Annotated in this window: 94 protein-coding genes and 2 pseudogenes (1 of these 96 running past the window's edge); 50 read left to right on the plus strand and 46 right to left on the minus strand. The window is 68.8% G+C overall.

Annotation, left to right across the window (positions count from 1 at the left end; translation table 11 throughout):
- Window positions 1–841, plus strand: an 841-nt coding sequence (locus A5780_RS21025; RefSeq protein WP_197521823.1) for an SDR family NAD(P)-dependent oxidoreductase, incomplete at its 5' end; no start/stop codon positions are given.
- Between the two features lie 50 nt (window positions 842–891).
- On the plus strand, window positions 892–1,467 hold the full coding sequence (locus tag A5780_RS21030) for a dihydrofolate reductase family protein (protein WP_064909405.1): 576 nt from the start codon (window positions 892–894) through the stop codon (window positions 1,465–1,467).
- An 83-nt stretch (window positions 1,468–1,550) separates the two neighbouring features.
- On the opposite strand, the gene A5780_RS21035 is transcribed toward A5780_RS21030, so the two are convergent.
- Together A5780_RS21035 and A5780_RS21040 are read right to left on the minus strand one after the other, a co-directional pair.
- Window positions 1,551–2,792: a fatty acid desaturase gene (locus tag A5780_RS21035; protein WP_063014080.1), complete on the minus strand. Its 1,242-nt coding sequence runs from the start codon at window positions 2,790–2,792 to the stop codon at window positions 1,551–1,553.
- 8 nt (window positions 2,793–2,800) lie between these two features.
- The gene (locus tag A5780_RS21040) at window positions 2,801–3,913 is read right to left on the minus strand and encodes a ferredoxin reductase (protein WP_063014078.1); all 1,113 of its coding nucleotides are present in this window, start codon (window positions 3,911–3,913) and stop codon (window positions 2,801–2,803) included.
- A gap of 254 nt (window positions 3,914–4,167) precedes the next feature.
- Here A5780_RS21040 and ilvD point away from each other — a divergent pair, with 254 nt between their 5' ends.
- Complete coding sequence (ilvD, locus tag A5780_RS21045; RefSeq protein WP_064905092.1) at window positions 4,168–5,859, plus strand: dihydroxy-acid dehydratase; 1,692 nt, start codon at window positions 4,168–4,170, stop codon at window positions 5,857–5,859.
- Window positions 5,860–5,887: 28 nt separating this feature from the next.
- Window positions 5,888–6,682, plus strand: coding sequence for a PIG-L family deacetylase (locus A5780_RS21050; RefSeq protein WP_063014074.1), 795 nt, complete (start codon window positions 5,888–5,890; stop codon window positions 6,680–6,682).
- 31 nt (window positions 6,683–6,713) lie between these two features.
- Here the strand turns inward: A5780_RS21050 and A5780_RS21055 are convergent, their stop codons facing one another.
- Complete coding sequence (locus A5780_RS21055) at window positions 6,714–7,364, minus strand: TetR/AcrR family transcriptional regulator (RefSeq protein ID WP_063014072.1); 651 nt, start codon at window positions 7,362–7,364, stop codon at window positions 6,714–6,716.
- A gap of 112 nt (window positions 7,365–7,476) precedes the next feature.
- Here A5780_RS21055 and A5780_RS21060 point away from each other — a divergent pair, with 112 nt between their 5' ends.
- Complete coding sequence (locus tag A5780_RS21060; RefSeq protein ID WP_063014070.1) at window positions 7,477–8,037, plus strand: OsmC family protein; 561 nt, start codon at window positions 7,477–7,479, stop codon at window positions 8,035–8,037.
- Between the two features lie 100 nt (window positions 8,038–8,137).
- Here the strand turns inward: A5780_RS21060 and A5780_RS21065 are convergent, their stop codons facing one another.
- Entirely contained in the window at window positions 8,138–9,784 is a 1,647-nt protein-coding gene (locus A5780_RS21065; protein ID WP_064909380.1) for an NAD(P)/FAD-dependent oxidoreductase, read from the minus strand.
- 327 nt (window positions 9,785–10,111) lie between these two features.
- On the opposite strand from A5780_RS21065, the gene A5780_RS41180 reads away from it, so the two are divergent.
- Complete coding sequence (locus A5780_RS41180; RefSeq protein WP_086006941.1) at window positions 10,112–10,267, plus strand: DUF6131 family protein; 156 nt, start codon at window positions 10,112–10,114, stop codon at window positions 10,265–10,267.
- Between the two features lie 71 nt (window positions 10,268–10,338).
- The gene (locus A5780_RS21070) at window positions 10,339–10,818 is read left to right on the plus strand and encodes a hypothetical protein (RefSeq protein ID WP_063014066.1); all 480 of its coding nucleotides are present in this window, start codon (window positions 10,339–10,341) and stop codon (window positions 10,816–10,818) included.
- 32 nt (window positions 10,819–10,850) lie between these two features.
- On the opposite strand, the gene A5780_RS21075 is transcribed toward A5780_RS21070, so the two are convergent.
- Window positions 10,851–11,357, minus strand: coding sequence for a hypothetical protein (locus tag A5780_RS21075; protein WP_063014187.1), 507 nt, complete (start codon window positions 11,355–11,357; stop codon window positions 10,851–10,853).
- 171 nt (window positions 11,358–11,528) lie between these two features.
- On the opposite strand from A5780_RS21075, the gene A5780_RS21080 reads away from it, so the two are divergent.
- The 6 genes from A5780_RS21080 to A5780_RS21105 all read left to right on the plus strand — a co-directional run bounded on the left by A5780_RS21080 (window position 11,529) and on the right by A5780_RS21105 (window position 17,934).
- Window positions 11,529–13,475, plus strand: coding sequence for a glycoside hydrolase family 15 protein (locus A5780_RS21080; RefSeq protein ID WP_063910767.1), 1,947 nt, complete (start codon window positions 11,529–11,531; stop codon window positions 13,473–13,475).
- A gap of 94 nt (window positions 13,476–13,569) precedes the next feature.
- Window positions 13,570–13,989, plus strand: a complete 420-nt coding sequence (locus tag A5780_RS21085) for a DUF4186 domain-containing protein (protein ID WP_227463013.1) — start codon at window positions 13,570–13,572, stop codon at window positions 13,987–13,989.
- A 92-nt stretch (window positions 13,990–14,081) separates the two neighbouring features.
- A complete protein-coding gene (locus A5780_RS21090; protein ID WP_063014182.1) occupies window positions 14,082–15,413 on the plus strand; it encodes an APC family permease in 1,332 nt (443 codons plus the stop codon).
- A 151-nt stretch (window positions 15,414–15,564) separates the two neighbouring features.
- Window positions 15,565–16,056, plus strand: coding sequence for a carbonic anhydrase (locus A5780_RS21095; protein ID WP_064905096.1), 492 nt, complete (start codon window positions 15,565–15,567; stop codon window positions 16,054–16,056).
- 89 nt (window positions 16,057–16,145) lie between these two features.
- Window positions 16,146–16,994, plus strand: a complete 849-nt coding sequence (locus A5780_RS21100) for an AraC family transcriptional regulator (protein ID WP_082940997.1) — start codon at window positions 16,146–16,148, stop codon at window positions 16,992–16,994.
- A gap of 46 nt (window positions 16,995–17,040) precedes the next feature.
- A complete protein-coding gene (locus A5780_RS21105; RefSeq protein ID WP_064905098.1) occupies window positions 17,041–17,934 on the plus strand; it encodes a sterol desaturase family protein in 894 nt (297 codons plus the stop codon).
- A gap of 3 nt (window positions 17,935–17,937) precedes the next feature.
- Here the strand turns inward: A5780_RS21105 and A5780_RS21110 are convergent, their stop codons facing one another.
- From A5780_RS21110 to A5780_RS21120, 3 genes are all read right to left on the minus strand, one after another.
- On the minus strand, window positions 17,938–18,369 hold the full coding sequence (locus tag A5780_RS21110; RefSeq protein ID WP_064905100.1) for a DUF427 domain-containing protein: 432 nt from the start codon (window positions 18,367–18,369) through the stop codon (window positions 17,938–17,940).
- Between the two features lie 37 nt (window positions 18,370–18,406).
- Window positions 18,407–19,315: an acyl-CoA thioesterase II gene (locus A5780_RS21115; protein WP_082976620.1), complete on the minus strand. Its 909-nt coding sequence runs from the start codon at window positions 19,313–19,315 to the stop codon at window positions 18,407–18,409.
- A gap of 67 nt (window positions 19,316–19,382) precedes the next feature.
- On the minus strand, window positions 19,383–20,906 hold the full coding sequence (locus tag A5780_RS21120) for a wax ester/triacylglycerol synthase family O-acyltransferase (RefSeq protein ID WP_082976621.1): 1,524 nt from the start codon (window positions 20,904–20,906) through the stop codon (window positions 19,383–19,385).
- Between the two features lie 356 nt (window positions 20,907–21,262).
- On the opposite strand from A5780_RS21120, the gene A5780_RS21125 reads away from it, so the two are divergent.
- Window positions 21,263–22,297 (plus strand): hypothetical protein, encoded by a 1,035-nt coding sequence (locus A5780_RS21125; protein ID WP_064909406.1) that lies wholly within the window; start codon window positions 21,263–21,265, stop codon window positions 22,295–22,297.
- A 16-nt stretch (window positions 22,298–22,313) separates the two neighbouring features.
- Here the strand turns inward: A5780_RS21125 and A5780_RS21130 are convergent, their stop codons facing one another.
- From A5780_RS21130 to A5780_RS21145, 4 genes are all read right to left on the minus strand, one after another.
- Window positions 22,314–22,652, minus strand: coding sequence for an Lsr2 family protein (locus A5780_RS21130; protein WP_063014056.1), 339 nt, complete (start codon window positions 22,650–22,652; stop codon window positions 22,314–22,316).
- A 97-nt stretch (window positions 22,653–22,749) separates the two neighbouring features.
- Entirely contained in the window at window positions 22,750–23,919 is a 1,170-nt protein-coding gene (locus A5780_RS21135; RefSeq protein WP_064905105.1) for a zinc-dependent alcohol dehydrogenase, read from the minus strand.
- 9 nt (window positions 23,920–23,928) lie between these two features.
- A complete protein-coding gene (locus tag A5780_RS21140; protein WP_063014052.1) occupies window positions 23,929–24,435 on the minus strand; it encodes a hypothetical protein in 507 nt (168 codons plus the stop codon).
- 438 nt (window positions 24,436–24,873) lie between these two features.
- Window positions 24,874–25,662 carry a hypothetical protein gene (locus A5780_RS21145; RefSeq protein WP_064909382.1) on the minus strand — a complete coding sequence of 263 codons (789 nt, stop codon included), beginning with the start codon at window positions 25,660–25,662 and terminating at the stop codon, window positions 24,874–24,876.
- 154 nt (window positions 25,663–25,816) lie between these two features.
- Between A5780_RS21145 and A5780_RS21150 the strand changes: the two genes are divergently transcribed.
- Window positions 25,817–26,239, plus strand: a complete 423-nt coding sequence (locus tag A5780_RS21150; RefSeq protein WP_063014048.1) for a Zn-ribbon domain-containing OB-fold protein — start codon at window positions 25,817–25,819, stop codon at window positions 26,237–26,239.
- Window positions 26,232–27,431 (plus strand): lipid-transfer protein, encoded by a 1,200-nt coding sequence (locus A5780_RS21155; RefSeq protein WP_063014046.1) that lies wholly within the window; start codon window positions 26,232–26,234, stop codon window positions 27,429–27,431. Before A5780_RS21150 ends, A5780_RS21155 begins: the two co-directional genes overlap by 8 nt.
- A 94-nt stretch (window positions 27,432–27,525) precedes the next feature.
- Here A5780_RS21155 and A5780_RS21160 read toward each other — a convergent pair whose 3' ends face one another.
- Window positions 27,526–27,876 (minus strand): hypothetical protein, encoded by a 351-nt coding sequence (locus A5780_RS21160; RefSeq protein ID WP_231983036.1) that lies wholly within the window; start codon window positions 27,874–27,876, stop codon window positions 27,526–27,528.
- Window positions 27,877–28,024: 148 nt separating this feature from the next.
- On the opposite strand from A5780_RS21160, the gene A5780_RS40115 reads away from it, so the two are divergent.
- A complete protein-coding gene (locus A5780_RS40115; RefSeq protein WP_156747632.1) occupies window positions 28,025–28,186 on the plus strand; it encodes a hypothetical protein in 162 nt (53 codons plus the stop codon).
- Between the two features lie 91 nt (window positions 28,187–28,277).
- On the opposite strand, the gene A5780_RS21165 is transcribed toward A5780_RS40115, so the two are convergent.
- A complete protein-coding gene (locus A5780_RS21165) occupies window positions 28,278–28,949 on the minus strand; it encodes a phosphodiesterase (RefSeq protein ID WP_156769589.1) in 672 nt (223 codons plus the stop codon).
- A gap of 91 nt (window positions 28,950–29,040) precedes the next feature.
- A complete protein-coding gene (locus A5780_RS21170) occupies window positions 29,041–29,355 on the minus strand; it encodes a cold shock domain-containing protein (protein ID WP_227463011.1) in 315 nt (104 codons plus the stop codon).
- 264 nt (window positions 29,356–29,619) lie between these two features.
- Here A5780_RS21170 and A5780_RS21175 point away from each other — a divergent pair, with 264 nt between their 5' ends.
- Window positions 29,620–30,432 carry an alpha/beta hydrolase gene (locus A5780_RS21175; protein ID WP_030518502.1) on the plus strand — a complete coding sequence of 271 codons (813 nt, stop codon included), beginning with the start codon at window positions 29,620–29,622 and terminating at the stop codon, window positions 30,430–30,432.
- Window positions 30,433–30,449: 17 nt separating this feature from the next.
- On the opposite strand, the gene A5780_RS21180 is transcribed toward A5780_RS21175, so the two are convergent.
- Window positions 30,450–31,427 carry an adenylate/guanylate cyclase domain-containing protein gene (locus A5780_RS21180; RefSeq protein ID WP_063014042.1) on the minus strand — a complete coding sequence of 326 codons (978 nt, stop codon included), beginning with the start codon at window positions 31,425–31,427 and terminating at the stop codon, window positions 30,450–30,452.
- Between the two features lie 134 nt (window positions 31,428–31,561).
- Between A5780_RS21180 and A5780_RS21185 the strand changes: the two genes are divergently transcribed.
- Together A5780_RS21185 and A5780_RS21190 are read left to right on the plus strand one after the other, a co-directional pair.
- Complete coding sequence (locus A5780_RS21185; protein ID WP_063014175.1) at window positions 31,562–32,413, plus strand: SigB/SigF/SigG family RNA polymerase sigma factor; 852 nt, start codon at window positions 31,562–31,564, stop codon at window positions 32,411–32,413.
- Between the two features lie 131 nt (window positions 32,414–32,544).
- A complete protein-coding gene (locus tag A5780_RS21190) occupies window positions 32,545–33,027 on the plus strand; it encodes a hypothetical protein (protein WP_064909383.1) in 483 nt (160 codons plus the stop codon).
- Here the strand turns inward: A5780_RS21190 and A5780_RS21195 are convergent.
- Window positions 33,003–33,800 (minus strand): hypothetical protein, encoded by a 798-nt coding sequence (locus A5780_RS21195; RefSeq protein ID WP_063014173.1) that lies wholly within the window; start codon window positions 33,798–33,800, stop codon window positions 33,003–33,005. The two genes, A5780_RS21190 and A5780_RS21195, sit on opposite strands and share 25 nt — an antisense overlap.
- Window positions 33,801–33,889: 89 nt before the next feature.
- On the opposite strand from A5780_RS21195, the gene A5780_RS21200 reads away from it, so the two are divergent.
- The 4 genes and pseudogenes from A5780_RS21200 (at window position 33,890) to A5780_RS21215 (ending at window position 37,020) form a co-directional block, all read left to right on the plus strand.
- Complete coding sequence (locus A5780_RS21200) at window positions 33,890–34,492, plus strand: DUF4232 domain-containing protein (protein WP_064909384.1); 603 nt, start codon at window positions 33,890–33,892, stop codon at window positions 34,490–34,492.
- A gap of 157 nt (window positions 34,493–34,649) precedes the next feature.
- Window positions 34,650–35,381 (plus strand): annotated as a pseudogene (locus A5780_RS42025) (hypothetical protein); the annotation flags it as partial.
- Between the two features lie 240 nt (window positions 35,382–35,621).
- Complete coding sequence (locus A5780_RS21210; protein ID WP_064909385.1) at window positions 35,622–35,957, plus strand: PQQ-binding-like beta-propeller repeat protein; 336 nt, start codon at window positions 35,622–35,624, stop codon at window positions 35,955–35,957.
- Window positions 35,958–35,964: 7 nt separating this feature from the next.
- Window positions 35,965–37,020, plus strand: coding sequence for a DUF4185 domain-containing protein (locus A5780_RS21215; protein ID WP_063014034.1), 1,056 nt, complete (start codon window positions 35,965–35,967; stop codon window positions 37,018–37,020).
- Between the two features lie 8 nt (window positions 37,021–37,028).
- On the opposite strand, the gene A5780_RS21220 is transcribed toward A5780_RS21215, so the two are convergent.
- Window positions 37,029–37,580, minus strand: coding sequence for a TetR/AcrR family transcriptional regulator (locus A5780_RS21220; RefSeq protein WP_030518493.1), 552 nt, complete (start codon window positions 37,578–37,580; stop codon window positions 37,029–37,031).
- A gap of 160 nt (window positions 37,581–37,740) precedes the next feature.
- Between A5780_RS21220 and A5780_RS21225 the strand changes: the two genes are divergently transcribed.
- The 5 genes from A5780_RS21225 to A5780_RS21245 all read left to right on the plus strand — a co-directional run bounded on the left by A5780_RS21225 (window position 37,741) and on the right by A5780_RS21245 (window position 49,223).
- The gene (locus A5780_RS21225) at window positions 37,741–38,667 is read left to right on the plus strand and encodes a ParB N-terminal domain-containing protein (RefSeq protein ID WP_064909409.1); all 927 of its coding nucleotides are present in this window, start codon (window positions 37,741–37,743) and stop codon (window positions 38,665–38,667) included.
- A gap of 43 nt (window positions 38,668–38,710) precedes the next feature.
- Window positions 38,711–40,954 (plus strand): MMPL family transporter, encoded by a 2,244-nt coding sequence (locus tag A5780_RS21230; RefSeq protein WP_064909386.1) that lies wholly within the window; start codon window positions 38,711–38,713, stop codon window positions 40,952–40,954.
- 187 nt (window positions 40,955–41,141) lie between these two features.
- Window positions 41,142–47,456, plus strand: a complete 6,315-nt coding sequence (locus tag A5780_RS21235) for a type I polyketide synthase (protein WP_064909387.1) — start codon at window positions 41,142–41,144, stop codon at window positions 47,454–47,456.
- A complete protein-coding gene (locus A5780_RS21240) occupies window positions 47,453–48,412 on the plus strand; it encodes an AvrD family protein (protein WP_064909388.1) in 960 nt (319 codons plus the stop codon). The genes A5780_RS21235 and A5780_RS21240 overlap by 4 nt, the downstream gene beginning before the upstream one ends.
- 31 nt (window positions 48,413–48,443) lie before the next feature.
- A complete protein-coding gene (locus A5780_RS21245) occupies window positions 48,444–49,223 on the plus strand; it encodes an ATP-binding protein (RefSeq protein ID WP_063014025.1) in 780 nt (259 codons plus the stop codon).
- A gap of 63 nt (window positions 49,224–49,286) precedes the next feature.
- On the opposite strand, the gene A5780_RS21250 is transcribed toward A5780_RS21245, so the two are convergent.
- The 7 genes from A5780_RS21250 to mftA all read right to left on the minus strand — a co-directional run bounded on the left by A5780_RS21250 (window position 49,287) and on the right by mftA (window position 54,915).
- Window positions 49,287–50,246 carry a DUF5996 family protein gene (locus A5780_RS21250; protein WP_063014172.1) on the minus strand — a complete coding sequence of 320 codons (960 nt, stop codon included), beginning with the start codon at window positions 50,244–50,246 and terminating at the stop codon, window positions 49,287–49,289.
- Window positions 50,247–50,281: 35 nt separating this feature from the next.
- The gene (locus tag A5780_RS21255; protein ID WP_063014023.1) at window positions 50,282–51,154 is read right to left on the minus strand and encodes an NmrA/HSCARG family protein; all 873 of its coding nucleotides are present in this window, start codon (window positions 51,152–51,154) and stop codon (window positions 50,282–50,284) included.
- 150 nt (window positions 51,155–51,304) lie between these two features.
- Complete coding sequence (locus A5780_RS21260; RefSeq protein ID WP_064909389.1) at window positions 51,305–52,093, minus strand: mycofactocin-coupled SDR family oxidoreductase; 789 nt, start codon at window positions 52,091–52,093, stop codon at window positions 51,305–51,307.
- Window positions 52,093–53,265 carry a pre-mycofactocin synthase MftD gene (mftD, locus tag A5780_RS21265; RefSeq protein ID WP_063019161.1) on the minus strand — a complete coding sequence of 391 codons (1,173 nt, stop codon included), beginning with the start codon at window positions 53,263–53,265 and terminating at the stop codon, window positions 52,093–52,095. Before mftD ends, A5780_RS21260 begins: the two co-directional genes overlap by 1 nt.
- 69 nt (window positions 53,266–53,334) lie before the next feature.
- Entirely contained in the window at window positions 53,335–54,513 is a 1,179-nt protein-coding gene (gene mftC, locus A5780_RS21270) for a mycofactocin radical SAM maturase (RefSeq protein WP_063019159.1), read from the minus strand.
- Window positions 54,510–54,815 carry a mycofactocin biosynthesis chaperone MftB gene (gene mftB, locus A5780_RS21275; RefSeq protein ID WP_231983037.1) on the minus strand — a complete coding sequence of 102 codons (306 nt, stop codon included), beginning with the start codon at window positions 54,813–54,815 and terminating at the stop codon, window positions 54,510–54,512. Before mftB ends, mftC begins: the two co-directional genes overlap by 4 nt.
- A complete protein-coding gene (mftA, locus tag A5780_RS39260) occupies window positions 54,805–54,915 on the minus strand; it encodes a mycofactocin precursor MftA (RefSeq protein WP_081879272.1) in 111 nt (36 codons plus the stop codon). The genes mftB and mftA overlap by 11 nt, the downstream gene beginning before the upstream one ends.
- Before the next feature lie 68 nt (window positions 54,916–54,983).
- Between mftA and mftR the strand changes: the two genes are divergently transcribed.
- From mftR to A5780_RS21295, 4 genes are all read left to right on the plus strand, one after another.
- The gene (mftR, locus tag A5780_RS21280) at window positions 54,984–55,619 is read left to right on the plus strand and encodes a mycofactocin system transcriptional regulator (protein WP_064905132.1); all 636 of its coding nucleotides are present in this window, start codon (window positions 54,984–54,986) and stop codon (window positions 55,617–55,619) included.
- A 225-nt stretch (window positions 55,620–55,844) separates the two neighbouring features.
- Window positions 55,845–56,024 carry a hypothetical protein gene (locus tag A5780_RS21285; protein WP_146098736.1) on the plus strand — a complete coding sequence of 60 codons (180 nt, stop codon included), beginning with the start codon at window positions 55,845–55,847 and terminating at the stop codon, window positions 56,022–56,024.
- Between the two features lie 800 nt (window positions 56,025–56,824).
- Window positions 56,825–81,202, plus strand: a complete 24,378-nt coding sequence (locus A5780_RS21290) for a non-ribosomal peptide synthase/polyketide synthase (RefSeq protein WP_197521824.1) — start codon at window positions 56,825–56,827, stop codon at window positions 81,200–81,202.
- Window positions 81,196–81,987, plus strand: coding sequence for an FkbM family methyltransferase (locus A5780_RS21295; RefSeq protein ID WP_063012888.1), 792 nt, complete (start codon window positions 81,196–81,198; stop codon window positions 81,985–81,987). Before A5780_RS21290 ends, A5780_RS21295 begins: the two co-directional genes overlap by 7 nt.
- A gap of 24 nt (window positions 81,988–82,011) precedes the next feature.
- Here A5780_RS21295 and A5780_RS21300 read toward each other — a convergent pair whose 3' ends face one another.
- Window positions 82,012–82,497: a DinB family protein gene (locus tag A5780_RS21300; RefSeq protein WP_063012886.1), complete on the minus strand. Its 486-nt coding sequence runs from the start codon at window positions 82,495–82,497 to the stop codon at window positions 82,012–82,014.
- A 116-nt stretch (window positions 82,498–82,613) separates the two neighbouring features.
- Between A5780_RS21300 and A5780_RS21305 the strand changes: the two genes are divergently transcribed.
- Together A5780_RS21305 and A5780_RS21310 are read left to right on the plus strand one after the other, a co-directional pair.
- On the plus strand, window positions 82,614–83,213 hold the full coding sequence (locus A5780_RS21305) for a helix-turn-helix domain-containing protein (protein ID WP_063012884.1): 600 nt from the start codon (window positions 82,614–82,616) through the stop codon (window positions 83,211–83,213).
- 179 nt (window positions 83,214–83,392) lie between these two features.
- The gene (locus A5780_RS21310) at window positions 83,393–84,196 is read left to right on the plus strand and encodes a DUF5995 family protein (RefSeq protein ID WP_369829540.1); all 804 of its coding nucleotides are present in this window, start codon (window positions 83,393–83,395) and stop codon (window positions 84,194–84,196) included.
- Between the two features lie 15 nt (window positions 84,197–84,211).
- Here A5780_RS21310 and A5780_RS21315 read toward each other — a convergent pair whose 3' ends face one another.
- Entirely contained in the window at window positions 84,212–84,814 is a 603-nt protein-coding gene (locus tag A5780_RS21315) for a maleylpyruvate isomerase family mycothiol-dependent enzyme (RefSeq protein WP_030513683.1), read from the minus strand.
- Window positions 84,815–84,853: 39 nt separating this feature from the next.
- Complete coding sequence (locus A5780_RS21320) at window positions 84,854–85,846, minus strand: RNA polymerase subunit sigma-70 (RefSeq protein WP_063012880.1); 993 nt, start codon at window positions 85,844–85,846, stop codon at window positions 84,854–84,856.
- A 63-nt stretch (window positions 85,847–85,909) separates the two neighbouring features.
- Here A5780_RS21320 and A5780_RS21325 point away from each other — a divergent pair, with 63 nt between their 5' ends.
- Together A5780_RS21325 and A5780_RS21330 are read left to right on the plus strand one after the other, a co-directional pair.
- Window positions 85,910–86,695, plus strand: coding sequence for an alpha/beta fold hydrolase (locus tag A5780_RS21325; protein WP_063012917.1), 786 nt, complete (start codon window positions 85,910–85,912; stop codon window positions 86,693–86,695).
- Between the two features lie 337 nt (window positions 86,696–87,032).
- Window positions 87,033–88,025: an LLM class F420-dependent oxidoreductase gene (locus A5780_RS21330; RefSeq protein WP_063012876.1), complete on the plus strand. Its 993-nt coding sequence runs from the start codon at window positions 87,033–87,035 to the stop codon at window positions 88,023–88,025.
- Window positions 88,026–88,035: 10 nt separating this feature from the next.
- On the opposite strand, the gene A5780_RS21335 is transcribed toward A5780_RS21330, so the two are convergent.
- Window positions 88,036–88,407, minus strand: a complete 372-nt coding sequence (locus tag A5780_RS21335) for a nuclear transport factor 2 family protein (RefSeq protein WP_063012874.1) — start codon at window positions 88,405–88,407, stop codon at window positions 88,036–88,038.
- Window positions 88,408–88,548: 141 nt separating this feature from the next.
- Between A5780_RS21335 and A5780_RS21340 the strand changes: the two genes are divergently transcribed.
- A complete protein-coding gene (locus A5780_RS21340; protein WP_063012873.1) occupies window positions 88,549–89,034 on the plus strand; it encodes a GAF domain-containing protein in 486 nt (161 codons plus the stop codon).
- A 69-nt stretch (window positions 89,035–89,103) separates the two neighbouring features.
- Here A5780_RS21340 and A5780_RS21345 read toward each other — a convergent pair whose 3' ends face one another.
- Window positions 89,104–89,352 carry a hypothetical protein gene (locus A5780_RS21345; protein WP_030513689.1) on the minus strand — a complete coding sequence of 83 codons (249 nt, stop codon included), beginning with the start codon at window positions 89,350–89,352 and terminating at the stop codon, window positions 89,104–89,106.
- Between the two features lie 297 nt (window positions 89,353–89,649).
- Here A5780_RS21345 and A5780_RS21350 point away from each other — a divergent pair, with 297 nt between their 5' ends.
- Window positions 89,650–90,135, plus strand: a complete 486-nt coding sequence (locus A5780_RS21350) for a GAF domain-containing protein (protein ID WP_063012871.1) — start codon at window positions 89,650–89,652, stop codon at window positions 90,133–90,135.
- A 188-nt stretch (window positions 90,136–90,323) separates the two neighbouring features.
- The gene (locus A5780_RS21355; protein ID WP_245925620.1) at window positions 90,324–91,760 is read left to right on the plus strand and encodes a glyceraldehyde-3-phosphate dehydrogenase; all 1,437 of its coding nucleotides are present in this window, start codon (window positions 90,324–90,326) and stop codon (window positions 91,758–91,760) included.
- Window positions 91,761–91,770: 10 nt separating this feature from the next.
- On the opposite strand, the gene A5780_RS21360 is transcribed toward A5780_RS21355, so the two are convergent.
- Window positions 91,771–92,307 carry a hypothetical protein gene (locus tag A5780_RS21360; protein ID WP_063012867.1) on the minus strand — a complete coding sequence of 179 codons (537 nt, stop codon included), beginning with the start codon at window positions 92,305–92,307 and terminating at the stop codon, window positions 91,771–91,773.
- Window positions 92,308–92,517: 210 nt separating this feature from the next.
- Between A5780_RS21360 and A5780_RS21365 the strand changes: the two genes are divergently transcribed.
- Window positions 92,518–92,916: a hypothetical protein gene (locus A5780_RS21365; RefSeq protein ID WP_064909392.1), complete on the plus strand. Its 399-nt coding sequence runs from the start codon at window positions 92,518–92,520 to the stop codon at window positions 92,914–92,916.
- Between the two features lie 27 nt (window positions 92,917–92,943).
- On the opposite strand, the gene A5780_RS21370 is transcribed toward A5780_RS21365, so the two are convergent.
- Window positions 92,944–94,482 (minus strand): acyl-CoA synthetase, encoded by a 1,539-nt coding sequence (locus tag A5780_RS21370; protein ID WP_064909393.1) that lies wholly within the window; start codon window positions 94,480–94,482, stop codon window positions 92,944–92,946.
- 161 nt (window positions 94,483–94,643) lie between these two features.
- On the opposite strand from A5780_RS21370, the gene A5780_RS21375 reads away from it, so the two are divergent.
- From A5780_RS21375 to A5780_RS21385, 3 genes are all read left to right on the plus strand, one after another.
- Window positions 94,644–94,955, plus strand: a complete 312-nt coding sequence (locus tag A5780_RS21375; protein ID WP_063012861.1) for a hypothetical protein — start codon at window positions 94,644–94,646, stop codon at window positions 94,953–94,955.
- Window positions 94,955–95,536, plus strand: a complete 582-nt coding sequence (locus tag A5780_RS21380; protein WP_064909394.1) for a carboxymuconolactone decarboxylase family protein — start codon at window positions 94,955–94,957, stop codon at window positions 95,534–95,536. The genes A5780_RS21375 and A5780_RS21380 overlap by 1 nt, the downstream gene beginning before the upstream one ends.
- A 187-nt stretch (window positions 95,537–95,723) precedes the next feature.
- Complete coding sequence (locus A5780_RS21385; RefSeq protein ID WP_063012857.1) at window positions 95,724–97,259, plus strand: aldehyde dehydrogenase family protein; 1,536 nt, start codon at window positions 95,724–95,726, stop codon at window positions 97,257–97,259.
- Window positions 97,260–97,268: 9 nt separating this feature from the next.
- Here A5780_RS21385 and A5780_RS21390 read toward each other — a convergent pair whose 3' ends face one another.
- Window positions 97,269–98,162 (minus strand): LysR family transcriptional regulator, encoded by an 894-nt coding sequence (locus A5780_RS21390; RefSeq protein ID WP_064909395.1) that lies wholly within the window; start codon window positions 98,160–98,162, stop codon window positions 97,269–97,271.
- A 55-nt stretch (window positions 98,163–98,217) separates the two neighbouring features.
- Between A5780_RS21390 and A5780_RS21395 the strand changes: the two genes are divergently transcribed.
- Window positions 98,218–98,730: a GNAT family N-acetyltransferase gene (locus A5780_RS21395; protein ID WP_064909396.1), complete on the plus strand. Its 513-nt coding sequence runs from the start codon at window positions 98,218–98,220 to the stop codon at window positions 98,728–98,730.
- 30 nt (window positions 98,731–98,760) lie between these two features.
- On the opposite strand, the gene A5780_RS21400 is transcribed toward A5780_RS21395, so the two are convergent.
- Entirely contained in the window at window positions 98,761–99,243 is a 483-nt protein-coding gene (locus tag A5780_RS21400; RefSeq protein ID WP_063012853.1) for an LppP/LprE family lipoprotein, read from the minus strand.
- A gap of 342 nt (window positions 99,244–99,585) precedes the next feature.
- Here A5780_RS21400 and A5780_RS21405 point away from each other — a divergent pair, with 342 nt between their 5' ends.
- Window positions 99,586–99,891, plus strand: coding sequence for a response regulator transcription factor (locus A5780_RS21405; RefSeq protein ID WP_231509062.1), 306 nt, complete (start codon window positions 99,586–99,588; stop codon window positions 99,889–99,891).
- 8 nt (window positions 99,892–99,899) lie between these two features.
- On the opposite strand, the gene A5780_RS21410 is transcribed toward A5780_RS21405, so the two are convergent.
- Genes A5780_RS21410 through A5780_RS21420 form a run of 3 tightly spaced genes read right to left on the minus strand, consistent with a single transcriptional unit; the run spans window position 99,900 to window position 102,798 of the window.
- On the minus strand, window positions 99,900–100,943 hold the full coding sequence (locus A5780_RS21410; RefSeq protein ID WP_064901362.1) for a hypothetical protein: 1,044 nt from the start codon (window positions 100,941–100,943) through the stop codon (window positions 99,900–99,902).
- The gene (locus A5780_RS21415; RefSeq protein ID WP_082856904.1) at window positions 100,940–102,157 is read right to left on the minus strand and encodes a sensor histidine kinase; all 1,218 of its coding nucleotides are present in this window, start codon (window positions 102,155–102,157) and stop codon (window positions 100,940–100,942) included. The genes A5780_RS21410 and A5780_RS21415 overlap by 4 nt, the downstream gene beginning before the upstream one ends.
- Entirely contained in the window at window positions 102,127–102,798 is a 672-nt protein-coding gene (locus A5780_RS21420; protein ID WP_227462960.1) for a response regulator, read from the minus strand. Before A5780_RS21420 ends, A5780_RS21415 begins: the two co-directional genes overlap by 31 nt.
- Before the next feature lie 238 nt (window positions 102,799–103,036).
- Here A5780_RS21420 and A5780_RS21425 point away from each other — a divergent pair, with 238 nt between their 5' ends.
- The gene (locus tag A5780_RS21425) at window positions 103,037–103,429 is read left to right on the plus strand and encodes a hypothetical protein (RefSeq protein ID WP_156769590.1); all 393 of its coding nucleotides are present in this window, start codon (window positions 103,037–103,039) and stop codon (window positions 103,427–103,429) included.
- 39 nt (window positions 103,430–103,468) lie between these two features.
- On the opposite strand, the gene A5780_RS21430 is transcribed toward A5780_RS21425, so the two are convergent.
- Window positions 103,469–104,047 (minus strand): hypothetical protein, encoded by a 579-nt coding sequence (locus tag A5780_RS21430; protein WP_064909398.1) that lies wholly within the window; start codon window positions 104,045–104,047, stop codon window positions 103,469–103,471.
- A gap of 107 nt (window positions 104,048–104,154) precedes the next feature.
- Window positions 104,155–105,363, minus strand: a complete 1,209-nt coding sequence (locus tag A5780_RS21435; protein ID WP_063012912.1) for an erythromycin esterase family protein — start codon at window positions 105,361–105,363, stop codon at window positions 104,155–104,157.
- Window positions 105,364–105,477: 114 nt separating this feature from the next.
- Here A5780_RS21435 and A5780_RS21440 point away from each other — a divergent pair, with 114 nt between their 5' ends.
- Both A5780_RS21440 and A5780_RS21445 read left to right on the plus strand, forming a co-directional pair.
- Entirely contained in the window at window positions 105,478–106,173 is a 696-nt protein-coding gene (locus tag A5780_RS21440; RefSeq protein ID WP_064909410.1) for a MerR family transcriptional regulator, read from the plus strand.
- Window positions 106,174–106,262: 89 nt separating this feature from the next.
- The gene (locus A5780_RS21445; protein WP_030513711.1) at window positions 106,263–106,733 is read left to right on the plus strand and encodes a hypothetical protein; all 471 of its coding nucleotides are present in this window, start codon (window positions 106,263–106,265) and stop codon (window positions 106,731–106,733) included.
- An 89-nt stretch (window positions 106,734–106,822) separates the two neighbouring features.
- On the opposite strand, the gene A5780_RS21450 is transcribed toward A5780_RS21445, so the two are convergent.
- From A5780_RS21450 to A5780_RS42035, 3 genes and pseudogenes are all read right to left on the minus strand, one after another.
- Window positions 106,823–107,158: a hypothetical protein gene (locus A5780_RS21450; RefSeq protein ID WP_063012843.1), complete on the minus strand. Its 336-nt coding sequence runs from the start codon at window positions 107,156–107,158 to the stop codon at window positions 106,823–106,825.
- 521 nt (window positions 107,159–107,679) lie between these two features.
- Window positions 107,680–108,513, minus strand: coding sequence for a collagen binding domain-containing protein (locus tag A5780_RS42030; RefSeq protein ID WP_231983042.1), 834 nt, complete (start codon window positions 108,511–108,513; stop codon window positions 107,680–107,682).
- A 144-nt stretch (window positions 108,514–108,657) separates the two neighbouring features.
- Window positions 108,658–110,376 (minus strand): annotated as a pseudogene (locus tag A5780_RS42035) (MFS transporter); the annotation flags it as partial.
- 287 nt (window positions 110,377–110,663) lie between these two features.
- Between A5780_RS42035 and A5780_RS21460 the strand changes: the two are divergent.
- On the plus strand, window positions 110,664–111,626 hold the full coding sequence (locus A5780_RS21460; RefSeq protein ID WP_063012841.1) for an acyl-ACP desaturase: 963 nt from the start codon (window positions 110,664–110,666) through the stop codon (window positions 111,624–111,626).
- 32 nt (window positions 111,627–111,658) lie between these two features.
- On the opposite strand, the gene A5780_RS21465 is transcribed toward A5780_RS21460, so the two are convergent.
- From A5780_RS21465 to A5780_RS21480, 4 genes are all read right to left on the minus strand, one after another.
- Complete coding sequence (locus tag A5780_RS21465) at window positions 111,659–112,363, minus strand: MBL fold metallo-hydrolase (RefSeq protein ID WP_063012839.1); 705 nt, start codon at window positions 112,361–112,363, stop codon at window positions 111,659–111,661.
- Window positions 112,360–112,590 (minus strand): hypothetical protein, encoded by a 231-nt coding sequence (locus A5780_RS21470; protein WP_064909399.1) that lies wholly within the window; start codon window positions 112,588–112,590, stop codon window positions 112,360–112,362. The genes A5780_RS21465 and A5780_RS21470 overlap by 4 nt, the downstream gene beginning before the upstream one ends.
- Window positions 112,591–112,649: 59 nt before the next feature.
- Complete coding sequence (locus tag A5780_RS21475; RefSeq protein WP_156769591.1) at window positions 112,650–114,908, minus strand: glycosyl hydrolase family 65 protein; 2,259 nt, start codon at window positions 114,906–114,908, stop codon at window positions 112,650–112,652.
- A gap of 129 nt (window positions 114,909–115,037) precedes the next feature.
- A protein-coding gene (locus A5780_RS21480; protein ID WP_063012833.1) for an acyl-CoA thioesterase domain-containing protein crosses the window boundary here: on the minus strand, window positions 115,038–115,343 show its 3' portion. 498 nt of this gene lie beyond the right edge of the window; only the last 306 of its 804 coding nucleotides appear in the window; its start codon lies off the right edge, out of view — the gene reads right to left on this strand; it ends in the stop codon at window positions 115,038–115,040.

Here is a 115,343-nt window from a genome sequence, read left to right on the forward strand (position 1 = left end):
TCTCGGCACCCAGTTCTCGCAGCGCGGACTCCGTGCGCGCCACGGCCACGACCGCCGCACCGGCGCGCGCGAACGCCACCGCGATGCCCCGGCCCAGGCCGCGGCTGCCACCGACGACCATCGTGCGGCGGGACGCGTTCATGACGCCACCGCCACTGCCTGCACGGAAGCGGCGTTCGCGCGCGCCGGTGCGGCGGTCGTGGCCGTGGCGCGCACGGAGTCCGCGCTGCGAGAACTGGCCGCCGAGACGTCCGGCATCGATATCGAGGTCGCCGACGCGGCCGATCCGACCGTGCCGGGAACACTGCTCGACCGCCACCGTCCGGACACCGTCATCATCGTGGCGGGTGCCGCCCCGCTCCCGCGGCCGCTGCACCACCACACCTGGGAGACGTTCTCGGCGAACTGGAATACCGACGTGCGCATAGCCTTTCACTGGTTGCGCGAAGCCCTGCTGACTCCGCTGCCGCCCGGCGGTCGCGTGATCGTCGTCAGCAGCGGCGCCGCCGTCAACGGTTCGCCGCTCAGCGGCGGGTACGCCGGCGCCAAGGCGACGCAGCGGTTCATCACCGGCTACGCCCAGGACGAGGCCCGGCGCGCCGGCTCGGACCTCACCTTCACGGCGGTCCTGCCGCAGATCACTCCGGCCACGAGCCTCGGCCTGCCCGCGGTGCACGCCTACGCGGCCCGCGCCGGCCAGAGCGTGCAGGAGTACGTCGATCGGCTGGGTGAGCCACTCACTCCCGAGATCGCCGGGGCGGCTCTGCTCGAACTCGCCTCCGTCGATGAGCCCGCGGCGTCCTATCGGCTCACCGCCGACGGACTGACGGCACTGCCGTGACCGCACCGCAGACGTGCCACACCGCGACCGAACGAAAGGAGAGAACCGGCATGCGCAAGCTCATCGCGGCGATGAAGATCTCGGTGGACGGGAAATACGAAGGGGCGCAGGGGTATGCGGACTGGGTGCACGGCTGGTCCGATGATTACGGCCTGACGCCCCAGATCGACGCCTGTGTGCTCGGCGGCCGGATGTACGACGGATACGAACCGTATTGGACGGCGATCGGCGACGACCCGGGCAAGCCCCTGCCCGAGACCGGCTCGGCGCCGACTCCGGGCGAGCTCGAATGGGCCGAATTCGCCCGTCGCACACCGCATTACGTCGTCTCGGCAACCCGGAGTGCGGCCGCGTGGGCGAATACGCGATTTCTGCGCGGCCTCGACGAGGTCGCGGCACTGAAAACGCAACCGGGACAGGACATCTACCTCATGGGTGGCGCCGCCCTCACCGCCGCCGCGCTCGACGCGGGCCTGGTGGACGAGCTGCGACTGATCGTCTACCCGCTCATCGCGGGCAACGGCCCGGCCCTGTTCGCGAGCGCGAATGTCCGTCATCGGCTCGAACTACGAAAAATCGAGCAACTGCCCGACGGCCGGTCGAGTTACGTCTACGACATCGGCTGACGCACATCGAACGCCGAACCGCTCCCGGGCCTCCACCCGGCGGCGGGCCGGCGTTCGATGTGGGTGGTGTCGGCACCCCGCGGTCAGGACGCCGCTCGCACCGGCGCCTGCTTCAGTTCGCGCAGCGCAGTGCGCAGCCCCCGGCGCTTACCGGTCTCGGGGTCGACGCCGAAATGTGCACGCATCCCGTCGCGGATCGCGAACCGCAACTCCGACGCGGTCTCGGGAGCATCGTCGGAGCTCGCGGTGAGCAGCGCGTTGGGCAGCGCCAGTTTCGCGATCGTCCGGAACGACTGCAGGTATTGGCGGCCGAGCGAACCGGTCGTGTACGGCAGGTCGTACTTGTCGCACAGTTCCCGGACCCGGACGCCGATCTCCTCGTACCGGTTGCTCGGCAGGTCGGGGAAGAGATGGTGCTCGATCTGGTGGCTGAGGTTACCGCTCATGAAGCGCATGAGCGGCCCGGCGCGAAAGTTGGCCGACCCCAGCATCTGTCGCAGATACCAGCGCGGCTGATCCTCCTCCGCGAGTTCCTCGGTGGTGAATTTCTCCGCGCCGTCGGGGAAGTGGCCGCAGAAGATGACCATGTAGGCCCAGTAGTTGCGGATGAGATTGGCGGTGGCGTCGGCGGTCAGCGTCGTCTTCCAGTTGCGTCCCGACAACGCCGGATAGATCAGATAATCCTTGGCCGCCTGTTTGCCGACCTTCGTGCCGATGATGCGCAGATCCCGGAACGCCTGCCGCCAGGTCTTGTCCTTGCGGCGGATCTTCTCCACCTCGAGGTGGTGCAGCGCGACGCCCCATTCGAACAAGGTCCCCAATGTCAGGTTGTACACCGGATTTCCGATGTTCCACCACTCCCAGCGCTGGTCCCGGGTCACCCGCAGAATTCCGTAGCCGACATCGTCGTCCCTGCCGACGACATTCGTGTACTTGTGATGGACGAAATTGTGCGAATGCTTCCACTGCACGCTGGGGCAGGTGGTGTCCCACTCCCACGACGAGGAGTGGATCTCCGGATCGTTCATCCAATCCCATTGCCCGTGCATCACATTGTGGCCGAGCTCCATATTCTCGATGATCTTGGCCAGCCCGAGCATCGCCGTGCCGGCCAGCCATGCGACCTTGCGGTTGCTGAACATCAGTGTCACCCGTCCACCGGCCGCCAGGGCACGCTGCAGGGCGATGGTGCGATGGATGTAGCGAGCGTCCCGTTCGCCGCGGGACTCCTCGATATCGCGGCGGATGGTGTCGAGTTCGGCGCCGAGCGCCTCGATGTCCTCGGGGGTGAGATGGGCGTAGGCGTCGATATCGGTGATGGCCATAAGGGCTCCTACAGATCGAGGGTGCATTCTCCGGACACGCTGCTGATGCATGTCTGGATTCGTTCTCCTTCGCGTCGCTCCGCGCCGGTGCGCAGATCGCGCACATATCCCCCCGCCAGCGGCACGACACACGTTTGGCAGATGCCCATCCGGCATCCGAAGGGCATTCCGATGCCCAGCTCTTCTCCTGCTTCGAGAAGTGTGGTGGCGCCGTCGATCTCCGCCTTCTTCCCGGATGCGGCGAAGTAGACCGTGCCGCCCTCACCGCCGTGGTCGGTGCGGGCGATGGTGAACCGCTCGGTGTGCAGGCGGTGGCGCAGGCCGCCGGACTCGTAGTGCGATTCCATCTCGTCCAGCAGGGCCGGTGGGCCACACGCCCAGCAGTGGCGTTCGCGCCAATCGGGCACCCATTCGTCGAGGCGTGCCGCGTCGAAATTGCCCATCTCCCGGGTGAGTTGGAGAGTCAGGTCGTAGCCGGGGGAGTCGGCGGCACGGCTCTGCATCTCGTCCAGGAAGATGACGTCGTCGCGGGTGGGCGCCGAATGGATGTGGCAGATGTCGGGCGCCTGCTCATGCGCCTCGAGCGCGCGCAGCATCGCGATCACCGGTGTGATCCCGCTGCCCGCGGTGACGAACAGCAGTTTGTCCGGCACCGGCTCCGGGAGATGAAAATCGCCCTTCGGCGCCGCCAGCCGGATGACGGTGCCCGGTGCGACACCGTCGACCAGATGCGTCGAGAGGAACCCGTCGGGATTCGCCTTCACCGTGATCGAGATGTCCTTGTCGTCGGCCCCGCCGATCGAGGTCAGCGAATACGAACGCCAATGCCAGCGGCCGCCGATCTGCAGCCCGATGCCGACGTACTGTCCCGGTGTGTACGTGGTCGGAAACCCCCAGCCGGGACGGATGGTGACGGTGGCCGAATCGGCGGTCTCCTTGACGACGTCGACGACCTTGCCCCGCAGCTCGCGGGCGGTCCAGAGCGGATTGACCAGGCGGAGGTAGTCGTCGGGAAGCAGTGGCGTGGTGGCCCGCGCCACCAGCCCGCGCACGACGTTGACTCGCGGCTTCTTCGCGCTGACGTCGGCGGCAGGCCGTTTACTCCACTTCAGTAGATCCATGGAAGCCCTCACTTCCGTGTACACCCGTACACTCGAAATGCCTGTGCCTACGTGCGGTGGTATACCACCGTCGAGCGCGCGTACACAGGATTCTCGAGGTTCTGATGAATCGGCTGCCCCTGCCCGGGCGTGCCGCGCTGCGATCAGATTCGCTCGCCTGTTGAGTGGACGCCTGTGCGCCGAACGGTCTCGCCCCGCCACGCGCCGAGGCCGGCCAACCGGTCGGGGGTTCGCGCCGGTCGTAGGCTTGCCGCATGGCACACGATCGCGACAGGTCGCACGACATCAAGCCTCGCTCCCGCGACGTCACCGACGGGCTGGAGAAGACCGCCGCCCGCGGCATGCTCCGTGCCGTCGGTATGGGCGACGACGACTGGGCCAAACCGCAGATCGGCGTCGCCTCCAGCTGGAACGAGATCACGCCGTGCAACCTGTCGCTCGATCGCCTGGCGAAGGCGGTCAAGGAGGGTGTGCACGCAGGTGGTGGCTACCCGCTGGAATTCGGCACGATCTCGGTCTCCGACGGCATCTCGATGGGCCACGAGGGCATGCACTTCTCGCTGGTCAGTCGCGAGATCATCGCCGATTCCGTCGAGACCGTCATGATGGCCGAACGTCTCGACGGATCGGTCCTGCTCGCCGGCTGCGACAAGAGCCTGCCGGGCATGCTGATGGCCGCCGCCCGCCTGGATCTGGCGAGTGTGTTCCTCTACGCCGGTTCCACGCTGCCGGGCAATGTCGACGGCCGCGACGTCACGATCATCGATGCCTTCGAGGCGGTCGGCGCCTGTATGAAGGGATTGATCAGCCGCGAGGACGTCGACCGGATCGAGCGGGCGATCTGTCCGGGCGAGGGCGCCTGCGGCGGCATGTACACCGCCAACACCATGGCCTCGGCCGCCGAAGCGCTCGGAATGAGCCTGCCCGGCTCGGCCGCCCCGCCCGCGCCCGACCGTCGCCGCGACGAATACGCCCGCAAGTCCGGTGAGGCCGTGGTCGGATTGCTCCGCAACGGCATCACCGCGCGCGACATCCTGACCCGCGAGGCGTTCGAGAACGCCATCACCGTCGTCATGGCGCTCGGTGGTTCCACCAACGCCGTCCTGCATCTGCTGGCCATCGCCCGTGAGGCCGGAGTCGAGCTGACCCTCGCCGACTTCAACCGGGTCGGTGACAAGGTGCCGCATCTGGGCGATCTCAAGCCGTTCGGTCGCTACGTCATGAACGATGTCGACCGGGTCGGCGGCATCCCGGTCGTGATGAAGGCCCTGCTCGACGCAGGGCTGCTGCACGGCGATGCGCTGACCGTGACCGGCGCGACCATGGCCGAGAATCTGGCGCATATCGAGCTGGGTCTCGACGGTGACGTGATCCGCCCGCTCGACCGGCCCATCCACAAGACGGGCGGGCTGACCATCCTGCACGGCACCCTCGCGCCCGAGGGCGCGGTGGTCAAGAGCGCCGGATTCGATTCCGATGTCTTCCGCGGCACCGCCCGGGTCTTCGATGGCGAGCGCGCCGCGATGGACGCGCTCGAGGACGGCACGATCGGCGCGGGCGACGTGGTCGTCATTCGTTACGAAGGTCCCAAGGGCGGGCCCGGTATGCGCGAGATGCTCGCCATCACCGGCGCGATCAAGGGCGCCGGCCTGGGCAAGGACGTGCTGCTGCTCACCGACGGCCGGTTCTCCGGCGGCACCACCGGTTTGTGCGTCGGTCACATCGCACCCGAGGCCGTGGACGGCGGGCCGATCGCCTTCGTCGCCGACGGCGACCCGATCGTCCTCGACGTCGCCAACCGCATTCTCGATGTCGAGATCGACGAGGCCGAACTCGCCGCGCGCAAGGCCGGCTGGGAACCGCTTGCGCCGAAGTACACCTCGGGAGTGCTGGCCAAGTACCGCAAGCTGGTCAGCTCAGCCGCCCACGGCGCCGTGACCGGCTGAGCCGCGAGCCGTCACGTAGCGTGGCGCCATGGCAACGTTGGTCAGTTTCCACGCCCATCCCGACGACGAGGCGATCACCTGTGGCGGCGTGATGCGCAAGGCGTACGAGCAGGGTCACCGAGTGGTTCTCGTGGTCGCGACACGCGGCGAGCACGGGGAGGTGCCGGAGGGTTTCCTCGACGACGGCGAACAGTTGTGGCAGCGGCGGGTGCGCGAAACCCACGCCGCCGCAGAGATTCTCGGCGTCGCGCGGGTGGAGTTCCTCGGCTACGTCGACTCGGGGATGATGGGGACGTCCACCAACGACGCGGCCGGTTCGTTCTGGACCGCTCCCGTCGAGGACGCCGCACGGCGGCTGGCCGCGATCCTCGCCGAGGAGGACGCCGAGGTGCTCACCGTCTACGACGACAACGGCGGATACGGTCACCCCGACCATATCCAGGTCCACCGCGTCGGCATGCGCGCCGCCGAACTCGCCGGTACCCCACGGGTTTTCCAGAGCACCATGAATCGCGACGAGGTCGTGCGCGGGATGACGGAGATGGCCGAACAGGCCGGGACGCTGGGGATCGAGCCGCCCGATATCCGCGAGGTCGCCGAATTCGGGAAGCCGGAATCGTTGCTGACCACGGCGGTCGACGTATCCGCCTACCTCGACCACAAGCGCGAGGCCATGCGGGCGCACCGCAGCCAGATCGACGAGCAGTCCTTCTTCCTCGCGATGCCGGACCCGGCGTTCGCGCGGGCGTTCGGCACCGAATGGTTCATCCGCAGCGGCGCGCGACCGGGAGCCCTCGAGACGGATCTGTTCGCCGCGGGCTGACCGGTCGCGCCCACCGGCCGGATTGCCTCGGCTACCGGAGTCGGTTTCCGCCGGGGGTGTCGCGCTGGTCCAGTCGTAGCCGTCGGCGGATCACATTGCGGGCCATGGCCAGATACGCCGGGTCGTCGTACAGGACGAATTTGGTGTCGGCGCCCAGCAGGATGGCGTGCAGTTCGAACGCGAGCAGGTCGGGGTCTTCGTCGGCAGGCAATTCCTGTTGCGCCAGTGCGGTAACCGCGCAGGACCGCAGCAGCGCGGTGAAATCCGACTGAATGGCGGTGAGCCGGTCCTTGACCGGACCGGGGCGCGTGCCCATCTCCAGGGATGTCGCGGCGAAGAAACATCCGCCGGGGAACACCTTGCGCTCGACATAGCCGAGGAATGCCTCGCATGCCGCCACGAGCTGGTCCAGGCCCGGGCGGGCCGCGAGCGCCGGCTGGACGACCTCTTCGGTGAGGATCCGTTCCGCCTCGGCCACAGTGGCCAACTGAAGCTCCTCTTTGGAGCGGAAGTGCGCGTAGAGGCCGCTCTTGCTGATTCCGATCGCGGCGGCCAGGTTGCCGATGGACAGTCCCTCCAGTCCGTCGACGGTGGCCAACGACGCGGCAGCCCGCAGGATCGTACTGCGGGTGCGCTCGCCGTCGCTCCGTGCGCGCCGCGGGGTCCTCGCTTCTGTCGTCATATTGACAAGTTAGCACGAACGGTCGTACTGTCAGAGTTAGCACGACCGATCGTGCTAACTAAGTGGATCGACAGGTCCCGCATTCGTTCAGACCGCACAGCAGGAGCCCATCATGAATGTCACCACCACCGTCAACGGCGTCGACGTGAATCAACTCGCAGGAACGATCGACGCCGTCAGCGCCGATCCCTCGCTGGCCCGGTTCCAGTTCCGCGCCGACAACCATTGGATCGATGGCGGCTACAGCCGGACGGCCATCAAAGGCTTCTACGGCACCGGCCGAGAAGACACCACCCGCACCGAGCCGTTCACCCTGGATTCCGACGAGCCGCCCGTCCTGCTCGGTCGCAATCGCGCCCCCAACGCCGGCGAATACCTCCTGCACGCCCTTGCCGCGTGCCTGACGGGCACGATGATCTACCACGCTGCTGCCCGCGGTATCGCGGTGAAGAGTCTGGAATGCGCGGTTCAGGGCGAGCTGGACCTGCAGGGCTTCCTCGGGCTCGACGGCACTGTCCGCCCGGGCTACGAGCAGATCCGCGTGGCTATCACCGCCGAGGGCGACTTCGACGACAACCAGTTCGCCGAGCTCGCCGGCCTCACCCGTTACTCGCCCGTTCGCGACATCGTCAGCAACCCGGTGCCCGTCGACATCGACGTGATCCGAGCTTGAGCCCTGTTTCCGAGTTTTCGCGACGGCCTCGAAATGATCGAAGGCCCGGCCGGCGGCCTCGAGGCAGCCGGCCGGGCCTTCGCAGGCGAAGACATCGCCGCTACCAGAGGTCCGCGGGGGCGTCGATGACGTCGAAGCCCTTGTACTCGGCCGCGGCCACCTCGGCGATGATCTCGCCGTAGACGCCGAAGCCGCCGACGAAGGGCATGAAGACTCGTGGCCTACCCGGGACGTTCGCGCCGAGATACCACGAATTTGCTTGTGGCATCAGAGTTTTCGCGGCTCGTTCGGCGCATTCGGTGACCCAGGCCGAGACCGCGTCGGGCCGTGCCTCCAGCGCGGCGGCGCCGCGGCGGTCCAGGAAGTCGATCGCATCGGCCACCCAGTCCACGTGCAATTCCGAATGCAGCACCATATTGGCCAGCACCGAGGGACTACCGGGCCCGGTGAGGTTGAACAGATTCGGGAAGCCGCTGATGCCCAGGCCGAGATAGGTTTTCGGGCCCTCGCGCCATGCCTCGTTCAGGGTTTCGCCGCCGCGGCCGACGATATTCATCTTCGCGACCGATCCGGTCATCGCGTCGAATCCGGTGGCCAGGACCAGGGTGTCGAGCGTGTAGTGCGCGTCGGTGGTGTGCACGCCCGTGGCGTCGATCCGCTGGATCGGTGTCGTGCGCAGATCCACCAGTTCGACGTTGTCGCGGTTGAAGGTCTGGTAGTAGTCGGTGTCGGTGCAGATCCGTTTGGCGCCGATCGGATGGTCGCGCGGGATCAGCAGGTCGGCGACGCGCGGATCGTCGACCACCGCGCGCACCTTCTCCTCCCAGAACAGGCGCGCCGGCTCGTTCGCCTCGGCGGTCACCATCTGATCCGGGAACGTCTTGCTGAACAGCACACCGCCCAGCTGCCAACGCTTTTCGTAGGCGGCGCGGCGCTCCTCGGCGGAGACCTCGAGGGTGTTCTTCGGATGCGGCTGGTGCGGTGAACCGCCGCCGCTGGTCATCGACAGCCGCCGCCGTTCCGGATAGCCGGCTTTCTGCTCGTGGCGCGTCTTCTCGTCCAACGGCGTATTGCCCGCGGGCACACTGTAATTGGGCGTGCGCTGGAAAACGTACAGCCGTTGCGCTTGCTCGGCGAGATGTGGAATCGCTTGAATGCCCGAGGATCCGGTGCCGATGACGCCCACGCGCTGCCCGGTCAGGTCGACACCATCGGCGGGCCAGCTGGAGGTGTGCAGCAGCCGGCCGGCGAAGGTCGGCAGGCCGTCGATGTCGGGGGTATTGGCGTTCGACAGCGGACCGGTGGCCAGCACGACGAACCGCGCCGTCACCTCGGCGCCGCTGTCGACGCGGACCCGCCAGTGCAGTGTGCTCTCGTCGAGCACGATATCGGTTACCCGCGTGCCGAATTCGATGTCGCGGCGCAGATCGTAGCGGTCGGCGACGTGTTCGAGATAGGACAGGATCTCGGGCTGGGTGGCGTATTTCTCGCTCCAGTTCCATTCCTGCTGCAGGGCTTCGTCGAACGAGTACGAGTAGTCGACGCTCTCGACGTCGCAGCGCGCGCCCGGGTAGCGGTTCCAATACCACACTCCGCCCACGCCGTCGCCCGCCTCGAACGCCCGCACGCGCAGGCCTTGCCCGCGCAGCCGGTGAATCGCGTAGAGCCCTGCGATGCCTGCGCCGACGATCACCACATCGACGCCGGTACGGATATTCCCAGTGGACGATGTCGTCTCGGGGGTCACAGTCGGATACCTTTCGCCGGAGACCTGTTTCTCCGCCTTCGACGCTAGGAACGTGCGCGGTTCTCGAGCAGATGTCGTCCCGCTGACCGGCGCTCACGGCGGTACGGTTCCCGATGACCGGGACCTGCGCTGCGCCGGGCATCCGCATCGGGACCACCGGTCGCCGCGGCCGCAGAACCGGGTTGCGGGCCGGAGCCGAACACCGTTGACAGGGTGCGTTCGCGGTGGTTGAGTAAGTTCTACAGCGTGTAGCCGGTGGGTAGCTTTGCAGACCGTCGAAGTGCCCGGTACAGGCCCGTCGCTCATTCGCCGAATCAGGTGTCGACCATGATCATTCTCGGAATCATTCTCCTCGTCGTCGGTTTTCTGCTGAAGATCCACATCATCTGGATCATCGGAATCGTGGTCCTCGTCATCGGTCTGGTGCTGCTGGCCATGGGGTCGATGGGTCGTGCCGTCGGCGGGCGGCGCCATTACTACTGACGCCATTACTTCCGACGCCGGTACCGGTGCCGGCCGCACGCCGGAACCCCGAGCGAGTTCGAGGAGTCGAGATGAGTACCACCACGATCGTCGTGATCGTTGTTGTCGTGGTTGTGGCGATCCTGGTCATCGCCGCGCTGGCCCGCGTGGCCGTGGCCCAACGTAGGGAACACCGCCGCACGGAAGCCGCGGAGATCCGGGCGAAGGCGACCGAGCGGTCCCACGAGGTCGGCCGCCGCCAAGCGCTCGCCGACGAAACCGCGGCCAAAGCCCGGGCAGCGGCCGCCGAGGCCGATATCAAGGCGGCACAGGCGGCCGGTCTGAAGGAACAGGCGGCCGCCCACCACAACGACGCCGCGACGTCGCGCGACGAACTCACCCAGGAGTTCCACCGTGCCGACAAGGTCGATCCGGACGCGCGAACCCGCGAGCCGGGGAAGGACGCCGAGCCCGGCCGGACTTCCGGATCCGATGCTCGGAGTAACGACGTCCCGAGAAGTGACGTTCCGAGAAACGACGTTCGGCGAAACGACACCGCCGAAGGGCGCTGACCCCTGCCGCCGTCACCGCGGGTATCGGGCCGTCATCGCCCCCACAATGCGCGGTGCGCGCGCGGCCAGAACTCGAATCCGGCGGTAGCCAGCCCGCCGAGGCCGATCACCAGCACCGCCGCATCGACGCTGGTCCGTCCCTCCCGTGCCCAATAGACGTCCTCGAGATCCAGCAGCAGCGCCAGTTCGTCGACGATCAGGGCTGAACCGGCGCCGTAGGAGGTGGCCACCACCGGATGCCGGCGGGCGCGTTCGGTGCCGCGCAACGCCACCAACCCCACCGCAGCGAGCGTCGCGATCCCGATGTTGTAGTGGTGGAAATGCTTGCCGCCCAGACTCATTCCGCCACCACTGGGCCCGTGCCCGGCGCGGATCCAGTGCGTGAGAGCGCGCGTGGTCCCGAAGGTCGCCGTGAACGCCGCCCAGGCCCACACCGCCGACCGCTCCCCGGGCCCCAGTGTCTCCAGCCAGGCTCGCCGCACCTCGCGGCCCCGATGTTGCGCGGTGGCGAGGGCGCTCCTGCCGTCTTCGTCGGTCACCCTCTCATCGTCGTCGGGCGGCAGCGTCTCCACGCCGTATTCGGCAAATTTCCAGACAACCAGGTGGATGCTCGCATCGCCTTCCCTACGCCGGTAGAAACCGGGCACCGGCGGACTTACGATCGAAGCAGTGCCCGAGCGGGCCGATCAGGTGGCGAATGGGAGCACCGCATGAACGACCATCCGGAACACACGCCCCGGGTCACCGCCTTCCCGCGCATCGACGACTACGCGTTCATCTCCGATTCCGAGGTCACAGCCCTCATCGCGCCCAGCGGCGCCATCGAATGGATGTGTCTGCCCCGCATGGATTCTCCGAGCGTCTTCGGTGCGATCCTCGATCGTTCCGCCGGGTCGTTCCGCTTCGCTCCTGACGACATCGCGACCCCGGCCGATCGCCGGTACATCCCCGGGACGATGGTCATGGAGACGAGCTGGCGCAGTGGCGAAGGATGGGCAACCGTGCGCGACGTTCTGCTGGTCGGCCCGTGGCGGCACCAGCAACCCGGCCGCAGCGCGCACCGGCGCGCACCCACCGACTACGACGCCGAACACATCCTGCTGCGCATCGTGCACTGCGAGACGGGGCAGATCCAGTTCGTGCTCGACTGCCAGCCCGCCTACGAATACGGGCGCGCCCGGGCCACATGGGAATACCTCGACAGTTACCACCTGGCCCAGGCCGACGCCGACGGTGTCGATCTGCCGTTGCGGCTCACCACGGATCTGCGCCTCGGAATCGAGGGCTCGCGGGCGGTGGCCCGCACCCTGCTCAAGAGCGGCGACACCCGCTACTGTGCGCTGTCGTGGGGGAGCCGGGCGGCTCCCGAAACCGTCGACGAGGCTCGCGAACGGCTGATCGGAACCGTGCATCACTGGCGGCACTGGCTGGCCGGCGGCCGGTTCCCGGACCACCCCTGGAGCGCCCAGCTCACGCGCAGCGCCCTGACGCTCAAGGGCCTGACCTTCGCCCCGACCGGCGCCATCGTCGCCGCGCCGACCACATCGCTGCCGGAAACACCTGGCGGAGAACGCAATTGGGACTACCGCTACACCTGGATCCGGGACTCGGCCTTCGCGCTGTGGGGTCTGTACACCCTGGGCTTCAACTGGGAGGCCAACGACTACTTCTCCCACATCATCAATCTGGCCGAGAACGCCGAGGACATGCAGATCGTCTACGGCATCGGCGGTGAAACCGATCTGCGGGAACGCACCCTGGACAACCTGCGGGGGTACGAGAACGCCGGCCCCGTGCGGGTCGGCAACGACGCGTATCGGCAACGCCAGCACGATGTCTGGGGTGCGGCGCTGGATTCGGTCTATCTCTACGCCCGCCATCAGGATCAGATCGACGCGCGCACCTGGCCGCTGCTGCGCTGGGCGGTCAAGAGCGCGCTCGCGGTGTGGCGCGAACCCGACCACGGTATCTGGGAGGTCCGCGGGAAGCCGCAGCACTTCACCTCCAGCAAGGTCATGTGCTGGGTCGCCGCGGACCGCGGCGCGCGCCTGGCCCGTATCCATCAGGATTTCGAACGTGCCGCCCGCTGGCAGCGTTCGGCAGACGAGATCCGCACCGACGTCTGCGCCAATGCCGTCGACTCGCGGGGTGTGTTCACCCAGTACTACGGCAGCACGGCACTGGACGCCTCGACCCTGCTCATCCCGCTGGTCCGGTTCCTGCCTCCAGACGACGAACGCGTCCGCAAGACGGTGCTCGCCATCGCCGACGAACTCACCAGCGACGGCCTCGTCCTGCGCTACCGCACCGACGAAACCGACGACGGATTCTCCGGAGCCGAAGGCACTTTCACGATCTGCTCGTTCTGGCTGGTGTCGGCGCTGTCGGAAATCGGCGAGAAGCACCGTGCCAAACAGTTGTGTGAGAAGCTGCTCGGCTATGCCAGCCCGCTGGGCCTCTACGCCGAGGAGATCGATCCCGTGACCGGACGGCACTGGGGCAATTACCCCCAGGCGTTCACGCACCTGGCGTTGATCAATGCCGTCATGCACGTCGTCCGGGACGAGCGGATCGAGTTGCGCACGGCACTCGGGGGAGAGTCCATCGCCCCCCGCCTCGACGACGGCATGCTCACCGGCGGATACATCCACATCTGAGCCTCCCGATGCCGGACCGTGGCCGGATGCGGAGCTGTCGTAGCCGCTCGTCCGGGCGAACGGTCGTGTCGGCCGGTCGTTCTAGGCTGGTGTGGTGCGGCTGGACCACGCAACTCTCGACGCTCGCCTCGCTGCCATCGCGCGGCAGCCGTTCCGGGCGAAGTTCCACCTGCGTGAACCCGAGATGGAGTTCGTCGCGCTGCGTGGCATGACGGTGGTGCGCGAGCACGCGGCCGATCTCATCGGCAAGCGGCTCGCGCCGGCTCATCCCGCGAAGGACGGGAAGCAGACTCCCTGGGGCGGTCATCCGGTCTTTCGCGCTCAGCACGCCACCGGCACCTGCTGTCGCAGCTGTCTGCAGCGAACGCACGGCATCGGCAAGGGCCGCGAACTGACCACGCCCGAGCGTGAATACGTCGTGGACATCATCTGCCGCTGGGTCGAAAAAGAGTGCGCTCGCAGGACGGTACGGGTACCGGGCGACGAGGACTCGGACCGCCGCGGCGACGGATAGGGCTGCGAACGCGGCCGTCCGGCGACCCGCATGTCGGCGCGCGGTCACCGGCATTTTCGGTTCGATGCGCGCCGGGCGGGTACGTGGCCGATATGCCCCGTTCGTTGAAGCGCGCCGTCAGTACGCCTCTGCTGTACTTCTTCATCCTGGGCGACGTGCTCGGGGCCGGCGTGTACGTGCTGATCGGTTCCGTGGCGCAGGCGTCGGGCGGTGCGGTCTGGTTACCGCTGGCCGTCGCCCTCGGACTGGCCACACTCACCGCGGCGTCGTATGCCGAGCTGGCGACGAAGTACCCGCGGGCCGGTGGTTCGGCGCACTACGCGACCCGCGCACTGGGACCCGCCGCCGGTTCGCTGGTCGGCTTCTGCATGCTCGCCGCGGGTGTGGTGTCGGTGGGGGCGCTGGCGCGGGCATTCGCCGGTGACTATCTCCAAGCGCTTGTGTCCGCACCGACCGCGCTGGTCATCGTGGTCTTCCTGGTCGCGCTGGCGTTGCTCAACATTCGGGGGATCAAGGAATCGCTGCGCGCCAATGTGGCGGCGAGCCTGATCGAGCTCAGTGGGCTGGTGCTGATCATCGGGTTGGGTGCGTGGATCCTGGTTCGCGGTGACGCCGATCCCGGCAGGCTCACCGAGATCGGCACCGCGGAACACGGTCCGGTTCCGGCAGTGCTCGCGGGGACGGTGCTGGCCTTCTACTCCTTCGTCGGTTTCGAGACCTCGGTGAATCTGGCGGAGGAGGTGCGCGATCCGCGTCGCTCGTACCCGTTCGCGCTGTTCGGCGCGCTGCTCACCGCCGGAGTGGTGTACGTGCTGGTGGGTGTGGTCGCCAGTGCCGCCGTGCCCACCGGCGAACTGGCACGGTCGAGCGGTCCGCTGCTCGAGGTGGTGCGCCGGGCCGGCGGGGTGCCCGACCGGTTGTTCAGTGTGATCGCCCTGGTCGCCGTCGCCAACGGCGCATTGCTGACCGGCATCATGGCCTCGCGGCTGGCCTACGGCATGGCACGCGACGGACTGCTGCCGGCGGTGCTGACCCGCCTGCTTCCCGGCCGCCGCACTCCGTGGGTCGCGGTGGTGGCGACCTCGGGCGTATCCGTCGCCCTCGCGCTCACCGGCGAGGTCGCCGTGCTGGCCGAAACTCTGGTTCTGCTTCTGCTCGTCGTCTTCGCGGCGGTGAACTGTTCGGTTCTGCTCGAGCGCCGCCATCCCGTCGACACCGACCACTTCCGCGTCCCGACGCTCGTTCCGTGGCTGGCACTGGCCTCCTGCCTCTATCTGTTCACCCGCATCGATGCCGACATCTGGGCGCGCGGGTTGGTCCTGGTCGGCCTGGGCGCAATACTCGCGCTGGTCAACAGCGTGCGCACTCGTCGCGCCCACCCGGAATCGCGCATCGCGCACGCGGCGAAGGCGATGCGTCCGTGAATCCGCGCCCGGCCGACGCGCGGCGGTCGTGTCACCCGATCGGCAACCGTTGACTTCACGCTGAGCGAATACCTGGTGTTCGCGGCAGGCGGGAGTCACGATCCATGCGTACATGTGAATGTCCGCAGCTACCCCGACGAAGGGCGCGATCATGACCGTGACCGACGAGCTTCTGGCCAACAACGCCGAATACGCAGCACAGTTCAGCGGACCGCTTCCGCTGCCGCCGAGCAAGCACGTCGCCGTCGTGGCGTGCATGGACGCGCGGCTGGACGTCTACCGCGTTCTCGGCCTCGAGGAGGGGGAGGCGCACGTCATCCGCAATGCGGGCGGGGTGGTGACCGACGACGAGATCCGTTCGCTGGCAATCAGTCAGCGGTTGCTGGGCACCACCGAGATCATCCTGATCCATCACACCGACTGCGGCATGCTGACCTTCACCGACGACGAGTTCAAACGCGGAATTCAGGACGAGGTGGGCATCGAACCCGAATGGGCTACCGAGGCTTTCGACGATCTGGATGTGGATGTGCGCCAGTCGATTCGGCGAATCGAGGCCAGCCCGTTCGTGACGAAGACGACCTCGCTGCGCGGCTTCGTCTTCGACGTCGGCACCGGCAAACTCCAGGAGGTCATCGCCTGAGTCCGAGGCGGTGCGGAGAGCCGCTGCCGCGTGCGGTCGGCGGATGGCAGGATAGGCGGGTTCCCGCTTCCCGTCCGATGGTTCGATACATGCCGAGTGACTTCTCCGACGCCGAAGGCCCGTTCCTGCGCGAGACAGGGTGCGAGGGTGCCGGCGCGGCGGTCGATCGCTCGAAAGTCGTTGCGGTAACGGATGTTCCGGATGCTGGGCGATGGTCGGGCGCGGCGCTGCTGCTGCCGGGCGTGCTGGCGTACGCGGGCGCGATCGGGCCGACCGAACGGCACGCTCACCATGCGGTACAGCTGATGGTCGCGGCGAGGGATCTGCGAGTGGTCGGCGACGACGGGCGCGTGCACACCGGAACTCGGCTGGGGATTCCCTCCGATACCGGGCACGCGATCATGACGGGCGCCCGTGCTGCGGTCGCGCTGTTCGTCGATCCGGAATCCGCGCTGGGTAGTGCGGTGGAGCACCGTCTCGGCGCGGACTGGGCGGGCGCCGAGCTCCTGGCCGGCCTCGATCCGGCCGTCCGCGACCTGCGCGCCGCGGTGTCGGCGCTGACCCGGTCGGTGGGCGCCGGGGCCGCACCACCGCCGCGCCATCCGGGTGTGAGCGCCGCGCTGGAACTGCTCCCCGAGCTGATCGCGGCGGGCCCGGTGCGCACCGGCACCGTGGCCGGGCGGCTGGGGATGTCGACGAGCCGGCTGACCCACGTGTTCACCGAACAGGTCGGGTTGCCGCTGCGCCGGTACGTGTTGTGGCTGCGCGTCATGACCGCCGTCGCGCGGACCGCGGCCGGTGACGATGTGACCGCCGCGGCGCATGCGGCGGGATTCGCCGACAGTGCGCACCTGTCCCGAACCTGCCGTGCCACCTTCGGCCTGCCGCCGTCCGCGCTGAGCCGCAACGTCCGCGTGGACATCGATTCCGCGACCTAGCCGAATCGTTCAATCGCCCCGGCGGCAGTTGCGCGAGGCTGGAACGGTGACCGATACCACCACGGCGAAGAAGACGAAACAGTCTGTCCCGCAATGTGTTCTGCGCTACTGCTATGTGCCGTTCATGCTGCTCGGCATCGACGGCGCCGCGATCGCCCTGTCGGCCGCCGGCGCTGCGGAGGTGTGGCTGCTACCGCTGCTGATGATCGCCGTGGCGTCGTCGTTCCTCACCGAGCGGGTCATTCCGTACGAGCGGTCGTGGAATACCGACCACGACGACACTCGCCGCGACCGCATCCATGCCGTGGTGAACGAAACCATGACTCTGGCCGGTGTGGCGGTGATTCCGCTGGTGGCGGCCGTGGCTCCGGCCCCGGATCTCTGGCCGCGACACTGGCCGTTCCTGGCCCAGGCTCTCGTGGCGATCGTGGTCGCCGATTTCGGGATCACGACCGTACATCTGGCCAGCCACAAGATCGGCGTGCTGTGGCGATTCCATGCCGTGCACCACAGCGTCACCCGGTTCTACGGACTCAACGGTCTGATGAAACACCCTGTGCACCAGGCGATCGAAACGGCCGCGGGGGTGGCGCCCCTGATCCTGGCCGGCCTGCCGGTCCATGTCGCCGGCGCGCTGGCCGTGGCGGTCGCCGTGCAACTGCTGCTCCAGCATTCCAATGCCGACTACCGCGTCGGCCCGGCGAAACACGTGCTCGCCCTCAACGCGGGGCACCGTTTCCACCACCTCAAATGGGCCGGTGCCGGCGATGTGAACTTCGGGCTGTTCACGCTGATCTGGGACCACCTCTACCGGACCTACTCCTTCGATCCCGCGCGCCGATTCACCTCCGCCGAACTCGGCATGGCAGCGAAACCGGACTATCCCACCGCCTATCCGGCGCAGCTGCGCCATCCCTTCTCCGCCGACGGGGGGTGCTGAGGACTATTCGGCGGCGCGCGGTGTGCTTCCGGCCTCCGCCCGCTGCCGCACACCCGACACGGCCGGGGTCGCCACGCCGACCTCGAGACGGACCCGATCCTGATAGAAGCCGATGTGGTCGCGGATCAACGCCACCTCCGGATAGGGATCGGTGTACTCCCACGCGATCGGCTCCGCGCTGTCGTGCGGGCGCCAATACCGGGCCCGGCCCTTGAAGGGGCAGCGCGAGGTGAGCTGTTCGTCCAGGGTGAGCAGGTCGAAGCGCACATCGGCGACCGGAATGTAGAACACGATCCCGTGATCCTGTTCGGCCACGAGCAGACTCGCGGTGGTCTCGGCCAGGTGCCGGTCGTCGTGCGAGACGCGGACCAGATTGCGAATGCGCCGCACGTCGATGCGATAGTCGGGCCACTCGGCGAAGCCGGACGCTTGCATGTGTTCCTCCGAACGTGTTGCCCCGGAATACGGATGGTCAGAGTACGGTGCCGGCCCGGGTGCGGACAGCGGTATCGGCCGGCCGGAACGCACGCACCATCGCGTGCACGCTGTAGGTGGCCGTCAATCGTCCGTCGGCGGCGTGTACCCGTCCTTCGCTCTGGGCGTGGCCGCGTCCGGCGTAGACGACGCGGGTGCCGTACAGCAGCCACTGCGTCACATCCGGTTCGTCGTGAAAGGCGATGGTGGCCATGGTGATTCCGGTCGAGATCGCGGAATGTGCCATCGATTCACCGTAGTCGGGATGCGGCCGCAGCGCCGCGGCCACCGTCCAGTGCGCGCACGACTGCGCCAGCAGCGCCGCGTGCAGGTAGCAGGCATCCGGCGCGTCGCGGTACCGCGTCCACACGAACAGTTCCGGCGGACCCACATGTCCGGGATCGGGACTGTACGCGCCGCCGACCACACGCATGTCGCGGCCGTCGACCTCCGTTCCCGGAATATCCAGCGGCGTCGACTCGTCCGGTGGATCGACGACCGGCATCGGCGCGGCCGAACGGATCAGGTCGGGCGCGCCGGCGTCGAGGAGCACCGTGCCCGCACACCGCAGTGTGTCGTCCTGGCGCACCCGGACCTGCGCCGTGCTGTAGGTGCGACCCGAGTGCAGGACCTCGACCTCGACGTCCAGCGGCGCGTCGTGGGCGGCGACCCGCGAGAAGATCATCGACGCCGACACCACCCGCTGTCGTGGCACCTCCTTGGCGGCCGCCACGATCGCGTCGCCGAGCATCTGACCGGCCTCGACGACGTTGCGGACCGTCGGACCGTGCGCGGGCGCTACGTAATGTCCTGCGCCACAAGGGCGTACGTCCATGAGGCGCGACAGCTCGGCCTGGCTCCACGGTGGCCCGCCCGGGCCCGCCCCGGCGTGCGGATCGTCGACCATCGGACCCCTCGTGCGTATATGACGTTCTCGTTATTGGAGAGTCATATTACCAAAGTCGCGCGTCGCGTCACGAGCTCCGCTGCAACTCCGACAGCGCATCGGCGAGGTGGGTGGTGATGTCCCAGACGTCGGGAACGGCTTCCGGGCAGGCGACGATGCCGAAGTCGAGGTGACCGTCGTAGGACATCACCGTGATGTTCAGGCTGCCGGACAACTCGGTGAGCACCGAGACCGGATAGCTGGCCAGTACGCGGATTCCGTCGAGATACAGCGGGAGCTGTGGTCCAGGGACGTTCGAGACGATCAGGTTGACCAGGGGAAGGGTGGGGGCCGCGGCGCGCAGCAGCGCACGCGTCGGCAGCCCGTGCAGGGCCGGTGTGAGCATTGTGGTCAGTTCGTGCAGCAGGGTCGGTGGCTGTTTGCCGAACCGGTCCTTGGCCACGAGCAGATTGTTGTGCAGCAGTTTCAGCCGGGCGTGTGGATCGTTCTCCCCGATCGGCAGTTGGGACAGCATGAGCGAGAACTGATTTCCCGCACTGCCGAACTGCTCGGGTGTGCGCACCGAGACCGGGATCGCGGCCAGCAGGGGCCGGTCGATGGGAAGTTCGCGGTCGAGCATCCAGTTGCGCAACGCCGAGGTGCACAGAGCCATCACGACATCGTTGACGGTGCCGTCGATCGATTTCTTGATCGCCTTGACCGCCGCGAGGGGCAGTGAGGTGTAGGCGACGCTGCGGGTCGTGGTGAGCGGCTGATTGAACGGGACATCGTCGTGCTTGGCGCGGAATGCGTCCCGGGTGCGCAACAGCGTCGGCACCGCGTCGAGGGCCGCGCGCGTGCGGGCCGACTGGCGGGTCACCGCCTTGGGAGCGCTGCGGGCCAGCATCTCGACGATCGAGGGCGTGCGATCGCGGCGCATACCGGCCTCGGGTAGCGGTGTGGCCGTGGGGGTTTCGGAGATGTCGAGGATCGCGCCCATGATCTCCGCCGCGGACACGCCGTCGATCACCGCGTGGTGCACCTTCGTGTAGACCGCCTGACGGCCGCCCGAGAGTCCGGAGACGAGATGGCATTCCCACAGCGGACGGGATCGGTCGAGGGGCTGGGCGTGGCGGCGGGCGACGTAGTCGGCGAGGTCGGCGTCGGTCGCACCGTCGGGCAATCGCACGTGCCGCACGTGGAAACCGAGATCGACGGCGGCGCAATCTTCCCAGTACGGCTCGTCGAGGCCCAGCGGCACGGTGCGTACCCGGCGGCGCAGCGGCGCCACGAGGTGCAGCCGGGCGGCGAACAGCCGCCGCAGTGTGCCGGCATCCAGCGGGCCACGCGGCCCGCGGCCCGAATCGAGCAGCATCACGGCGCCGATATGCATGGGCGCCGCTGCGGTTTCGCTGTCCAGCAGATGCAGATCCAGGGCGCTCAACTGCCGCGGTGGTCCGATTTCCGCCGCGGCCGGGATCGTCGTGGACGCCGGCGCGGCCGCGCGCTGCACACCGCTGGTCAACGACTCGCCGGGGGTGCGCAGGTGGACGGTGGTCTCTCGCGCGTGGGTCTCCCGTGCGTGCGAGACAGTGCTGGATGAGCCGGTCATCGTTACCTCCCGGGAGACGGTCCGGGAAGGTTCAGCGGCAGCACAGGTGCACCGAATCGAGCCCGGACAGCGGGGTGGCGCCTCGGTGAGGCGCGCAGACGGAGTTCGCGCGGCACTGGTCGAACGACGAGTCGTCTCGATATCCGAAACGTGGCTGCGAGTCTAGGGCCGATCGTGGCCGGCTGGGCTTCGCGGAGAATTCGGGCCCGTAAATTGTGTGCAAACACCCGATGTGCGCCGGTCCGCGCGGACCGGCGCAGGCCGGCTCCTGCGGCGCGCCCGGCAGCACCGGCGAGCGTCTCGGCCCGGTTCCGCGTTCGGCAGAACATGTGCCCCGCGACTTGTACGATGTGGTAATGCGTTCGCGGAGCGTGCATTTCGTGGGTAGCTTCCCCGCCACGACTACGGATGAGGCGATGCGGGCGATGGCCGACAGTGCCGGTCCGCTGTTACACACCCTGCCCACCGGCGAGACCCGCCGCTACGAATACTACGTCCGGCCGATCCTGGAAGACCTGGTCGCTCAGGGCGCGCTCGAGGTCGCCCGGGCGGGGGAGTGGCGGACTCGGCGCGATCGACCTCGGTACCGCCTGCCGCCGGGCCGCACGCCGACCGGGGCCGGGATGGACCTCGGATATGCCGGGGAAGCCGCCGAGGCGCTGCCGATCTTCTCCGCCGTGCGCGCCGACCTCGGCCGGCCCGAACTCGCGTTGCAGATCGGCATGCCGACCGACCTCACCCTGGCGTTCGTCGCCTTGGGGCCCAAAGGGATTCGATCCGGGCGCGCGCCGTTCACGGAAGCCACGGCACGCGAGATCGCCACCATCGCGCGGATGGGCGGCGACGATGTCGTGATCCAGCTGGAGGCGACCGCGGAGCTGGTGGCGATGGCGCTGACTCAGCCCGCGCATCGCATGGTGGAACGCGTGCTGGGCTCGGGCCGCGGCATCGCGGCACTCGCCGCCGCGGCACCGCAGGGCACCCGCATCGGCGTGCACCTGTGCCTGGGCAGCCTGCACAACAAGGGTGCGCCGCTGCGCACCGCACGGCCCTTCGTCGACCTGGCCAATTCCGTTGCGCGGCACTGGCCTTCCGGACGCACCCTGGAATACGTTCATGTCCCGTTCGCCGCGGGCGACCGACCGCCGGCGGCCGGGGCCCGGTTCTACGCGCCCCTCGCCGATCTGTCCCTGCCCGCGGGCACCCGCTTCTACGCGGGCGTCGTCCACGACGTACCCACCGCGGACGAGCAGCGAAAGACGCTGCACACCATCGAGAATGCGCTCGGCCGCCGCGTCGACGGCGTCGCCTGCGCATGCGGTCTGGGCCGTCGTCCCCGCGCCGTCGCGGACGCGCTCATGGCGCGCGCCGTGACGTTGGCGGGTTCGTGACCGGGCGGACCGGGGTCTAGCCGGCTTTGTTGTACGCCTCGACGATGTCCTTGTGGATGCGGCCGCGGCTGGAGATCTCGTAGCCGTTGTTGCGCGCCCACTCCCGGATGGCGGCCGTCTGCTCCCGGTCCGGTGTCGTGCGGGCGGTACCGGATTTGACGGCGCCCTTGCGGTTTCGGCCGACCTTGCGGGCGGGCTCGGTCCACTGCTCGAAGATCTTGCGCAGCTTCTCGGCGTTCTTGGTCGACAGGTCGATTTCGTATTCGACTCCGTCGATGCCGAAGTGCACCGTCTGGTCGGCATCGGACTTGCCGTCGTAGTCGTCCACCAGCTCGACGATGACCTTCTTGGCCATGAAAACCCACCCTCCACTCAGCTCGTATGTGACGCGGCGAAAATGCTAATCGAGTTCGCGAGAGCGTCGTTGAGCAGGGTGAGGACCGCGGCTCGGGTCACGGGCGGAAGATCGCGCGCACGCAGCCTTCCCGTTTGTTCTTGAACATGTCGTATCCGCGTACGGAGTCCTCGAGGGGCAGGTCGTGGGTGATCAGGTAGGACGGGTCGAGGTCGCCCTGCTGGATGTAGTCGAAGATGCGCCGCACGTAGCGCTGGCCGTGCTGTTGCGCGCTGCGGATCGTGAGGCTTTTGTTCGTGACGATGCCCATCGGGAATTTGTCGGTCAGGCCGTAGACGCCGAGCACCGACACCACACCGCCCTTGCGGCACGCCAGCAGCGCCTCGCGCAGAGGTGTCGCGCGGTCGGTTTCGAGACGCAGAAGTTGTTTGGCGCGGTCGTAGGCGTTCTGCAGTCCGGTGCCGTGCCCTTCCATGCCGACCGCGTCGACGCACGCGTCCGGGCCGCGGCCGCCGGTCATCTCGGCGATGGTGTTCTGCACGCTGTCCACCGCGGTGTAGTCGATGGTTTCGGCGTCGAAATGCTTGCGCGCCAGTGCCAATCGTTCCCGATAGCGGTCGATGACGATCACGCGATCCGCGCCGAGCAGCCGCGCCGAGTGCCCGGCCATCAGGCCGACCCCGCCGCTGCCCCAGATCGCGACCGTATCGCCGGGAGAGATGTCACAGAATTCGGCGCCCATCAGACCGGTCGGCACGGCGTCGGAGACGAACAGGGCCTGTTCGTCGGTGATCTCCCCGGGGACGGGGAAGCAGTTGACGTCGGCGAAGGGCACCCGCACGTATTGGGCGTGCGAACCCTGATATCCGCCGAAGGGATGGGTGTAGCCGTAGATGCCGGCGGTCGGATAGCCGAGCGCGGGGCGCTGCAGGTGTGCGTTCGGGTTGGTGGTGTCGCATGCCGCCCACAGTTCGTGTTCGCAGAACCAGCAGGAGCCGCAGCCGATGAACGAGGGGACGACGACGCGCTCACCCACCGTACGGTGGTTCACCTCCGGCCCGACATCGACGACTTCGCCGACGAATTCGTGTCCGAAGACGTCGCCGTGCTGCATCCCGGGCAGGTAGCCGTCGATGAAATGCAGATCCGAACCACACGTGGTGCTCAGATGGACCGCGACGATCGCGTCGTGCGGGTTGACCACCGAGGGGTCGGGCACGGTTTCGACGGCGAGATCGTTGACCCCGTTCCAGCACAGTGCGCGCATGAATCGTTCCTATTCGTCCGAGGAGGCACGCGCGCTCGGATTACCGGCGAGGGTCGGTATCTCGCCGGTCTGCAGCAGCGCCCGCGCACGGTAGAGGACCGCGAATGCGGCGGTATCGGTGAGGACATCGGCGATCGGCGCCAGCACCGACAAGGTCACTTCGGTGCCCAGCCCGCGGGGCGCGTCGCGGAAGTTCAGTTGCAGGGCGGCGCCGGCGGCCTCGGTGCCGGTGAACCGCAGTGTTCCGGGACCTTCGGTCAGTGTGGTTGTCCACGTGTCGGTTTCGTTGCCGTGCGAACCCAGCCGCCACTCGAACCGGTGACCGTCCTCGCTGCTCACCGAGGCTACATCCCCGAACACCCGGGACAACCGGTGGGGATCGCGCCAGAGCCGCTGCACATCCTCGCGCGGGCGGGCGATCGTCACCGACTGCGGATGGCCGTACCCGGAGGCCGCGCCCACCACTTTCGTAACCACCGTGCCCAGTCGATCCTTGACCGCATCGGTGACGTTCATCCGGTCCTCCTCGCCGGTCGCTTCGCTGGCGAGCTACCCGGGACCGAAGGTGGTAAACGCCGATTGCCGCAAGGTCGCGGGCCGGCAGTGATCGTTTCGGATGAGACTTTCCCGACCGGTAGAGTGTCGGTCCCAGGTGTCCTCACGTGGGAAGCGAGGCGTGCGCCGACTCGGTCGAGTGCGGCGAATTTTCTGAAACGTCCTTCTTTCATAAGATTGCTGAGCTAGGTTCACGGCTACGCCGGACACTCGGCGATGAGTAAGTCGGAGGACACCGTGGAATTTCTTGGCTCAGTCGCTGGCATCCTGCAGATGGTGATCGGCACCATTCTCTCCAACACCGGTTCGGGTGGCTCCGGCTCCGGTTGGTGAACGTGACGGATTCGGCTCGCTACCGGTGAGCCGAATCCCCCGCGTGTGTGGGTAGCGCCGGGTCGTTCACTGGTCGAGGGCATGCTCCGGCTGGCAGACATGCATCGGCGACGGCAGGTACCGGACCATCGCGTCCAGCAGTGCGGTGATGTCGTCGGTGTGCGGCGACGCATCGCACAGGACGGGTACGACATCGCCGATCCGGGTGAGGTGGCGGATCCGGTCGTGCAACTGTCGCGGTGGCATCTTCCCCGTGCCCGGCAGGCGGGGCCGCGCGGTGTCCTGCGCCAGCACCGTGTCCACGAGTTCGTGATACCGCTGTACGGCCACCGGCCAGTGACTGCCGAAGAATTCGGCGGCCATCGGTTCGAGTTCCCACATCGGTACCAGATCGATGACGCCTTCGAATTCGGCGCCGATGCCGAGCGGCATCTGCAGCGTCACCGGCACCGCTCCGCGGGTGGCGGCGACCGTGCGCACGCAGTGACCGAAGTCCGCGGCGTGCTGGTCGAGTCCGCGCACCAGGCACAGGCGTGCGACCTGGTGGTCGTCGGCCACCCGCAGTATCGCCTCGAGTCGCGGAGCGCTCGTCGCGGCCGCGTTCATCGGCACGACCACTCCGTCGGCCGTCCGGATGGCCCGTTCGAGTTCCGCGATGGGCGCGTGGCTCGACAGTTCGGTGATGCGAACCGTGTGCTCGGCGCGGTCGGTCACCCACTCGACGGTGACCGCTGAGCGGGACCCGGATGCGGTGGGCCGGCGACGCAGCCGGCGGATGAGCGCCGTCGTCTCTTCGGGCTCGCCCACGATCGTGACGTTGCGAATCGACTGCGGGTCAATGATTTTCACGCCCATCGCGTTGCGTACTCCCGATCGGCTCGCGGGTGGGGACCGTCCTCGACGAGGTCTCACCGTACCCGCGGGGGCGCATCGGCGGAGCGGAATTCCTCGCCAAAGTAGAACGTGTTCCTATATCGTCGGCGCTGTGCAGAAAGAACAACGCCCCGCCGTGGAAGGTTGGTTCACTGCGGACGACGGCACGGTACGTCTCCAGGGAAGTCGCTGCGATGTGTGCGGCACACCGTATTTCCCTCGGAACACCCTGGCCTGCCGCAACCCGCAGTGTGCGAGTCCCAAGGACGGATCCGAGCTGGTCGAGTACCTGTTCTCCACGCGAGGCCGGATCTGGTCGTACGCGGACGCCCGCTACAAACCGCCCGCGCCCTATGTCTCGCCGGATCCGTTCGAGCCCTACGTCGTCGCAGCGGTGGAGCTCGAGGAAGAGCAGATGGTGATTCTCGGGCAGGTCGTGCGCGGCCTCACCGTGGACGACCTGGCCGTCGGCATGCCGGTCGAACTGGCCCTGGGCGTGCTGTACGAGGACGAGGAAGCGGAACACACGGTGTGGATGTGGAGGCCGGTCGATGCCTGACAACGATCGCGATATCGCCGTCCTCGGTGCGGGCATGCACCAGTGGGGCAAATGGGGACGCAACTTCGTCGAATACGGCCTGGTGGCCGCGCGGGCGGCGCTGGCCGATGCCGGCGTGGACCACCGCGACGTCGGCTACATCGCCGGCGCGGACACGATCCGCAACGGCTACCCGGGATTCGTGTCGGGTGCGACGTTCGCCCAGGCGCTCGGCTGGTCCGGCGCCCGCATCTCGAGCAGCTACGCCGCCTGTGCCTCCGGCGCCCAGGCCATCGCCAACGCGCGGGCCCAGATTCTGGCCGGGTTGACCGATGTGGCGCTCGTGGTCGGTGCCGATGCCGCGCCGAAGGGTTTCTTCCAGCCGGTCGGCGGTGAACGCCGCGACGATCCGGACTGGTTGCGCTTCCACCTGCTCGGCGCCACCAACCCCATCTACTTCGCGCTGTACGCGCGCCGGCGGATGGCGCTGCACGGGGCCACGCTCGACGATTTCGCCGCCGTCAAGGTCAAGAACGCCAAGCACGGCCTGAACAACCCCTATGCCCGCTACCGCAAGGAGGTCGCGGCCGAGGAGGTCGCGGCGTCGGCGATCGTGTCGGATCCGTTGCGGCTGCTCGACATCTGCGCGACCAGCGACGGCGGCGCCGCGCTGGTGCTGACGTCGATGGACTACGCCCGCCGCCACGGTATCGCGGACCCGGTCCGCATCCGGGCGCTGTCGACGGTCACGCCCACCTTCCCGAAGACCGTGCTCGATCTGCCGGATTTCGCGACCGACTCGGCGGTGGCCTTCGATACGCCCTCGCGTTCGTTCCGGTCCGCGATCGCGGACGCCGCCTACGAGGAGGCCGGGCTCGGCCCCGCCGACCTGTCCTTCGCGGAGGTCTACGACCTGTCCACCGCGCTGGAACTGGACTGGTACGAAGACATCGGGCTGTGTGAGATCGGCGGTGCCGAGGAGCTGTTGCGCAGCGGCGCAACCACTTTGGGCGGTCGCGTGCCGGTCAACCCCAGCGGTGGCCTGGCCTGCTTCGGTGAGGCCATCCCGGCGCAGGCGATCGCTCAGATCTGCGAACTCACCTGGCAGTTGCGCGGCCGGGCCGACGGTCGTCAAGTGGAGAACGCCCGCGCCGGTATCGCCGTGAACCAGGGCTTGTTCGGCCACGGTTCGGCGATCATCGCCACCCGCTGAACTCCGCTCCGCTCACGAAAACCCGGGGTGCAACCCGGGTTTTCGCGTATCCGGGAGGGTTCGGGGCCGCCGGCGTGGCAGCGGTCCGGTTCGCTCAGCCCCAGGTGGCCCGGTCCGGCACGGTGGACGTGAAGATCACATAGAAGTGCTGGCCCGGCAGCAGTTCGTTGATGTCGTGCCAGCTGCCGGCGGGATCACGCTGGTAGTAGCGCTGAATGCCGGTGCCGTCGTCGTAGCACACGATGCCGGCGGTGTCGAACGGACTCCAATACACCTCGGTGCCCGGTCGCGGTGGTTCCAGCGGGGTACGGAACTGCTGGCTGCACGGTGTGATCACCGGGTGGTAGATAGTGGGTTGGGCGGCCGCGCTCGGTGCCAGTGCGGCGAGTCCGGCGCCCGAAATCGCGGCGGCGGTGAGGACACGGCGGAAGGTGAAAATCGGCAATTCCACTCCTTGCTGGGCGGAGAAGAGTTCACTGGCCTGTGTCGGCAACCCTACGGTCCGGGGCGTGTGACGAAAGAGTGGTTTGGCAGGCCGGGATCGGGGTTTTCGGTAGTCAGCAGTGATCTTGGGGGAACGAGGAGTGAGCCGCATGCCGAGTAACAGAGATTCCGTATTCGTCGACGATGAAGCCGTGGCCTCGATGCCGGCCGAACAACCGGCCGCGGTGAGCTGGCCGGACCCCAGCCCCCTCGATTCGTGGTGGAACGACATCATGGGCCTGTCGGCCGACCCGCCCCGGCCCGCCGCCTGACGGAAGGGCGAAATCCTCAGCGCCGTATATTCTCAGTGCCGCAAATCCTCAGCGCCCAAATCCTCAGCGCCGCAGTGGTTTCGACCGGCTGCTACGGTCGCTCGGCGCCGCGTCCTTCGCGGCTGCCCCGGTAGGCGCTGCGCCGGATGCGAGTGACGAACCCCGGGGCCAGCGCGACGCCGGGCGGGTGGTGCAGGGTCGGGTCGACGGCGTCCTCGGGCGGTGGGGCGACGGTTTCGGCGGTGAGCCGCAGATTCGCGAACGGTTCCTCGGGTCCGTGCAGTCGCCCGGCGGTCAGTGTGAAACCGAGGCCGTGAGTGGTCGTGTATTCGCGCAGCGTCGCCAGGGAGGCGTCCGCAGGTTGATCGGCGTCCGGCCGGGCGAATATCCACTGGGGTGCGCCGCCGTCGAACCGATAGGCCATAAGCGTCCCGTAGGTCGCGTGGCGCCACGACGGGACAGGTATCGCGAAAAATCGGGTCAGCGTGCCGGTGGGTGTCGATGCCAGCGCGAGGTCCCAGCGCCCGCCGGGGGTCTGCACGCGCAGTCCGATTCCCACGGCGTCGGGCAGTCGTCCCGGCATGCCGAGGGCCTTGGACAGGCGAACCTCGACGTCGCGTTCTCCGTCCCCGAAATACCTCTCGAAGGCCGGCGCGGAGTGCAGGCGCCCGCTGAACCAGAGGCCGCGCGGATGGAAGACGCGGGCGCGCCGGACGCGGGCGACCAGCTCGAACGATTCCTGGACCAGGCGTTCGGCTTTCACATCTCTGCTTTCGTCGTGACGGTCGGGTCGGATCGGCGGCAGCCGACATCTGGCCGGTACCCCGTCACGGCCGAGGTATTCGCCTCCGCAGTCAGGATTCGTCGCCGGCGTGCGGGTACGGGAGGACCTGTGTGGCCTCGGGCCCACCGCTGGTGTGGGTCACGGTGAAGACCACCGTCTGCCCGGGGCTGAGAGTTTTGTAGCCGGGCATGTCGATCGTGCGGTAGTCGACGAAGACCGCGTCACCGGAGGCGCTGGTGAGGTAGCCGAACCCCTTCTCGGCGTTGAACCACGTGACCTGCCCCCGCTGCCAGCCCGGCAGCTTGTCGTCGACCGGCATGAGGTGCGGATCCGGGTGGGCCCGGTGCTCGGCGGGAACAACGGCGGGTGTCCAGGTCACGGTCATGCGCAAACTCATTCCGGTCGCGGTGGGGAAAACTGGTGGTCGGTCACCGGCTTCCCGGCGCCGACGCCCGAGATACCCGGTCGTACCGCGGCCAAACAAGCCCTGCTGTTTCCCGTCGACTCCGCTTCCGGGCCGGGTGAACGGATCTTCCGGATCGGCTGCCGGTCTACTCCCGAGAGCGCTATCGTCGCTGCCAGGTCGCCTTTGCCCATTGGTTGCCGGCCGTGCGCGCATGCCCGCCGGCGCAGCGATGAAGGGACAGCCATGAGGATCACCCGTTTCGCGAAAGCCGTTTCGATCGTGTTCGCGCTGATCGCCGGTTTCGTCGTGGCGGCACTCGGACCCGCGAACGCTCAGACCATGCCGACGATCGTGCTGGTTCACGGCGCGTTCGCCGACACCACCAGTTGGGACGCCGTCGCCGGCGATTTGCGCGGGCGGGGATACCAGGTGGTGGTGCCCGAGAATCCGCTGCGCGGACCGGCCTACGACGCCGCGGCGGTCGAGAAGACCGTCGCCGGAATCTCCGGTCCGGTGGTCTTGGTCGGCCATTCCTACGGCGGCGCGGTGATCACGAACATCCACAATCCGAACGTGAAGGCGCTGGTGTTCGTGGCGGCATTCGCGCCGGCGCAGGGCGAGCCGGTGGCCCTGGCACTCGATCCGATCCGTTTCCCCGGTAGCCAACTACTGCCGCCCGCACTGCAGATGAAGGTCGTCGACGATTCGAGCAACGCCCTCGGCCGCAACCTCGACGCCTACATCGCCGACGCGTCGTTCCATCAGGTGTTCGCCCCCGATGTCAGCGACGCCACGGCCGCGACCATGCTCGCCCACCAGAAATCGCTCGCGGTGGCGGCGAATGTCGAGCCGTCCGGATCGCCCGCGTGGTCGAACACGCCCAGCTGGTATTTGGTCTCGGCGAACGACACCGTGATCCCGCCCGCCGCGCAACGGTGGATGGCGGGCCGGATCGGCGCGCACACCAGCGAGGTGCAGGCGTCACACGTCGCGCTCGTCTCCCAGCCGGCCGTGGTGGCCGATGTGATCGCGTCGGCGGCCGCGGCGACGACATAGCCGCGGCGGCATGATCGTCAGCGCTGTTTGCGCTGACGCTCCCGGAGCACATGGGAACGCAGGCGGGAGAATCCCTTCACGCGCACGCTGCGTAGGTGACGGAGGGAGAATTCGGTGTCGCCGGCCAGGGCCGCGGCCGCGCCGTCGTCCACGAGCACCGTGCCGGGACGGGCGACACCGGTCAGCCGTGCGGCGGTGTTGACCACCGTGCCGTAGAGATCGCCGAAGCGGGTCAGCACGGGACCGTAGGCCAGGCCCACCCGGATCTGGGGCATCTCCGAAATCTTCTGTGCCGCCCGGCCGATCGCCACGTGCAGGGCCAGCGCGATGCGCGCGCCCCGGTGCGGATCGTCGACGGCGAACATCACCTCGTCGCCGACGTTCTTGATCACCCAGCCGCCGTGGGCGGTGATCGCCTCGGTGGTGGCGGTTTCGAACGCTTCCAGCAGATCGGTCAGCTCGTCGGGGTCGAGGTGGCGCGAGAGCCGGGTGTAGCCGGCCATATCGGCGAAGCCGACGAGCAATTGCCGTGCGGCGCCGTCGGATTCGAGCGACCGGCTCAGCGCCGCGGCCAGATGGCGCCGCCAGGCGTACTGCTGCAGGTCGGTGAGCACCTCGATGGCGTGGGTGGTGGCCTCGGCATCGGTGCCGGCGCCGAGTTCGCGGGTGATCAGGTCTGCCTGCCATTCGGCCAGCCGCGCCATGGACTGCCCGAGGGTACGGGCCGCGGCAATCTGGTTCTGCTCGTTGACATTCGAGGCCGGGCCCAACGCGCAGAAGGTGCGTACCGCCGCGACGTCGGCCTCGGTGAACGCCTCCTCGTCGTCACTGGCCGCCGCCGGAAAGCCCAAGGCGATCCACAGTTTGCGGGCGCTGTCGACCGAGACCCCGGACAGCTCGGCGACCTGAGCGCGGGTGTAGCGGCGGGGACCACCGAGGAGAGTTTTTTCGACCACCGCGTCGACCACGTCGGCCGGCTCACCAGACTCGCTCACCCGGCAAGTACAGCACACGCGGCGGGGATGGCGCCGCCGTCGTTCGGACGGGTTCGACCGAAAAATCTTGTTTGAGCGTCCGAGCCGCGGATACCCAGGGCGGCATGGTTCATACGGAAGCTGCGGAGACGATCATGAGCACCGATACCACTGCTGCCTCGCCCCGTTCCGCGACCGCTCGCGACGACGGTGGCCGCAATTCCTATGACGGAATCGAAGATTCCTTCCGTGCGCTGGCCGAACTCGATGCCGCCGACCCGCGCCGGGCCCGGCTGCGGGAGCAGATCATCGCCGACTGCATGCCGCTGGCCGCCCATATCGCCCGCCGGTACGAGGGCCGCGGCCAGTCGCGGGAGGACCTGCAACAGGTCGCCAATCTCGCACTGGTGCTGTCGGTGGACCGTTACGACGTTTCCCGGGGCGCGCCGTTCCTGGGCTTCGCCGTGCCGACGATCATGGGGGAGGTGCGGCGTTACTTCCGCGACAGTGGGTGGGCGGTGAAGGTGCCGCGCCGGATGAAGGAACTGCGCGCCCGCATCTCCCAGCACAGCCTGGTGCTGTCACAGCAACTCGGCCGCGAGCCCAGCAGCCATGAACTCGCCCGCGCCCTCGACGTCCCGGTCGAGGAGGTCGTGCAGGCCACCGTCGCGGCCAACAGCTATCTGTGCGACTCGCTCGACGAAACCCAGTCCGCCGAGAGCGACAGCCCCACGCCGCTGGGCGCCCGGCTGGCGGTCGACGAACCGCGCTACGAGTTCACCGAGGATGCCATCACCGTGAAACCGCTGATCGAGGCGCTGCCCGAGCAGGAGCGCAAGATCTTGATCCAGCGTTTCTACGAGAACAAGACCCAGTCCGAGATCGCTGCGCTGCACGGTATCTCGCAGATGCAGGTCTCGCGGATCCTCAGCCGCGTCCTCAGCGGTCTGCGCGACCAGGCGCTCGCCGAACCCACGCGCCCCCGGCATCTGCGCGCGGTGGCGTGACCTGCGCGCCGGCACCGAATTTGCCGGTTCCGTACCCGAATGTCCGGACCTGCGGCCATGATCGGTAGGGAGTGCCGATTCTAGACCGCAGGGTCGGTTCGTTTTCTCGGCGAGAGAGGTCGGGCCGATCGATGGCTGAGACTCCAGCGGTCACCACCGCCCCCCGTGCTGCCGGCGTTCCCGGACTGTTGATGCGCATCGACGAGGTGATGCGCCGCCACGCCGGTCACACCTTGCTCCGCATCGTCACCGCGGTCACCGGCCCGGTGCGCGCGGCCCCGGATTATCTGATCCTGCACGCCGAAGCGGTGATCGACGAGGCCGTGCGGCGCCTCGTCGCCCAACCCGGCGCCGACACCGTCGTCGTCACGGTGTCGGTCACGACGACGGTGACGGTGGTCGTCGAAGCCACCGGTCCGGTCGGAATCCTCCTGCCGCCGCTGCTCGGCTCGAGCGCACGGGCGCGGCTGCTGGGCGGGCACTGCGCTGTCGAGCGGGGTGCTCGCCTCGTCTGGTCGGTTCCCCTGCCTCCGGCCGACATCCACGCACGTGTGCCCGCCGGTCCGGCGCGCCGGCGCGGTGATCGGCCCTACGCGAAGTTCTCCGTGATGTAGTTGGCCGCCGCGGTCGTCCAGGTCACATCGGTGCCCGGCATGTCGTGTGCCGGATACAGCACGTGCTGGCCGTCGGGATACGGAGTGAGATAACCGATCACGCCGTTGACGGCGGTGGCGAATCGTTGCAGGTTGGCCACCGGATTCGACATCAGGAACTCCAGCAGCTGCGCGAAGATGAGATAGCTCGCGTTGCCGAAACGCGCGCCCTCGACGAACGAGAACGGCGAGATGCCCACGTCGATGACGCGAAGCGGCGAGTCGGCCGGAGACGCGGTGATGATGTCGCCCGGGTTCGCGTACTCGTGGGTGGCGACCGCCGCGGGCCAGGCGCCGTGCTGACCGTGCAGGCCGTACGTCGTGGGCGGGCACAGGTTGTTCACCGAATCGCCGGCCTTACGCAGGGGGTTGGCGATGAAGACGGCGAAGGCGATCTCGAGCGGGCTGCCGTCGGTGTTGGTGTACTCACCCGAGGCCACCCCTTCGAGTATCCGGCTCGCGCAGATGCCGCCGAGCGAATAGCTCAGCAGCGCACAGACATTCGGCGACTGCTGAATCGCCTCGACCCCCGCGGCGATACCCAGCCGGACCGAGGTGTCCAGCGACGGCCCCCACAGATTCGGATCGGGCCCGACCGAGGCGGGCCAGTCGGGTTCGAAGAAGCTGAAGCTGTCGGTCGAGAGCAGATCGGTGACCGCGGCCAGCATGCCCGCGGGGCTGCCGTCCGCGTTCCGGGGCTCTCCGGTTCCTCGCAACGTGATGATGTCGATCATCGGGTTCTCCTTGCCCGCGACGAACTTCGACGGATCTTCCACGGTAGGCCCCGAACCGAGTACGGTCGGGTGTTGTGAAAAGAAGGCGGATGGCGTGGTGGTCGCTCACCGCGGCCGTGGCTGTGATCGTCGCCGGCTGCGGGTCGGACCAGTCGGCGCCGGACACTCCGAATACGAGCGCGGCCCCGTCCTTACACGTGGGTTCGGTACCTTCCGACGATGGTACCCCGCCCACCCGCGCCGCGAATGCCGTTGCGGCACAATGCCGGACATCCGATCTCGCGGCCGCGCTCGGGCCCGCGAACGCCGCTGCCGGAACTGTCGCGTTTCCGATCGTGTTCACCAACAACGGGTCCGGCCCGTGTGTCCTCGAAGGTTTCCCGGGCGTCTCCTACGCCACCGGCCCCGACAGCGCACCCGTCGGCACTCCGGCCGCCCGCGAGGGAACCGCGTCCGGCCCGGTCTCGCTGACGCCCGGCGGCCAGGCGTCGGCGCTGGTGTTCGCGGTCGACGTGCACAACATTCCGGCCGAGCAGTGCGGGCCCGTCGACGTGGCGGGGCTGCGAATCTACCCGCCCGACAACACCGCATCGCTGTATCTCGACCATGCGGCGACGGCGTGCGGTAACGGACAAATGACTGCACACCAGCTGCGGGTGCGCGCCCTCGTACCGGGCGTCGAGGGGCGGTAATTCGATCTTCGACGGGTTTCGTTGGGAGACCGCCGATTACGACGCGGTCACGAGAACCGCACTATCGATGACGGGACAGGCGTAGCCTCGGACAATGAGATAGCCACCCACTCGAAACCCGGTCCTGCCGAGGACCGGTCGACTCTTGGAGGGGAATATGGTCGATTCCCTTTTCGCCGACGTGTCCGAGTTCCAAGTGCCGGTCGACGACTCTTACCCGTATCAGCTCTTCTCGTTCCGTTCCAACGACGGGACCTACCAGGACCACAACTTCTATCAGAACTATGCCTGGGCGGCCCGGGCCGCCGATTCCGGACGCATCGCCTGCTTCATCGTCTACTTCTATTGGCGGCCGAACTGGCTCGATACCGTCGACACCCACCGGGGCATGGTCGGTCAGGCGGGTGGCCCGCATCCGAAGATGATCGCGATGATCGATGTGGAGTCGGGCGGCAATCCCGGCGGGGATCAGTCGGACGGAATCAACCGCGCCTATTGGCGGCTGGCCGATTGGCTGGGCTCGACCCGCCGGGTCATCGGCTACGCCAACCGCCCGGATTTCGACAGCATGTGGCCGGTGCGCCCGGACGGCCTCAACATGATCGGCGCGGGTTACGGCAGCAATCCGAACCTGCCCGGCCAGATCGCGCACCAGTACACCGACGGTCAGGGCTACGGCGGCGGCCTGCCCGAGGGCGCACCGCCGTTCGGCAACTGCGATATGAACTCCGCCGACGGCTTCTCCCCGGAGGATTTCGCCAACCAGGTCGGGGTCGGCACGGTGGCACCGGACCCGGTGACCGACATGTGGATTCAGTTCATGGGCATCGGCGGCAACGGCTGGCCGCAACTGGCCGGCCATACGCTCGTCGACGGTGTCGCCAGCGTAGGGCAGACCCTCGGCCTGCCAGGCTTCGCGGCGCCGCCGGGTCCCACCCAGGTACCGCTGCCGCGTGACTCCGACGGACGCATCCGCGACGAGTGGATCCAGATGCGCGGTCTGCAGGGCACCGGCTGGCCGCAACTGGGCGGCTGGTCCCTGGTCGACGCCATCGCGGCCATCGGGCAGAAACTCGATATCCCCGGCTTCCAGCCTCCCCATCCGTAAAGCCCCCGACGGAGTATTCGCATGCCGACAATCGCCAGTACGAACGGCCGCTTCTTCGTGATCACCGACTGTGTGCCCCAGGTCCGGGCGGCGGCGACAGCGGCCGCCGCGGGCGGCACCCTCGCCGCCCTCACCACCGCCACGGCCGCCGAGATCGCGTTCCCGGAAGGGGCTTTCGCCGACGTCGCATCCTGTGCCGGCCCGCAGGCCGGGCCGACGGCCTGGTTCGCCACCTTCAACGGCGGGGTCCCCGACGGCTGTGTCTATGCCATCGACCTGACCACCGGGCAGGTGTGTACCGAGAACGCCAACCGAGCCGCGGCATGGACCCGGTTCGTGCTCGCCGCCCCGGCATGAGCCGGCGATGGCGACGCACTGGGGGACTCCGCTCACCGGGTACGCCGGAAGTACGGCCAGGCAATTCGGTGTAGGTGGCACCGATCTCGGAATCCCGTACGACCGAGATCATTTCGCGCCGCGCGCGTCGGGATTCGTCTTCGGCGACACGTTCACCGGCGACAGTCAGGGGTCCGGCACCTGGCTCGGCTCGCCGGTGTTGCTGTTCAGTTCGAACCTCCCGGACGCCACCACCACCTTTTCCGCGACCCCCGGTGGCGCGCAGGCGCGCCAGGCGCTCACCTACGCCCACAACGCCGACAACGGCTACGGGGTGGAGGTCAGCCGCATTCCCAACGACGCGTTCGTCGATCCGAACGGGCGGACGTGGCTGACCTACACCAGTGTTCACGACTGGAGCATCCCCGACGATCGATACGGCGCGCTGTTCTGTGGCCTGGCCTACTCCGACGACGACGGCGCGACCTGGACCGATTACGCGGCCGTCTGGCCCAACGACGGCAGTGACGGCTACGCCGGCTGGAGTCCGTTCATGATGCAGTCCTTCGCCGGCATCGGGAACAACAACGGCGACGGCTATCTGTACATCGTCTCCAAGGAGTGGGGCCGCAGCCACAATCGCAACGGCCCGATCCTGATGCGCGTGCCGTGGCAGCAGATCGCCGTCCGCGCCGATTACGAATACTGGGGCTACAACGGTTCGGCCTGGCAGTGGGGCAATCCCACTCCCACGCCGCTGTTCGGCGGTATGGGCCCGATCGGCGAGGTGAGTGTGAAGAACATCGCCGGGACGTGGGTGATGTCCTACTTCGACGTCGCCGGCGCCTGCATCTCGACCCGCACCGCACCGGCCATCGATCGCGTCTGGACGTCGCCGAAACGGCAGATCGTCGCCTCCGCACCGTGGTGGCAGTTCTGGGTTCGTACCTTCCCGCAACTCTACGGCGGCTACATCCACCCGCGGTCGAGCTCACTCACGGACATCACTCTGTATGTCTCGCAATGGAACACCACCACGAACAATCCGTATTGGGTGATGCAGTTCGACGGCATCACACCGTAGCCGCCGGGTCAGCGCGGCGGGCGACCGGCGAGCATCGCCTTCGCCGCGGCGCGCAGGTCGGCGCGCGGGGCGCGGGTGTCGAGTTCGGCGATGCAGATCTCGCGCACCATCGCGACCTTCAACATCGACGCGGCATCCGGATCGGACCAGCCGACCGCGACCATATCGGGTCGGCTGGCGGCGAGGAAACCCTCGCGCCGCTGGGCGATCTCGGTACGCAGGCCGGGATCCGACTGGGCTTGCAGCATGAAGGCCTCGGTGCCGCAGCTGTGCAGGCAGGCGTCGAGGAAGGCGTCGACGCTGACCGCGAGCCGGTCCGGACCCGGCGCCATCCCCCTGATCGCCTCCGCCACTCGCGCGCTGATGAGCGTGAAGAACTGGCGATACAGCGCCACCAGGTAGGTGTGGCGGTTGGGGAAATGCCGATAGAAGGTGCCCTTGGCCATGCCCGCCTCTTCGACCACGGCATTGATCGAAAGGCGCTGTAGTCCTTCGCGTTCGGCTACGACCATGCCGGCGGTGAGCAGGGTGGCGCGGCCGGATTCGGCGACGACTGTCATGGAGGGCACTCCTGGAGCGTTCTGTTCGGAAAGTCTAGTCGTGATCATCCGGCGCGCCTACGCTGTGACCGATCGGTCGGCCCGGCACCGGGTTTCGAACGGCCGGTTGCGGTCATCGGTGACCGGTCCCGTTCCGGACGAACTTCTTTTGGGGGCTGGAATGTCCGCTCAGCGTAAAGCGAACGTCGGCGCAGTGGTGCCGCTGACATCCGATGCGTGTTATCGAGTCGAACTGCAGCGGCTGCTGCCGGCGGATTCGCCGCGTTCCACCGGGGAGGATCGCCGCCACATCGTGCGGCTGGCCGAAAGCGAGTCGCAGTGGCCGCCGATCCTGGTCCACCGCGCGACCATGCGGGTGATCGACGGGATGCACCGCGTGCATGCGGCGCGGATGAAGGGCATGACCCATATCGAGGTGTTGTTCTTCGACGGCAGCGCCGCGGAGGCATTCCTGCGCGGCGTCGAATCCAATGTGGTGCACGGGCTTCCGCTGACGCTGCCCGACCGGAAGGCGGCCGCGGAGCGCATCCTGGAATCGATGCCCGAATTGTCCGATCGTACCATCGCCACCAGCACCGGATTGTCGTCGAAGACGGTGGCGCGCATCAGATTGCGTTCGACCGGGGAAATTCCGCAGTCGAACATCCGGATCGGCGCCGACGGCCGTTCCCGGCCACTGGATTCCTCCCGGCGGCGCCAGCAGGTGATCGAATTGCTCACGGCCTCACCGGATATGCCGCTGCGCGCACTGGCGGCGGCCGCCGATGTGTCGGTCAGCACCGCGCACGCCATCCGGAAGAAGATGCGCGAGCGTCTGTGCTCGGACGGCGATACCGCCGAAGGGCCCGATACCAATGCCCTACTGCTGCAGAAACTTACCCGCGACCCGGCCATGCGGGCGAGTCAGCAGGGACGAGATCTGTTGCGCTGGTTGCATTCCCATTCCATGAACCGCAAGATGTGGCCGCGGGTGGCCGAAGCGGTGCCGCCGCATCTGGCCGCGACCGTCGCGGAGCTGGCCAGCCGCAACGCGCGGGAGTGGCGTGCGTTCGCGGACCGGATCCAGTCCTCCGACACCGCCATCTGAACGCCCCGCATCCGTTTCGTCGCACTCCCGAGAGGTTCGGCACATGCTGTCCACCGTCGCCGCTTTCGCCACCCGACACGCCCGCGCGGTCCTCGCGGCATGTCTGCTGGTGGGCATCGTCAGCATCGCCTTCGGCGCCACCGCGCCGACGCATCTGAAGACGGGCGGGTTCTCGCCGCCCGATACCGAATCGGCACGCGTGTCGTCCTTCCTGGGCGACGAATTCCCCTCGGCCGTGCCGAATGTCGTTCTGCTGGTGCGCGCCCCCGGGGGAGTCGAGTCCGCAGCGGCACGGACGGCCGGTGAACGCGTGGTCGCGCAGTTGCACGCCGACCACCATGTCGACGCCGTGCAGTCCTACTGGCAGCTGGCGCCGGATCTGCGCTCGGCGCTGCGCAGCGGAGACGGCCGGGAGGCGCTGGTGCTGGCGCACGTCGCGGGGGACGACACCACCGCACCACAGCGCGCGGGCGCGCTCGTCGATCGGATCGGCGGTGACTACGACGGTGTCACCGTACTCGCGGGCGGTCAGGCCGTGGCGTTGAATCAGATGAGTGAGCAGGTGGTGAAGGATCTGATCGTCACCGAGGCGATCGCGGTCCCGTTGACCGGGCTGGCGCTGATCATCGTTTTCGGCAGTGTGATCGCCGCCGCGATACCCCTGGCGGTGGGTCTGTTCACCATCGCAGTCACGCTGCCGCTGCTGCGCATCCTCGCCGAGTTCGGCGACGTGTCGATCTTCGCGCTGAACATGATGAGCGCTCTCGGTTTCGCCGTGGCGATCGATTCGAGCCTGTTCCTCGTGAGCAGATTCCGCGAGGAACGCGCGGCCGGTCTCGACACCGGTGCGGCGGTCGTGCGCACCGCGCGGACCGCGGGGCGCACGGTGCTGTTCTCCGGTGCGGTCGTGGGGCTTTCGCTGTGCACGCTGCTGGTGTTCCCGCTGTATTTCCTGCGGTCGCTGGCCTTCGCGGGGCTCTCGGTACTGGCCGCCGCCGTGGTCACGACCCTGCTGCTGGTACCGGCCGCGCTGGCGGTGACGGCGCCGCACCTGCACCGGTTCGATCTGCGAGTTCCGTTGCGGCGCTGGGCTCGCCGACCGGCACCGAGCGGAGTGCCCGCGCAGCCGGCCGACACCCGCTGGTATCGGGTGGTGCGGGCGGTGATGCGCCGGCCGGTGCTGTCCGCGGTCGCGGTGGTGGCGCTGTTGCTGCTCCTGGGCACGCCGGCCCTCTCGATGCGATTCGGCTCCGCCGACGACCGCGTCCTGCACGGTGCGTCCAGTCACGAGGTCGGTGACGCGCTGCGCGGCGACTTCCATGAGAATGCGATGGCGGCGGTGACCGTGGCGCTGCCCGGCTACGGCCTCGTCTCACCCGAGCTGGAGCACTATGCCGCCAATCTCTCCCGGGTCGAGGGCGTGACCTCGGTGTTGTCCGCCTCGGGAGTGTTCGCCGAAGGAACCCGGGTCGCGGCGGTGCCGGACGGGATGAGCACGCCGGCCGGAACCTATCTGCGCGTCGGCACCGAGGCCGACCCGTCGTCGCCGGCGGGCAACGATCTGTTGCACCGGATTCGTGACGTGCCCCCGCCGAGCCCGGCACTCTACGGCGGCGCCGCGGCCGAGAACGCGGATTCGGTGCACGCGTTGACCTCTCGGTTGCCGCTCGCGCTGGGCCTGATCGCCGTGTCGACCCTGCTCGTACTCCTGGCTTTCACCGGCAGCGTGTGGCTTCCGGTCAAGGCGTTGCTGCTGAATACCCTGTCGCTGTCGGCGACATTCGGCGCGATGGTGTGGATTTTTCAGGAAGGTCATCTGTCGGCAATATTCGGTTTCACGCCTACCGGATTTCTGGTTCCGACCATGCCCATTCTCATGTTCTGTCTGGCCTTCGGCGTTTCGATGGATTACGAAGTATTCCTGCTCTCTCGAATTCGTGAGGAATGGATTGTGACCGGAGACAACACCCGGTCGGTCGCGATCGGCGTGGCCCGCACGGCGCGCATTTTCACCGCCGCCGCACTGCTCATGACGATCGCCTTCGCGGGGATGGTGACCTCGCGGGTTTCCTTCATTCAGCTGTTCGGCCTGGGACTGGCGCTCGCGGTGCTCAGCGATGCCACCCTGATCCGCGGCATTCTCGTTCCGGCCCTGATGCGCCTGCTGGGCGCGGCCAACTGGTGGGGGCCGACATGGCTGCGGCGGTTGCCGGCCGGACTCGAGGGCGGGCCGGATCCGGATTCCCGGGCCCGGCCGGGGCCGGATCCCGTTCCCGTACAGAATTGACCGACAGAAAAATGCGCGAGGCGCCGGTGCGTACCGGCGCCTCGCGCATTTGTGTGCGCTCGGAATTCGTTGACCGCTCCGAATCGCACACCATAGGCTGCACGCATCCGGTACAGGTGTCCGGAATTTGGACAACGCCGCGGTTCGTCCCGACGAATTCGGGCACTGTTCACAGCCAGGAGTGACAATGGTCGACATTGCGATAGTAGGTATCGGCTGCCGTTTTCCCGGTGGCATTTCTGATCCGAAAGGTTATTGGGATTTCCTGCTCGGGCGCGGCGACGGAATCGTGGATATTCCGCCGGACCGATGGAGCATCGATAAGTACTACGACCCGGATCCGGACGCACCCGGCCGGATGTACACCCGCCGAGGCGGCTTCCTCACCCAGTCGCTGTGGGACTTCGACGCCGACTTCTTCGGCATCGCCCAGCGCGAAGCCGCGATTCTCGATCCGCAGCAACGGCTGCTGCTGGAGGTCACCTGGGAGGCGCTCGACGACGCCGGGATGGCCGGGCGGGTGTCCGGCGGCCGGGTGGGTGTCTATGTCGGCGGCTTCATCCTCGACAACGCGCTCGGGCGCAGCGGGCCGTTGGTGCGGTCGGCGATCAACAACCACACCGCGATGAGCGCCTCGCACACGCTGCTGTCCAACCGGATCTCCTATCTGCTGGATCTGCACGGGCCGAGCCTGACCGTCGACACCGCGTGCTCGTCGTCGCTGGTGGCCACTCATCTGGCGGTGCGGGCGATTATCGCCGGTGAGTGCGAGACCGCGATCGTCGGCGGCGCCAATGCGATGCTGCAGCCGGAAACCTTCATCTCCATGTGCAAGGGCCGGTTCCTGTCCGTCGACGGCCGCTGCAAGACGTTCGAGGCCGGCGCCGACGGCTACGGCCGGGCCGAAGGGGCCGGCGCGGTGGTGCTCAAGACGGTCGATGCCGCCGCACGCGACAAGGACCGGATCTACGCGGTGATCCGCGCGACCGGCGTCAATCAGGACGGCCGGACTATGGCCATTCCGGTGCCGAATCCCGTTGCCCAGCAACAACTCGCCGCGCAGGTCCGCGAGGAGTCCGGCATCGCGGCCCGCGACATCGGCTATCTGGAGGCACACGGCACCGGCACCGCGGTCGGCGACCCGATCGAGATGAAGGCGCTCGGTCAGGTCTACGGCGCCGTCGACGGGCGGACCGCCGCGGTGCCGGTCGGATCGGTGAAGAGCAACTTCGGCCACACCGAAGCGGCGGCGGGGGTGGCGAGCCTGATCAAGGCCGCGCTGACCCTCCACCACGGCACGGTCGCGCCGCACTTCTCGCTGTCGAATCCCAACCCGGAGATCGCGTTCGACGAATGGCGCCTGCGGGTGCCGCTCGACAGCGAGCCGCTGCCGGGCACCCCCGGGCAGCGTGCGGTCGCGGTCAACGGATTCGGCTACGGCGGCACCAACGCCCACGTGATTCTGACCGAGGCGCCGGCTTCGGCCGCAAGCCCCGAACGACTCGACGTACCGCGGATCGCGCCGCTGTCGGGCCGCTCCGAGGCCGCGGTGCGCCAGACCGCGGCGGAACTGGCCCGAACCCTGCGCGACGACACCGTCGACTCGGTGACGGCGGCGCTGTGGACCCGGCGCGCGCACCATTCGCTGCGCACCGGATTCGTCTACCGCGATGCCGAGGATCTGCGTACTCAGCTGCACGACTTCGCATCCGGTGCGGGTAAGGCGCCCGCCCGCGCGGTCGGCGACGGTTCGGTCGAGCCGGTGTTCGTCTACAGCGGTATGGGCCCGCAGTGGTGGGGGATGGGCCGCGAACTGCTCACCGCCGACACCACCTTCGCCCGCGTGGCCCGCGAGGTCGACGCGGAATTCACCGCGGTGGCGGGGTGGTCGATTCTGTCGGAAATGCTTGCCGGGGAGCAGGATTCGAAGGTCGCGCAGACCGCCGTCGCGCAACCGGCGAACTTCCTGCTGCAGGTGGCGTTGACCGCCGAGCTCGCCGAGTACGGCGTGCGTCCGGCCGTGGTCGTCGGTCACAGTGTCGGAGAGGTCGCCGCGGCGTATGTGTCGGGCGCGTTGTCGCTGCGCGACGCGGTCCTGGTCAGCTATCACCGGTCCCGATTGCAGGCCACCACCGCCGGAACCGGGGGCATGCTCGCGGTCGGCATGCCCGAGGCGGACGTCCGGACCTTGCTGGCCGACAGCCCCGGCATCTCGATCGCGGCGGTGAACAGCCCCAGCGCGGTCACTCTCGCCGGCGACAGCGCCGATCTGGAGATGCTGCGCGATATGCTCTCGGCGACAGGGACTTTCGCGCGCATGCTGCGAGTCGAGGTGCCTTATCACAGCCATCTGATGGATCCGATTCTGGCGGATCTGGCCGACGCGCTGGCGGAGCTGACCCCGGGAGCGGCCACCGTGCCCAGCTATTCGACGGTCACCGCCGACGCGCTCGAGGGCACCGCGTGGACCGGGGCCTACTGGTGCCGCAACGTACGCGAACCCGTACGCTTCGCCGACGCGATATCGAGCCTGCTCGACGCCGGACATCGGGTCTTCGTCGAGGTCGGGCCGCATCCGGTGCTCAGCGGCAATATCCGCGAGCTGCTGATCCACCGCGGTGTGGTCGGCGCGGCGGTGAGCACGCTCTCGCGCGACCGCGACGACCGCCGCCACATCCTGCAGGCGGTGACGGACCTGTATGTCGCCGGTTCCCTCGACGGCACCAGGGTCCCCGGACATCCGGAGGCGGCGCGGTCGCCGTATGTCGCGCTGCCGAGCTACCCGTGGCAGCGCAAGCGGCTGTGGCACGACGAGCCGATCACGACGCGCGACAAACTCGGCGCCGCGAACAGCCCCGCGCTGCTGGGCGAGACCACGGTCGGCGCCGGATCGGAATGGGAAGTGCAGCTGTCGGTGTCGCGACTGCCGTGGCTTCCGGATCATGTCGTCGACGGCCATGTGGTGCTGCCCGGCGCGGCCTACCTCGACGCGGCCCTCAGCGCGGCGGCCGAGCGGACGGGCCGCAGCCGGATCGGGCTCGAGGACATCGAATTCGTCGCACCGCTGGTGATCGACGAACACGACGTCCCCGTCCTGCGCGTCACGGTGGAGGAGAGCACGCGGCGTTTCGCCGTCCACTCCCGCCCGGCCTCGGCCGAGGTCTGGACCCGCAACGCGGTCGGACGGCTCGTCGAAACCGATTTCGACACGGCGGTCGAACCGTTCGGCGCGCCCGAGGGAGCGGCCGTGGTGGCCGGCGCCGACCTGTACACGGGCCTGGCCGCGCGCGGTCTCGACTACGGCCCGGCGTTCCAGCGCATCGTCTCCGCGGTCATCGGCGGCGATACCGTGCTGGCCAGCGTCACCGGCGATGCGCCCGCGAATCCGGACCACCCGCACCTGGCTCATCCCGCGGTGGTGGACGCGGCGTTGCAGTGCGTCGCCGCGCTGGCCGCCGACAGCGGTCCCGACGCGGGCGCGATCGTCCCCGCAGCCATCGGCAGCGTCCGCCTGCTGGCCCCGCTGCCGCAGCGGCCCCGGGTGGTCGTCACCCGGCGCGGCACCGATCCCTTGCGCGCCGATATCGCCATCCTCGACGAGGACGGCGCGGTGTCGATGCGGATGACCGGGGTGGAGTTCCGCCCGGTGTCGGTGCGGCCCGATGTGGTCCATCAACTGGGTGGGGTGTTCTACCAGCAGGTGTGGGAAGAGGTCGACTACGGCGAGTTGCCTTCGGCGACAGCAGGATTGGTCGTCATCGGCATCGGCGCCGATACCGCCGAACGGGTCGCCGCCCTGGCCGGCGCGGACTCGGCGACGAGTGTGGTGCTCGCCGATGTCGACGAGATCGACGAGGAGCGGCTGCGTGCGGCGCTCACCTCGGCAACCGGTCCCCGGCACGTCGCCGTGGTGGCCTGCGGTGATGCGCCCGCCGACGGCACCGTCTACGCCCTCGCGCGGATCGCGGCGGTAGTGGAAGCGCTGCTCGCCGAGGACGATTCGACCGATCTGCGGTGCGTGGTGATCACCGAGCACGCCCTGTGCACGCCGTCCGACACGGCCACTCATCCCGAACACGGGGCGCTGGTCGGGGCGCGACGGGCGCTGCTCAACGAGCAGCCGGCGGCCGGATGGCGTCTGCTGGACCTCGACGGGGCGGGCTGGGACGACTGCCGCGCACTGGTTGTCGCCGACGACATCGGTGACGAGATCGCGGTGCGCGCGGGCACCCCCTGGGCCGTGCGGATCGCGCAGAATCTGGACGATTATCTGCGGCAGCGTGATACTGCCCGGCCGCTCACCGATCCGGAAGCCGGATTCGAGGCCGAGATTCCGCGTTCGCGGCTGCTGTCGGATCTCGCGTTGCGCGAATCCCCGCGGCGCGCGCCCGGACCGCGCGAGGTCGAACTGCGGATGGATGCCGTCGGTCTCAACTACAAGGACGCGATGAAGGTCCTGGGCGTGCTGACCGAGAAGGAACTCGGCGACACCTACTTCGCCATGACCGTCGGTATGGAGGGCTCGGGTGTGGTGACCCGGGTCGGGGCGGATGTCGACGAGGTTGCCGTGGGTGACCGGATGATGGTGTGCGCGGGCGACATCCTGCGCCGCTATGTGACGATGCCGGTCGACGCGGGCGCCTCGCTCCCGCATCGGCTCGATCCCGGCGAGAGCTACGATCCGCTCACCTGTGGTTCCGGATTGCCTTATCTGACAGCGGATTTCGGTCTGCGGACGCTGGCGCGGCTGCAACCCGGTGAGACCGTGCTCGTGCACGGTGCGGCCGGCGGCATGGGAATGGCCGCGGTGCAGGTCGCCCAGCACATCGGCGCCCGCGTCATCGGCACCGCCAGTACGGAATCGCGACGCGATCAGGTGCGGCAGCTGGGCGTCGACGATGTCCTGAACTCGCGGTCCGCGGGGTTCGCCGACGAGATCGCGGCCTTGACCGGTGGCCGTGGCGTCGATGTGGTCTACAGCTCCGCGCCGGGTGAGATCCTGCGCCAGAACTTCCGGGTCGCAGCGGAATTCGGCCGGATCGTCGATATCGGCAAGGCCGACATCTACGGCGGCGGTGTGATCGACCTGGCCCCGTTCGACCGCAACCTGACCTTCTTCGCGGTGGATATGGACCGGGCGCTGGCCCACGATCCGGAAATTCTGCGGGCGCCGCTGCGGATCGCGCAGCAGCGGCTGCAGGACGGCACCTACCGCTACCTGCCCTATACGGCGTATCCGGCCTCGGAGTTGCCGGCCGCGTTCGAAAGTGTCGCGCGCTCACAGCATGTGGGTCGCGTGGTGATCGATATGCGGGAGCAGGAGCCCGCGGTGCGGCCACCACTCGGGCATCCGGTGATCGACCCGGACGGGGTCTATCTGGTCACCGGTGGATTCGGCGGATTCGGTCTGGCCACCGCTCGCTGGCTGGCCCGCTCGGGAGCACGGCGGCTGGTACTGGTGGGCCGGCACGGCGCCGTCACGCCGCAGGCCGTCGCCCAGGTGGCGGCGTTCACCGAGGCGGGCATCGAGGTGGTCGAGGAACGCCTGGACATCGCCGACTACGCCGCGACCGTCGCACTGCTGCAACGGATTCGGAGCACCGCGCCGCTGCGGGGCATCTTCCACGCCGCCGGTGTCGTGGACAATCTGCCGATTCCGCAGATCACGCGCGACTCGCTGAGCGGATTGTTCACCAAGGTGCGCGGCGCCTACAACCTCGACCGCGCACTCACCGCGACCGGGATCGAGCCCGACATGTTCGTGCTCTACTCCTCGATCAGCGCGCTGGGCTGCATCACACCGCAGGTCGGCTATGCGGCGGCCAATGCCGCACTCGACGGTCTGGCCGCGAGCCGGCGTGGACGTGGTGCCGCGGCGCTGTCGGTGAACTGGGGCTTCATGGCCGGTGGCGGTATGGCCGACGGCAGTGAGGCGCTCGTCGGGTACGTCAAGATGCTGGGCTTTCGCCCGATCGATATGGATCGCGCGACGGCGCTGCTCGCGGAATGCCTCGCGCTGGACACCGCGCAGGTCGCGGTCGCCGATATCGACTGGGGTGTGTGGGCGAGCGGCGCCCGGCCCTCGGTCGAGACCCGGCGCTTCCGGCAGCTGCTGGCCGATGCCGGTGTCGGCGGTGAAGGGCAGGGCAGTCTGCGTGGCGAGGTGATGGCATTGCCGCCCGAGCAGCGCGCCGATTTCGCGGCCCGCCAGCTCGCCGAGCAGTTGGCAGTGGTGCTGGGCGTCGCCGTCGAGACGGTCGATATCGACGAACCGGTCACCAATGTGGGAATGGATTCGCTCATGGCCATGGAATTCGGCGCTCGTGCCGAGAAGTCACTGGAAGTGAAGATCTCCGCGCTGGAGCTCAGTCGCGGACTGTCGTTGCGCGGCATCGCGGCCCGGGTGGTCGAGCGGTTCGGCGAAAGCTCCGCGAGCGAACCGGTGGCCATCGTCGCCGCCGGTCCGGCCGACGATCCCGACGACGAGGCGGATGCGGCATGAGTACCGGACAGATCGCCTATCCCGATATCGATACGGTGCTCGGAGATCGGACCGGCCGATTCTTCGGTGAAGGCTACAAGCGCATCGGCCACGAGATCTTCGACATCACCGTCGAGCCGCGGCCGACGGGGCCGGCACTGACCGCCGTCGCCGGGGTGCGCTACCCGCTGGACTGGTCGCAGAAGAGCACCCGGGTGCTCACCCCGCACCTGAGCAGCATCGACTGTTCGATCTTCGGCTACCGGCTGCTGGCGGTGATCCTGCGCGAGTGCGGTCTGAGCGATGCCGACATCAGCCGGTGCTGGATGCCGTTCGTGCAATTCAGCAGCGGCACGGTCGCCACCGAGAACCTGGACCGGTTCCCGATCGAGGCGGCCGTCACGGGCAGTACGGCGAATACCTTGACCATTTCCGGATCATTCGGCAGCACAATGGAATTGGAGGCCGTTGTCGCGCTGCCCACCCCACCCCGGTTCCCGGCGCCGGGTCCGGCGCGGACGGTGGCCGAGCCGGTGGGCGGCTACTCGCACGGTCCGGTCTACGGGCGCAGCCAGTACCTGCGCGATATCCGCCTCGACGGCGAGGGGACGAGCGCGAGTGCGGAATTCGCTCTCTCGCTGGGGGATTCGGACGCGTCCGGCACCGGAGTCGCCGATTTCTACCAGCCCTCGATCACCTTGGTCGACGCCACGGTGATCCTGGCGCAACTGTCGCAGGTCGTGCTGTACGAGCTGGACAATATCGCCCGCAAGGACAGTGAGACGTTGTGGATGCGCCGGATGACCGCGCGGGCGGAGGCGCCCCCGCCGCCGTACACGCCGGGTTCGGCGACCACGCGGATGGCGCGCTCGATGGTTCTGGGATTCGGCGGGGGTAAATGGCGGATCTCGAATTGGGAGTCGGAATTCGCCGGCTGCTCGATCCGCTACGACCTCGCCCACCAGCTACCGGCCTGATCTCGAAAAAACCTCTCTCGAAAGGCTTTCCATGTCCGGAACAAACTATCGGCGCATCGTCGTCTCCGGCACGTACTCCACCGGTAAGACGACCACGTCCACCGCGCTGGCGCTGCTCACCGGCATCCCACGGGTCGACGCCTCCTCGGCGCGCGAGGTGGTGACCGAATTCTTCCCCGGGATGCGCTTCCAGGATCTGAACACCACCGAACTGATGGCGCTGGGCTTTCGCCGCCTGGAGTTGCGCATCGAGGCCGAGACGTTGCTCGAGGCGCAGGGCAACGGTTTCATCGCCGACGGATCGGTGCTCAACGAATGGGTCTACGGTGCGACCCGCCTGATCACCGGCCCGAATCCGGGGTCCACCCGCTTCCACAAGATCGTCAAGAACACCGTGACCCTGCCGGGCCGCCCGTTCTTCCGGCGCTACCTGGACGCCTACGGCGAGATGGCGCGCCAGCGCGCCCGCAAGGGCTACGACATCTTCTTCCACCTTCCGGTGGAGGTGCCGATGGATCCCGACGGACATCGTCCGGTGGACGAGCGCTACCGTGCGATCTCCGACAGCAAACTGCTGCACACCATCAGCGAGCTGGGGGCGCCCGTGGTGACCGTGCGCGGCACACCCGAACAACGGCTCGAGCAGATCGTGAAGGTGCTCGACATTCCGACCGTCATGGATATCGATGTGGCGGTGAAGGAGGCGGTCGAGTTCGTCCGCACCAGCCGGGAACGGGTCCAGGAGATGATCATCTCCCAGGCGCAACCGCACACCCTGGGACGTAAGCTCCGCTTCGCCGTGCGGGTGTAGCGCGTCGGACCCCGCGGCCGGCTCGCATCGGTGCGAGCCGGCCGCGGCGCTGTGTCGCGTCCGTCAGCGCAGCGACCAGGGCGCGGCCGCTTTCTTCTCGGCCCACCGATGCGGATCGCATTCGAGTTCGGCGCGATCCCACCGGCCCAATTCGGCTGCGGCCGCATATGTTTCGCGCAGAAAGGCCGCGACCACGGCGTTCGGATCATCCGCCGTCCGCACGGTCTCGTACGGAAGGACGAATTCCCCCAGCGCGGCGTCGTAGCCCGCCCCCGGCACCTGCAGCTGCCGCTCGCGGTAGCCCTCGGGTTCGGGATATGCGTAGGCGTAGAACGCGCCTTCCTCGCCGCCGCCGGGCCAGAATCCGCAGCTGCTGAGTTCGTGGGAATACCCCTCCACCATGACCCAATCGGCACAGTGCGGCGCACCGCCGCCGTGTTCCGGCGCGGTTCGCCCCGAAAACCGGGTATAGGCGAGATCCATTGCGCCCCAGAAGAAATGCACCGGACTGGACTTGCCGACATATCCCGACCGGAATTCGCCGAGCGCGCGATTCGCATGCACGAGCTGGCGCCAGAACGCCCGCGCGGACTCCGGATCGTAGGAGGCGTGCCGGGTGTCCTCGGCGAACGGGATGGACGGATCGACCTCGTTCGGCCGCCCCTGAATCCGCGTCCGCAACCCGAGCTCGTCGAGCGCCTGCATGGTTTCGGCGTAGAACTGCGCCACGGTTTTCGGTGCGAGCGCCACACTGCGCATATCGCCGGTGTCGGCGCGGATCACCAACCGATCCGCGAGAAAGTCGAATTCGATATCGAACAGCCGATCACCGTAAGGAATCGCCGGCGTCATCAGCCCCCGCGGGCTCACGAAAAGCGTGACCTGCCACCAGTGATTCAACAACGGAGCATGCGCGAGCCGAACCTTCCCCACGATCTGCATCCACATATGCAGGGTTTCCCGCGTCTGCGCCCACTCCGCAACCCGCAACCGCGGCCACGCGGTGGAATTCGTCTCCGACATATCGATGGTCCCTTCGTTGTCGATGTCGATTCGAGTCACGGATTGCGAGGAGATTCCGCCGCTACCGCGGGAAGGGTCCGTAGCGCCCAGCTACGAAACGACGTCCACTCGACCTCGGGCGTCGCGCGATGCAGAGCCTCGATGTCGACGCGGTAGCCGCCGGCGTCGAGGAATGCCCACATGGCGTGCATATCCGGATTGCCGATGGCCTCGAGCGACGTCTGCCGATGGACGACGGGCCGGCCCAGCGCGTCACCGATGTCGGCGGCCATGTCGGCGGGTGTGGGGGCGTCGCCGGCCAGTTCGACGCGCTCGCCGAGATAGCGGTCCGGCTCGCGCAGTACATGAGCGACGAACTGCCCGAGATCTTCTCGCGCAAGCTGCTGAAGCGGGCGATCGGAAGGTATGGGTAGCTCCAGCACGCCGTCGAGAAGCTCCCGGCGGCCACCGAGCGCGTTGTCGAAGAAATATGTCGGTGCGACGACGGTCGCCGGCAGACCACTGGCCGTGAGTTCCTGCTCGATCACCGCTTTGCTCTCGAAATGCGGAATCATCGTGTTCTGGTCCGCCGACGCCACGGAACTGAACACCAGATGCGGCACCCCCGCATCGCCGGCCGCCCCGATGATCGCCCGCCCCTGCCGGACCTCCGCATCCACACCCGTCTCGAACGGTGTGGTCAGGGCGAACACGCCCGCGACATTCGCCATCGCCGCCGCGAGCGCGGCCCGGTCGTCCAGCGATCCGCTTACGAGTTCCGCGCCGCGCTCATCGAGCTGCTGCGCCCTACGACCCTGCGGATCGCGCACCATCGCGCGCACCGCCACCCCGCGCGACAGCAATGCGTCGGCAACGGCGCCGCCTTGTCCCCCCGTAGCTCCGAGTACCAATACTGGCGGATGTGTCACCGCACTCCAATCCGGTCGATTGGTCAGAAGTACCGACAGGCTACGTCAGCGCAATCGAGAGTGACGCGACCTACACCACCGGCGCCGAACGTGTGGTGGACGGTGGGGGGCACCGAGTTGTGACATCCGGCCGCTCGAGCGCTTCGGCAGTCATCCCAGGAATCCGCCGTCGGCGTGCACCACAGTTCCGGTGACGGCGGCGGATTCGGGGGTGCACAGCCATGCGATGGCGGCGGCGACCTCGTCCGGCTCGAGGATGCGGTCGAGGAGTTGGTGAGAGGCGAATTCCTCGACGGTGTCGAGGTGGTAGATGCGGGCGGTTTCGGTGAGCAGGGCGGTGCGGGTGGAGCCAGGGGAGACGGCGGTGGCGGTGATGCCGGTTCCGCGCAGGTCGTGAGCGAGTCCCTTGATCAGACCGACGACGGCGTGTTTGGCCGCGTTGTAGCCGGAGAGATGCCACATGCCGTGATGGGCGGCGGCGGAGGCGAGGGCGATGAAGCGGCCGGTGCGAGGTTCGGGGCGAGCGAGCATCGCGGGGATGGCGACCCTCGCGAGGTTGGCGATGCCGTGGACGCCGATGTCGAACATGGGCTCCCAGTCGGAGTGGGTGGTTTCCCACAACGGCCGGCCGCCGGTCATGACGGCCGCGGCGGCGACGGCCGCGTCGAGCCGGCCGAACCTGTGCAGCGCGATTTCGACTGCGCCGCCGAGGCTTTCGACGTCGCGCACATCCGCTTCGACATCGACGACCGTCCCCGCGTGCGCGGCGGCCACCGCCGCGAGCTGGTCGCGGGTGCCGAGCGGGTAGCCGAGAGCGGGATCGTCGCGGCAGATGTCGACGGCCACGACGCGCCAGCCCGCGGCGGCGAGCTGGTGCACGGTGGCGGCGCCGATGCCCCGGGCGGCGCCGGTGACGATGGCGACCGGGGCGGGGGCCACTACATGCCTCGGGTGAAGCCGTCGGGGACGATGACGTCGTCGGGGGTGAGGTCGTGGATGGAAGCGTGGCCGAGTCCGTAGAGGGCGGAGTCGATGCCTTGGCGGATGACCTCGAGGACGTTGTGGACGCCGCGGTCGCCGGCGGCGGCCATGCCCCACAGGTAAGGGCGGCCGATCATGACCGCGTCGGCGCCGAGGGCGAGTGCCTTGACGACGTCGCTGCCGCGCCGGATTCCGCCGTCGAGCAGGATTTCGACCTGTCCGCCGACGGCCTGAACCACGCTGGGCAGCATGCGGATCGCGGCCGGGGTGGTGTCGAGGTTGTTGCCGCCGTGGTTGGAGACGGAGATGGCGGTGGCGCCGATGTCGACGGCGCGTTTGGCGTCGTCGGGGCGGCCGATGCCCTTGATGAGGAACGGGCCGTCCCATTGCTGTCGCAGCCAGGCCAGGTCGTCCCAGGTGACCGGTGGGGTGCCCATCCATTCGCCGTAGGCGCCGAAGAAGGTCGGGCCCTGCTGCCCGCGCGGGACGAGGTTGGGGGTGGTGAGGTCGGGGAGTTTGCCGGAGCGGGCGAAGCGCAGCAGCCAGCCGGGTTTGGTGACGACCTGGGGTGTGAATCGCACCGCGGTCTTCAGGTCGATCTTCTCCGGCAGTGGCGGGCTGCCCCAGTCGCGGGCGGTGGCGAACACCCAGTCGAGTGTGACGATGATGCCTTTGGCGCCGGCTTCTCGGGCGCGGTCGAGGCGGGCGACCATGTCGTCTTTGCTTCCGAGCCAATAGATTTGGAAGAAGGTCTTGTCGTTGGCGGCGATGACCTCCTCGATCGGTTTGGAGCCGAACGACGACAGGCCGAGCGCTGTGCCCGACATCGCGGCCCCGCGTGCGACGCCGACCTCTCCCGCGGGGTCGACCGCTTGGACGCCGGTGGGGGAGCAGATCACCGGCATCGAAATGCCTTGTCCGAGAACGGTGGTGCTCAGGTCGCGGGTGGCGGGCAGGTCGGCGATGTGCGGGCGCAGGCCGAGTTCGGTGAAGGCGGCGGCGTTGTCGTCGAGGGTGGCGCCGGCTTCGGAGCCGGCGAGCAGGGCCAGGTAGACGGCCTTGGGGACGCGCTTCTTCGCGCGGCGCTGGGCCTCGGCGACCGATTCGAACCAGTCACGGGTGCTTGCCATGAGAATCCTTGTGCTGAAAGTGGTCTCGCCGCCCGGACGGTGTGTGCCCGGAGGTCGGCGATCGGTTGGTCAGGTGAGCCCGGCGAGTGGGCTGGTGTCGCATGCCCGGTCGGGCGCGGTGGTCCGGCTACGCGTGGGGATGCCGAGGGCGACCGTGCGCCGCGGCGCACTACGGGAGTGGTTCTTGTCCGGTTGGGGTTTCGCGCCGACGCCGGCCAGGGCGAGTTCGGCGTTGCCCTTGACGCATTCGGGGTCGGGCCCGTCCAAAGGCAGTCCGGTGAAGAATTTGGCGGCCATGCATCCGCCCTGGCAGGCGTCGTAGGCCGAACACGACGTGCACGCGCCACCGGTCTGTGGTTGCCGCAGCCGCTCGAACAGATCCGATGTGCGCCAGACCTTTTCGAATCCACCGGTGTCGCGGACGTTGCCCGCGAGGAATTCGTCGTGGATGGCGAACGGGCAGGCGTAGACGTCGCCGACCGGGTCGACCAGGCACACCACGCGGCCCGCGCCGCACAGGTTCAGTCCGGCGATCGGGGTGGAGCCCAGGGCGTTGAGGTGGAAGAACGAGTCGCCGGTGAGCACGCCTTCGCCGTGGGCGACGAGCCAGTCGTAGATCTGCAACTGCTGGTCGGTGGTCGGGTGCAGCTCGTTCCATACGTCGGCGCCGCGTCCGGACGGGCGCAGCCGGGTGATGCGCAGCTGGGCGCCGAACCGGTCGGCGATGGCCTTGAACTCGTCGAGCTGATCCACGTTGTGGCGGGTCATCACGACCGAGATCTTGAAGTTCTCGAACCCGGCGTCGGCCAGGTTGCCCATGGCCCGCATCGCGGTGTCGAAGGATCCGGGACCGCGGACCGCGTCGTTGACCTCGGCGGTGGCGCCGTCGATGGAGATCTGCACATCCACGTAGTCGGTGGCCGCCAGCTGCCGGGCCCGCTCGGGGGTGAGCCGAATCCCGTTGGTGGAGAACTTGACTCCCACATGATGGGCGACCGCGTAGTCGAGCAGTTCCCAGAAGTCGCTGCGGACGGTGGGTTCGCCGCCGCCGATGTTGACGTAGAAGACCTGCATGCGTTCGAGGTCGTCGATGAACGCCTTGCATTCGGCGGTCGACAGCTCGCGCGGGTCGCGGCGGCCCGACGACGACAGGCAGTGCTCACACGCGAGGTTGCAGGCGTAGGTGAGTTCCCACGTCAGGCAGATCGGGGCGTCGAGACCGTGTTTGAAATGTTCGACCAGTTTCATCGGTGATCCTGTTCCTCGGCACCGGCGGGGCGCGGGACTATGGTGCCCGCCTGCAGCAGACCGGCGAGCGCCTTCACATAGCTGGGACGTTCGGTCTCGGCCACCCCCGCGGCCGCCAGCGCGGCGGCCGCGTCGGGCTGCTCGGCCAGTCCCTGTACGACCGCCACCAGCTGCTTCGTTTTCAGAAACGACAGCCGCCGGGTGGTGAAGTCGTAGACCAGCGCTCCGAACGGCTCGGGCCGCAGCGAGATCGAGGGCGCGAGCCGATAGGAGCCGGCCGGATCGAAGCCGTCAGTAGACACCGCACATGCCATCGATCGAGACATCCTCGACGAGCAGGTCGTCTTCGACGAGCGCGTCCTCGGCGGGGACTACTGTCTGGCTGGTGATGGGTTCGTTCATGACCGCTCCTAGGGGATGGGATCGGGGTAACGGGTGTGAGGCACAGCATAATGTCACCGAGTGACAAAATGGAAGGGGTGACGGCGGAAAAACCCGTCACGCCTCGCGTCAGGGCGGGGCGCAAGCCCTCTACCAGCGCGGACGAGTTGGAACGAGTCGCATTCGAATTGTTCGAACAGCGCGGGTTCGACGACACCACCGTCGAGGACATCGCGGCCGCCGTCGGTGTCAGTAAGCGGACCTTCTTCCGCTACTTCGAATCGAAGAACGACGTCGTGTGGGGCAATTTCAGCGACCAGCTGCAGGCGATGCGCGATCTGTTCGACCGGTGTCCGCCCGAACAGCCGGTCGCCGACGCGGTCCGCAGTGTGGTGGTCGAGTTCAACCGCTTCGACCCGGCTCAGGTGCCCTGGCACCGCAAGCGCATGGAGTTGATCCTGAAAGTGCCCGCGCTGCAGGCGCATTCGACGCTGCGCTATCAGGAGTGGCGCAACGTGGTCGCCGAGTTCGTGGCGGCCCGGCTGGGTGTCGGCACTCGTGACCTGCTCGCTCAGGTCGCGGGACACTGTGCCCTCGGTGTCGCGATCGCCGGATACGAACATTGGCTCGACCATCCCGATCAGGAACTCACCGATATCCTCGACCGCGCGCTGCGGAGCTGGGGTTCCGGATTCGGCGCCCAGGCGGTGACCGCGGAGGGGTAGGGACTACGTAGGAACGCGCTGCGTAGGAAAAGTACGTAGTTCTACGGTGGTCGATCGCCCGAGTGGAAGGAAGGCTGGACCGAAGTCAGGCCGGCACTACCGCTCGGGGACGAAGATGAACGCAGAGAATCGGCAGCGGCGCTGCGGTGGCAGCGCGACCTCGGCCCTCCCGGCGCCGTGCTGAGGCCCGGCAGGGGAGGCGACGCCGCGCACAACGATGTGCACGTGCGTATCTGGCTGGGTGGCACGGCCTTCGATTACCGGACCGCCGCCGCGGCGGTGGACAACATCGTCCGGGACTGGCGGCGCAAGCGCTGGTGCACGCTCGAATTCGTTCTCGGCACGATCGACGGGCGTCTCCCGGAGACCCGCTTGCCGAACGAGCGGCTATTCCTCGGACCGTAAATCGGAATTACGCGCATGACATCTCCGGTATCGCGGCTCGTGGTGTCCTTCGCGGAATCGGTCGTATCGGAAGGTTATGCTCGGAGCCTGCCGGAATTCACGGCGAGTGCCGGACAGCAAAGGCGCTGTTCAGTAGTATCGACAAGGTGTGGTACAACGGTTTTCCGCACAGCGTGGGCCGTAACAGGTCACTCCGCGTGACATCGTCGTGCGCAGGAGTGAAACAATGCTCGCCGGGGCAGCGTCCCCGGGTCGGACACAATGCCGACACAAGCTTCCGAAACCGTGGCGTGGCGGGGGGATCGACCCGCTCGACAAAACGCCTTCCACTTTAATACGGACAAATCGCTCGTAGTTCCTACCCATCCGACAGGGCCTTCGTATGCCTTGTGCGAGTGGGGTTTTCGGGCCGCCCGGCGGTCGGGTGGCACGTCGTCATGGTACGGCGATGAGTTGTCTCATCAGTGCTCGCCAAGCTCGGTGAGAGGGGGTCCTCAGCTACGCAGGGCAGGCACGCGGTCTCGATAATGTCTCCAATCGCACGGTGGCCTCTCCTCGTTTCCGATCGGGGTGACGTCCCGTGCGCTGAATCGCGCGTAAAAAACGGGTTACGGACGCTCGTGTCGACTCGGCGAATGTCCACTCGGGAATCCGGCAGCTCGGGGAATCGCAAATGTAATTGCATTCGCAATCAAATGCTACAGGAACGGGGAATTCCGCGCACGGAAACAGAGGTGGGTGTGCGCTGCTCCGTGTCTCGGAATTCGAGGAGGGGTTAGACGATGAGTCCGGATTCAGCCATGCCGTCAGACCGAAATCCTGATCTGATTCCGCTTTCCAGAGCGCAATACGGAATGTGGCTGGCGGACAACCTGCCCGGCGGACCGAACGTCAACATTGCCCACTACGTCGAGATCGAGGGGCACATCGACTACGCCGCCTTCAGCAAGGCGATGAACGACGCCGGCCACGAGACCGAATCGATGGTCGTCCGGGTGGTCGAAGTCGGCGGTCGTCCGTATCAGTACGTGGACCGCGGCCTCGTCTACGACGAGCCGCTGCTGGATCTGACCGCGGCCGCCGACCCCTACGCGGCGGCGATGGACTGGATGCGCCGCGATTACGGCACCAAGGCCGTCGACATGGCCCGGGACCGGCTCGTCGCGACGAAACTCATCCGGGTCGGTGCGGACCGGTATCTGTGGTACGCGCGTGCTCATCACCTCGTGATCGACGGCTACGGCGCGTTCAACCTGCTCAACCGCGCGGCCGAACACTACAACGCACTGATCGAGGGCCGCTCGCCGACGCCGCTGGCAGCACCCCGGCTGACCGAGATCATCACCGCGGAGCACGACTATCGGACGAGTCGGCGATTCGAAACCGACCGGGCGTACTGGCTGGACAAGGCGGCCGGCCTGCCGCCGGCCACGAGTTTGGCGGGGCGCTGCGCCAAGTGGAGCGAGGACGACCGCTACGCCGGGCGCACGTTGCCGTCGCCGCTGACCGAGCGGATCGACCGGTTCGCCGGCGAGCTGAACGCCTCCGCGGCGCAGGTGGTGGTGGCCGCGTTCGCCGCCTTCCTAGCGCGCATGACCGGTACCGACGAGGTCGTCCTGTCGCTTCCGGTATCCGGGCGGGTGACCAGGCGACTGCGCAATGCCGCCGCGATGCTGGCCAATATGGTGCCGATCCGGTTCACCGCGGACCCGGCGACGACGGTGGCGGACCTGATCGGCGAATCGGTGTCCGAACTCGTCCTGGCCATGCGGCATCAGCTCTACCGGTTCGAGGATCTTCGCCGCGAGTCCGATGCCGTCGACGCGGCGGCCACCTCGTTCGGCCCGATCGTCAACATCCTGTTCTTCGATTCCGAGATCCGCCTCGGCGACGCGATCGGACGCTACCGCGCACTGACCTCCGGCGCGCTGGACGATCTGCAGCTCAACATGTACCGCTCCGGCGCCGACGCGCCGCTGTCGGTCGAACTGCACGGCAATGCCAACCTGTACGGCCAGGACGAACTCGACGCCCACGCCGGCCGATTCGCCGACTTCCTCGACCGTATGACGAACTCGCCCGCCGATGCCCGGCTGATCGACATTCCGCTGGTCGATCCGGCCGAGCAGCGGCGAGTGCTGGGCGAACTCGCGGGCCACGACGGGGCGCCCACGTCGGCGACGCTCGTCGACCTCCTCGCGCGGCAGGCCGCGTCGTCGGCATCCGCCGTCGCCGTCGACGACGGGACGACCACCCTGACCTATCGCCAACTCGACGAGCGCTCCAACCGATTCGCGCGCAGGCTCATCGCACTCGGAGCCGGGCCGGAAACGCTGGTGGCCATCGCCCTGCCACGGGATGCCGATCTGATCGTCGCCGCACTGGCGGTCGTGAAGTCCGGCGCCGGCTACCTGCCGCTGGACCGGGCGCATCCGCTCGAGCGGCTCGACTACGTGCTCGGCGACGCCGAACCGGTCGCACTGGTGACGAACCGGAGCATGTGCGACCGCCTGCCGGAAACGAGCCGCGTGGTGTTGTTCGACGACGACATCACCGAGAGCGGCGAGCCGATCACGGATGCGGAACGTACCCGTCCGCTGCGTCCCGACAACGTCGCCTACGTCATCTACACCTCGGGATCGACGGGGCGGCCGAAGGGCGTGTCGGTCACTCATCGCGCGGTCGCCGGCTACCTGACCGACGCGACGGCCGAGATCGGGGTAGGCGCCGATGACGTGTGGACGCTGTTCCATTCGTTCGCATTCGACTATTCGGTCTGGGAGATCTTCGGTGCGCTGGTCACCGGTGGCCGGATCGTGGTGGTCGACGGTCCCGTCACGCGCTCACCGGACGAGATGGTCCGTCTCGTCGCGCGGAACAAGGTGAGTGTTCTCAGTCAGACACCGTCGGCGTTCCATCAGTTCGCGGCCGCGCGACAGCGCTACGCCGACGCCGGGCAACCGGACGGTGAGCTCGCGCTGCGCCTCGTCGTCCTCTCGGGGGAAGCGCTGGACCCCGCGAGTCTGTCCGACTGGTACGCCGGCAATCCCGGCCTGCCGGTGCTGGCCAACAGCTACGGCATCACCGAAACAACGGTCTTCGTCACCTACACTCCGCTGGCGCCCGACCGCGCCGTGCCGGGCGCCCCCAGCGTCATCGGCCCGCCGCTGCCGGGTTTGCGCGTGTACGTCCTGGACGAACGCCTGCGGCCGGTGCCACTGGGTGCCTGGGGTGAAATCTATGTCGCCGGAACGCGACTCGCCCGCGGCTATATCGGCCGCCCGGGGCTGACCGCGGGACGCTTCGTCGCCGACCCGTTCGGCGCGCCGGGTTCGCGGCTCTATCGCAGTGGTGATGTCGCGCGCCGAAACATCCACGGCGAGTTGGAATATCGAGGCCGGGCCGATCGGCAGGTGCAGCTGCGCGGCTTCCGGATCGAACTCGACGAGATCCGCGCCGCGCTACTGAGCCACGGTTCGGTGGCGGCGGCGGTCGTCGTCGTCCATCTGCCCGGCACCGACGCGGCCCGGCTGATGGCCTACGTGGTGCCGGCCACCGGCGCGGACTGCACGGCCGAGGAGTTGCGCACCCACGTCCGCTCGATTCTGCCGGACTACATGGTCCCCGCCCACGTCGTCGTCCTCGACGCACTGCCGCTGACCGTCAACGGCAAGGTGGACTATCGCGCCCTGCCCGAACCGGCACCGGATTCGGCGGCGGCCTACGTGGCGCCGCGCACGGCCGTCGAGGAGACCATCACCGATGTCTTCGCCGAGGTCCTGGGCGTCGCCCGGGTGGGTGTGCTGGCCAACTTCTTCGAGCTGGGCGGTAACTCGCTGACCGCCACCGGCGCCGCGGTGCGGATCGCCGAACTGACCCGGTGTGAGGTGTCGGTGCGCGAGCTGTTCGAGAAGCCGACCGCGGCCGAGCTCGCCGCCCATATCGACGGCGCCCGCCGGTCAGCACGGCCCGCGCTGCGGCCACAGCCGCGCGTCGACCCGCTTCCGCTCGCGCCCGCGCAGACCCGGATCTGGCTGATCAATCAGATCGAGCCCGAATCGGCGGCATACAACATTCCGCTGGTGCTGCGGCTGTCCGGACAACTCGACACCGTCGCCCTGCGCGCCGCGCTGGCCGACGTGATCGAACGGCACGAATCCCTGCGCACCGTGTATCCGGCCGTGAACGGCCGAGGGACACAGGTGATTCTGCCGTCCGAGGAGGTCGCCGCGGAATGGGATGTGACGCCGCGCCGCATCTCCGCCGACGAACTCGACCACCGGATCGGCGAGCTGGTGTCGACCGGAACCGATGTGCGCCACCGGCCGCCGATCCGCGTCGCACTGCTCGCCACCACCGATCACCGGCACGTCCTGGTGGTCGTGCTGCACCACATCTGCTGCGACGGGTCGTCGCTGCCGCCCCTGGCGGCCGATTTCGCCGCCGCCTACCGAGCGCGGGCGCAGGGGCACGCTCCCGACTGGGAACCGCTGCCGGTGCAGTACGCCGACTACAGCATCCGCCAGCGCATGCTGCTGGGTGACGACAGTGATCCCGACTCGCTCGCCGCGCGTCAATTGCACTACTGGACAGAGCAATTGGCGGGAATGGCGCGACCGCTGGAACTGCCGGTCGACCACCGGCGGCCGGAAGGCCGGTCCCTGCTCGCCGAGGTCGTCGACACCGCGATCACCGCCGAGACCTACGCCGGGATCGAGCGGCTGGCTCGCTCGGCGAGGGCCACCACCTTCATGGTCGTGCACGCCGCGCTGGCCGTGTTGCTGGCCCGGCTGTCGGATTCGACCGATATCACCGTCGGCACTCCGGTCGCGGGCCGTGGCGAACGCGCGCTGGAACCGCTGATCGGCATGTTCGTCAACACCGTGCCGCTGCGGACGCGAGTGCGTGACGACGAAACCTTCGCCGACTTCCTGGCGCGGGTCCAGGACATCGATGTCGACGCGTTCGCCCACAGCGACCTGCCCTACGAACGGGTCGCCGACGCGATCGAGCCGATGTCGGCGGTCGCGCAGGACCCGCTGTGCCGGGTGTATCTCGCGTTCGACAACATGGACCGCCCGACCCTCGAACTGGCCGGCGTCACCGCCGAGGTCCTGGATCCGGGACCGCAGCCGGCGAAGGTCGACCTGATCGTCACCGTCGCCGAGAACGCCCGGGCGGCAGGCGATCTCCCGGTCCGGATCAATTTCGCCGCCGACGTGTTCGACCGGGGCACGGTCGAGGAATTCGCCGCGCGCCTGCACCGGATTCTCGATTCGGTCGTGCGTGATCCGGGGCAGCGGGTCGGTGCCGTCGATGTGCTGTCGGCCGGGGAGCGCGCCGCACTGGTGCCCGCATCCGGCGGCCGGGCCGAGACGCCGCGCATACTCGGCGAACTGCTGACGATCCGGGATCCGGAGGCCGTGGCCATCGTGTCCGGCGCGCACACCCTGTCGTACGGGGAGCTGGACGCCCGGTCGAACCAGCTCGCCCGAGTGCTGATCGAGTACGGAATCGGCCCGGACGACCGGGTGGCGCTGGTGCTGTCGCGGTCGGTGGAACTCGTGGTCGGGATGTGGGCGGTGGCGAAGGCGGGCGCGGCGTTCGTGCCGGTCGATCCGCGCAATCCGGCCGAGCGAGTCGCGGCCATGCTCGCGAACGTCCGGGTCGCGATCGCGGTGACGACTACGCAGGATCTGGTGCCGCACACCACCGAGCCGGTGGTGCTCGACGATCCGCGGACCGAGGCCCGCATCACCTGCCGTTCCGCGGCCGCGGTGACCGACGGTGACCGCCTTCGCCCGTGCCGGGCGTCGAATACGGCGTACGTGGTGTACACCTCGGGGTCGACCGGCGAGCCGAAGGGCGTCGCCGTGACGCATGCCGGGGTGGCGAATTTCGCTGCCGAACAACGGGAACGGTATCGCATCGGCAGTTCGGCGCGGGTACTGCAGGTGGCGGCTCCGGGCTTCGACGCGCTGGTGCTGGAACTGCTGATGGCACATCCGCACGGTGCGGCGCTGGTGATCTCACCACCGGATGTCTTCGCCGGCGAGCGGCTGGCGAAACTGATTCGCACGCAACGGATCTCGCACGCGTTCATCACGCCCAGCGTGCTGGCGACGATGTCGCCCGCCGACGTCGGTTCGTTGCGCGTACTGGTGGCCGGCGGAGAGGCGGTCGCGACCGACACCGTCGCGGTGTGGGGTCCCGGCCGCCGGTTGCACAACGGCTACGGGCCGACCGAGACCACGATCATGGTGGCGATCAGCGATCCCCTCCGCCCCGGTGACCGGGTGACGATCGGCGGTCCGATCCGCGGTGTGCGGGCGCTGGTTCTGGACGAGCGGCTGCGGCCGGTGCCCGTCGGAGTGACCGGGCAGCTGTACATCTCCGGTATTCATCTCGCCCGCGGATATCTCGATCGGCCGGCGGACACGGCAGCGGCGTTCGTGGCCGATCCGTTCGGCGCCGCGGGGGACTGGATGTATCGCACCGGCGATCTGGCGCGCTGGACCCCCGAACGCACCCTCGAATACGCCGGGCGCACCGACTTCCAGGTGAAGATCCGCGGCCGGCGCATCGAACTCGGCGAAATCGAGGCCGTCCTCGCCGGTCATCCGGACGTCGCCGCCGCGGTTGTGGTGACCGTAGAGACCGACGGCGGAGGGCGGCTCGCCGCCTACCTCGCGCCCGTCGGCGACGGTATCGACGTGGCCGCCGTGACCGCGCACGCCGCGCGCCACCTGCCGGCCCCCATGGTTCCCGAGGCGGTGACGGTACTCGACGCCCTCCCGCTGACCACGGTGGGCAAGGTCGACCGCGCCGCCTTGCCCGCGCCGGTATTCGACAGTGCGCGAGCCGATTTCGTCGCGCCCCGCGATGCGGCCGAACAGCTCGTCGCCGATGTGTGCGGCGCTGTGCTGGGTATCGACCGGGTCGGCGTCGCCGACAACTTCTTCGCCCTCGGCGGCAACTCGCTGTCGGCGACGCGGCTGGCCGCGCGGCTGGGTGCCGCGTTCGGTGCCGAGGTGTCGCTGCACACCGTCTTCGACGCCCCGATCGTCGCGGCGCTGGCGGCGGCGCTGCGCACCATCGACGCCCCCGGGCGGGAACCGCTGCTCCCGCAGCCGCGCCCGGCGCGCATTCCGCTCTCGCCGGCCCAGGCCCGGATGTGGTTTCTCAACCAGTTCGACACCGGCTCCGCGCTGTACAACATCGCCCTCGTGGTGGGCATGACGGGACCGCTCGATGTGGCGGCCATGCGCGCGACCGTCGCCGATGTACTGGAACGGCACGAAGCGTTACGCACCGTGCATCCGGACAGCGACACCGGGCCCTACCAGCTGATCGTGCCGGTGCGGGAGGCGCTGCCGCCGCTGGAGCCGCAGGCGATTCCCGCGGCGGAGCTCGAAGCGCGGATCGCCGCCACGGCCGCCGCCGGATTCGACGTCACCCGCGACGTCCCGTTCCGGATCGCCCTGCTGCGCACCGCCGCCGAGGAACACACGCTGGTCCTCGTCGTCCATCACATCAGCTTCGACGGATCCTCGCTCGCACCGCTGGCCGCCGACCTGATGACCGCCTACGAGGCGCGCCGCGGGCAGCGCGCGCCCCGGTGGGAGCCGCTGCCCGTGCAGTACGCGGATTACGCGCTCTGGCAGGGCAAGCGGCTCGGCACCGAGGACGATCCGACCGCTCCGGCCGCCGTTCAACTCGACTACTGGCGCGCGGCGCTGGCCGATCTGCCCGAAGTGCTCGATCTGCCCACCGACCGCCCCCGCCCGGCGCGTCAGAGCTTCCGGGGCGCGACGGTGTCGTACACCCTGCCCGCCGATCTCGGGCGTGAGCTGACCGCGCTGGGCCGCTCGCGCGATGCCACGGTGTTCATGGTGCTGCACGCGGCGTATGCCGCACTGCTGGCACGGCTGTCGGGCGGTGACGACATCGCGGTCGGCACACCGGTGGCCGGGCGCGGAGAACCGGGCCTCGAACGCCTGATCGGCATGTTCGTCAACACTCTGGTGTTGCGGACGCGCATCGATCCCGGCGCGTCCTTCCGCCGGATTCTGGAGCAGGTCCGGGCAACCGATCTCGCCGCCTTCGGCCATGCCGACATCCCGTTCGAACGTCTCGTCGAGGTGCTGAATCCGCCTCGCTCCACGGCGCACGCGCCGCTGACCCAGGTGGGTTTCGCGTTCCACAACATCGACATTCCGACGGTGCGGTTCGAAGGGCTGACGGTCGATGCCCGGACCGCGGACCCGAGCGTGGCCAAATACGATCTGCACCTCAATCTCGTCGACACCGCGCGCCGCGACGGCGAGCCCGGTGCGATGGCTCTCGAATTCTCCTATGCGACAGATCTGTTCGACGAGTCCACGATCCGCTCGATGATCGACCGATTCGTTCTGTTGCTGCGCGCGGTCGTCGACCGGCCCGACCGTGCGATCGGCGATATCGATCTGCTGACCGAGGAGGAGGCGCGCGAGCTGGCCGTGCGGGAGACCGGCGGATCCATGGCGCCGTCCTCGGCGACGATCGCCGAGCTGTTCGCCGCCCAGGCCGCGGCGACACCGCGCGCGATCGCCGTCCTGGACACCGGGGACGGCACACGACTCGGCTACGGAGAATTCGCGGCCCGGGTGAACGCGCTCGCGCGGGCGCTGATCGACCGCGGAGTCGGCCCCGAAACGGTTGTGGCCGTGGCGATGCACCGGTCCGCCGACCTGCTGACCGCCCTCTACGCGATCCATGCGGCGGGTGGGGCATATCTACCGGTGAATCCGGAACACCCGCTCGATCGGGTGCGCGCCGTGCTCGGCGCGGCACGGCCCCGGGCGGTCCTCACCCGCCGATCCGACGAGGCGAACCTGCCGGGCGACATCCCGGTCTGGGATGTCGCCGAACTCGGCGCCCGACCACTCGACACCTCGCCGGTGACCGACCGCGACCGGCTCGGGCCGCTGCGCCCGGAGAATCTGGCCTACGTCATCTACACCTCCGGCTCGACCGGAGTGCCGAAGGGCGTGGCGGTATCGCATGCCGCGGTGGTCAATCAGCTGCGCTGGCTGCGCGAGCACTATCGGCTGGGCGACGACGTCATGCTGTTGCGGACGCCGGTCACCTTCGACCTGTCGGTGTGGGAACTGTTCTGCGCCTTGACCTGTGGCGCCGAGTTGGTGATCGCCGGCCCGGGCGCGGGCGCCGACCCGGAGGCGGTCGCGCGGTTGATCGCCGAACATCACGTCACCACAGCCGATTTCGTGCCCTCGCTGCTCGCCGCGTTCGAGGAGACGGCGGCCCGTCATCGCTTCCCGGATCTGCGGCGCGTCCTGTGCATCGGCGAAACGCTGCCGGCCGACACCGTGCGTCGCTTCCGGGAACTCAGCGATGCGCGCCTCGACAACCTCTACGGGCCGACGGAGGCGGCGGTCAGCGTCACCGCCTACCACGTCGACGGTATCGACGGCGGTACCGTGCCGATCGGTACGCCCGAGCCGAATGTCGTGGTGCACGTGCTGGATTCGCGCCTGCATCCGGTACCCGCCGGCGTGACGGGGGAGCTGTATCTGGGCGGCGTCCAGCTCGCTCGCGGCTATCACCGCCGCCGCGATCTGACCGCCGCGACCTTCGTCGCCGACCCCCTCGCCGGTGTGCCCGGTGCCCGCATGTACCGGACCGGTGACCTGGTTCGGTGGGGAAAGGGCGGCGTGCTGTGCTACGTCGGGCGCGCCGACGACCAGGTCAAGATTCGCGGGCTGCGCATCGAACCGGGGGATATCGAGGCGGCGCTGCTCGCGCACGAACAGGTGAGCGCGGCCGTGGCGCGCGTCTGCGCCGACCGCGGCGAGCAACGCCTGATCGCCTACGTGGTCGCACCGGAGACCGTGGATGCCAGGCAGCTTCGCCGCCTGCTGCTGGACCGCCTGCCGGCCTACATGGTGCCCGCCGCGATCATCCGGATCGACGCGGTGCCGCTCACCGCCAACGGGAAGATCGACTACCGGGCGCTGCCGGTTCCGGACGCGATCGGGCAGGCGGAATACCGTGCGCCCCAGGGGATCGTGGAGCAAACGGTCGCCGAGGTCTTCGCCGAACTGCTCGGCGTGGCGGCCGTGGGCGCGGACGATGACTTCTTCGACCTGGGCGGCAATTCGCTCGTCGCCACCCGCGCCCTGAGCCGGATCGGCGGCACGCTCGATGCATCCGTGCCGGTGCGGATGATCTTCGAAGCGCCCACGGTCGCCGAGCTCGCCGAGCGCATCACCCGGCTGCGCGGCGTGCCCGCGCTGCCCGCCCCGGCGCCCGGGCCGAGACCGGAGCGCCTGCCGTTGTCGACGGCGCAGACCCGGATGTGGTTCCTCAACCAATACGACCCGCAGGCGCCGGGATATATTGTGCCGCTCGCGGTTCGGCTCGAGGGCGCGCTCGACGCGGACGCGCTGGCTGCCGCGGTCGTCGATGTGGTGGAACGGCACGAGAGTCTGCGCACCGTGTACCCGGCGGTCGACGGCGTGCCCACGCAGGTGGTGCTGGATGCGGCCGCCGTCGTCGCGGAGTGGGACCTGACACCGCGGTGGATCGACGAGCGGGAGCTGGCCGACCGGTTGGCCGCGCTGTCGACCACCGGATTCGACGTATCCGAGGCGGTGCCGGTGCGGGTGGCGCTGTACCGGTTGTCGGACACCGTCCGGGTGGTCGCGATCGCGGTGCACCACATCAGTTGCGACGGCTATTCGGTGGCGCCGCTGGCCGCCGATCTGGTGGCGGCGTACAGGGCGCGGACCGGCGACCATCCGTGGGACCGGCCGCCGCTGCCGGTGCAATTCGCCGATTACGCCCTGTGGCAGCGTGCGGTCCTCGGCTCGCCCGGCGATCCCGAATCTCCGGTTGCCCGGGATATCGCCTACTGGCGAACGCGACTCGCCGGGATACCGGAACTCCTCGAACTGCCCGCCGACCGCCCGCGCCCGGTCGAGCAGAGCCATCGCGGCGCGCTGATCCACGCCGACATACCGGCGGAATTGCAGAGCCGGGTCGAATCGCTGGCCCAGCGCGCTCGCGCCACCACCTTCATGGTGGTGCACACGGCGCTCGCGATACTGCTGTCGCGCCTGTCCGGTAGTGACGACGTCACCGTCGGCGTACCGCATGCGGGCCGCGGTCATCGGGTGCTCGACGAGCTGGTCGGCATGTTCGTCAACACCTTGGTCCTGCGCACCCGTGTCACCCTCGATCAGACGTTCACCGGATTGCTGGATGTGGTGCGCCGCAGTGATATCGAAGCCTTCGACCACGCCACCGTGCCGTTCGAGCAGCTGGTCGACGCACTGCGCCCGGCCCGCTCGACCGCGCATTCGCCGCTGTTCCAGGTGATGCTCGCCTACCAGAACATGGTGCGGGCGCGCGTGGAGCTGCCGGACCTCACCGTCGAAACACTCGATGCGGGAGACAGTTCCGCGATCTACGACCTGCTGTTCATGGTGACGGAGGACCACGGCCCCGAGGGTGAGCCGGCCGGAATGACGCTGCGACTGACCTACGCGACCGACCTGTTCGACGCGGAGTCGGCGCAGCGCTTCGCGGACCGGTTCGTCCGCCTGCTCGACGGGCTCACGACCGACGCCGACGCGCCGCTCGGTGAACTCGATCTGCTCGATACCGCCGAACGGGAGCTGGTGCTCAAACGCTGGAACGACACCGGCGACCCGGTGTCGGTGGGCCGCACGCTGGTGGACGGATTCGGCGAACAGGTGCGCCGCACTCCGCACGCTCCGGCGATCCTGCCCGCCGACGGTGAGGCGCTGACCTACACCGACTTCGCCGACCGCGTCCACCGGCTGGCCCGATGGCTTATCGCGCGCGGTGCGCGTACGGAAACGCATGTGGCCGTGGCGGTTCGACGTTCGGTCGACCTCGTGACGGCGCTGTACGCGGTGCTGGAGTCGGGCGCGGCCTTCGTGCCGATCGATCCACAGCAGCCGAGCCGGCGCGTCGCCGACGTGCTGGACGCGGCACGGCCGCTCCTGGTTCTCACGACGTCGGCCGACGGCGCCGGCCTGACACCGGAATGTTCGCGGGTGGACCTGGATCGGCTGGATCTGTCCGGGCTGTCCGGCGACCCGATCACGAATGCGGATCGCCGGGCGCCGCTGCGGCCGGAGAACGTGGCCTATGTCCTGTTCACCTCCGGCTCCACCGGTGTGCCCAAGGGCGTGGCGCTGACCCACGCCGCCACCGCTGGTCAGCTGGCCTGGGCGCAGCGGCAGTGGCCGCACGGCGCCGGCGATACGGTGCTGCACAAGACGCCCGTCACCTTCGACATCGCGGTGTGGGAACTGTTGTGGCCGTTGCAGACCGGCGCGCGCATCGTGATCGCCGAACCCGAGGGGCATCGCGACCCGGCCTATCTCGCGGAGTGCATCGCGAACCGGGAGATCACCACGGTGCACTTCGTCCCGTCGATGCTCGACGTCCTGCTCGAAGCCGTCGACGGCACCGAGTTGGCTTCGGTGCGAAGGGTTTTCGTCGCAGGGGAGGCGCTGGCGCAGTCCACCGTCGATGCCGCGGCGCGCGTGTTCACCGCGGCGGAGGTGGTGAACTGGTACGGCCCGGCCGAGGCGGAGGTGGTCACCTCCGCGCGCTGCTCGCCCGGTGTGACGGTCCCCGCGACGGTCCCGATCGGCACACCGGTCTCCGGCATGCGGGTGTACGTGCTGGACCGCAGGCTGCGCGCGGTGCCGGTCGGCGTCGTCGGCGACCTGTACGTCTCGGGTGTGCAGCTGGCGCGCGGTTACCAGGGCCGCGCCGATCTCACCTGCGCGGCCTTCGTCGCGCATCCGTTCGGCGCACCGGGGGAGCGGCTCTACCGCACCGGGGATCTGGTGCGGTGGACCCGATCGGGCCGTCTGGACTTCCTGGGCCGCAGCGATTTCCAGGTGAAGGTCCACGGCCAGCGAGTCGAGCCGGGGGATATCGAGGCGGCGGCATGTGCCCTCCCGGAGGTCGTGCGCGCGGTCGCGATCGCTACCGCGGAACGAATCGTGGCCTATGTGACGCTCGGACCGGGAGCGGCGATCGACGGCCGCGCGATCCGGGACCGGCTCGCGCGCCGGCTGCCGTCGTATCTGGTTCCGGGGCGCGTCGAGGTGCTCGACCGGATGCCGCTCACCGCGAACGGCAAACTCGACCGGGCCGCGCTCCCGCAGCCGGAGTTCGACGGCGTGGCGGACTTCGTGGCCGCGGGCACCGATCACGAAGCGGCACTGGCCGATATCGTCGCCGCGATCACCGGCGCGGAGCGGGTGAGCGTGGCGGCGAATCTGTTCGAGATCGGTGTCGACTCGCTCTCGGCCGCCCGGGTGGCCGCGCGTGCCGAGGCGGCCCTCGGGGTGCGGGTAGGAATTCGCGATATTTTCGAGGAGCCGACGATCGCCGGGTTGGCGGCTCGCCTCAGCCGGCGTGCGCGGTCGTCGCTGCTCCCGCTCGCGCCGCGGCCGCGCCCGGCCACGGTCCCGCTGGCGGCGGCACAACGGCGGCTGTGGTTCATCAACCAGTTCGATCCCGCCTCGGGGGCCTACAACATCGGCTTCGCCGCGCGGTTGACCGGCGCGCTGGACCTGGGCGCGCTGCGTGCGGCGTTCGAGGACGTCGTGGGCCGGCACGAACCTCTGCGGACCGTCTATCCGACGGTGGCCGGCGAACCCTGCCAGGTGGTGCGGGATGTGGCCGCCGTGGCCGAGCGCCTGAGGCCGGATGCGGAGCCGGTCGAGGAGGCCGTGCTGGCGGAGCGGATCCGGGAGACCGTCGAGGCGGGCTTCGACGTCTCGGCCGAGGTACCGCTGCGTGTGCGGATATATCGCCTCGCTCCCGAGCAGCACATTCTGGTCCTTGCCGTCCATCACATCGCCGCCGACGGCTCGTCGATGGCACCGTTGGCCCGCGATATCTTCACCGCCTACGCGGCGCGCGTGAAAGGCGAAGCGCCACAATGGGAACCGCTTCCGGTGCACTACGCGGACTACACGCTGTGGCAGCGGGAGGTGCTCGGCGCCGAGGAGGATTCGGCGTCGGTGACGGCGCGCCAGGCCGCCTATTGGACGGCGGCCCTGGCCGATGCGCCGGAGCTGCTGGATCTGCCGACCGATCGTCCACGGCCCGCGACCATGTCGATGGCCGGGGGCAGTGTGCGGTTCGGTATACCGCCGCGGCTGCACGAGGAGATCGTGCGGCTGGCCCGGCGCGAGGGCGTGACCGTCTTCGTCGTGCTGCATTCCGCGCTGGCGATCGTGCTCTCGCGCACCGCGCATACCGGCGACGTGTCGATCGGCACGCCCGTGGCAGGGCGCGCGACGGCGGCGCTGGACGATCTGGTCGGCATGTTCGTCAACACCGTCGTGCTCCGCACGCCGGTCCGTGACGACATGTCGTTCACAGAGTTCGTCGCGCAGGTGCGCGGCGTCGACCTCGAGGCGCTCGAGCACGCGGACCTGCCCTACGAGCGGCTGGTCGATCTGCTCGACCGGCCCCGGTCCACGGCCTATACGCCGCTGTACCAGGTGCTGTTCGGCGTGCAGAACACAGGGGCCGCCCGGTTCCGGCTGCCCGATGTCGAGGTGGAGCTGATCGATCCCGGTGTCGCCCAGGCCAAAACCGATCTCACCGTCCTGCTGACCGACAATCCCGATCGTGACGGAGTCGGAATGGACGGCGAAATCATCTACGCCACCGATCTTTTCGCCGAGTCCACCGCGCGGGGGCTGGCGGACCGGTTCGTGCGCGTTCTCGACGCGGTGGTCGGTGATCCGGCCCGGCCGGTGGGAGATATCGCGCTGATCGGCGCCGAGGAGGCCGAGCGGCTGGTTCCGGCACGTGGCGGCGCCGCACCCGCGCCGCGGCTGCTTTCGGAGCTGCTCGGCGCGGCCGTGGCGACCGCTCCCGAGGCGATCGCGCTGATCGACGATACTCGCACGCTCACCTACCGGGAACTTGACGATCGCGCGGAAGAGCTTGCCGCCCAGCTGGTTTCGTCGGGCGCGCAACCGGGGGTATGCGCGGCGCTGGCCGTACCGCGCTCGGCGGACTATCACATCGCCATGTGGGCGATCGTGAAGACCGGCGCCACCTTCGTGCCGCTGGATCTGCGCTATCCGCCCGAGCGGATCGCCTACTTGCTGCACGACTCCGGTGCTGCCCTCGGTATCACGACGACCGCCGCGCGGGCCGCGCTGCCCGGCGATGTGCGCTGGCTGATGCTCGACGAACCACGGGACCCGGGCGAACTCGCGGTGAAACGATCACGCGCGCCGAGGCTTCAGGATGTGGCCTATGTGATCTACACATCCGGCTCGACCGGAACGCCCAAGGGTGTGATGGTCACCCACGAGGGGCTCGCCGCCTTCGCGGCGGAGCAGCGCGACCGCTATCGCGTCGAGCGCACCTCGCGCATCGTGCAAGTCGCCTCACCGGCCTTCGACGCGGTCCTGCTCGAAGCGCTGATGGCGCACGCCGCCGGCGCGACACTCGTGGTGGCGCCGCCGGAGGTGGTCGGCGGCGCGGACCTGGCCGCGCTGATCGCGGCGCACGGGGTGACGCACGCGTTCCTGACGCCGAGTGTGCTGGCGACGATGTCTCCGGCCGAGCTCGATTCGGTGCGGATGCTCGCGGTCGGTGGCGAGAAGGTGGCGCCCGACCTGATCACGGCCTGGGCGGCCGGGCGGCGGTTGCACCACATCTACGGGCCGACCGAGACGACGATCGTGATCACGATCAGCGATCCGGTGGGCCCGGACGAAACACTCACTATCGGCGGGCCGATCCGCGGCGCGGAGGCGGTGGTGCTGGACGCGCGGCTGCGCCCGGTGCCGATCGGGATGCCGGGGGAGTTGTACCTCTCCGGCGCCGCACTGGCACGCGGATACCTCAATCGTCCCGCCGTCACGGCGGCGTCGTTCGTCGCGAACCCCTACGGTGCGCCCGGAACCCGGATGTACCGCACCGGCGATATCGTCCGCTGGACCGCGCAGGCCACGATGCAGTACGTCGGCCGGCTCGATTTCCAGATCAAGATCCGGGGCCAGCGGGTCGAACTGGGGGAGATCGATGCCGCCTTGCTCGCGCATCCGGCCGTCGCCACCGCGGTCACCGTGACGCGCACCGGTCCGGGCGGGCGGACCGTGCTCGCGGCCTACGTCACCACCGATCCCGCCACGACCGCCGCGCCGGGCGACATCCTGGATCGGCTCGCGGCCACCCTGCCCGCTCATATGGTGCCGGCGACCGTCACCGTACTCGACCGGCTGCCACTCACCTCGACCGGCAAAGTGGATCGAAAAGCGTTGCCGGAACCGGACTTCGAGGTAACCGCCGAGGGCGCGGCGGCGATCTCGGACGAGCTCGAACGCACCGTCGCCGCGGCCTTCACCGATGTGCTGGGTGTGCCCGGAGTCGGCGCGACCACGTCGTTCTTCGCGCTGGGTGGCGATTCCATCATGTCGATCCAGCTGGCCTCGCGGTTGCGGGCCGTCGGCATCGGCGTGACGGCGCGAGACATCTTCGAGCGCAAGACGGTTCGCGGTCTGGCGCAGATCGCGCAGGCGCCCGCGCGGGCAGTGATCGAGGAACTGCCCGGCGGTGGCGTGGGTGAGGTGGCACTCACGCCGATCGTGGCGTGGTTCGTCGAGCACCTCGGCGCACCGGCGCGGTTCGCGCAGTCCGTGCTGGTGCGGTTGCCGCGGGACGCGCGGGTCGACGATGTGTGCGCGACCGTGCGGGCGGTCGTCGAACACCACGATGTGCTGCGCTCGCGGCTGCGGGCGGGCCGCTGGGATGTCCTGCCGCCGAGCGCGTCCGAAAGCGCCGGATCGGTATCGATGCGAACCTTCGGCACCGGCGAGCGGCCGGGTTCGCCGGGTTTCACGGCTGTGGTGGAGGCGGCCTTCGCCGCGGCGGTCGACCGGCTCGATCCGGCGACCGGCGCGATGGTGCACGTCGTCTGCCTGCTGCCGGAACCCGGCGTGGACGCGGAGGCGCGTGCGCTCGTCGTGATCCATCACCTGGCCGTGGACGCTGTGTCGTGGCGAATTCTGTTGCCCGACTTCGCCGTCGCGTGGCAGCGGATCATCGCCGGGCGTCCGATCGAATTGGCCGCGCCCGGCACCTCGATGCGGCGGTGGGCCGAGGCGCTGGTCGCCGCGGCGGCGGCGCGGGCCGAGGAATTCCCACTGTGGCAGCGGATCTGCTCCGCCCCCGACCCGATACTCGGACGGGCGAATATCGATCCCGCGCTGGATACCCAGGCGACCGTGCGGCACGTGACCGTCACACTGCCGGTCGAGGTGACCTCGGCATTGGTGCGCGAGGTGCCTGCGGCGACGCACGGCACCGTCGACGACGCGCTGCTGACTGCGCTGGCCGTGGCGGTGCGGCGCCTGCGTGAACGCCGCGGCATCGACTGTCCGGCAACGAGTGTCATGCTCGAAGGGCACGGCCGCGAAGAAGGGATCGCCGAAGGGGCGGACCTGTCCCGCACCGTCGGCTGGTTCACCACCAGATATCCGGTGGTGCTCGACCTCGACGGGACGGACTACGCCGATCTGCCCGCCGCGGTGAAATCCGTCAAGGACCAGCTGCGGGAAATCCCGGACAAGGGAATCGGTTACGGCCTGCTGCGCTATCTGAATCCCGCGATCGCGCAGCGATTCGCCGAGCTGCCGGAACCGCAGATCGCCTACAACAACCTCGGGCGCACGGGCATGGACGGCACGGATCCGGCCGATCCGGCATGGGTGCCCTCCGGCGAAACCTTCGATCAGCGAGCGGCATTCGAGCCGGAGATGCCGGCGGCGGCGGTGCTCACGATCGATGTGAACATTCTGGACACGGCAGCCGGACCGCAGCTGTCGGCATATGTCGGCTATGCCTCCCGGCTGCTCGACCGCGACGAGGTCGACGAACTCACCGGCGAATGGGTGGAGGCACTGACCACCATCGCGGCCGCGGCCGACCGGGACTGGGGACTGAGCCGCGCGGATGTGCCGCTGGTCGACGTGACCCGCGAGGATCTCGACGCGTTCGCCCGCCGCTACGGACGACTCGACGACGTGTGGCCGCCGGCGCCACTCCAGGCCGGGCTGCTCTTCCACGCCGAAGTCGCCGCGGGCCGGCTCGACGTCTATCTCGCCCAATCCGTGCTCACTCTCACCGGCGAGGTCGACGCAGCCCGGTTCCGGCGCGCCGCGCAGGCCCTGCTCGTGCGCCACCCGAACCTGCGGGCCGCGTTCGCGCGCACCGCTGAAGGTGTTGCGGTGCAGGTGATTCCGGCTACGATCGAGGTGCCGTGGCGACAGGTCGCGCTCTCCGCAGGCCCTTCGGAGACAGCGGCGCTCCTCGATGCCGAGCGGGAGGCGTCCTTCGATCCGGCGGAACCGCCACTGCTGCGATTCGTGCTCGCCGAGCTGGGGCCGCGCGACTTCCGCCTGATCCTGACCGCCCACCACCTGCTGCTCGACGGATGGTCGCTGCCACTGCTGTGGCGGGAACTGATCGGCCTGTACGCGGCGGACGGGCAGCCCGGGCTGCTGCCGGATGCGGCCGCCTACCGTGAGTATCTGGACTGGCTGGCCCGGCGCGATCGTGCCGCGAGCGTGGCGGTGTGGCGCGACGCGCTGCGCGATGTCACCGAACCGACCCTGGTCGCCGATCCGCGTGCCGATGCGGCCGCGACCATGCCGGTCGATCTGCCGGTGGAGGTCGAGCGCGAGGTGAGCGCCGAGCTGGCGGAGTTCGCGCGGTCCCGTGCGGTGACGATGGCGACGATCGTGCAGTTCGCCTGGGCGGTGGTCGTGGGCAATCTGCTCGGCTCCGACCGTGTCGTGTTCGGCAGTACGGTGTCCGGCCGGCCCGCCGACCTGCCCGGCGTGGAGTCGATGATCGGGCTGTTCATCAACACGATTCCGGTCGTCGCCGAGGTCCGCCGCGAGGATACGCTCGAGCAGGCGCTGACCCGGCTGCAGGCCGGCAACACTCGCCTGCTCGACCACCACTACCTCGAACTGCCGCGGATCCTGTCGGCGGTCGATGCGGTATCGCTGTTCGACACGCTGGTGGTATTCGAGTCCTATCCGGTCGACGGCAGTGGCCTGGGCGCCGCCGACATCGACGGCATGCGGGTGGTCGCGGCGGACGGTCGCGACGCCGCGCACTACCCGATCACCGTTCAGGCCCACCACACCGACCGGCTGCACATCCGGCTGCGCTACCGGCAGGATCAGGTCACCGACGCGACGGCGTCCGGACTCGCCGACCGGGTCGCACTGGTGTTGCGTGCGATCGCGAACGACCCGGGTGCACGGCTGATGACACTGGAACTGCTGGACCACGCCGATCGCGAGGCCCTGGTCCCCGCCACCGGCGGCGCCGCAGCGGCGCCGCAACGTGCGGACCGGTTGCTCGCCGCGGGTGTGTGGTCGAATCCTGCCGCGCCGGCGCTGATTTCGGGCCGGCAGACGATGTCCTACGCCGAGCTGGACGCGCGCTCGAACCGGCTGGCGCGGTCCTTGCTCGAGCGCGGGATCGGTCCCGGTGAGCAGGTCGCCCTGGTGATGCCGCGATCGATGGAACTCGTCGTGGGACTGTGGGCGACGGTCAAGACGGGCGCGGCGTTCCTGCCGGTCGATCCGCGCAATCCCGCCGAACGCGTCGCCCATATGCTCGCCGATTCCGATGTGCGAGTGGCGCTCACGGTCGCGGCGGCGCGGGATCTGCTACCGGACACCGTATTCCCGCTGGTCCTCGACGATCCGCGGACCGAGATCGCGATCGCCGCGACATCCGCGGCCACCGTCACCGACGCGGAACGCGTGCGGACACCGCGGAGCGCGGACGCGGCGTACGTGATCTACACCTCCGGTTCGACCGGCGCGCCCAAGGGTGTCGTGGTCACGAACGAGGGGTTGGCGAATTTCACCGCGGTGGTGCGCGACCACTTCGGCATCGACACCGCCTCACGGGTGCTGCACGCGGCGGGCCCGGGCTTCGATGCGATGGTCCTCGAGGTACTGCTGGCCCATCCCAACGGCGCGGTGCTGGTCGTCGCGGGACCGGACGCCTATGCCGGGGAAGATCTGGCGGAGGTGGTTCGGGCACAACGGGTGACGCATGCCTTCCTCACCCCGAGCGTTCTGGCCACCCTGTCCCCGGAGGGCATGGATTCGTTGCGCGTGCTCGCGGCGGGCGGTGAGGCGGTGACACCGGAGTTGGTCGCGGTGTGGGCGCCGGGACGGCGGCTACTGAACGGATACGGGCCGACCGAGGCCACCATTTTCGCCGGGATCAGCGCGGCGTTGGCGCCGGGTGGGGCCGTGACCATCGGCGTGCCGATCCGCGGAATGGAGGCCGTCGTACTCGACCCGTGGCTGCGGCCGGTGCCGGTCGGCGTGGCCGGAGAGTTGTATCTGGCGGGCCCGCAGTTGGCGCGCGGGTACGCGAACCGGCCCGGAGCGACAGCGACCGCATTCGTCGCTAACCCGTTCGGCCCCAACGGTTCTCGCATGTACCGCACCGGTGACCTGGCGCGCTGGACACCGGACTACACGGTGGAGTATCTCGGCCGCCGCGACTTCCAGGTCAAGATCCGCGGTCAGCGCATCGAGCTGGGCGAGATCGAGGCCGTCCTGGGCGAGTATCCCGGGGTCGACCAGGTGGCGGTCGCCGTGCGCGCCGACGAGCGCGGCACCGCCCGGCTGGCCGGATATCTGGTCGGCGCGGCCGGGATCGATCCGGACGAGCTCAAGGCCGTTGCGCGCCGCCGTCTGCCGGCGCATATGGTGCCCGACGTCGTGCTGCGCATCGCCGAACTTCCCCTGACCGCTACCGGCAAGCTCGATCGGGCGGCGCTGCCCGCACCGGACTTCGCGGTGCGGCGACGCCGGGTCGCTCCCGGCAGCGACACCGAACAGCGCATCGCGGACGTCTTCGGTGACGTCCTGGGTGTTGGCGACGTCGGCGCGACCGACAACTTCTTCGAACTCGGCGGCACCTCGCTGTCGGCGACCCGGGCGGTCGCGCGCGTGCGCACGGCGCTGGGTGTGCACGTCGGCATCCGGGATCTGTTCGACGCCCCGACGGTCGCCGAACTGGCCGCCCGTCTCGCCGGCGCCGACCGGGCCGTCGCCGCGCGGCCGGTGCCGCGTACCCGCCCGGACCGCATCCCGCTCTCGCCCGCACAGCAGCGGATGTGGTTCCTCAACCGCTTCGACGCCTCGGTCGGCGCGTACAACATTCCGCTGGTGATCCGGTTGCGGGGCGACCTCGACGTCGACGCGCTGCGCCGGGCGTGCGCGCTGGTCATCGACCGGCACGAGTCGTTGCGAACCCGGTTCCCGATGATCGACGGGGCTCCGTGCCAGGTCGTGGTGGACGCCGAGGAGGTAGCGCCTGCGCTGGTCCCGATCCGAACCGGCGAACGGGAGGTCCTCGAACGCGCGGCGGCGGTGGTGTCGGCGGGCTTCGACGTCACCCGGGAGCCGCCGGTGCGTGCCGAACTGTTCGCCCTCGGCGACCGTGACCACGTGCTGGTGATCGGCGTCCACCACATCTGCGCCGACGGGCAGTCCATGCTGCCGCTCGCCCGGGACGTGGCGGTGGCGTACGAGGCGAGTAGGCAAGGAACACAACCGGATTGGCCGCCGCTGCCCCTGCAGTACGCCGACTACGCGCTGTGGCAGCGGGAGATGCTCGGTGACGAGTCCGACCCGGACTCACTGATCTCCCGGCAGCTGCGCTTCTGGACCGGCGCTCTCGCCGGACTGCCGGAACTTCTCGAACTGCCGACCGACCGGCCCCGGCCGCCGGTGGCGTCCATGCACGGCAGCACCCTCGATTTCGAGCTGTCCGCCGACCTGCACGCCCGCGTCGAGGCCCTCGCCCGCGCGGCCGACGCCACGGTGTTCATGGTGCTGCACGCCGGGCTGGCAGTCCTGTTGTCGAAGCTGGCCGCGGTCGGCGATATCGCGATCGGCACCCCGGTGGCCGGCCGCGGCGACCGCGAACTCGACGATCTGATCGGCATGTTCGTCAACACGCTGGTGTTGCGGACGCGGGTGGCGCCGCGGCAGGAGTTCGAGGAACTGCTCGCCGCCGTCCGGGACACGGATCTGGCGGCGTTGGCGCACGCCGACGTGCCTTTCGAAGAGATTGTGGAGGAGCTGAATCCGCGGCGCTCGACCGCGCACATGCCGCTCTATCAGGTGACGCTCGACGTGCAGGATCTCAGCGCCGCCGCGCTGGAGCTGGCGGGCCTCACCGTCGAACCGATCGAAGAGGGCTTCGATCAGGCACGCGCGGATCTCAACGTCAAACTCGTCCCACGGCGCGACGCCGACGGCCGGCCGGGCGGAATGACCGGTCGCCTCACCTACGCCGCCGACCTGTTCGTCGAGCAGACGATGCGGCGATTCGCGCGGGCGTTCGTCGGCATCCTGGAGCAGGCGACCGCGAATCCCGCTGTCGCCGTGGACGATATCGATATCGTCGCACCGGACGAACGCCGCCGGATATTGTCCGCCGCCGGAACCGACGGCAGCGCGGTCCCGGAGCAGACCCTGTCCGAGCTGTTGTCCGTCCGCGTCGCGGCACAACCCGACGCGATCGCGGTGAGCGACGGTACGGCACAGCTCACCTATGCCGAACTGGATCGCCGCGCGACCCGGCTGGCCGCCCGCCTCGCCGCGCACGGCGCACGACCGGAAACGCTGGTGGCGGTGGCGCTGCCGCGGTCGGTCGATCTGATCGTCGCGCTGCTCGCCGTCGTGCGCGCGGGCGCGGCCTATCTGCCGCTGGATATCGCGAATCCGCCGCGCCGCCTGCGCTTCGTCATCGACGACGCGCGCCCGGTCGTAGTGCTGACCTCGGCCGAGATCGCCGCACAGGTGCCCAGGTGCGCGACGCCGCTGGTGTCGATCGACGATGCCGAAACCGAATTCGACGCCGGCAGCGCTCGGGCGCCGGTGGCCCCGCGGCCGGACAACCTCGCCTACGTGATCTATACCTCCGGGTCGACCGGTACCCCGAAAGGCGTGGCCGTCACCCACCGCGACGCGGTCACACTGCTGACCCACGCCACCGACCGATTCGACGTCCACTCCGGCGACGTGTGGACGATGTTCCATTCCTACGCATTCGATTTCGCGGTGTGGGAGATGTGGGGCGCGCTGCTGACCGGCGGCCGGCTGGTCGTCGTCGACCGCGACACCTCCCGCTCGCCCGACGCGCTGGTGGAACTGGTGGCGCGCGAACGCGTCACCGTCTTGAGTCAAACCCCGTCGGCCTTCTACGGTTTCGCCGACGCCGAACGCCGATATCGGGAATCCGGCTGCGGCAGTGGTGATCTCGCGCTCCGCTATGTCGTCTTCGGCGGTGAGGCGTTGGATGCGTCGCGATTGCCGGAGTGGTTCGCCGCCCACGAGCCCGGCTCACCGCGGCTGGTCAACATGTACGGGATCACCGAAACCACGGTGCATCTGACCTTCGCCGAGGTCGACGGCCCGGCGGCGGACCGGATCGGGGTGCCGCTCCCAGGCCTGCGAATCTATGTCCTCGACGACCGGCTGCGTCCCGTGCCGGTCGGGGTTCGCGGCGAAATCTGCGTCGCCGGACCACAACTCGCGCGCGGCTACCTGCGGGCACCCGCCCCGACGGCGAGCCGGTTCGTGGCGGATCCGTTCGGCCCGGCCGGCGGTCGGTTGTATCGCACCGGCGACCTCGGCAGCTGGCGGGAAACCGGCGACGGCCTGGAACTGAGCTACGCCGGTCGCGGTGACGCGCAGGTGCAGTTGCGCGGGTACCGGATCGAGCTGGGGGAGGTCGAGTCGGCGTTGCTGCGGCATCCGTCGGTCGCACGGGCCGCCGCGGCCGTGCATCGCCACGAACGCGAGGTCGACCAGCTGATCGGATACGTCGTCGCCGCCGACGGGCAGCACATCGATCCGGGGGAGGTCCGGGCGGCCGCCGCCGAGGTGCTGACCAGTTACATGGTGCCCTCGATGGTGATGGTGCTGGCCGATCTGCCGCTGACGGTCAACGGCAAACTGGATCGAAAAGCCTTGCCCGCGCCCGATTTCGACACGGCCGCGCAACGGTTCGTCGCACCGCGCACGCGCACCGAGAAGATCATCGCCGAGGTGTACGAGCAGATCCTGGGCTCCGCGCGGGTCGGGGCGACCGACGGCTTCTTCGATCTTGGCGGCAATTCGCTGCTGGCCACCATGGCGGTGACCGAATTGCGAACGCGCGGTGTGACGCTCGACCTGCCGTGGATGTTCGAGGACGCGACACCGCAGGCGCTGGCCCGCCGAGCCGACGACGCCGACGGCGCATCCGGTCTGACCGTGCTGCTGCCGTTGCGCGCGAACGGATCCGAGCCGGCCGTGTTCGCCGTCCATCCGGCGGGCGGCCTGGCGTGGTTCTACGGCGGACTCGTCGAACATCTGCATCCGGATCGCCCGGTATACGGCCTGCAGGATCCGCACGTCGTCGCCGGCGAACCCGCCGCCGCCTCGGTGGATGAATTGGCCGCCCGCTATGTGTCAGAGATCCGCCGCGTCCAGCCCGCGGGGCCCTATCACTTGCTGGGGTGGTCGCTGGGCGGCCAGATCGCGCACGCGATGGCGGTTCGGTTGCGCCGCGACGGCGCCCGGGTCGGCATCGTGGCCCTGCTCGACAGTGCGGCGGTTGCGCCACCGCAGCCGCCGGCCGCGGCCGGTGAACCCGCGCCGGGGCAGCTGATGGCCGATCTGCTCGGCGGCTGGCGGGAGTTGTTCGACCTGGGTGACGAGCTCGTGGTGAGCACCCACGAACAAGCGTGGGATGTCATCCGGGGGCAGGTGATCGCGACCGGACTGTTCACCGCCGAACAGACGGATCGAGTCATGGAGAGTTTCCGCACCGCGGGCGATATCTCCGCCGCTCATCGTCCGGACGTCTTCGACGGTGACCTGATCCTGTTCACCGCCGGACAGGACCATCCGGACCACGATGCTCTCGCCGATACCTGGCGGCCCTACGTGGGCGGCGACATCCACAACGTCGTGGTCGACGCCCGCCATCTCGAAATGAGCCATCCCCGTGCGCTGGCCGTCGTCGGCCCTGTCCTCGAAAGGTTCATGGAACAATGCTGACCACTCTGCAACACGTGCGACTCGATGACGGCAGAACGGTGACGTGCACCAGTCCTGCCGAAGCCAGAATGCTGTGGGGGGAGACGACCGCCGCGGACGGGTTCTACCGGCGCGCGGCCGAATTCCTCAGTCCCGGCCAGATGGTCCTCGACATCGGCGCCAACATCGGCCTGAGCGCGATGATGTTCGCCGACACCTGCCCGGGAACCCGGGTCATCGCGGTCGAACCGGTGCCGATGACCTTCCGTTGCCTGGATCGCAATATCGCCGCGCATGTTCCCGGCGGGATATCGCTGCGAACCGCGGTCGGCGCCACGCCGGGGACCCGGGCCTTCACCTGGTACCCGCGCGCGACGGCGAATTCCGGATTCTTCGCCGATCGCGCGGCCGACGACGAGGCGACCGCCATCTATCTGCGCAACAACGGCTTGGACGACAAGGCCATCGCGGTCATCACCCAGGGGTTGCACGACGGCGTACAACTCGAGGTCGGGGTCACCACGGTGTCGGCGATCCTGGACCAGCACTGCCGCGGGTGCGAGATCGGCCTGCTGAAGGTCGATGTCGAACGCGCGGAATTGGATGTGCTGCACGGGATTACCGACGCGGACTGGCGGCGCATCCACGTCGTCGTCGCCGAGGTGCACGATCGCGACGGCCGGCTGCGCGAGATCTGCGATCTGTTCACACGTCGGGGTATGTCGGCGCAGACCCGCCAGGACCCGCATCTGGTCGGCACGGAGATGCACGAGGTCTTCGCCGTCCGCCCGCGAATCGACCGGTGAGCACCCGGCGCGCACCCGCTGAGCTCAACGCCCGGTCGCGCCGTCGATCAGTTCGCGCAGGATATCGGCGTGACCGGCGTGGCGGCCGGTCTCCTCGATCATGTGGGTGAGGGCCCAGCGGACGCTGGGCCCGGGGCGTCCCGGTCGCGGCAGTGTCGCGGCGGGATCGGTGCATCCGTCGAGCACCCGGTTCGCGTGCGCGACCGCGTCGCGATAGCGGGCGACGACATCGGCCACGCTGTCGTCCGGGGCGGCCCGGAACGTCGCCTGCCAGTCGGTCACCCGGGCGCCGAGGAACATCGAGCGCTCGACGGCGGTGAGATGGACGAGCAGACCGAGCAGATTGGTGCCCGAAGCCACCGCGGCGGCTCGGGCCTGCGGTTCGGGCGCTCCCTCGACCTTCGCGGCGACGGAGGTGCGTAGATAGTCGAGGAAGCCGCGCAGTACCGCGAGCTCATCGGTCCCGGTCCGCGGCGGCGGGGTGTCCCTTCGGCGGGCTGCGGTGGGCATGGCGGCTCCTTCGCGGTCGAGGTGCGGTCGCAGATCTTCAGCCTGGCGCCGGACGTGGCGAACTGGCACGGAATCTTGCTGTTCCGGCAAGATGGCCCGAATGGCTGAGGACCCGAATGGCTGAGAACACCGACGAGGTGCTCGGTGCGGTGGGCCCGCGGTTGCGCGCATTGCGCCGCGAGCGCGGGATCACCCTCGCCGACCTCGCGGCGAGCACCGGGGTGTCGGAAAGTACGTTGTCGCGCCTGGAGAGCGGGCAGCGGCGGGCGACCCTGGAATTGCTGCTGCCGCTGGCCCGCACCTACGACGTCCCGCTCGACGACCTGGTCGGGGCTCCGCGCACCGGCGACCCGCGCATCCACCTGAAGCCGATCCGGCGGTTCGGCATGACCTTCGTGCCGCTGTCCCGGCGGCCCGGTGGCGTGCAGGCGTTCAAGATGATCATTCCCGCGTGCCCGCGACCGCTGGAGCCGACGCCGCAGACGCACGAGGGCTTCGAATGGCTCTACGTGCTCAACGGCCGGCTGCGCCTGGTGCTCGGCGACCGCGATCTGACCCTGCCGCCCGGCGAGGCGGCGGAATTCGACACGTCGGTTCCGCACTGGCTGGGCAGTGCCGACGGCGGGGTGGTGGAACTGCTCATCCTGTTCGGCCCGCAGGGGATGCGCGCGCATGTGCGTCCCGGTGCGTCCGCCGAGGGGGAGAGCCGGTGGTGAGCGGAAACCGACGACACCGCCGAGGTCGTGCGCACAGTCACGGATCGAACCGCAGTACCGTATCGGCAACACCGCCGTACGTCATCGGACAGGATGGACATCGTATGCTCCGAATCGCGTCGATCGTTGTGGCTCTTGGCTTTTCGTCTCTGATCGCGTCCGCGCCGCAGGCGGGGGCCGTGGCCGAGGCGCAGTGCGGCACCCCGCTGTCCGCCGCGGAGATCCAGACCGTCGCCGCGCTGTCGGATACCACGACCATCGGCGCCGGGCCCACCCTCGACCGGCTCGACGAGGCCGTGGCGCGAAACCATCGGATCGCCGACATACTTGCCTCCCACCATGATTGGCGCGGGTTGTTCGATGTGGGACTCGACGCCGTGGAACAGTCGCCGGTGCTGCCGCTGCAGCACGATGCCGGCGCCTTCGCCGACCCGGAATACGCCCACGCGATCAGCTACGAACTGCTGCGCCGTTTCCTGGTGAACCTGCACGCGGAATTCACCGGCGGCACGCCCGAGCCGCACTGGGCGTGGTATTTCCAGCTGGCCGGTCGATGCGACCAGTCGCCCGCCAGGGTCGCGATGGCCGGCTACAACGCACACCTGACGGTCGACCTCGCATACGCGGTCGCCGCGGTCGGCAGCAAACCCGAGAACGCGCCGGACTTCTTCCACATCGTCGACGCGATCGCCCGCAGCGGCGATCTGATCGTCGATCGGACCAGGCAGGTCTACAACGCCGACCTCGGGCCGCTGTGGCGGTTCTACTTCGTCGGCGAAGGGCTCGACCGGCTGTTCGGTCAGGGCGTGGCCACCGGGCCGCTGCTCGAGGTCGCCGACCTGGGTTACAACGTGGTGGTCTGGACCAACGGGCTGGCATTGCAGAATCCCGCCACCGCCGAGGCCACGCGCGCGGAGATCAACGCCCTCTGGTCGGCCGACGACGCGGCCTTCGCCGTACTCGCACGCCTCGGCGGTCTGTGAGCCGGGCCGGCCCCGTCAGTCGGCGGGCAGCGGGCGGCGGCCGGTGACGGTGAGCAGAATGTCCTTGGCGCACATCGTGATCGGCGTCCCCGAACCCAGCGTGACCGGCGCGTCGGACGCCCGCAGTTGCCGACCGGCCAGGTCGACCCCGAAGTAGCGCAGCGATTTCGGGCTCGCATTGTCGAGCACGAGGGCGATCCGTTCCGGCGGGGCGGGCGGCAGGCCCAGGGGCTCGGTGATGTCCAGGCCGTGGATCACGTCGTGGCTCAACGCGCCGACCACGCCGCCGCCCGGCGGACGCCACGGGTGGTCGACGTTGTCGCGCAGCGACGCGAGCAGTGCGGCATCGCTCATTCGTGCGGTGTCGGCGCGCGCGGCCCGGTCGGCGTAGCGGTGGAACGAGAAGCGCGCGCCGGCCAGGCCGCGCACGAACGCCCAGGTGGATGTCCGGTAGGGCATCGTCATGTGGGCGAGCACCTCGCGGACTCGCCAGCCCTCACACAGCGAGGGCGCGGCCCACTGCTCCGGCGTGAGGGTGGCGAGCAGATCCGCGAGGCGCCGGCGCTCGGCCACGGTGTGCTCGCGCAGGAGGTCGGTGTCGGTGTCGGTGGAGGTCATGAACCCGTCGTTTCGGTCGTAGGGCAGTGGTCACCTCTGTTACGAACCCGACGCCGGGAATTCATCGGTGGGTGCGCGGAAAATCGGCGGGAGGCCGAATTCGGCGAACCGGTCGCCGCTGCCCAGGTATGTCACCTGCCGCGCTATCGATCCCGACCGCGCCTCGATCGCGAGCAGTGCGAACGGCCGCAGCACACCGTCGGTGTCGGGGCGGTACTGACCGAATCCGATCGAACCGTTCATCCGGACCGGTATCAGCCGATCATCGATGCACGCCTCGCCCGCCGCGAAAACCGAGACGACGAGGTCGCGCCCGCTCAGTCGCCACGCGAACGGCGGCATACCGGATTCGGCGTCCTCGCACAGCAGCGCGGCGAGAGCGCCGACATCGTGGTTTTCGAAGGCCGCCACGTAGCGCCGGACCAGTTCCCGGTCGTCCGGATCGTCGGGATCGAGCGGATCCGTGGCGGACTGCCGGACCGCGGCCAGGGTGGCGCGGGCGCGTTGCAGGGCGCTGTTGACCGCAGCCGGGGTCACCTCGAGCATGGTCGCGGTTTCGGCGGCGCTGAACGCCAGCACCTCGCGCAGGACCAGCACCGCCCGCTGGCGCGGCGGCAGATGTTGCAACGCCGCGACGAAGGCCAGCCGCACCGACTCGCGGCGAATCACGCGGTCGGCCGGGTCGAGCACCCGCGCGTCGGGGACCGGATCGAGCCATCGGTCGGCGGGCACCACCGCATCCGGATCGAATCCGGTCGAGACCGGGCCCTCCCACACCAGCATCCGGCGCCGCGCCGAGCGCAGCATGTCCAGGCAGATGTTGGTGGCGATGGCGTGGACCCAGGTCGACAGCCGGCCGCGCCCGGGATCGAAGCTGTCGAATCGGGTGTAGGCGCGAATCATCGTCTCCTGCACCGCGTCGTCGGCATCGGCCGACGAACCGAGCAGACGGTAGCAGTAGCCGGTCAGCGGAATCCGCAGCGCCTCGAGTGCATCGGACTCCGACAGCGGTTCACTCGCGGATACACTCACCGTCCCATGCTCGCACTCGCGTCCGGCCGGCGACAGCGGGACCGGCCGGGTAGCTTGCCGGTCATGAAGCTACGCGCGGGCGGGGTCGATTTTCACTACGTGGAGCACGGCACGGGCCGGCCGGTGCTGGTGCTGCACGGCGCCGGCGTCGATCATCGCGAGGCCGAGGCGTGCTTCGACCCGATACTCGGGGACACCGCCGGATTGCGGCGCATCTACCCCGACCTGCCCGGAACGGGATCCACCACCGCACCCGACACGCTGCGCAGCGCCGACGATGCCCTCGACGCGCTGCTGGGTTTCGCGGACGAGGTGACCGGCGGTGGTTTCCTGCTGATCGGCCACTCGGCCGGCGGGTACTACGCGCAGGCGATGGCCGCGCGACGTGCCGATCGGGTGGCGGGCCTGGCGCTGGTCTGCCCGCTGTTGCCCGGATTGCGGGACATTCCCGCACACCGCATCGTGGCCGGGCAGGGCGATCTCGGCGACGACGATTTCCGCGGCTACTTCGTCGTCCGAACACCCGAAATGCTCGACCGCTACGAGCGTTTCGTCGCCCCGGCCGCCGCACCGGCCGATCCGGCCGCGGCCCGGCGCATCGGTGAGCGGTGGCAGCTGAGCCCGGACGGCGCACCGCCCTATCCGGGGCCGACCACGATCGTGGCCGGACGGCTGGATTCGACGGTCGGTTGTGCGGCGGCGACCGACCTGTTCGCGCGCAGTCCGCACGCGACGCTCGCCGTCGTCGACGAGGCCGGACATGCCCTTCCGCACGAACAGCCGGAACTGCTGCGCGCCCTGCTGGCCGAATGGCTCACGCGCGTGGCGCGCGCCGGCGATCGACCGTGACGTTCACCCGGCCGGTGCCGGCGGAGGCGGGACCAATCCGACATACACCTCGACATCGAATACATCGTGGTTTGCCAACGGAACGCTCGGAGAAAGGAACGCTGTGATAAGCGGAATCATTGCGGTTGTCGGAGCTTTGGCCTCGGGTCTCGGATCGATCCTCACCGGCCTGATCGGCGCTTTGCTCTGATCGAGGCTTCGCAGACCCGGTGAACCGATTCCGGCTTCGCCGGGTCTCCGCGGGCAGTTCGGCGCGCCGAGCGCCGAACTCTTGCCCGCGAGCGCATCGATGGGAAGAGTGGCCGCCGGATCTGTTCTCTCGACGAGGAGGCGCGGCGTGCGTTTCGGCATCTTCATTCCGCAGGGCTGGCGACTGGATCTGGTCGGCATCGAACCGGGGGCGCAGTGGGGTGTGATGCGGGGCCTGGCGCAGCGAGCCGACGCCGCGGACGTCTGGGAATCGCTGTGGGTCTACGACCACTTCCACACCGTGCCGGTTCCCACCGAGGAAGCGACACACGAGGCGTGGACGCTCATGTCGGCGTTCGCCGCCACCACGACGCGCATCCGGCTGGGCCAGATGTGCACGGCGATCAGCTATCGGAACCCGGCCTACCTCGCCAAGGTGGCCGCGACCGTGGATCTCGTCTCGGGCGGACGGGTCGAGATGGGTATCGGCGCCGGCTGGTACGAGCACGAGTGGCGCGCCTACGGCTACGGATTCCCTTCCGCGGGTGAGCGTTTGGGCCGGCTGGACGAGGGTGTGCAGATCTTCCGTCAGGCGTGGACCACCGGCACCGCCACCCTCGACGGCAAGTACTACCGGGTCGACGGCGCCCGGGTGTATCCGTTGCCGCTCCAGCACGGCGGTATTCCGATCTGGATCGCGGGTGGCGGCGAGAAGGTCACGCTGCGCATCGCCGCGAAATACGCGCAGTACACCAACTTCGCGGGCGATCCCGCGACCTTCACCCGCAAATCCGAGCTGCTGCGCGAGCATTGCGTCTCCGTCGGAACCGATTTCGACGCGATCACCCGCAGTGCCAACTTCAACACCGTGGTCGGCGCCACCGAGGCAGAGGTGCGCGAACGGCTGGACGCACTCGCCTCGCGGCTCGCTCCTGTGCTCGGGGCCGAGGCGGCGCGGAACTGGGTCGCCAACCTCTCCGCCGATTCCCTCGCGGTCGGCACACCGGAACAGATCGTCGAGAACCTGTGCCGGGTCCGCGATCTGGGCTTGTCGTACGCGATCCACAACTTCCCCGAATCGGCATACGACCTCTCCGGGGTGGAGTTGTTCGAGCGTGCGGTGATTCCCGCGCTGCGATGAACCGCCGCCCTCAGTCGATGCGCACGTCCTCCGGTGACCAGAACGCTCGCATACCGGTGATCCGCGCGTCCTCGTCGAAGGTCATCACATCGATCGGTTCGATCGTCGTTGTGCGGGAACCGGTTTCGGTGACCACCCGGAACCGGAACGCCGCTGCGCCGCCCGCGATCCGCAGGTCGAGCAGTTCGGTGCGCATATGCGCGGAATCCAATGCGCCGTAGAACTTTTCGATCGCGGCCCGGCCGATGTGCGGTGGTGAACCGAACGGATCCTCCACGGTGGCGTCCTCGCTGTAACATGCCGCCACATCGGCGGCCGACCCCGAGCCCACCGCCTCGAGATACCGGTGCACCGCTGCTCGAATCCGTTCCGCTGAAGCCATGGGACAACGAAAACACGGATCCGGCGCGGTGCCGCGGGCCGATCCCGCCTGCCGGGACGGTCGGTGAGCCGCCGGCGGGACATCCGAAGCCGCCACCAGGAAAGGGATACGCATGAACCATCGCATGGGCGCGGGTGCGGTATGAGCGCCACCGACGACCACACGGACGACGAACGCTATCGGGAGCTCGCGGCGTCGGCCCGATCCCTGCTGGCGGGGGAACACGACCGGATCGCCAACGCCGCCAATCTGTCGGCGCTCGTCTATCACGGTCTTCCCGGTCTGAACTGGGTGGGATTCTATTTCTACGACGGGAGGGAGCTGGTGGTCGGCCCCTTCCAGGGCCGCCCGGCGTGTGTGCGGATCGGGCTGGATCGCGGTGTGTGCGGTGCGGCGGCGCGGACCCGCCGGACTCAACGCGTCGCCGACGTGCACGCGGTGCCCGACCATATCGCCTGTGATCCGCTGAGCAGATCCGAACTGGTGGTGCCGCTGGTGTCGGAGGGCGCGCTGCTCGGCGTCTTCGATCTGGACAGTCCCGAACTCGACCGATTCGGTCCGGTCGATCAGCGGGGCCTGGAGGAGATCGCGGCCATCTATCTCGCCTCGGTCGAAAGGAGGGACTGAACGGACGTCCGGCTCGACGTCGCAGTGCCGCAACCGAATCGGAGGCGTGTTCCGCGTGTCGCCGGTCGGCTACGAGGCCGCCTGCATCGCCGGCCGGAAGGCCTGGGGGCTCGGTCGGCCCAACGTCCACCTGGCCGCGGCCAGTGCCTCCGCACACGACGCCTTCAGGCGTAGATGCTGGGGGCGGGGATAGCCGGCGGCGTCGACTTCTGCCCGCAGTCCCACGATTCGACGTTCCAGCAGGCGTGCGTCCGCGGTCTTCAGCCCGCGCCGCGCAGATGTCAACGCGGTCAACACTCTGCGCTGGAGATCGTCCATACAGCACACCTCCTGTGGTGATGGGCCTCGACGGTGACGAGGTTCGTTCCGGTGCGGATTGTCGATGGGTACCCCGGCGACGTGCCGTGAAAACGGCGCTCCCCGTACGAGGCGCAATAAGGCAAACGGCTTGTACCGGACGAACATTCGTCCTCCGCGTCGGCGGGCTCGCCGGGACGAGGTTTGCCGCGGCGGGCAGCGGGGCACTCGAAGACTGGTCGTCATACCTCGGCCCCGCTTTGCCGGGCCGGTATGCCGCCGGTGTTGTTGACTCATCGCGTCGGATCGAGGTCCGTTATGCACAGTGACCCACCCGGTCGCACCGGTGCGTCGCCTGTTTCGGCGGCCGGGGTCGCCGCACTGCTGCGTGCCCTGCCCGGCTCACCGATGGCCGGGGTGACCGCGCACGGCGGAACGGTGCTCGAGATCGTGGCGGCGACGACGCATCGCGCGCGAATGGTCGAGGAGGCTCAGTTGCTCCACCCCGACAGCCCCGCTCGCGAGGTGGCGGCGACCGGCGTGCCGATCGTGATCACCGATCTCGCGGGCAGTTCGCGCTGGCCGGGGTGCGGCGCGGAACTGCGGTTGTGGGGAGTGCAGGCGGTGCAGTGCCAGCCGCTGTCCGACGACGACGGTTCGGTGGTCGGGGTCCTGAGCATCTACACCCCGGCCGCGAATGGGCTGAGCGAAGAACTCGCCGACGCACTGCATCCGGTGTGCCGTTGTGCCACCGACCTGTTGCAGATCCGCCGCCGCAATCCACCGCGGCTGCGGCGGGACTGACGGCGGTACACCGCCGGGGCGGCGGTGTGGTCGCCGCCACTCGAAAGCTCACCGCCGGGGATCCGCCGTCGGTGATATCCGGGCCCTCATTAGCATCGACGTGGCGTACCCGTCGAGGAAACCGAGGACCTGCGTTGACTACCGAACAACTTGACCGCTGGAACGCCCAGGAAGCTGCCGCGGAGGCGATGATCCCCATCATCGGCACGTTGTATCGGGCGAAGGGTGTGACGGTCCTGCTGCACAGCCGGTCGCTGGTGAACCGGTCGGTGATCAGCATTCTGCGGACACACCGGTTCGCCCGCCAGATCGAGGGCGAAGAGCTGTCGGTGGACGAGACGCTGCCGTTCCTGCGCGTCCTCGACGAACTGGATCTCGGCCCGTGCAAGATCGATCTCGGCCAGCTGGTCGTGGCCTATCGCGCCGACGACCGCGGGCTCTCGGTTCGGGAGTTCACCGAGGTGGTTCTGGCCGAGGTGATCGGCGGCAACAAGGCGCAGTCGCCGGGTCCGCGCGATGTCGTGCTGTACGGCTTCGGCCGGATCGGCCGGCTGGTCACCCGCCTGCTCATCGAGAAGGTCGGCTCCGGCAACGGGCTGAACCTGCGCGCGGTGGTGGTTCGCCGCGGCGGCGACGGTGACCTGGCCAAGCGCGCGTCGCTGCTGCGCCGCGATTCGGTGCACGGGCACTTCAACGGCACCATCAAGGTCGACGCCGACAACGACACGATCATCGCCAACGGCAACGTCATCAAGTTCATCTACAGCGACGATCCGACCACCATCGACTACACCGAATACGGAATCGACGACGCGATCCTGATCGACAACACCGGCAAGTGGCGCGATCGCGACGGGCTGTCGCAGCATCTGCGCCCCGGCATCGCGAAGGTGGTCCTCACCGCACCCGGTAAGGGCGACGTCCCGAATATCGTGCACGGCGTCAACCACCGCGACCTCGATCTGACGCAGCGGATCTTCTCGTGCGCCTCCTGCACCACCAACGCGATCGTGCCGCCGCTCAAGGCCATGGACGACGAATTCGGCATCACCCGCGGCCACGTGGAAACCGTGCACTCGTTCACCAACGATCAGAATCTGCTGGACAACTACCACAAGGCGGACCGCCGCGGCCGCTCCGCGCCGTTCAACCTGGTTCTGACCGAAACCGGCGCCGCCTCCGCCGTCGCCAAGGCGATGCCGGACTTCAAGGCCAAGATCACCGGTAACTCGATTCGCGTCCCCACCCCGGATGTGTCCGTCGCCATCCTGAACCTGCAACTCGAACGGGAGACGACGAAGTCCGAGGTGCTCGAGTACCTGCGGCAGGTGTCGCTCGCCGGCCCGCTGAGCCGCAATCTCGACTACATCGCCGCGTCCGACGTGGTGTCCAGCGATTTCATCGGCTCGCGCGCGGCCTCGATCATCGACGCCAACGCCACCATCGTCGAGGGCGACACCGCGATCCTGTACTGCTGGTACGACAACGAATTCGGTTATTCGTCCCAGGTGGTCCGGACGGTGCAGTACATCTCGGGTATCGAGTACCCGACCTATCCGCGGTTCGCGGATCGGTCGCAGGATGCCGCCGATGTGCGCGCGCTCGCCGCGGTCGAGGCGGGGTAGCCGCGCCCGGTCAGTGGGTGAGGACGACCTTGACGACGACCACCGTCGTCGCGACGGCGGTCAGCAGGAGTGCCGTGAAAATGGTCGAGCGGCCGGGTCTGGCGCCTTTGAGCCGTTCGATGACGAAGACGATGCCGCCGATGCGGACGAGCATCGCCACCTCGGCGACGATCTGTGCGGTGCGGGGTTCGAGCCAGTCGACGGCGGCGGCCGCCAGGATGATCGACGGCAGCACCGCGGAGCTGAGAATCGGCACCGAATCGCGCAGTTCCTCCCACCGCTGCCGCGGCGTGAGCGCGCGGTTCTCCCGCACGGCCTGGCCGACGCCCTCGGCGAAGGCGTGCGCGACGAAGGTGGACAGGGCGGTGCCGACGACCACGAGGATTCCGACGTGCTCCTCGGTGGTGGTCACCGGGATCAGCGCGGCGAGGATGAGGATGTTGCCGTAGACGTAGGCGCTGATCCGGCTGGCGGCATTGCTGCGGTCCAGCGGAGTGCGCCGGGAGAACAGGGGACCGTGGAGCAGTGCGTTGCGGCTGCCGTCCATGAGTCTCCCGTTTCTGATCGTCCGGTGCGGGGCGCGGCCACGGGTCGGGCACGGGTGGGGCAGGCGGGCCGCCGCGAACAACCCTAGGACATCGGTGACCTGCCCACCTGGCGGTGCGGCGCGTTCGTCTGGTTTGCTCTGGCAGAGCCGGGCATTCGCGCCCGGCGCGTGCGTGGGTGCCCGGCGACAGGTGGAACGCGAGGTCAGGTTATGGGGTTCGGGGACGGCGGTCCGGCGGGGGAGCCGCGCGGCGTGACCGGAGTGGCCCTTTGGGTCGGTGTGCTGTGGGGTGCGCTGGTGGCCGTGCTCACCGCACCGCTCGCCGCGGCGGTGGTGGCGAGCGTGTATCGGTTCCCGATTCCGTTCGGTGAGTACGCCGCAGGACTTCACGAGGCGGTGAACGCCGCGCTGGCCGCGGTGTTCTATCTCGTGATGGGCGGCGGCATGTTGCTGGCCGTGCTCGGTGGTGTGGCGGGGTTGATGATCGTGCGCGCGCACGGCCGGCGGCTCGGGCGTTCGCTGGCGCTCACCTTCGCGGCGGGATTCGGGCTGGCGGTGCTGGGCGCGTTCGCGCTCGCCCTGCTCGAGCACGTCATCGGCCCGTGGTGACGAGCCCCGTAATGACCGCCGGTCCGGTCAATCCGCCGCCGTAAGTGGTTCGCGCAGTTCGCGTTTGAGTAGTTTCCCGCTCTGGTTGCGGGGCAGCGACTCGGCGAAGCGAATGTTCTTGGGCACCTTGAAGGGGGCGATCAGCTCCTTGACGTGCGCGATCAGCGCCTCGGCCGTCGTCTCGCGGCCCTCGTGCAGCACCACGACAGCGGTGACGGCCTCGATCCACTTCTCGTCCGGGGTGCCGATGACCGCGACCTCGGCGACGGCGGGATGGGTGTAGAGGGCGTCTTCGACCTCGCGGGAGGCGACGAGGATACCGCCGGTGTTGATGACGTCCCTGATCCGGTCGACGACGGTGATGTACCCGTCGGCATCCCGCGTCACCAGGTCGCCGGAGTGGAACCACCCGCCGCGGAAGGCCTCCGCGGTCGCCTCGGGATTGTCCCAGTACCCCCGGCACAGCTGTGGCGAGCGATAGAGGACCTCACCCGGCTCGCCGGGGCCGACATCGTTGCCGTCGGCGTCGACCACACGGGTTTCCACGAAGAACACCGCCCGCCCGCACGACGACGGCCGCTCGGCATGTTCCTCCGGGCGCAGCACCGTGGCCAGCGGCCCGATCTCCGACTGTCCGAAGCAGTTGTAGAAGCCGAGGTCGGGATAGCGTTCCCGCAGCCTGTTCAGCACGGTCACCGGCATGATCGAGGCGCCGTACTGGGCCTTGCGCAGCGACGACAGGTCGCGGCGGTCGAGGTCGGGGTGGTTGGACAGCGGCACCCAGACGGTCGGGGCGAGGAACAGCGAACCGATCCGGTCCTGTTCGACCCGGCGCAGAATCTCCGGGATATCCGGGGTGGCCATGAGGTGCACGGTCGCGCCGACCGCCAGGTAGGGCAGCATGAACACGTGCATGCCCGCCGAGTGGTACAGCGGCATGGCGACGAGCGGATTGTCGTTCGCACGCAGGTCCAGCGCGATCACCGACGAGACGTACTCGAAGACGAGCGCCTCATGAGTCATCATGGCGCCCTTGGGTTTCGACGTCGTGCCCGAGGTGTAGAGCAGTTGGGCCAGATCGGTGGCGGACGCCCGGGACGAGAAGTCCGAGACCTCGTCCGCGGCGTCGGCGACCTCCCGCAGCGATCCGTCGGCATCGCGCAGGGGTACCACGTAGTCGACCGCGGTGAGTTCGCCCCGCACCTGATCGAGCGTGCCGATCAGCGCGGGATCGGCCAGGACGGCCCGCGCGCCCGACTGGGAGACCAGGTAGCTCAACTCCCCGCCCTTCAGGGCGTAGTTCACCGGTACGTGCACCAGGCCTGCCCGCGCGCAGGCCAGGAAGCCGATCACGTACGCGTCGGAATTGGTGCCGTAGGCGGCGACCCGATCGCCCGCGGCCAGGCCGAGGCCGAGCAGATGGGCCGCCGCCCGGGTGACCGCGGCGTCGAGTTCCCGGTAGGTGTAGGCCCGGCCTTCGAATGTCAGCGCGGTGCGGCCCGGGACCTTCGCCGCCGAACGGTGCAGCACGCCGTCGATGGTGTGCGTGCGGGGATCGAGACTCATAGGCCGGAGATTATAGGACGTCCAACTAGTTTGGTGGGGAATTCGCGAGCCGTTCTGCCGGTCTAGCCGGCGAACCGGCTCCCTGGGCGTACATTCGTGTCCGTGGCGCCTGCCCGTCACGGCTCGCGTCCATGACACGGAACCGGCTGTGAGGAGGCGAGATGGCGCAGGACAAGCGCGAGGTGTTCCGGGCTCTGGTGGAACGGATTCGCGATGGCGACGGCAGCACCCCACGGGAGCAGCGGGCGCAAGCCTTCGGAAACGCCGGACCGCCACCGCTGCGTGAACTCGTCGACAAGGTCGCGACCCGCCCGACCGAGGTGACCGATGCCGACTTCGCGGCGGCGCGGGCATCGGGATTCGGCGATGACGAACTCGTCGAACTGGTCATCGCCGCCGCGGTCGGGCAGTCCGCACGGCAGTACGACGCCGGGCTCGCGGCGCTGGCCGAAGCGGCCGGGGAGCGTGGCTGATGCGGCCGGACATCCTGAACCACGGCTATCGCCCCGGAACCAAACTCCTGTTCAAGGCGATCCGAGTGTTCTCCGGTCACCCGCTGCCCGATGCCGCGAAGCTGGTGTTCTATCGTCCGGATTTCTACGGCACGCGAGCGAAGGCGTTCACCCACGCGGCGATGCGCGGACCCTCCGAATGGTCGGTCGCCGACCGGGAGCTGATGGCCGCGTACGTGTCGAAGGTCAACGACTCCGCGTTCTGCATCGGTGCCCACAGCGCGACCGCGAGGCGCGCGTATGCCGACGAGGCGAAAGTTCGTGCGGTGCTCGACGATCCGGATTCCGCGTCGATCGACGCGGGCCTGCGCGCGACGCTGCTGCTCCTGGGCAAGCTGACCCGCGACGGGGAGGTCGATGCCGACGACGTCCGAAAGGTCCTGTCCGCCGGAGTGTCGCCACAACAGGTCGAGGACGCCTTGGCGGTCTGCGCCGCCTTCAACACGACCAACCGGCTCGCGGACGCCTTCGGATTCGACGTCCTGGGTCCGGACGGTTTCGACGCGGGCGCGAAATACCTGCTGAAGCGAGGCTATCGGTAGCGAGCGGGAGTGGTCCGCGGATGTCTGTCCGGTGGAAATCTAGAACAAGTTCTCGCAATGGGTAGACAGTTTTGGTAAGTTGTCTACTAGTTCACGAGGGTTTCGCCGTGCCGTCGATTCGGTTGCGACAAACCTTGTGTCACAACCGAATCGCACTGGAACGCCAGCTCCGACCGAGGGGAAGACCATGGCCATCGTCCACCCACTGCCGACGACCGAGGGTGACCGGCGCACGCTGGCGCTGGACAGTCCGGTGGATCGCCGGCGCATCGGCGAACTCGAGGTGGACACCACCGCCGAGGTGCAGAGCGCGGTCGCGCGCGCCCGCGCCGCCCAGCCCGCCTGGGCCGCCCGCAGCATCACCGAGCGCGCCGAGATCGTGCGCGCCGCCATCGGTGTGATCGTCGCCCGGCGCGCGGAGATCGCCGAGACCATCCGCACCGAGACCGGTAAGCCGGAGGCCGAGGCGCTCGGCGTCGAGATCGTGCCCGCCTGCGACTTCCTCAACTACTGGACCGCGCGCGCCCGGCGTGATCTGCGCTCGCACCGGCAGCGGCTGCACGGTTATCTGAAACCGATGAAGAAGCTGTACATGCAGTATCAGCCGCTCGGCGTGATCGGCGTCGTGACGCCGTGGAACGCGCCGTTCGTGCTGTCGCTCAATCCGGTGGTGCAGGCGCTGGTCGCCGGCAACACCGTGGTGTTCAAACCGTCCGAGGTGACGCCGCGTTCGGGGGAATGGGTGGCGCGGGTGCTGCACGAGGCGGGGGTGCCGGAGGATGTCGTGCAGGTGCTGCACGGCGACGGCGAAACCGGTGCGGCACTGGTCGATTCGGATATCGACAAGGTGTGCTTCACCGGCAGCGTCGGCACCGGCCGCAAGATCGCTGCCGCCTGCGCGACCCGGTTGCTGCCGTGCACCCTGGAGTTGGGCGGCAAGGACGCCATGATCGTCTGTGCGGACGCCGATCTCGAGCGCGCCGCCGCCGGCGCGGTGTATCTGTCGATGTTCAACACCGGCCAGGTCTGCATGAGCGTGGAACGCATCTACGTGGTCGACAGCGTCGCGGACGAGTTCATCCGGCTGGTCACCGAGAAGGCGGCGGGGGTCACCTACGGTCCCGGCGACACCGATATGGGCCCGCTGTTCTGGGATCGCCAGCGCGACATCGTGATCCGGCACATCGACGACGCGAAGGCCAAGGGCGCCGACATCGTGGTGGGCGGCGCGGCCGACACCGGCGAGGGCCTGTACTTCCAGCCCACCGTCGTCGTCGGCGCGCACCACGACATGGACTTGATGACCGAGGAGACGTTCGGTCCGATCACCACCATCATGCGGGTCCGTGACGAGGACGAGGCCATCCGGCTGGCCAACGACTGCAAATACGGGCTGAGCGGCTCGGTGTTCACCAAGGACGCCGCCAAGGCCCGGCGCATCGCGGCCCAGCTCACCACGGGTTCGGTCGTGCACAACGACGCGGCCGTCATCTACGGTGTGCCCGAGGCGCCCTTCGGCGGGCGCAAGGACAGCGGCGTCGGCCAGGTCAACGGCCCGGGCGCACTGCGCAGCTTCACCCATGCCCAGCCGGTCCTGATCGACCGCTGGCAGTCCAAGCAGGAAAGCATCTGGTACCCCTACTCGGAGAAGACCATTCGCAACCTCGACGGTCTCATCCGCTACGGGTTCGGCAACAAGATCCTGCGCAAACTGCTGTCCTGACGGTCGCGCTCACGCCGCGGCCGGGCCGGGCAACAGGGCGAGCAGATTGTGGACCAGCGCTCGCTCGTCGCCGGTGCGGTGCGCGGTGTAAATGGTTGTGTCCGCGTCGGTTTCGGTCAGCGGGATGATCCGCGCCGAAGCCGGCGCCGTGAAGGTGGCGCTGCGCGGCGCGACCGTGATGCCGAGGCCCGCGGCCACCAGATAGAGAATGATGGTCCAGTTGGTGGCCTCCTGCACGATGCGCGGGCGGCGGCCCGATCGCAGCAGGGGAGCCAGGTTCCGGTCGTGGGCCAGGGAGCCTGCGGCGCGCGGGAAGAAGACCACCGGGTGATCGACCAGTTCGGCCCCGGTGACGGAATCGCGTCCGGCCAGCGGATGGTCGTCGGGCACCACCGCGACGAACGGCTCGGTCATGAGCGGTGTGATGGTGGTACCCGGCCGCGGATCGGGATCGCGCACGATCGCGAGGTCCAGGGCGCCGTTGGCGAGCCGCTCCATCAGATGGCTGGTGAACCCCTCGACCAGGTCGACCTCGACGAGCGGATAGCGGTCGCGAAACGCGCGCACCCCGCGCAGGGGTTCGAGCGGCAGTACCGACGGCACGAAGCCCAGGTAGAGCGTCCCCTGCCCGCCCTGCCCGATCCGCGCGACCTCGGCCAGATCGCGTTGTGCGTGCCCGAGCAGGGCCTCGGCGCGATCACGCAGGACGGAGCCGGCGGGAGTCAGGGCCACCGTGCGCGAGGTGCGATCGAACAGCCGGGCGCCGAGCAGCGTCTCGAGCCGCCGGATCTGCTGGGTCAGGGCGGGCTGGGCGATGTGCAGCCGGGCCGCGGCACGGCCGAAATGCAATTCCTCCGCGACCGCCAGGAAGTAGCGAAGGTGCCGCAGCTCTACCCCGTCCACCGGCCGCCATCCATAAGTTCACGATATCAATCGGAGCTATCGAATATTGGACGCTATGAGTTCCGGCGCGCATCCTGGTGACGTGATTCTCGTCGAACCGATGTCCGGGCCGGCCGACGCCGCCGCCTTCGAAGAACTCAATCTGGAATGGATCACCGCTCTGTTCGGCGTCGAACCGGCCGACCTCGCCACCCTCGGCAATCCGCAGCGGATCGTGACCGACGGCGGGCAGGTGCTGATCGCGCGCGACGGTGACGACCGCGTCGGGTGCGTCGCGCTGGTCGCGGAGGATCCGGGCGTCTTCGAAATCTCGAAGATGGCGGTCGCGCCGCGGGTGCGGGGCCGGGGCATCGGCCGTCTGCTGCTGAACGCCGCCATCGACCACGCTCGCGCATGCGGCGCGACCTCGCTGTTCCTGGCGAGCAACGGGCGCCTGGCCGACGCCGTGCACCTGTACGAATCGGTGGGATTCGTCCATGTGCCGCCGGAGCAGCTGCGGCCCATTCCCTACGATCGTGCCGACGTTTTCATGAAATTCGATCTGGCGGAACAGGTTTCGTCCGTCTGAGCCCCCGGTGGCCGTTCCGGAATCCGGTGATCAGTTGATCGGCGGACGCCCCTGCACGTCCACGCCCGAGCCGTTCCAGTGGAACGACACCGTCGTCGAGGTCCCGTCGGGGCAGGCGTTGCAGCTACCGGGCGTCTTGTAGGTCAATACGACGGTGTCGTCGGTACCGGCTCCGGTGTCGATCGTGGTGAACGCCTGGGCTTTCGGCGTGGCGGTGCCGACGTAGTCGCCCTTGTGGAACAGCAGCGCGTGCTCCGGTGAGCTCGCGGTGGCGCGCTGAATCGTGACCACCACGACCGACAGTGTCGAACACCGGTTGTAGGTGCCGCGCAGTGCGGGCGGGTTGTCGTTCCATGCCCAGGTGTCACCGCCACCGGCGTCGTAGGGCGGCACGGTGGCGACGGCCCGGCGAATCTCCGGCGCCGAGAGGTCGGTCGCGCAGTCCGCCGAACCGGACGTCGTGACGGGGGAAACGGTTCCCTGCGTGGTGGGCGCCACCCGCGTCGGCGACACTGCCGCCGAGGTAGCGGAACTCGCAGTGGCGGAGGCGTTTTCGGGCCCATTGCCACATCCGGTCGATAAGGCGAGAGCCACGCAGACAATTACCGGCAGACAGGCCCGCTGGAGTTGCCGGCGCGGGAGGCGAGAGGTGGCGGAGCGTTGCGCGGGGACGGTCATCTGTCGAGTGTGGCGGATCGACGCGGTGAGTCCCTTCGTTTTCCGAGCGAACGGTGACCCCAGTTCTCGGGTCAAGCAACTGGAACCTGCCGGGCGGCCCGGCAACTGCGTAGCGTGTCCACACACACGTCGCCGGGGACGGCGATGCCGTCGGCTTCTGCAGAACAGGAAGACATCGTGTCCGAATTGTCGCCGGTTCCGGCCTGTCTCGCCCACGCGATCGCCGATCGCACAGCGCCCGCCGCTGCCCCGGAACCACGGCCGCAGCTCAGTGCCAGAGAAGTGGAAGTACTGCTCGCGTGGATCCTCGGGGAGACCAAAGGCGAGGTCTGCCGCACACTGTTCATCGCGCCCGGAACGGTCAACACGCACCTCGCCCGGATCCGGGAGAAGTACCGCGCCGCCGGTCGGCCGGCGCCGACGAAGGCCGCGCTGCTGGCACGCGCGCTGCAGGACGGGTATCTGAACCTCGACGACATCTGAGGTCGCGGTTACGGATCGGGCCGCAGCGCCGGGCATGCCGGGGTATCGATCTCGATCCGGCGGATGCCGGAGCGGGGATCGTTGACGACGATGGTGGCCAGAATCGCTCTGTGCGGCGGCAGGATTCGAACGTGAGCCGTCCCGGCGGACGCGGTGGCCAGCTCCGCGGCGACGGTACCGAGTACCCGTCGGCGGGTGGCGGCGGGAAGGTCGTCGAGGCCGTGGTCGTCGATCAGGATGACGTCGACGCCGCGCAACCGCGCGTGGCGCGCTGCTGTCGTGACCGGTTCGGTGGCGAGTGCGGGGGCTCGCAGCGTATCGCGCAGATGTGCCTCGATCAGCCGGCAGTCCTCGCGGGTGCGCTCGTCGAGGGGCTGGGGGCCCGCGATTCGTTCGAGGATGGGGCGGACCATATCGTCCAGGCGCTGGATCTGGGCTCGTCGTTCGTCGAGTGCGGCGGCCGCGGCGGCTTCGGAGCCCACCTGCCGCGTCGACTCCTCCCGCAACCGGAAGATGGCCCGGGCCGCCGGGCGCAGGGTGTAGGCGAAGAAGGTCGCCATCATCAGCGGGCCCAGGTTGATAACCGAAATCGCCACGCCGTGACCCAATCCCTGTCCGCTCTGCCACGACCACACGGCGGAGGTGGCGATCAGTGACAGCAGACCGGCCCACGCGGCTCCCGTGCGTCCGCGCACGCACATGAAGGTCGCGGTCACGGTGCCGGCCCCGAACGACCACAGTTGCGCGACCGAGGTCGGGGGGATCGGCAGGTTGAACAGGGTCAGAGCGGCTGTCGCCGGAATCGAGGCGGCCAGCGCGGCGGTGGCGGGCAGGGGCAGCGGATCGGGGCGGATGCGCAACAGTGCCGCGGTCGCCGCGGCGGTGATGGCCAATCCGGTCGGTACCGGCCACAGGTGGCGGGTCTGTTGTGCGGACGAAAGGCTCAGTGCCGCTTCCGACATCAGGTAGAAGGCCGCGATCAGCCAGGCCGGCCGGGTGTCCATGCCGAGCAGGGTGCGAGCATCGCGCACCGGGCCGGTGGCGGCGCTCATCGCTCGTCCGCCTGCCAGGACAGGTGAATCCGGGTGCCCGCGCCCGGACGGCTCCGCACCTCGACGTCGCCACCGGGCAGGCGGCGCACCCGCTCCACGATGCTGACGGCCAGCCCGAGGCGGTGGGCCGGAACCTTCGCCGGATCGAATCCGCGGCCGTCGTCGGCCGCGGTGACCTCGATCCGGCCGTCGGCGAATCCCAGGCTCACCGTGCGGGCGGCGTGTGCTCCGGCGTGAATGACGCTGTTGCGCACCGCTTCCGCGACGGCGGCACCGAGGATCTGTATCGGTTCGGCGGGGAAGTAGCGGTCGCCGGTGGCCGCGTCCTCGCTCACCGTGACCGGCAGTCGGTCGTCGACATCGGCGACCGCGGTGCGAATGTGCGCGGCGGCCGTCGCCGCCGTAAAGCCCTGCGCGCCTTCGGAACCCACGTCGCCGAGCTTGGCCAGCGCCATTTCGGCCTGGTGGCGCACCTCCGACCGCCGCGTTCCCCGCGCGGCCGCCAGCAATGTCGACATCACCCAATCGTGCAGCAGGGCGTTGAAGCGGGCGCGTTGCACGGTGCGCGCGGTGGCTGCCGCGGCGGCGGCCGCGGCCTCGTGGGCTTCGGTCCTGGTCGCGTCCAGAATCCGTCCGGTGCGCATCGCCATCAGCCCGGCGGCGACGAAGAGCAGGCAGAAGCTGATCGCGAACATCAGGTCCGGGACGAAGCGGCCGTTGTGGCCGGGCGCCCGGCAGACATGGTTGATGATCTGGACCGGAACCACCGCCGCGAGCAGGACGGCCACCGTCCGGCCCGCCGGCCAGACCAGCGCCGCGGACAGTCCGGCCAGGCCGGGAATGGTGGAGATCCACGCATCGGCCTGCAGCAGTTCGCCGTTCCACGCCACGGGCCACAGGACTGCCGCGACCACGAAACCGAGCGCGGTGACGGCGGCGGTCGCGCGGACCCACCGGAGGTCGGAATGAAACGAGAACAGGCCCATCACGATCGCCGGGCCGTAGACGATGCCCACCGCGAGCACGGTCCACCAGAGGGCCAGATCGCCGGCTTGGCTGGAGATGGTCGCGGCCATCAGGAACAGATAGGCCACATAACCGGAGGAGAGGAAGCGGGCGAACAACCGGGTGATGCGGTCCTCGGCCGGGCCTACCGTCGTCCGCGGGTGACCGGCGTGCGGAGCTACCGGCGTCGACGTGGTATCGGCAGCCACCCGTCCTCCAGAGCACGTTTGAACAGTTCGGTTTTGGTGCGCGACGGCCGCCCCGCCTCGGCGTACTTCTGCCGGATCCGGGCCAGATAGGCATTGACGGTGTCTTCGGTGAGGCTGGTGAGCCGCGCGACGCGGGCCGCCGATTCGCCCGAGGCGTACAGGGCGAGCACGTCGCGCTGGCGAGGGCTGAGGGTGACCGTGGTGAAGTTCTCGTCGGAGTCGATGGCGACCGCCCACTCCGTCGTCGGCACCTGGCGCCCGGCCGCGGCGTCGCGCACCGCGGCGGCGACCACCTCGTCGCGTTCGGATTTCCGCACGACTCCGAGAACACCGGCCCGGGCGGCGGCGCGTACCAGGAACGGTTCGTCGCCGGAGGTGAATACGAGGGTTTCGATGCCGGCGGCCCGCAGTTGCTCGATATTGGTGGCGGGGGAGGAACCGTCGGGTAGTCGCAGATCGAGGACGACGAGCGCCAGATCCGTTGTGACGGAGAGCAATTCCGCTACCGACGCGCCCGTGGCCGCGATGGTGACCGTGGGCTCACCGGCGAGTATCTGGCGCAGACCGGCGATGGTGACCTGGTGGTCCTCGACGACACCGATGCGATAGGGGTCCCCGGCCGCGACATTCTCCCGCATCATGCCCCCTCCTGTTGCCGACCCGCGCCCGGCTGTGCCGGTCTCGGCGCGCGAATCCGCCGACGAATGATGATTGTTATTCACTCCGCCGGGGTAATTCATTACGTCCGGCCGCTCGGACGTTCACGGACAATTGACCAGTTGTCGTGCGAAATGCCGACTGACGCACTCGCCGCGGCGGGGCAGACTGAGCGGTATGGGATGGCAGCGCCCCAGGTTCGAGGAAGGAGGCGTGGTGGTCGTGACGGCAGAACCGCGCCATGTACCCACGGTCACGGTGGATTTCGACGATCTCGCCGAGCTGATTCTCGCCGTACACACGGTCGTCACCGATGTGCCGCGCCGCCTGCGCCGCCGGCACGACAACGTCGTCGACATCGTCGCGGCGACGCTCAGCGATATCCGCCCCTCGGACGCGGGACGCCGTCATCACCTCCTCCGCACCCCCGCGGCGGCCTTCGCGGTCACCCAGCGCGGGGAAACGATCGACGTCGTCATCGAGCGCGACGACACCCTCGTCAGCGCCGGCTTCTTCGAGCAAACATCCTCGGCCCACACGGATTTCGCCGCCTGGCTCGCCGCCCACACCCACGACGCCCTCCAGGACCGCCACGTCCACTCGATCCTGTCCTGAGCGCTCCGACGGTCCCCGTGGTGTGATCCTGCTATTCCCCTACCGACCGACGGGTTTGCCGAACAGGTTCAGCATGAAGGGGGCGATCTGCGGGAGGACGGTGGTCCGCCCGGGCCATTGCTGCGGATCACGCCCGGTGAGCAGGGCGTCGGTCACCGCGCGCCGGTGTTCCATGAGCTCATAGCGGGGATCGTGCGCGCGGTCGGCCGCGGCCGCCACGATGCGCTGGGTGAGCAGGCCGAGATAGCGCATCAGCGGCGCGGCCGCCCCGAGCAGCAGTTCGCGGTCGCTCGCCGTCGCCGAGTCGAGCAGGCGATCCCAGACGAACGCCGCCCCGGGCCGGTAGCGGTCCAGGACATCGGTGACCCCCGCACCGTCGCGGACCCGTTCGACCGCGAGCCGCACCATATCGGCGGTGTCGTCCTCGCCCGGTTCGATCCCGGTGCGCAGATAGCGGAAGAACAGGTCGACGTTGAGTTTCACCCCGTGCGCGAAATCCGCGGCCACCAACGATTCCGGCAGCCGCGGATACGGCGGCACCACTGCGTAGAACCCGTCCACCATCGCCACGACGCTGCGGTGCAGCTCATCGATTCCCGGTCCCGGTGGCGATGTCATGGCAGGCCCCTCCGTCCCGCGCGACGATTACGGCGACAACATTCGCTCGAAGGTATCGGTCCCGGGCCGGGGTGGCCTGCGGTTCGGATTCGAACCCGAAGGTTCCGCTACCAGTAGCGGACCTGTTTCCCGTCGGTGTCGGTGATGAAGACGGTGGCGTCGGCGGTGTCGAGATCCGCGCGGCGCAGCGGGATGTGGCCGAGGACGATCGGTTCGCCCGTGGCGATCGCGGAGGGCAGGTACTCGCGCAATTCGCTTGTGGGAAAAAGGGTTCGGCGCGTCGTCGCCCGTGCCAGCACGCCCTGGAGGGTGGCCGGATCGGCGGCGGGGGCGCCGTCGGTCGTCACGACCGTGTAGCGGGCTCCCAGGGTGAGGGCGACGAGGGCTCCGGCTCCGCCCCAGCCGGGCGCCTCCTCACCGGGGGAGTGCGCGCGCTGGAGGTGGGCATTGTGCGCGAAGACGAGACTCGGCCCGCGATGCCGCTCCCGCTCGACGATCGTCAGCAGATTCGCGGCCATCATCTCGGCGCGCAGGCTCAGCAGGTCGCCGAGGCGATCGGTGGATGGGGTCGCCATGGCCGCGTGATAACGCAGCAGACCCTGTGCGGTGCGGGCATGGTCGGCCGCCCGGTCGTAGCCGGACGGATCGGCCGGCCGCAGCCCTGGACCCGCGCGGCGCAGGGCACTGGCGAGGTCGTCGGCGACGATGCGCAGGGCACGGGCCCGGTCGGAATTGCCGATGGAGGCGGCCGGGTCGAACATGGCCGCCTCGTTCGTCCAGTCGGCGTCCGCACCGGCCAGGGCGTCGAGGTCGGCTGCCGACGCCGGTCGCAGCGCCGCGGGCAGAGAGTCGGCGACCGCGGCCAGCGCATGTCGCGGACTCGGTGCCGCGGAGATCTCCACCGGCGCGTCGAATCCGTAGCAGTGCACGCGATCCCCCGGCGACCGGCCGGTGTTGTAGGCGCGCAGCCATTCCACGAGTTCGCGATTGCCCGGTATCGCGCCGAAGCCGTGGCTGAACCCGGTGGCGAGGACCTCGTCGATATCCGCGGTGGCGCCGCGGACGTAGTCGTCGACGCGGGTGGCGGCGAAGAAGTCGACCTCGAGCGCGATCGACCGGAATCCCCGCTGCACGAGGTGGGCCAGAATATCGTTGCGCAGCAACGGAAATGCCGCGATGCCGTGTGTCGGCTCGCCGAGGCCGAGCAGGGCCGGGGCCTCAGGGCGCGCGGCGAGCAGTTCGTCGAGGGTGCGGCCCAGGTTCACCGGGTCGTCGAGTGGGCGGCCGATGGCACGCAGTGTGGTGGCAGTGGACATGGATACCCCTTTCCGGCAGCGAATAGCTTCGACACTATCGTTGAAGGTTCGGGTGAAACTTCTGCCGAAGCGAGCTGCAAAAACACCCGTAGAAGTCTCAAACGGAGGTACGTCCTGCGACCCGTCGATCTCGCCCGCGAACACGGATTGTCCGCTCAGGCGATCCGCAATTACGACGAGGCGGGCATCCTGCCGCCGGCCGAGCGCACAGACGCCGGGTATCGCCGCTACACCGTGCTGCACGCGGTGGCGCTGCGCGCATTCCTCGCCCTTCGCACCGGGCACGGACATCGGCAGGCCGCGGAGATCATGCGCTCGATCCATCGCGGCGACCTCGAATCGGCCTACCGGCTCATCGACGCCGCACATGTCGCGCTGCTGACCGAACGCGGCACTCGCACCGAAGTCGCCGCGGCCTTGAGCGGCCTGTCCGCCGCGCCCACACCGGTTCCCGGCCCGCCCCTGACCGTCGGCGAGCTCGCGCGCCGGCTCGGGGTACACCCGGCTACCTTGCGTACCTGGGAAACTCACGACATCCTGCGCCCCGAACGCGACCGCGTGACGGGCTATCGCCGGTACGGCCCGGACGGCGTGCGCGACGCCGAAATCGCCAGGCAACTGCGTCGCGGCGGCTATCTGCTCCCGCAGGTCGCGCAGTTCCTGGAGTCGTTGCGCGCGGCGGGCGGCGCGCAGGCGCTGAGTACCTTTCTCGATGCGTGGCAGGACCGCTTGATCACCCGCAGCCGACATCTCGTGACCGGCGCGGCTCGCCTCGACGAGTACCTGACGCAGATGGATCGGGTCCGGTAGCCGGTCCGGACAGGCGCGGCGAGCCGTAATGGGTTGTGGCGGTGGGGCGATGGGTACGTCAGGAACATGATCACACCCAAGGAGGCAGCGTGAAACGATGGATCGTGCGTACGTTGGCGATGGCCGGTGCGGCGGCGCCGCTGGCGTTCGGCGGCGTGGCCGGCGCCGACACTCCCGGGCCCGTGTACTTCTCCGCGGGGAGGTTGAACTGCTCGATCGCCGACGACGGCAGCGTGGGATGCGACCTCGCCGATCCGACGTGGATGTCCATCCAGCTCGGCGGCAATGTGTCGGTGCCGGTGCCCTTCCCGGTCCGCGAGGTCGTCATCGACGTGCCGTGGGCGCCCGCGCATCCGGGGTTCGATGCCGGGACTCCGCATACCCTGCCCGGCGGCAATCCGGACATCTCGACCTACGGCCAGAGCGCCGGGTCCGGGCCGACGGCCGGACCCGCGGTCTCGCACGCCGGGTCGACGTGTGCGGTCGGGTTCCACGGCAGCTTCTCCTGTGATGCGAAGGGCCACCACTTCTTCTACTACGAGCAGATCACCGGCAGCTGATTCCGCCGGCGAACCCCGGTGGCGCAATTCGCCCGCACTCCGATGGACGGAAGCCGGACGGATTGCGCACCAGGGTTTTTCCGGGCCGATCAGATGCCGTGCAATTCGGGTAGTTCGCCGCCGGCCCAGCGCGCATAGGTGTGTTCGGGGGTCACCGTGATGACGTCGGTGATCGCGAGGAGATCGGCGGGGATCACCCGGTCGGCGAAGTGGTCGAGGCTCGGAACGACCACGGCCTCGGCATCGAGGCGCACCACCGCGTCGATCAACTGCTGGATCGGATCGATGGTGCGGTTGCTCAGTGCCACGGTCTTGCACAGGTTGTAGCCCAGACGCCCTGCCAGCCATCGGATTTGGGACTCGTCCCAATGCTGGTGCCGTCGCGAGACATCTCTGCGCAGATATCCGAGGGCAAGGAAGGTCATGTCGGTCCATCCTCGAGTCGACTACACGCGGGCGAACTCGGTGGCCAGGGGGCTTCAGTCTCAGCATCTTTCTGGCAAACTCGAGCTTAACGGCGTTTTTCGTGCCGTGACAAGCAGTGGCTGCGGCACCGGCGGCCGGGTGTCCGGTCGAGTTTGCTGAGGCGGAAATCGTTCCGCGCAGGTAGCGGCCATTTTTCGGCGCCCCGCGGAGTGTGCCGAAGATCAACGGGGACAGGCGTTCAGGGCACTTTCATCGCCGCCGCATGCCCTCTGCTCCGCAGGTGGCCTGGATGGGGAATGTCGATCCGAGGCGCCCGTCGACCCAGAAATCCGCAGTGCCGCGCCGATGTCGCGTCCTACCCGAAAAATGTTCGGCTAATCAGGTTGCTACGCAATACATTTCGGAGCGAGAGGGCGATCGGCATCCCTGCCGTGTCGTCTCCTCGCGCCGAAACACGCGTGGCCCCAGCACCGCACTGTGCTGGAGCCACGCGGAGGCCGACGATCTCGGCCGATCTCGGTCAGTCCCGGTCGTATGCCGGTTCCGAGGGGTCCGGTTCGGTGGCGTCGCTGCCGGAGGGCAGGTCGTAGCCGAGTCGCACATCGTGTTCGACCGCGCCGCCGGCGACCTCGACCCGGCCCTCGCGCGGCGGGTAGCCGCGAACCACCACGGTGTGGGTGCCTTCGGTCAGGTCGGTCACGGTGTAGCGGCCGTCGCCGTCGGTGCGGGCGGTGCCGAGTACCGCGCCGGTCTCGTCGAGCACCGTGACCAGGGCGTCGGGCACCGCCCGGTCGCCGGCCCGGACCGCGCCGGTGAGCACGGCCAGCGGGGTCAGTTCCACATCGTGGTGCAGGACGCCGCTGTCGGGCACGGTCAGCGTCATGGCGGCCGGGCGCAGATGCGCGGCCACCGCGACGAGTGTGTAGGTGCCGCCCACGACACCCGAGCACAGGTATCCGCCGTCGGCATCGGTGACCGCCGCGCCGACGACCTGGCCACGCAGATCGGTGAGAGTGACGGTCGCGTCGGGAACCGCTCGGCCCGCCGCGCGGACGAAGCCGGACAACTCACCCGAACCGTGCAGTGTGACGTCGAGGCGCTGCGGCCGGCCGTCGACCGAGACGGTGACCGCGGTCGGCTGCTGTCCGCGGGCCGACACGATCAGCACGTAGCTGCCGGGGGCCGGCGGATCGATCACGTACCCGCCCTGCGGATCACCGGTGGCCCGCGAGACCTGATGTCCCTGCTGATCGATGAGCGTCAGCGCCACACCGTCGAGCGGACGACCGTCGGTGCGCAGCACGCGTCCGGTGATCGAACGCTGCGACCGGGCGGGCGGAGCCGCCGCGGGCATCACCGCGGTGGCCGCGAGCGCGTGGCGACCGGCGGGTACGGCATGTCCGTTGGTGGCCGGCCGGCCGGTTTCGGCCTCGGCGTCCGCATCGGTGATCAGACCGGCGCCGGCCGCTTCGGCAAGTTCCTGCGCCTCGTGTTCGACGTAGTCGCCGCGGGCGAACCAGGACGCGATCGAACCGAGCAGCATCATCACCGCGGCGGCGAGGAACACCACCACCAAGCCCGAGTGGAACGGGTCGGAGATCAGGTGCGGGAAGAACTCCTGGCCGGTCAGCACATCGGCGTGCACCCCCGGCTTGTCCAATGTGCCGCTCGGGCCGAGCAATTCCTTGAACGGGTTGTAGCCGAGGAAGGTGGCGAACAGGCTGCCGACCGGCGGCATATCCGCGATATGTCCCGCGACGTCGGCGGGGACGCCCTGATCCTTCAGCCCGGAATTCATCGCGCCGGGCAGGGTGCCGGACAGGCCGACGATCATCAGCGAGAAGAAGATGCCGATCGACAGCGCCATACCGCCGTTCATCAGCGTCGCGCGCATACCGGAGGCGACGCCGCGCTGCGAGGCCGGGACCGCGGACATGACCTCGGCGGTGTTCGGTGAGGTGAAAATGCCCATGCCGAGGCCGTTGAGCAGGATGATCAGCGCGAACAGCCAGTAGTTGAAGTTCACCGGGATCACGATCAGCAGGACGAAGGTGATCGCGGCGAGCAACAGGCCGCCGGTGGCGAACAACCGCCCGCCGAAACGGTCGCTCAGATAGCCGGACAGCGGTCCCGAGACCAGGAAGCCGATGGTCAGCGGCAGCATGTAGATACCGGCCCACAGCGGCGTCGACTCGAAGTCGAAGCCGTGCAGCGGCAGCCAGATGCCCTGCAGCCAGATGATGAGCATGAACTGCAGGCCGCCGCGGCTGATCGAGGCCATCAGGCTCGCGAAACTGCCCAGCGCGAAGGTCCGGTTGCGGAACAGGCTCAGGTGGAACATGGGCTGGCGCGACTTCGCCTCGATGACGCAGAACAGCACGAGCAGCACGATGCCGCCGATGACTCCGGTCAGCACCCACGGGTTGCCCCAGCCGGTCTTGGAGTCGCCGTAGGGCTGGATGCCGTAGGTGATACCGGCCAGCAGCGCCGTCAGGCCGAGGGCGAAGGTGACGGTACCCGGGATGTCGAGCGACCCGGGTGTGCGTGCGCCGTTGTCGTGCAGCGACTTGTAGGACCAGATGGTGCCGAGGATGCCGAACGGCACGCTGACCCAGAAGATGGCCTTCCAGTCCCATTCGGCCAGCAGACCACCGATCAGCAGACCCAGGAACGAACCGGCCACCGCCGCGACCTGGTTGATGCCCAGAGCCATGCCGCGCTGCCTGGCCGGGAAGGCGTCGGTGAGGATGGCCGTCGAATTGGCCATCAGCATCGCGCCGCCGACACCCTGCGCCACACGCCAGGCGATCAGCCATATCGCACCGCCGCCGAGATCGAACGGATCGAACGACAGCGCTATCGCGCAGACGGTGAATATGACGAAGCCGAGGTTGTAGATGCGCACTCGGCCGAACATGTCGCCGAGGCGGCCGAACATCACCACGAGCACCGCGGAGGTGAGCATGAAGCCCATCAGCATCCACAGCAGGTAGCTGACGTTGGCGGGTTCGAGCGGATCGAGGTGGATCCCGCGGAAGATCGCCGGCAGGGAGATGATCACGATCGACGAGTTGATCGTGACCATCAACATGCCGAGGGTCGTATTCGACAGTGCCACCCACTTGTAGTGCGGGTGGTCGTGATCTACCCGGAGCCGGCGGCCGACGGTCTGGATGTCGGAGGCGTCCAGGTCCTCGGCGGGTTGGGCGGAAGCCAAGTTCTCTCCCTCATCGACAGGAAAACGGAATGGGTCTCCAAATAATATAGTTGCGATGGCTAACTAATTGAAGAGGAGTATGTCACGTCCGAATTGTCCGGACTTTAGGTTTGATTCGGCGGGCATGTAATCGGTGTGCGACGTGATCGGCGCTCTCGAACCGGGGACACAGCGGCGGAAACTTCCGGCAACCATAGGTCGACGGGTAGCGTATCGCCGCGCAACACTGCTCTCGGATCGCCCTTGTGTGTCGTAAACCCGATGGTTACCTTCTCGAAAGGAATTGCATGCCAAAGGATTTGACGCAGTTGCAGTTGCTCACCGAACTGGAGCCGGTCGTCGCGGACCAATTGGACCGGCATCTGGCCACCGCCAAGGAATGGCATCCGCACGATTATGTGCCGTGGGACGAAGGCCGCAATTTCGCCGCACTCGGCGGTGTCGATTGGGATCCCGAACAGTCTCGTCTGTCGGAGGTGGCGAAGGTCGCCATGATCACCAATCTGCTCACCGAGGACAATCTGCCCTCCTACCACCGGACCATCAGCGAGCATTTCTCCCGCGACGGCGCCTGGGGCACCTGGGTCGGGCGCTGGACCGCCGAGGAGAACCGCCACGCCATCGCCATGCGCGATTATCTGGTGGTCACCCGCGGGGTCGATCCGGTGGCGCTGGAGCAGGACCGGATGGTGCACATGACGCGCGGCGTGCACGCGCCCGAGTACTTCCACGGCATGCTCGACCAGGTCGTCTACGTGACGTTCCAGGAGCTGGCCACTCGCATCAGCCACCGCTCCACCGGCCGGGTGTGCGGCGATCCGATCGCCGACCACATGCTCGCGCGGATCGCGGCCGACGAGAATCTGCACATGATCTTCTACCGGTCGATCGCGGCGGCGGCGTTCGATCTGGCGCCGGATCAGGCGATGGAATCGGTCACGGAGATCGCGAAGAATTTCGCCATGCCCGGCACCGGAATGCCGAACTGGCGGCGCAACGGTGTGCTGATGGTCAAGCACGGCATCTACGATCTGCGCCAGCATCTCGACGAGGTGCTCAATCCGGTACTGCGGCACTGGAATGTCTTCGGCCGCACCGATTTCACCGAGCGGGGCGAGCGCGCCCGCCAGGAGCTCGCCGACTATCTCGACAAGCTCGGCCGCGACGTCGTGCGCTTCGAGGAGCAGCGGGCGCGCATCCTGGCCCGGGAAGCGGCCAAGGCGCAGACCCGGGATCCGGCGCGGGTGTAGCCGGGCCGGTGAAATCGGCTGGGCCGGTGAGATCAGCGGGCCATGGGTTTTCCGTGGCCCGGTATCAGCAGCCGCGGCCGGTGGGCGATCAGGGATTCCGCGGTGGTGTGGGTCTGTGTCTCGTCGTGGTTGAAGACCTCGGGTAGTGCTTGGAGTCCGGTGTCGGGAAGTAGTGGATGGCCGGTGACCAGGGCGTCGCCGCTGAAGAGGATGCCCTCGTCGGGCATGAGGTAGGCGGTGTGGCCGGTGGTGTGCCCCGGCGTCGGGACGGCCACGATACCGCCGGGCAACTGCCGCAGGGTGTTCTCGTCGTAGCTGGTGGCGGTAGGGACGCTCATGCGGACATGGCCGCCCAGCGCGCGCAGTGTCTGGAACACCCACCGCGGTCCACCGGGAGTGCCGAGCTGGCGGGCCATGTCCACGGGAGTGATCTGCTGCAGATATTCGCGACGCGCGTGCGCGGCCTCGTCCGCGCCCGTGTAGACCGGCACACCCGTGCGTTCGACCAGGGTGGGGATGGCACCGATGTGGTCGAGGTGGGCGTGGGTCAGCAGAATCGCCACCAGATCGGCCGGTTCGTGGCCGATCCGGCGAAGCGAATCGAGTACCGCGCCGGTATCGCGCGGATAGCCGGCGTCGACGAGGACCACGCCGGAATCGCCGGTGATCAGCGACCAGTTGACGTTGGTTCCGGCCACCACGTACACCGAATCGGCGACCTGCTCGATGGCGCTCATGCGGCGATCCTCCCGCGCTCGTGCCGTTCACCGGCCGGCCGCGACCGGCCGGCGGCGGTGTTCTCCCGCGTCCTCGCGCTCGGCGAGCGCGGGACGACTGCGGTGTCGGGTGCCGCGTTGCGGCGCAGTGTGGTGACCCATTGCTGCGGGTCGCCGAGGTCGAAGTGGTTCTGCACACCGGCGATGGTGGTTGCGGTTGCCGCATCGCGCAACCGCGCACCGCTCACCTGGGCCGCTCCGTCGCGAGGGGCCCGCCGGTGGCCCCGTCGCACATCCGCTGTACGTCTCAGCACGCGGCGCGGGTGGGGATCGAAAGGGGTTGTCCGGGAACCAGTTCGACGGAGCCACCCGGCGTCTGCAGGGTGATCGGGTCGCCCGAGGTGAGGGTCAGCGTGGTGTTCGCGGGCGTGATATGAACGGTCGTCCGGGCGGCGCCGATCGCCAGGCCGCGAATGGTCAGGCCGTCGGGGAAGCCGCCTGGCAGCATCGGATCGATGGACGGGCCGCCCTCGGTCCAGCGCAATCCGAGCGGTGCGTAGAGCAGTCCTTGCAGGAATCCCGCGGCACCGGTGACGAAGATCCACGCCGACTGCCCCTGCGCGTTGGCACCCGACCGGTCCCCGCGCGCCTCGGCCTGGAATCCGTACGGCTCGCGGGCATACGGCTGCACGGATCGGTCCAGGTAGTACTGGGTGCGACAGGGGTCGTAACGGGCACTGAGGATCGCGCCGACGCTGTTGCTCATATTCGGGCCGTCCGGATCGGTGCGGTCGAAGTAGTACCGCGTGGTCGCGGCCGGCGAATAGCCGGGCGCCGCGTAGGTGAACGGGTAGCTGAGCAACACCGTGTCGGCCTGTTTGATCGGGGCGCCGGTGTAGCCGAGATATTCGGCGGGCACCCCGGGCGCGATATCGGGCGGCATCGCCATATGCGCTGCGATATCGGCCCAGCGCGGGTCGACGGGAAGACCGGAGAGTGCGGCGGCCCGGGCGGCGATGTCCATCGTGTTGCGCACGCCGCCGTTGGTGAGCGCGTTGTCGACCGAGAAGGCGACGTACTCGTCGGATCCGGCGGCCGGGGCGAAATGGTAGGCGCCGTCGGGCAGTTTCGGCCCGATCCGCGCGGTCAGGTAGTCGGCGATCGCGGTGATCACCGGCGCGCCATGGGTGCGCAGCCATTCGCTGTCGCCGGTGGCCAGGTAGTACTGCCATTGGGCAAGGGCGATCTCGTTGTGCAGATGTTCCTCGGTCAGGCCGCAGCCGATCGGGGAGGCGCAGCGCTGCGCGGGCCCGTCGTCCCAGGGATACAGCGCACCGGGCAGTCCGTAGCCGCGGGCGTTGGCCCGGGCGGCAGGCAGTGCGGCGGCGCGGAATTCGACCACGGTGCGAGCCAGGTCCGGATACAGCGCCAGCAGCGTCGGGAAGATCCAGGTCTCGGCATCCCAGAACGTCATGCCCCCGTAGTCGTCGGACGACAGTCCGGCCGGTTGCACCGACCAGCGCTCGCCCGCGCGCACGCTGGCCAGAACGGAATACAGCGCGGCGCGGATCCATCGGGTGTAGTCGGTGCGCCCCGGAGTCTCGATGGCGGGCTGCCACAACCGATCCCACTGCGCGGCGTGGGCGGAATGTGTGGCGTCGAACCCCTGGGCGCGGCCCGATTCGGCCGCGGCGGTGGCGGCGGCCAGGGGATCGGATCCGTAGTCGGTGGAGGAGATGCCGGTGTAGGCGGTGAAGGTGTAGCTGTCGTTCCCGGTGACGGGCAGCAGATAGCGGATCCCGTCGGCGCCGGGCAGCGCGGTGCCCGCGGCCTGCGGCGGCGAATCGACGGACGACACCACGAATGCCGTATCGGAGGTTCCCTCGGCGCGGACTCCCGACACCGTGCGTCCGATGCTCGGATCGGCCGTCGTCGTCACCGGGACCACCCGCCGCGCTGCCGCGCCGTCGATCCGGTCGACGACCGCGAGCTCGCCCGGGCGCTCGGGTGTGACGGTCAGTCTCTGCACCGCGAGATCCGGCCGGTCGCGAGAGACGAAGGTGTCGTAGCGAAGCCGCAGCCGATGCTCGGGATCCGGTGTCCAGTCGGCCCGGGTGGTCACCGTCGCGGTGCGGTAGTCCAGCGTCTGCCGGTAGTCGTGCACGGTGGCCGGGTCCACGTCCGCGTCGTAGCGGTGACCGTCGACTTCGACGGCCAGATCCGTCCACGCGGGCAACGCCGCGATCACCTGGGTGTACTGCGGCGACCGGAGGTATTCCGGTGACAGTGCGGCCTGCGCGTAGAAGCCCGCCAAATACGTTCCGGTATAACGGGATTGCTGCAGCGGGAAGGAGGTCCGCGCCGCGTCGCCGTAGTCGTGGTAGCCGCCGCCGCTGGGCGGCAGTACCGTCCCGATCCGGCCGTTGCCCAGATACGGCGCGGCGTGGAAATCGCCGGGTGCGAACGATTCCGCTGTCGAGGACCACAGCTCGTCCGCCGGGATCGCGGTGGCCACCGGTGGCGGTGCGGCCACCACACCGAGGACGACGATCACTACCGGCCACAAGCGCCGACGCCGCGCAGCGGGCGTCCTTCGGATCGGGCTCACCCCGACGATCGTCGGAACCGGCCGTCGCGTGGTCAACCCGACACGCGCGGCGCGTCCGATATCGGGCCGGAATTATCGCCCGGCGCCTCAGTCTTCGGAGAAGTCGATCCCGTTCGCGGAGAAGTCGATCTGGGCGGCCGCGTTGCCGACGGCGGTCACCATGCCGGTGCCGATCGGCCCGCGGGAATCGAAAAGCGTTGCGGTGCCGACGGATACACCGTTGGCGGTGAGGTGGGTCTCGGCCCGCAGCCCGATCCGGTCGCCGACGGGCAGGCGGTCGAGTGCCACGGTGAGATCGGCGTTGATGTATCCGATGCCCTGCGACCCCCAGTTGGTCACCAGGCTGGTGGACTCGGCGGCGACCACGGCCTCCACGAACGCGCTGCGCTCCTC

It is taken from the genome of Nocardia sp. 852002-20019_SCH5090214 (genome assembly GCF_001665865.1).
GTDB classification, from domain to species: domain Bacteria; phylum Actinomycetota; class Actinomycetes; order Mycobacteriales; family Mycobacteriaceae; genus Nocardia; species Nocardia nova.

Coding starts and splice junctions, on each gene's coding strand:
- A5780_RS21030 (WP_064909405.1), top strand. CDS start 892: ATGCGCAAGCTCATCGCGGCGATGAAGATCTCGGTGGACGGGAAATAC.
- A5780_RS21035 (WP_063014080.1), bottom strand. CDS start 2,792: ATGGCCATCACCGATATCGACGCCTACGCCCATCTCACCCCCGAGGAC.
- A5780_RS21040 (WP_063014078.1), bottom strand. CDS start 3,913: ATGGATCTACTGAAGTGGAGTAAACGGCCTGCCGCCGACGTCAGCGCG.
- ilvD (WP_064905092.1), top strand. CDS start 4,168: ATGGCACACGATCGCGACAGGTCGCACGACATCAAGCCTCGCTCCCGC.
- A5780_RS21050 (WP_063014074.1), top strand. CDS start 5,888: ATGGCAACGTTGGTCAGTTTCCACGCCCATCCCGACGACGAGGCGATC.
- A5780_RS21055 (WP_063014072.1), bottom strand. CDS start 7,364: ATGACGACAGAAGCGAGGACCCCGCGGCGCGCACGGAGCGACGGCGAG.
- A5780_RS21060 (WP_063014070.1), top strand. CDS start 7,477: ATGAATGTCACCACCACCGTCAACGGCGTCGACGTGAATCAACTCGCA.
- A5780_RS41180 (WP_086006941.1), top strand. CDS start 10,112: ATGATCATTCTCGGAATCATTCTCCTCGTCGTCGGTTTTCTGCTGAAG.
- A5780_RS21070 (WP_063014066.1), top strand. CDS start 10,339: ATGAGTACCACCACGATCGTCGTGATCGTTGTTGTCGTGGTTGTGGCG.
- A5780_RS21080 (WP_063910767.1), top strand. CDS start 11,529: ATGAACGACCATCCGGAACACACGCCCCGGGTCACCGCCTTCCCGCGC.
- A5780_RS21090 (WP_063014182.1), top strand. CDS start 14,082: ATGCCCCGTTCGTTGAAGCGCGCCGTCAGTACGCCTCTGCTGTACTTC.
- A5780_RS21095 (WP_064905096.1), top strand. CDS start 15,565: ATGACCGTGACCGACGAGCTTCTGGCCAACAACGCCGAATACGCAGCA.
- A5780_RS21100 (WP_082940997.1), top strand. CDS start 16,146: ATGCCGAGTGACTTCTCCGACGCCGAAGGCCCGTTCCTGCGCGAGACA.
- A5780_RS21110 (WP_064905100.1), bottom strand. CDS start 18,369: ATGCAAGCGTCCGGCTTCGCCGAGTGGCCCGACTATCGCATCGACGTG.
- A5780_RS21115 (WP_082976620.1), bottom strand. CDS start 19,315: ATGGTCGACGATCCGCACGCCGGGGCGGGCCCGGGCGGGCCACCGTGG.
- A5780_RS21120 (WP_082976621.1), bottom strand. CDS start 20,906: ATGACCGGCTCATCCAGCACTGTCTCGCACGCACGGGAGACCCACGCG.
- A5780_RS21125 (WP_064909406.1), top strand. CDS start 21,263: ATGCGTTCGCGGAGCGTGCATTTCGTGGGTAGCTTCCCCGCCACGACT.
- A5780_RS21130 (WP_063014056.1), bottom strand. CDS start 22,652: ATGGCCAAGAAGGTCATCGTCGAGCTGGTGGACGACTACGACGGCAAG.
- A5780_RS21135 (WP_064905105.1), bottom strand. CDS start 23,919: ATGCGCGCACTGTGCTGGAACGGGGTCAACGATCTCGCCGTCGAAACC.
- A5780_RS21140 (WP_063014052.1), bottom strand. CDS start 24,435: ATGAACGTCACCGATGCGGTCAAGGATCGACTGGGCACGGTGGTTACG.
- A5780_RS21145 (WP_064909382.1), bottom strand. CDS start 25,662: ATGGGCGTGAAAATCATTGACCCGCAGTCGATTCGCAACGTCACGATC.
- A5780_RS21155 (WP_063014046.1), top strand. CDS start 26,232: ATGCCTGACAACGATCGCGATATCGCCGTCCTCGGTGCGGGCATGCAC.
- A5780_RS40115 (WP_156747632.1), top strand. CDS start 28,025: ATGCCGAGTAACAGAGATTCCGTATTCGTCGACGATGAAGCCGTGGCC.
- A5780_RS21170 (WP_227463011.1), bottom strand. CDS start 29,355: ATGACCGTGACCTGGACACCCGCCGTTGTTCCCGCCGAGCACCGGGCC.
- A5780_RS21175 (WP_030518502.1), top strand. CDS start 29,620: ATGAGGATCACCCGTTTCGCGAAAGCCGTTTCGATCGTGTTCGCGCTG.
- A5780_RS21185 (WP_063014175.1), top strand. CDS start 31,562: ATGAGCACCGATACCACTGCTGCCTCGCCCCGTTCCGCGACCGCTCGC.
- A5780_RS21190 (WP_064909383.1), top strand. CDS start 32,545: ATGGCTGAGACTCCAGCGGTCACCACCGCCCCCCGTGCTGCCGGCGTT.
- A5780_RS21195 (WP_063014173.1), bottom strand. CDS start 33,800: ATGATCGACATCATCACGTTGCGAGGAACCGGAGAGCCCCGGAACGCG.
- A5780_RS21200 (WP_064909384.1), top strand. CDS start 33,890: ATGGCGTGGTGGTCGCTCACCGCGGCCGTGGCTGTGATCGTCGCCGGC.
- A5780_RS21210 (WP_064909385.1), top strand. CDS start 35,622: ATGCCGACAATCGCCAGTACGAACGGCCGCTTCTTCGTGATCACCGAC.
- A5780_RS21215 (WP_063014034.1), top strand. CDS start 35,965: ATGGCGACGCACTGGGGGACTCCGCTCACCGGGTACGCCGGAAGTACG.
- A5780_RS21220 (WP_030518493.1), bottom strand. CDS start 37,580: ATGACAGTCGTCGCCGAATCCGGCCGCGCCACCCTGCTCACCGCCGGC.
- A5780_RS21225 (WP_064909409.1), top strand. CDS start 37,741: ATGTCCGCTCAGCGTAAAGCGAACGTCGGCGCAGTGGTGCCGCTGACA.
- A5780_RS21230 (WP_064909386.1), top strand. CDS start 38,711: ATGCTGTCCACCGTCGCCGCTTTCGCCACCCGACACGCCCGCGCGGTC.
- A5780_RS21235 (WP_064909387.1), top strand. CDS start 41,142: ATGGTCGACATTGCGATAGTAGGTATCGGCTGCCGTTTTCCCGGTGGC.
- A5780_RS21240 (WP_064909388.1), top strand. CDS start 47,453: ATGAGTACCGGACAGATCGCCTATCCCGATATCGATACGGTGCTCGGA.
- A5780_RS21245 (WP_063014025.1), top strand. CDS start 48,444: ATGTCCGGAACAAACTATCGGCGCATCGTCGTCTCCGGCACGTACTCC.
- A5780_RS21250 (WP_063014172.1), bottom strand. CDS start 50,246: ATGTCGGAGACGAATTCCACCGCGTGGCCGCGGTTGCGGGTTGCGGAG.
- mftD (WP_063019161.1), bottom strand. CDS start 53,265: ATGGCAAGCACCCGTGACTGGTTCGAATCGGTCGCCGAGGCCCAGCGC.
- mftC (WP_063019159.1), bottom strand. CDS start 54,513: ATGAAACTGGTCGAACATTTCAAACACGGTCTCGACGCCCCGATCTGC.
- mftA (WP_081879272.1), bottom strand. CDS start 54,915: ATGAACGAACCCATCACCAGCCAGACAGTAGTCCCCGCCGAGGACGCG.
- mftR (WP_064905132.1), top strand. CDS start 54,984: ATGGAAGGGGTGACGGCGGAAAAACCCGTCACGCCTCGCGTCAGGGCG.
- A5780_RS21290 (WP_197521824.1), top strand. CDS start 56,825: ATGCCGTCAGACCGAAATCCTGATCTGATTCCGCTTTCCAGAGCGCAA.
- A5780_RS21295 (WP_063012888.1), top strand. CDS start 81,196: ATGCTGACCACTCTGCAACACGTGCGACTCGATGACGGCAGAACGGTG.
- A5780_RS21300 (WP_063012886.1), bottom strand. CDS start 82,497: ATGCCCACCGCAGCCCGCCGAAGGGACACCCCGCCGCCGCGGACCGGG.
- A5780_RS21305 (WP_063012884.1), top strand. CDS start 82,614: ATGGCTGAGAACACCGACGAGGTGCTCGGTGCGGTGGGCCCGCGGTTG.
- A5780_RS21315 (WP_030513683.1), bottom strand. CDS start 84,814: ATGACCTCCACCGACACCGACACCGACCTCCTGCGCGAGCACACCGTG.
- A5780_RS21325 (WP_063012917.1), top strand. CDS start 85,910: ATGAAGCTACGCGCGGGCGGGGTCGATTTTCACTACGTGGAGCACGGC.
- A5780_RS21335 (WP_063012874.1), bottom strand. CDS start 88,407: ATGGCTTCAGCGGAACGGATTCGAGCAGCGGTGCACCGGTATCTCGAG.
- A5780_RS21340 (WP_063012873.1), top strand. CDS start 88,549: ATGAGCGCCACCGACGACCACACGGACGACGAACGCTATCGGGAGCTC.
- A5780_RS21345 (WP_030513689.1), bottom strand. CDS start 89,352: ATGGACGATCTCCAGCGCAGAGTGTTGACCGCGTTGACATCTGCGCGG.
- A5780_RS21350 (WP_063012871.1), top strand. CDS start 89,650: ATGCACAGTGACCCACCCGGTCGCACCGGTGCGTCGCCTGTTTCGGCG.
- A5780_RS21355 (WP_245925620.1), top strand. CDS start 90,324: ATGATCCCCATCATCGGCACGTTGTATCGGGCGAAGGGTGTGACGGTC.
- A5780_RS21360 (WP_063012867.1), bottom strand. CDS start 92,307: ATGGACGGCAGCCGCAACGCACTGCTCCACGGTCCCCTGTTCTCCCGG.
- A5780_RS21365 (WP_064909392.1), top strand. CDS start 92,518: ATGGGGTTCGGGGACGGCGGTCCGGCGGGGGAGCCGCGCGGCGTGACC.
- A5780_RS21370 (WP_064909393.1), bottom strand. CDS start 94,482: ATGAGTCTCGATCCCCGCACGCACACCATCGACGGCGTGCTGCACCGT.
- A5780_RS21375 (WP_063012861.1), top strand. CDS start 94,644: ATGGCGCAGGACAAGCGCGAGGTGTTCCGGGCTCTGGTGGAACGGATT.
- A5780_RS21380 (WP_064909394.1), top strand. CDS start 94,955: ATGCGGCCGGACATCCTGAACCACGGCTATCGCCCCGGAACCAAACTC.
- A5780_RS21385 (WP_063012857.1), top strand. CDS start 95,724: ATGGCCATCGTCCACCCACTGCCGACGACCGAGGGTGACCGGCGCACG.
- A5780_RS21395 (WP_064909396.1), top strand. CDS start 98,218: ATGAGTTCCGGCGCGCATCCTGGTGACGTGATTCTCGTCGAACCGATG.
- A5780_RS21410 (WP_064901362.1), bottom strand. CDS start 100,943: ATGAGCGCCGCCACCGGCCCGGTGCGCGATGCTCGCACCCTGCTCGGC.
- A5780_RS21420 (WP_227462960.1), bottom strand. CDS start 102,798: ATGATGCGGGAGAATGTCGCGGCCGGGGACCCCTATCGCATCGGTGTC.
- A5780_RS21430 (WP_064909398.1), bottom strand. CDS start 104,047: ATGACATCGCCACCGGGACCGGGAATCGATGAGCTGCACCGCAGCGTC.
- A5780_RS21435 (WP_063012912.1), bottom strand. CDS start 105,363: ATGTCCACTGCCACCACACTGCGTGCCATCGGCCGCCCACTCGACGAC.
- A5780_RS21450 (WP_063012843.1), bottom strand. CDS start 107,158: ATGACCTTCCTTGCCCTCGGATATCTGCGCAGAGATGTCTCGCGACGG.
- A5780_RS42030 (WP_231983042.1), bottom strand. CDS start 108,513: ATGCCCGCGGCGGCTCCGCCCGCCCGGTCGCAGCGTTCGATCACCGGA.
- A5780_RS21460 (WP_063012841.1), top strand. CDS start 110,664: ATGCCAAAGGATTTGACGCAGTTGCAGTTGCTCACCGAACTGGAGCCG.
- A5780_RS21465 (WP_063012839.1), bottom strand. CDS start 112,363: ATGAGCGCCATCGAGCAGGTCGCCGATTCGGTGTACGTGGTGGCCGGA.